The organism is Extibacter muris, assembly GCF_004345005.1.
Classification (GTDB): domain Bacteria; phylum Bacillota; class Clostridia; order Lachnospirales; family Lachnospiraceae; genus Extibacter; species Extibacter muris.
Genome location: NZ_SMMX01000009.1, coordinates 1 through 112,237, shown reverse-complemented (window position 1 = coordinate 112,237; position 112,237 = coordinate 1). Strand labels below are relative to the sequence as shown.

General features: G+C 48.8%; 126 protein-coding genes, 3 tRNA genes, 1 other RNA gene, 2 riboswitches and 1 other annotated feature (1 of these 133 cut by a window edge). Of the genes, 34 read left to right on the top strand and 96 right to left on the bottom strand.

The genetic code is table 11. From position 1 onward, the window contains the following. The 10 genes from cobI to E1963_RS12020 form a co-directional block, all read right to left on the bottom strand. Positions 1-76: the start of a precorrin-2 C(20)-methyltransferase gene (gene cobI, locus E1963_RS12065; RefSeq protein ID WP_132278284.1), read on the bottom strand. The gene continues 665 nt to the left of window position 1, outside the view; only the first 76 of its 741 coding nucleotides appear in the window; it begins with the start codon at positions 74-76; its stop codon lies beyond the left edge, outside the window. Next, positions 77-1,237 (bottom strand): cobalt-precorrin-5B (C(1))-methyltransferase CbiD, encoded by a 1,161-nt coding sequence (gene cbiD, locus E1963_RS12060; RefSeq protein WP_132278282.1) that lies wholly within the window; start codon positions 1,235-1,237, stop codon positions 77-79. A gap of 29 nt (positions 1,238-1,266) precedes the next feature. Next, positions 1,267-2,055: a sirohydrochlorin cobaltochelatase gene (locus E1963_RS12055; RefSeq protein ID WP_132278280.1), complete on the bottom strand. Its 789-nt coding sequence runs from the start codon at positions 2,053-2,055 to the stop codon at positions 1,267-1,269. Next, the gene (locus E1963_RS12050; RefSeq protein ID WP_243117707.1) at positions 2,052-2,918 is read right to left on the bottom strand and encodes an energy-coupling factor ABC transporter ATP-binding protein; all 867 of its coding nucleotides are present in this window, start codon (positions 2,916-2,918) and stop codon (positions 2,052-2,054) included. The genes E1963_RS12055 and E1963_RS12050 overlap by 4 nt, the downstream gene beginning before the upstream one ends. Further along, a complete protein-coding gene (gene cbiQ, locus E1963_RS12045) occupies positions 2,915-3,688 on the bottom strand; it encodes a cobalt ECF transporter T component CbiQ (protein WP_132278278.1) in 774 nt (257 codons plus the stop codon). The genes E1963_RS12050 and cbiQ overlap by 4 nt, the downstream gene beginning before the upstream one ends. Positions 3,689-3,709: 21 nt before the next feature. Further along, on the bottom strand, positions 3,710-4,033 hold the full coding sequence (locus E1963_RS12040; RefSeq protein ID WP_132278276.1) for an energy-coupling factor ABC transporter substrate-binding protein: 324 nt from the start codon (positions 4,031-4,033) through the stop codon (positions 3,710-3,712). 1 nt (position 4,034) lies between these two features. Beyond that, on the bottom strand, positions 4,035-4,784 hold the full coding sequence (locus tag E1963_RS12035; protein ID WP_132278274.1) for an energy-coupling factor ABC transporter permease: 750 nt from the start codon (positions 4,782-4,784) through the stop codon (positions 4,035-4,037). A gap of 96 nt (positions 4,785-4,880) precedes the next feature. Beyond that, a riboswitch (cobalamin riboswitch) is annotated at positions 4,881-5,071 on the bottom strand. A gap of 23 nt (positions 5,072-5,094) precedes the next feature. After that, positions 5,095-5,865 (bottom strand): precorrin-6A reductase, encoded by a 771-nt coding sequence (gene cobK, locus E1963_RS12030; protein ID WP_132278272.1) that lies wholly within the window; start codon positions 5,863-5,865, stop codon positions 5,095-5,097. A 64-nt stretch (positions 5,866-5,929) separates the two neighbouring features. Continuing rightward, a complete protein-coding gene (locus E1963_RS12025; protein WP_145964182.1) occupies positions 5,930-7,006 on the bottom strand; it encodes a cobalt-precorrin 5A hydrolase in 1,077 nt (358 codons plus the stop codon). Positions 7,007-7,055: 49 nt separating this feature from the next. Next, positions 7,056-7,508, bottom strand: a complete 453-nt coding sequence (locus tag E1963_RS12020) for a superoxide dismutase family protein (protein ID WP_132278391.1) — start codon at positions 7,506-7,508, stop codon at positions 7,056-7,058. Between the two features lie 142 nt (positions 7,509-7,650). On the opposite strand from E1963_RS12020, the gene pdaA reads away from it, so the two are divergent. Then, on the top strand, positions 7,651-8,469 hold the full coding sequence (gene pdaA, locus E1963_RS12015) for a delta-lactam-biosynthetic de-N-acetylase (RefSeq protein WP_132278268.1): 819 nt from the start codon (positions 7,651-7,653) through the stop codon (positions 8,467-8,469). 83 nt (positions 8,470-8,552) lie between these two features. After that, positions 8,553-8,906 carry a hypothetical protein gene (locus E1963_RS12010; protein ID WP_132278266.1) on the top strand — a complete coding sequence of 118 codons (354 nt, stop codon included), beginning with the start codon at positions 8,553-8,555 and terminating at the stop codon, positions 8,904-8,906. Between the two features lie 59 nt (positions 8,907-8,965). Here E1963_RS12010 and E1963_RS12005 read toward each other — a convergent pair whose 3' ends face one another. From E1963_RS12005 to E1963_RS11975, 6 genes are all read right to left on the bottom strand, one after another. Beyond that, the gene (locus E1963_RS12005) at positions 8,966-9,382 is read right to left on the bottom strand and encodes a TDT family transporter (protein ID WP_243117706.1); all 417 of its coding nucleotides are present in this window, start codon (positions 9,380-9,382) and stop codon (positions 8,966-8,968) included. A gap of 275 nt (positions 9,383-9,657) precedes the next feature. Further along, positions 9,658-9,728 (bottom strand) — tRNA-Trp (locus E1963_RS12000). A gap of 69 nt (positions 9,729-9,797) precedes the next feature. Then, positions 9,798-10,031 carry a hypothetical protein gene (locus tag E1963_RS11995; protein ID WP_049727270.1) on the bottom strand — a complete coding sequence of 78 codons (234 nt, stop codon included), beginning with the start codon at positions 10,029-10,031 and terminating at the stop codon, positions 9,798-9,800. Between the two features lie 617 nt (positions 10,032-10,648). Continuing rightward, complete coding sequence (locus E1963_RS11985; protein ID WP_132278264.1) at positions 10,649-11,824, bottom strand: iron-containing alcohol dehydrogenase; 1,176 nt, start codon at positions 11,822-11,824, stop codon at positions 10,649-10,651. 17 nt (positions 11,825-11,841) lie between these two features. Continuing rightward, positions 11,842-12,270, bottom strand: a complete 429-nt coding sequence (locus tag E1963_RS11980; RefSeq protein WP_132278262.1) for a cyclophilin-like fold protein — start codon at positions 12,268-12,270, stop codon at positions 11,842-11,844. An 11-nt stretch (positions 12,271-12,281) separates the two neighbouring features. After that, on the bottom strand, positions 12,282-12,851 hold the full coding sequence (locus E1963_RS11975; RefSeq protein WP_132278260.1) for a DapH/DapD/GlmU-related protein: 570 nt from the start codon (positions 12,849-12,851) through the stop codon (positions 12,282-12,284). Between the two features lie 190 nt (positions 12,852-13,041). Here E1963_RS11975 and E1963_RS11970 point away from each other — a divergent pair, with 190 nt between their 5' ends. Further along, complete coding sequence (locus E1963_RS11970; protein ID WP_132278258.1) at positions 13,042-13,935, top strand: LysR family transcriptional regulator; 894 nt, start codon at positions 13,042-13,044, stop codon at positions 13,933-13,935. 152 nt (positions 13,936-14,087) lie between these two features. Further along, the gene (locus E1963_RS11965; protein WP_132278256.1) at positions 14,088-16,082 is read left to right on the top strand and encodes a thioredoxin domain-containing protein; all 1,995 of its coding nucleotides are present in this window, start codon (positions 14,088-14,090) and stop codon (positions 16,080-16,082) included. 112 nt (positions 16,083-16,194) lie between these two features. Here E1963_RS11965 and E1963_RS19755 read toward each other — a convergent pair whose 3' ends face one another. From E1963_RS19755 to E1963_RS11920, 10 genes are all read right to left on the bottom strand, one after another. After that, entirely contained in the window at positions 16,195-16,428 is a 234-nt protein-coding gene (locus tag E1963_RS19755) for an FtsX-like permease family protein (protein ID WP_315974350.1), read from the bottom strand. Then, positions 16,344-16,784: a hypothetical protein gene (locus E1963_RS19750; protein WP_167482186.1), complete on the bottom strand. Its 441-nt coding sequence runs from the start codon at positions 16,782-16,784 to the stop codon at positions 16,344-16,346. The genes E1963_RS19755 and E1963_RS19750 overlap by 85 nt, the downstream gene beginning before the upstream one ends. Next, entirely contained in the window at positions 16,759-17,475 is a 717-nt protein-coding gene (locus E1963_RS11955; RefSeq protein WP_132278252.1) for a hypothetical protein, read from the bottom strand. Before E1963_RS11955 ends, E1963_RS19750 begins: the two co-directional genes overlap by 26 nt. A gap of 2 nt (positions 17,476-17,477) precedes the next feature. Further along, entirely contained in the window at positions 17,478-17,690 is a 213-nt protein-coding gene (locus tag E1963_RS22730) for a LytTR family DNA-binding domain-containing protein (protein WP_132278250.1), read from the bottom strand. Between the two features lie 110 nt (positions 17,691-17,800). Further along, complete coding sequence (gene queA, locus E1963_RS11945; RefSeq protein ID WP_132278248.1) at positions 17,801-18,826, bottom strand: tRNA preQ1(34) S-adenosylmethionine ribosyltransferase-isomerase QueA; 1,026 nt, start codon at positions 18,824-18,826, stop codon at positions 17,801-17,803. 30 nt (positions 18,827-18,856) lie between these two features. After that, entirely contained in the window at positions 18,857-19,465 is a 609-nt protein-coding gene (locus E1963_RS11940) for an RDD family protein (protein ID WP_132278246.1), read from the bottom strand. Continuing rightward, complete coding sequence (gene sppA / locus E1963_RS11935; protein ID WP_132278244.1) at positions 19,446-20,423, bottom strand: signal peptide peptidase SppA; 978 nt, start codon at positions 20,421-20,423, stop codon at positions 19,446-19,448. The genes E1963_RS11940 and sppA overlap by 20 nt, the downstream gene beginning before the upstream one ends. A gap of 17 nt (positions 20,424-20,440) precedes the next feature. Further along, the gene (gene pheT / locus E1963_RS11930; RefSeq protein ID WP_132278242.1) at positions 20,441-22,861 is read right to left on the bottom strand and encodes a phenylalanine--tRNA ligase subunit beta; all 2,421 of its coding nucleotides are present in this window, start codon (positions 22,859-22,861) and stop codon (positions 20,441-20,443) included. Between the two features lie 18 nt (positions 22,862-22,879). Continuing rightward, positions 22,880-23,899: a phenylalanine--tRNA ligase subunit alpha gene (gene pheS, locus E1963_RS11925; RefSeq protein WP_132278240.1), complete on the bottom strand. Its 1,020-nt coding sequence runs from the start codon at positions 23,897-23,899 to the stop codon at positions 22,880-22,882. 103 nt (positions 23,900-24,002) lie between these two features. Then, positions 24,003-24,233, bottom strand: a binding site (T-box leader). Positions 24,234-24,287: 54 nt separating this feature from the next. After that, positions 24,288-25,139, bottom strand: coding sequence for a YihY/virulence factor BrkB family protein (locus tag E1963_RS11920; protein ID WP_132278238.1), 852 nt, complete (start codon positions 25,137-25,139; stop codon positions 24,288-24,290). 121 nt (positions 25,140-25,260) lie between these two features. On the opposite strand from E1963_RS11920, the gene E1963_RS11915 reads away from it, so the two are divergent. Then, entirely contained in the window at positions 25,261-25,830 is a 570-nt protein-coding gene (locus tag E1963_RS11915) for a xanthine phosphoribosyltransferase (protein WP_132278236.1), read from the top strand. A gap of 9 nt (positions 25,831-25,839) precedes the next feature. On the opposite strand, the gene E1963_RS11910 is transcribed toward E1963_RS11915, so the two are convergent. The 9 genes from E1963_RS11910 to E1963_RS11870 form a co-directional block, all read right to left on the bottom strand. Next, entirely contained in the window at positions 25,840-27,165 is a 1,326-nt protein-coding gene (locus tag E1963_RS11910; protein ID WP_243117705.1) for a SpoIID/LytB domain-containing protein, read from the bottom strand. 258 nt (positions 27,166-27,423) lie between these two features. Continuing rightward, positions 27,424-27,605, bottom strand: a non-coding RNA gene (gene ssrS / locus E1963_RS11905) — 6S RNA. 91 nt (positions 27,606-27,696) lie between these two features. Beyond that, entirely contained in the window at positions 27,697-29,388 is a 1,692-nt protein-coding gene (locus E1963_RS11900; protein WP_066578879.1) for a phosphoenolpyruvate carboxykinase (ATP), read from the bottom strand. Positions 29,389-29,579: 191 nt separating this feature from the next. Further along, the gene (locus E1963_RS11895; protein ID WP_066578881.1) at positions 29,580-29,924 is read right to left on the bottom strand and encodes a hypothetical protein; all 345 of its coding nucleotides are present in this window, start codon (positions 29,922-29,924) and stop codon (positions 29,580-29,582) included. A gap of 14 nt (positions 29,925-29,938) precedes the next feature. Then, a complete protein-coding gene (gene thrC, locus E1963_RS11890; RefSeq protein ID WP_132278234.1) occupies positions 29,939-31,429 on the bottom strand; it encodes a threonine synthase in 1,491 nt (496 codons plus the stop codon). A gap of 12 nt (positions 31,430-31,441) precedes the next feature. Further along, positions 31,442-32,716 (bottom strand): Na+/H+ antiporter NhaC family protein, encoded by a 1,275-nt coding sequence (locus E1963_RS11885; protein ID WP_132278232.1) that lies wholly within the window; start codon positions 32,714-32,716, stop codon positions 31,442-31,444. Positions 32,717-32,731: 15 nt separating this feature from the next. Continuing rightward, positions 32,732-33,223, bottom strand: coding sequence for a 3-isopropylmalate dehydratase small subunit (locus tag E1963_RS11880; RefSeq protein WP_132278230.1), 492 nt, complete (start codon positions 33,221-33,223; stop codon positions 32,732-32,734). Continuing rightward, complete coding sequence (gene leuC, locus E1963_RS11875; RefSeq protein WP_132278228.1) at positions 33,223-34,497, bottom strand: 3-isopropylmalate dehydratase large subunit; 1,275 nt, start codon at positions 34,495-34,497, stop codon at positions 33,223-33,225. The genes E1963_RS11880 and leuC overlap by 1 nt, the downstream gene beginning before the upstream one ends. A 21-nt stretch (positions 34,498-34,518) precedes the next feature. After that, on the bottom strand, positions 34,519-36,066 hold the full coding sequence (locus E1963_RS11870) for an isopeptide-forming domain-containing fimbrial protein (RefSeq protein WP_243117704.1): 1,548 nt from the start codon (positions 36,064-36,066) through the stop codon (positions 34,519-34,521). Between the two features lie 262 nt (positions 36,067-36,328). Between E1963_RS11870 and E1963_RS11865 the strand changes: the two genes are divergently transcribed. Further along, on the top strand, positions 36,329-37,789 hold the full coding sequence (locus E1963_RS11865) for a sodium-dependent transporter (protein ID WP_132278224.1): 1,461 nt from the start codon (positions 36,329-36,331) through the stop codon (positions 37,787-37,789). A 48-nt stretch (positions 37,790-37,837) separates the two neighbouring features. Continuing rightward, complete coding sequence (locus E1963_RS11860) at positions 37,838-38,068, top strand: hypothetical protein (protein ID WP_132278222.1); 231 nt, start codon at positions 37,838-37,840, stop codon at positions 38,066-38,068. A gap of 316 nt (positions 38,069-38,384) precedes the next feature. On the opposite strand, the gene E1963_RS11855 is transcribed toward E1963_RS11860, so the two are convergent. Next, a complete protein-coding gene (locus E1963_RS11855; protein WP_132278220.1) occupies positions 38,385-38,603 on the bottom strand; it encodes a hypothetical protein in 219 nt (72 codons plus the stop codon). A 2-nt stretch (positions 38,604-38,605) separates the two neighbouring features. Next, positions 38,606-39,415 carry a putative ABC transporter permease gene (locus tag E1963_RS11850; RefSeq protein WP_132278218.1) on the bottom strand — a complete coding sequence of 270 codons (810 nt, stop codon included), beginning with the start codon at positions 39,413-39,415 and terminating at the stop codon, positions 38,606-38,608. A gap of 131 nt (positions 39,416-39,546) precedes the next feature. On the opposite strand from E1963_RS11850, the gene E1963_RS11845 reads away from it, so the two are divergent. Further along, positions 39,547-39,777, top strand: coding sequence for a FeoA family protein (locus E1963_RS11845; RefSeq protein WP_132278216.1), 231 nt, complete (start codon positions 39,547-39,549; stop codon positions 39,775-39,777). Continuing rightward, the gene (gene feoB, locus E1963_RS11840; protein ID WP_132278214.1) at positions 39,774-41,816 is read left to right on the top strand and encodes a ferrous iron transport protein B; all 2,043 of its coding nucleotides are present in this window, start codon (positions 39,774-39,776) and stop codon (positions 41,814-41,816) included. Before E1963_RS11845 ends, feoB begins: the two co-directional genes overlap by 4 nt. A 53-nt stretch (positions 41,817-41,869) precedes the next feature. Here feoB and E1963_RS11835 read toward each other — a convergent pair whose 3' ends face one another. The 6 genes from E1963_RS11835 to proC all read right to left on the bottom strand — a co-directional run bounded on the left by E1963_RS11835 (position 41,870) and on the right by proC (position 47,758). Then, positions 41,870-43,237 carry an aldehyde dehydrogenase gene (locus E1963_RS11835; RefSeq protein WP_132278212.1) on the bottom strand — a complete coding sequence of 456 codons (1,368 nt, stop codon included), beginning with the start codon at positions 43,235-43,237 and terminating at the stop codon, positions 41,870-41,872. A 136-nt stretch (positions 43,238-43,373) separates the two neighbouring features. After that, complete coding sequence (locus E1963_RS11830) at positions 43,374-44,198, bottom strand: PHP domain-containing protein (protein WP_132278210.1); 825 nt, start codon at positions 44,196-44,198, stop codon at positions 43,374-43,376. An 82-nt stretch (positions 44,199-44,280) separates the two neighbouring features. Next, on the bottom strand, positions 44,281-44,466 hold the full coding sequence (locus E1963_RS11825; protein ID WP_066578920.1) for a hypothetical protein: 186 nt from the start codon (positions 44,464-44,466) through the stop codon (positions 44,281-44,283). A gap of 62 nt (positions 44,467-44,528) precedes the next feature. Further along, a complete protein-coding gene (locus E1963_RS11820) occupies positions 44,529-45,254 on the bottom strand; it encodes a hypothetical protein (RefSeq protein ID WP_132278208.1) in 726 nt (241 codons plus the stop codon). Positions 45,255-45,303: 49 nt separating this feature from the next. Next, entirely contained in the window at positions 45,304-46,299 is a 996-nt protein-coding gene (locus E1963_RS11815; protein WP_132278206.1) for a helix-turn-helix transcriptional regulator, read from the bottom strand. Between the two features lie 664 nt (positions 46,300-46,963). Beyond that, positions 46,964-47,758, bottom strand: coding sequence for a pyrroline-5-carboxylate reductase (gene proC / locus E1963_RS11810; protein WP_132278204.1), 795 nt, complete (start codon positions 47,756-47,758; stop codon positions 46,964-46,966). A gap of 231 nt (positions 47,759-47,989) precedes the next feature. Between proC and E1963_RS11805 the strand changes: the two genes are divergently transcribed. Further along, positions 47,990-48,637 carry a GntR family transcriptional regulator gene (locus E1963_RS11805; protein WP_132278202.1) on the top strand — a complete coding sequence of 216 codons (648 nt, stop codon included), beginning with the start codon at positions 47,990-47,992 and terminating at the stop codon, positions 48,635-48,637. A gap of 73 nt (positions 48,638-48,710) precedes the next feature. Here E1963_RS11805 and trxB read toward each other — a convergent pair whose 3' ends face one another. The 9 genes from trxB to E1963_RS11765 form a co-directional block, all read right to left on the bottom strand. Beyond that, on the bottom strand, positions 48,711-49,625 hold the full coding sequence (trxB, locus tag E1963_RS11800) for a thioredoxin-disulfide reductase (RefSeq protein WP_132278200.1): 915 nt from the start codon (positions 49,623-49,625) through the stop codon (positions 48,711-48,713). A 30-nt stretch (positions 49,626-49,655) separates the two neighbouring features. Further along, complete coding sequence (locus tag E1963_RS11795) at positions 49,656-52,022, bottom strand: ribonucleoside triphosphate reductase (protein ID WP_132278198.1); 2,367 nt, start codon at positions 52,020-52,022, stop codon at positions 49,656-49,658. Positions 52,023-52,193: 171 nt separating this feature from the next. Next, the gene (locus E1963_RS11790) at positions 52,194-52,886 is read right to left on the bottom strand and encodes an anaerobic ribonucleoside-triphosphate reductase activating protein (protein WP_132278196.1); all 693 of its coding nucleotides are present in this window, start codon (positions 52,884-52,886) and stop codon (positions 52,194-52,196) included. Positions 52,887-52,933: 47 nt separating this feature from the next. Next, positions 52,934-53,563, bottom strand: a complete 630-nt coding sequence (locus E1963_RS11785; RefSeq protein ID WP_330570811.1) for a TetR/AcrR family transcriptional regulator — start codon at positions 53,561-53,563, stop codon at positions 52,934-52,936. A 65-nt stretch (positions 53,564-53,628) separates the two neighbouring features. Further along, a complete protein-coding gene (locus E1963_RS19745) occupies positions 53,629-53,766 on the bottom strand; it encodes a hypothetical protein (protein ID WP_167482185.1) in 138 nt (45 codons plus the stop codon). 138 nt (positions 53,767-53,904) lie between these two features. Beyond that, a complete protein-coding gene (gene hypD, locus E1963_RS11780; protein ID WP_132278194.1) occupies positions 53,905-56,280 on the bottom strand; it encodes a trans-4-hydroxy-L-proline dehydratase in 2,376 nt (791 codons plus the stop codon). Between the two features lie 5 nt (positions 56,281-56,285). Continuing rightward, positions 56,286-57,194, bottom strand: coding sequence for a trans-4-hydroxy-L-proline dehydratase activase (locus E1963_RS11775; RefSeq protein WP_132278193.1), 909 nt, complete (start codon positions 57,192-57,194; stop codon positions 56,286-56,288). Positions 57,195-57,316: 122 nt separating this feature from the next. After that, positions 57,317-58,306: a DUF1848 domain-containing protein gene (locus E1963_RS11770; RefSeq protein ID WP_132278191.1), complete on the bottom strand. Its 990-nt coding sequence runs from the start codon at positions 58,304-58,306 to the stop codon at positions 57,317-57,319. A gap of 94 nt (positions 58,307-58,400) precedes the next feature. Beyond that, positions 58,401-59,024 carry a MerR family transcriptional regulator gene (locus E1963_RS11765; RefSeq protein WP_132278189.1) on the bottom strand — a complete coding sequence of 208 codons (624 nt, stop codon included), beginning with the start codon at positions 59,022-59,024 and terminating at the stop codon, positions 58,401-58,403. 146 nt (positions 59,025-59,170) lie between these two features. On the opposite strand from E1963_RS11765, the gene E1963_RS11760 reads away from it, so the two are divergent. Both E1963_RS11760 and E1963_RS11755 read left to right on the top strand, forming a co-directional pair. Continuing rightward, positions 59,171-59,719 carry a biotin transporter BioY gene (locus E1963_RS11760; protein ID WP_132278187.1) on the top strand — a complete coding sequence of 183 codons (549 nt, stop codon included), beginning with the start codon at positions 59,171-59,173 and terminating at the stop codon, positions 59,717-59,719. Next, positions 59,710-60,099 carry a DUF1284 domain-containing protein gene (locus E1963_RS11755; protein WP_132278185.1) on the top strand — a complete coding sequence of 130 codons (390 nt, stop codon included), beginning with the start codon at positions 59,710-59,712 and terminating at the stop codon, positions 60,097-60,099. The genes E1963_RS11760 and E1963_RS11755 overlap by 10 nt, the downstream gene beginning before the upstream one ends. Before the next feature lie 99 nt (positions 60,100-60,198). On the opposite strand, the gene E1963_RS11750 is transcribed toward E1963_RS11755, so the two are convergent. Together E1963_RS11750 and E1963_RS11745 are read right to left on the bottom strand one after the other, a co-directional pair. Continuing rightward, the gene (locus E1963_RS11750; RefSeq protein WP_132278183.1) at positions 60,199-60,735 is read right to left on the bottom strand and encodes an HD domain-containing protein; all 537 of its coding nucleotides are present in this window, start codon (positions 60,733-60,735) and stop codon (positions 60,199-60,201) included. A gap of 21 nt (positions 60,736-60,756) precedes the next feature. Next, complete coding sequence (locus E1963_RS11745) at positions 60,757-64,599, bottom strand: efflux RND transporter permease subunit (RefSeq protein WP_132278181.1); 3,843 nt, start codon at positions 64,597-64,599, stop codon at positions 60,757-60,759. Between the two features lie 206 nt (positions 64,600-64,805). Here E1963_RS11745 and E1963_RS11740 point away from each other — a divergent pair, with 206 nt between their 5' ends. Further along, a complete protein-coding gene (locus E1963_RS11740) occupies positions 64,806-65,531 on the top strand; it encodes an SDR family NAD(P)-dependent oxidoreductase (protein ID WP_132278179.1) in 726 nt (241 codons plus the stop codon). Here the strand turns inward: E1963_RS11740 and E1963_RS11735 are convergent. The 9 genes from E1963_RS11735 to arcC form a co-directional block, all read right to left on the bottom strand. Then, complete coding sequence (locus E1963_RS11735; protein ID WP_132278177.1) at positions 65,528-66,280, bottom strand: exodeoxyribonuclease III; 753 nt, start codon at positions 66,278-66,280, stop codon at positions 65,528-65,530. The genes E1963_RS11740 and E1963_RS11735 overlap by 4 nt on opposite strands. A gap of 33 nt (positions 66,281-66,313) precedes the next feature. Beyond that, on the bottom strand, positions 66,314-67,048 hold the full coding sequence (gene truA, locus E1963_RS11730; RefSeq protein WP_049727218.1) for a tRNA pseudouridine(38-40) synthase TruA: 735 nt from the start codon (positions 67,046-67,048) through the stop codon (positions 66,314-66,316). 195 nt (positions 67,049-67,243) lie between these two features. Next, positions 67,244-67,696 carry a transcriptional regulator NrdR gene (gene nrdR / locus E1963_RS11725; RefSeq protein ID WP_049728268.1) on the bottom strand — a complete coding sequence of 151 codons (453 nt, stop codon included), beginning with the start codon at positions 67,694-67,696 and terminating at the stop codon, positions 67,244-67,246. A gap of 84 nt (positions 67,697-67,780) precedes the next feature. Next, positions 67,781-68,023 (bottom strand): YlmC/YmxH family sporulation protein, encoded by a 243-nt coding sequence (locus E1963_RS11720; protein ID WP_066579014.1) that lies wholly within the window; start codon positions 68,021-68,023, stop codon positions 67,781-67,783. A 124-nt stretch (positions 68,024-68,147) separates the two neighbouring features. Beyond that, positions 68,148-69,362 carry an ABC transporter permease gene (locus tag E1963_RS11715; RefSeq protein WP_132278175.1) on the bottom strand — a complete coding sequence of 405 codons (1,215 nt, stop codon included), beginning with the start codon at positions 69,360-69,362 and terminating at the stop codon, positions 68,148-68,150. Between the two features lies 1 nt (position 69,363). After that, on the bottom strand, positions 69,364-70,137 hold the full coding sequence (locus E1963_RS11710; RefSeq protein ID WP_132278173.1) for an ABC transporter ATP-binding protein: 774 nt from the start codon (positions 70,135-70,137) through the stop codon (positions 69,364-69,366). A gap of 105 nt (positions 70,138-70,242) precedes the next feature. Then, the gene (locus E1963_RS11705) at positions 70,243-70,662 is read right to left on the bottom strand and encodes a hypothetical protein (protein ID WP_132278171.1); all 420 of its coding nucleotides are present in this window, start codon (positions 70,660-70,662) and stop codon (positions 70,243-70,245) included. Between the two features lie 111 nt (positions 70,663-70,773). Next, positions 70,774-70,959 (bottom strand): ferredoxin, encoded by a 186-nt coding sequence (locus E1963_RS11700; RefSeq protein ID WP_049727212.1) that lies wholly within the window; start codon positions 70,957-70,959, stop codon positions 70,774-70,776. A 73-nt stretch (positions 70,960-71,032) separates the two neighbouring features. Beyond that, positions 71,033-72,001 (bottom strand): carbamate kinase, encoded by a 969-nt coding sequence (gene arcC / locus E1963_RS11695; protein ID WP_132278169.1) that lies wholly within the window; start codon positions 71,999-72,001, stop codon positions 71,033-71,035. 206 nt (positions 72,002-72,207) lie between these two features. On the opposite strand from arcC, the gene E1963_RS11690 reads away from it, so the two are divergent. The 6 genes from E1963_RS11690 to E1963_RS11675 all read left to right on the top strand — a co-directional run bounded on the left by E1963_RS11690 (position 72,208) and on the right by E1963_RS11675 (position 74,497). Then, complete coding sequence (locus E1963_RS11690; RefSeq protein WP_049727210.1) at positions 72,208-72,582, top strand: PH domain-containing protein; 375 nt, start codon at positions 72,208-72,210, stop codon at positions 72,580-72,582. 38 nt (positions 72,583-72,620) lie between these two features. Further along, positions 72,621-72,845, top strand: coding sequence for a hypothetical protein (locus tag E1963_RS20680; protein WP_243117703.1), 225 nt, complete (start codon positions 72,621-72,623; stop codon positions 72,843-72,845). Positions 72,846-72,902: 57 nt separating this feature from the next. Further along, positions 72,903-73,577 (top strand): hypothetical protein, encoded by a 675-nt coding sequence (locus E1963_RS11685; protein WP_243117702.1) that lies wholly within the window; start codon positions 72,903-72,905, stop codon positions 73,575-73,577. 67 nt (positions 73,578-73,644) lie between these two features. Beyond that, positions 73,645-73,715: transfer RNA gene (locus E1963_RS11680), tRNA-Gly, on the top strand. A 140-nt stretch (positions 73,716-73,855) separates the two neighbouring features. After that, on the top strand, positions 73,856-74,011 hold the full coding sequence (locus E1963_RS19740; protein ID WP_006442578.1) for a hypothetical protein: 156 nt from the start codon (positions 73,856-73,858) through the stop codon (positions 74,009-74,011). 138 nt (positions 74,012-74,149) lie between these two features. Continuing rightward, positions 74,150-74,497 (top strand): sporulation initiation factor Spo0A C-terminal domain-containing protein, encoded by a 348-nt coding sequence (locus E1963_RS11675; RefSeq protein WP_132278167.1) that lies wholly within the window; start codon positions 74,150-74,152, stop codon positions 74,495-74,497. 113 nt (positions 74,498-74,610) lie between these two features. On the opposite strand, the gene E1963_RS11670 is transcribed toward E1963_RS11675, so the two are convergent. From E1963_RS11670 to E1963_RS11645, 6 genes are all read right to left on the bottom strand, one after another. After that, a complete protein-coding gene (locus E1963_RS11670; protein WP_132278165.1) occupies positions 74,611-75,921 on the bottom strand; it encodes a S41 family peptidase in 1,311 nt (436 codons plus the stop codon). 26 nt (positions 75,922-75,947) lie between these two features. Next, on the bottom strand, positions 75,948-76,766 hold the full coding sequence (locus E1963_RS11665; protein ID WP_132278163.1) for a BtrH N-terminal domain-containing protein: 819 nt from the start codon (positions 76,764-76,766) through the stop codon (positions 75,948-75,950). Next, complete coding sequence (locus E1963_RS11660) at positions 76,741-77,577, bottom strand: MerR family transcriptional regulator (protein WP_132278161.1); 837 nt, start codon at positions 77,575-77,577, stop codon at positions 76,741-76,743. Before E1963_RS11660 ends, E1963_RS11665 begins: the two co-directional genes overlap by 26 nt. 79 nt (positions 77,578-77,656) lie before the next feature. Continuing rightward, positions 77,657-78,427, bottom strand: a complete 771-nt coding sequence (locus E1963_RS11655; RefSeq protein WP_132278159.1) for a lactate/malate family dehydrogenase — start codon at positions 78,425-78,427, stop codon at positions 77,657-77,659. After that, on the bottom strand, positions 78,417-78,857 hold the full coding sequence (locus E1963_RS11650; protein WP_243117701.1) for a hypothetical protein: 441 nt from the start codon (positions 78,855-78,857) through the stop codon (positions 78,417-78,419). Before E1963_RS11650 ends, E1963_RS11655 begins: the two co-directional genes overlap by 11 nt. A gap of 142 nt (positions 78,858-78,999) precedes the next feature. Further along, entirely contained in the window at positions 79,000-79,248 is a 249-nt protein-coding gene (locus E1963_RS11645) for a hypothetical protein (RefSeq protein ID WP_132278157.1), read from the bottom strand. A 370-nt stretch (positions 79,249-79,618) separates the two neighbouring features. Between E1963_RS11645 and E1963_RS11640 the strand changes: the two genes are divergently transcribed. The 5 genes from E1963_RS11640 (at position 79,619) to E1963_RS22720 (ending at position 82,049) form a co-directional block, all read left to right on the top strand. Next, positions 79,619-79,948 (top strand): sporulation initiation factor Spo0A C-terminal domain-containing protein, encoded by a 330-nt coding sequence (locus E1963_RS11640; RefSeq protein WP_132278155.1) that lies wholly within the window; start codon positions 79,619-79,621, stop codon positions 79,946-79,948. Between the two features lie 7 nt (positions 79,949-79,955). Then, positions 79,956-80,138, top strand: a complete 183-nt coding sequence (locus tag E1963_RS11635) for a DUF6774 domain-containing protein (protein ID WP_132278153.1) — start codon at positions 79,956-79,958, stop codon at positions 80,136-80,138. 31 nt (positions 80,139-80,169) lie between these two features. Then, positions 80,170-80,634 carry a TspO/MBR family protein gene (locus tag E1963_RS22725; protein ID WP_132278151.1) on the top strand — a complete coding sequence of 155 codons (465 nt, stop codon included), beginning with the start codon at positions 80,170-80,172 and terminating at the stop codon, positions 80,632-80,634. 195 nt (positions 80,635-80,829) lie between these two features. After that, a complete protein-coding gene (locus E1963_RS11625; RefSeq protein WP_132278149.1) occupies positions 80,830-81,660 on the top strand; it encodes a DUF4352 domain-containing protein in 831 nt (276 codons plus the stop codon). A 152-nt stretch (positions 81,661-81,812) separates the two neighbouring features. After that, positions 81,813-82,049 (top strand): hypothetical protein, encoded by a 237-nt coding sequence (locus tag E1963_RS22720; RefSeq protein WP_243117700.1) that lies wholly within the window; start codon positions 81,813-81,815, stop codon positions 82,047-82,049. A 264-nt stretch (positions 82,050-82,313) separates the two neighbouring features. Here the strand turns inward: E1963_RS22720 and E1963_RS11615 are convergent, their stop codons facing one another. The 3 genes from E1963_RS11615 to E1963_RS11605 form a co-directional block, all read right to left on the bottom strand. Further along, positions 82,314-82,529 carry a hypothetical protein gene (locus tag E1963_RS11615; protein WP_145964180.1) on the bottom strand — a complete coding sequence of 72 codons (216 nt, stop codon included), beginning with the start codon at positions 82,527-82,529 and terminating at the stop codon, positions 82,314-82,316. A gap of 44 nt (positions 82,530-82,573) precedes the next feature. After that, the gene (locus tag E1963_RS11610) at positions 82,574-83,101 is read right to left on the bottom strand and encodes an NAD-dependent epimerase/dehydratase family protein (protein ID WP_167482184.1); all 528 of its coding nucleotides are present in this window, start codon (positions 83,099-83,101) and stop codon (positions 82,574-82,576) included. Between the two features lie 233 nt (positions 83,102-83,334). Then, the gene (locus tag E1963_RS11605; RefSeq protein ID WP_243117699.1) at positions 83,335-83,607 is read right to left on the bottom strand and encodes a tyrosine-type recombinase/integrase; all 273 of its coding nucleotides are present in this window, start codon (positions 83,605-83,607) and stop codon (positions 83,335-83,337) included. Positions 83,608-84,624: 1,017 nt separating this feature from the next. Here E1963_RS11605 and E1963_RS11600 point away from each other — a divergent pair. Further along, positions 84,625-84,936 (top strand): hypothetical protein, encoded by a 312-nt coding sequence (locus tag E1963_RS11600; RefSeq protein ID WP_132278141.1) that lies wholly within the window; start codon positions 84,625-84,627, stop codon positions 84,934-84,936. An 84-nt stretch (positions 84,937-85,020) separates the two neighbouring features. Here E1963_RS11600 and E1963_RS11595 read toward each other — a convergent pair whose 3' ends face one another. From E1963_RS11595 to E1963_RS11575, 5 genes are all read right to left on the bottom strand, one after another. Continuing rightward, on the bottom strand, positions 85,021-85,905 hold the full coding sequence (locus E1963_RS11595) for a peptidoglycan recognition protein family protein (RefSeq protein ID WP_132278139.1): 885 nt from the start codon (positions 85,903-85,905) through the stop codon (positions 85,021-85,023). A 138-nt stretch (positions 85,906-86,043) separates the two neighbouring features. Further along, positions 86,044-86,442: a type II toxin-antitoxin system HicB family antitoxin gene (locus E1963_RS11590; RefSeq protein WP_132278137.1), complete on the bottom strand. Its 399-nt coding sequence runs from the start codon at positions 86,440-86,442 to the stop codon at positions 86,044-86,046. Positions 86,443-86,470: 28 nt separating this feature from the next. Continuing rightward, positions 86,471-86,659 carry a type II toxin-antitoxin system HicA family toxin gene (locus E1963_RS11585; protein ID WP_132278135.1) on the bottom strand — a complete coding sequence of 63 codons (189 nt, stop codon included), beginning with the start codon at positions 86,657-86,659 and terminating at the stop codon, positions 86,471-86,473. Positions 86,660-86,761: 102 nt separating this feature from the next. Continuing rightward, positions 86,762-87,055 (bottom strand): phage holin family protein, encoded by a 294-nt coding sequence (locus tag E1963_RS11580; protein WP_132278133.1) that lies wholly within the window; start codon positions 87,053-87,055, stop codon positions 86,762-86,764. Positions 87,056-87,066: 11 nt separating this feature from the next. After that, complete coding sequence (locus E1963_RS11575; RefSeq protein WP_243117698.1) at positions 87,067-87,357, bottom strand: CTP synthase; 291 nt, start codon at positions 87,355-87,357, stop codon at positions 87,067-87,069. 122 nt (positions 87,358-87,479) lie between these two features. On the opposite strand from E1963_RS11575, the gene E1963_RS19735 reads away from it, so the two are divergent. Together E1963_RS19735 and E1963_RS11565 are read left to right on the top strand one after the other, a co-directional pair. Further along, positions 87,480-87,773, top strand: a complete 294-nt coding sequence (locus E1963_RS19735) for a hypothetical protein (protein ID WP_167482183.1) — start codon at positions 87,480-87,482, stop codon at positions 87,771-87,773. 196 nt (positions 87,774-87,969) lie between these two features. Next, positions 87,970-89,049, top strand: coding sequence for a site-specific integrase (locus E1963_RS11565; protein ID WP_167482182.1), 1,080 nt, complete (start codon positions 87,970-87,972; stop codon positions 89,047-89,049). A 29-nt stretch (positions 89,050-89,078) separates the two neighbouring features. On the opposite strand, the gene E1963_RS11560 is transcribed toward E1963_RS11565, so the two are convergent. Then, a tRNA-Pro gene (locus E1963_RS11560) sits at positions 89,079-89,153 on the bottom strand. A gap of 217 nt (positions 89,154-89,370) precedes the next feature. Between E1963_RS11560 and dapB the strand changes: the two genes are divergently transcribed. Together dapB and E1963_RS11550 are read left to right on the top strand one after the other, a co-directional pair. Next, a complete protein-coding gene (dapB, locus tag E1963_RS11555) occupies positions 89,371-90,168 on the top strand; it encodes a 4-hydroxy-tetrahydrodipicolinate reductase (RefSeq protein WP_132278127.1) in 798 nt (265 codons plus the stop codon). Between the two features lie 94 nt (positions 90,169-90,262). Continuing rightward, complete coding sequence (locus tag E1963_RS11550; RefSeq protein ID WP_132278125.1) at positions 90,263-90,577, top strand: YbjQ family protein; 315 nt, start codon at positions 90,263-90,265, stop codon at positions 90,575-90,577. 89 nt (positions 90,578-90,666) lie between these two features. Here E1963_RS11550 and E1963_RS11545 read toward each other — a convergent pair whose 3' ends face one another. The 4 genes from E1963_RS11545 to E1963_RS11530 all read right to left on the bottom strand — a co-directional run bounded on the left by E1963_RS11545 (position 90,667) and on the right by E1963_RS11530 (position 95,536). After that, the gene (locus E1963_RS11545; RefSeq protein ID WP_132278123.1) at positions 90,667-91,266 is read right to left on the bottom strand and encodes a nucleotidyl transferase family protein; all 600 of its coding nucleotides are present in this window, start codon (positions 91,264-91,266) and stop codon (positions 90,667-90,669) included. A 93-nt stretch (positions 91,267-91,359) separates the two neighbouring features. Next, positions 91,360-92,940, bottom strand: a complete 1,581-nt coding sequence (locus E1963_RS11540; RefSeq protein WP_132278121.1) for a DEAD/DEAH box helicase — start codon at positions 92,938-92,940, stop codon at positions 91,360-91,362. A 226-nt stretch (positions 92,941-93,166) separates the two neighbouring features. Next, on the bottom strand, positions 93,167-94,441 hold the full coding sequence (locus E1963_RS11535; protein WP_132278119.1) for a [Fe-Fe] hydrogenase large subunit C-terminal domain-containing protein: 1,275 nt from the start codon (positions 94,439-94,441) through the stop codon (positions 93,167-93,169). A 225-nt stretch (positions 94,442-94,666) separates the two neighbouring features. Beyond that, positions 94,667-95,536, bottom strand: coding sequence for an Rpn family recombination-promoting nuclease/putative transposase (locus E1963_RS11530; RefSeq protein WP_132278117.1), 870 nt, complete (start codon positions 95,534-95,536; stop codon positions 94,667-94,669). Between the two features lie 201 nt (positions 95,537-95,737). On the opposite strand from E1963_RS11530, the gene E1963_RS11525 reads away from it, so the two are divergent. Then, positions 95,738-95,956, top strand: coding sequence for a hypothetical protein (locus E1963_RS11525; protein ID WP_132278115.1), 219 nt, complete (start codon positions 95,738-95,740; stop codon positions 95,954-95,956). A gap of 399 nt (positions 95,957-96,355) precedes the next feature. Here the strand turns inward: E1963_RS11525 and E1963_RS11520 are convergent, their stop codons facing one another. From E1963_RS11520 to E1963_RS11505, 4 genes are all read right to left on the bottom strand, one after another. Then, positions 96,356-96,841, bottom strand: coding sequence for a pyridoxamine 5'-phosphate oxidase family protein (locus E1963_RS11520; protein WP_132278113.1), 486 nt, complete (start codon positions 96,839-96,841; stop codon positions 96,356-96,358). A 12-nt stretch (positions 96,842-96,853) separates the two neighbouring features. Further along, positions 96,854-97,516, bottom strand: a complete 663-nt coding sequence (locus E1963_RS11515) for an ECF transporter S component (protein WP_132278111.1) — start codon at positions 97,514-97,516, stop codon at positions 96,854-96,856. Between the two features lie 66 nt (positions 97,517-97,582). Next, positions 97,583-97,713, bottom strand: a riboswitch (FMN riboswitch). A 123-nt stretch (positions 97,714-97,836) separates the two neighbouring features. Continuing rightward, complete coding sequence (locus E1963_RS11510; RefSeq protein ID WP_132278109.1) at positions 97,837-98,592, bottom strand: cyclase family protein; 756 nt, start codon at positions 98,590-98,592, stop codon at positions 97,837-97,839. 56 nt (positions 98,593-98,648) lie between these two features. Further along, a complete protein-coding gene (locus tag E1963_RS11505) occupies positions 98,649-99,806 on the bottom strand; it encodes an SAM-dependent methyltransferase (protein WP_132278107.1) in 1,158 nt (385 codons plus the stop codon). 150 nt (positions 99,807-99,956) lie between these two features. Between E1963_RS11505 and E1963_RS11500 the strand changes: the two genes are divergently transcribed. Next, on the top strand, positions 99,957-100,298 hold the full coding sequence (locus E1963_RS11500; RefSeq protein WP_132278105.1) for a PadR family transcriptional regulator: 342 nt from the start codon (positions 99,957-99,959) through the stop codon (positions 100,296-100,298). Positions 100,299-100,324: 26 nt separating this feature from the next. Here E1963_RS11500 and E1963_RS11495 read toward each other — a convergent pair whose 3' ends face one another. Continuing rightward, positions 100,325-100,714: a hypothetical protein gene (locus E1963_RS11495; RefSeq protein ID WP_132278103.1), complete on the bottom strand. Its 390-nt coding sequence runs from the start codon at positions 100,712-100,714 to the stop codon at positions 100,325-100,327. Between the two features lie 241 nt (positions 100,715-100,955). Between E1963_RS11495 and E1963_RS11490 the strand changes: the two genes are divergently transcribed. Beyond that, the gene (locus tag E1963_RS11490; RefSeq protein ID WP_132278101.1) at positions 100,956-101,633 is read left to right on the top strand and encodes a Crp/Fnr family transcriptional regulator; all 678 of its coding nucleotides are present in this window, start codon (positions 100,956-100,958) and stop codon (positions 101,631-101,633) included. A 126-nt stretch (positions 101,634-101,759) separates the two neighbouring features. On the opposite strand, the gene E1963_RS11485 is transcribed toward E1963_RS11490, so the two are convergent. The 6 genes from E1963_RS11485 to E1963_RS11460 all read right to left on the bottom strand — a co-directional run bounded on the left by E1963_RS11485 (position 101,760) and on the right by E1963_RS11460 (position 107,803). Next, positions 101,760-103,115 (bottom strand): dicarboxylate/amino acid:cation symporter, encoded by a 1,356-nt coding sequence (locus E1963_RS11485; protein ID WP_132278099.1) that lies wholly within the window; start codon positions 103,113-103,115, stop codon positions 101,760-101,762. A 135-nt stretch (positions 103,116-103,250) separates the two neighbouring features. Further along, a complete protein-coding gene (locus tag E1963_RS11480; protein ID WP_132278097.1) occupies positions 103,251-104,006 on the bottom strand; it encodes a LamB/YcsF family protein in 756 nt (251 codons plus the stop codon). A gap of 45 nt (positions 104,007-104,051) precedes the next feature. Then, positions 104,052-105,011, bottom strand: coding sequence for a D-2-hydroxyacid dehydrogenase (locus tag E1963_RS11475; RefSeq protein ID WP_132278095.1), 960 nt, complete (start codon positions 105,009-105,011; stop codon positions 104,052-104,054). Positions 105,012-105,064: 53 nt separating this feature from the next. Beyond that, positions 105,065-106,021 carry a 5-oxoprolinase subunit C family protein gene (locus E1963_RS11470; protein ID WP_132278093.1) on the bottom strand — a complete coding sequence of 319 codons (957 nt, stop codon included), beginning with the start codon at positions 106,019-106,021 and terminating at the stop codon, positions 105,065-105,067. Continuing rightward, on the bottom strand, positions 106,021-106,749 hold the full coding sequence (gene pxpB / locus E1963_RS11465) for a 5-oxoprolinase subunit PxpB (protein ID WP_132278091.1): 729 nt from the start codon (positions 106,747-106,749) through the stop codon (positions 106,021-106,023). The genes E1963_RS11470 and pxpB overlap by 1 nt, the downstream gene beginning before the upstream one ends. A 142-nt stretch (positions 106,750-106,891) precedes the next feature. Beyond that, a complete protein-coding gene (locus E1963_RS11460; RefSeq protein ID WP_132278089.1) occupies positions 106,892-107,803 on the bottom strand; it encodes a LysR family transcriptional regulator in 912 nt (303 codons plus the stop codon). A gap of 153 nt (positions 107,804-107,956) precedes the next feature. Between E1963_RS11460 and E1963_RS11455 the strand changes: the two genes are divergently transcribed. After that, positions 107,957-109,246 carry an aminotransferase class V-fold PLP-dependent enzyme gene (locus E1963_RS11455; protein ID WP_132278087.1) on the top strand — a complete coding sequence of 430 codons (1,290 nt, stop codon included), beginning with the start codon at positions 107,957-107,959 and terminating at the stop codon, positions 109,244-109,246. A gap of 54 nt (positions 109,247-109,300) precedes the next feature. After that, the gene (locus E1963_RS11450) at positions 109,301-110,431 is read left to right on the top strand and encodes a glycerate kinase family protein (protein WP_132278085.1); all 1,131 of its coding nucleotides are present in this window, start codon (positions 109,301-109,303) and stop codon (positions 110,429-110,431) included. A 49-nt stretch (positions 110,432-110,480) separates the two neighbouring features. Here the strand turns inward: E1963_RS11450 and trxA are convergent, their stop codons facing one another. The 3 genes from trxA to E1963_RS11435 form a co-directional block, all read right to left on the bottom strand. Continuing rightward, complete coding sequence (trxA, locus tag E1963_RS11445; RefSeq protein WP_132278083.1) at positions 110,481-110,792, bottom strand: thioredoxin; 312 nt, start codon at positions 110,790-110,792, stop codon at positions 110,481-110,483. A 220-nt stretch (positions 110,793-111,012) separates the two neighbouring features. Continuing rightward, the gene (locus E1963_RS11440) at positions 111,013-111,753 is read right to left on the bottom strand and encodes a MutS-related protein (protein ID WP_167482181.1); all 741 of its coding nucleotides are present in this window, start codon (positions 111,751-111,753) and stop codon (positions 111,013-111,015) included. An 8-nt stretch (positions 111,754-111,761) separates the two neighbouring features. Then, positions 111,762-112,004, bottom strand: coding sequence for a hypothetical protein (locus E1963_RS11435; protein WP_132278079.1), 243 nt, complete (start codon positions 112,002-112,004; stop codon positions 111,762-111,764). Positions 112,005-112,237: the final 233 nt, after the last annotated feature.

The following is a 112,237-nucleotide window of genomic DNA, read 5'->3' as shown; positions in this document are numbered from 1 at the left end:
TGATCCTGACTGCCTTCAACGTCAGAAGCTCCGGGTCTCCCGGCCCGACTCCCACTCCATAAAATGTTCCATCCATCTATCTGATCCCCTTCCGTATCTGATCCAGTACCTTTGCCGCACTCGGTGTGCTTCCGAGTATCCCTTCTTCCATAGAAAAGACGACGGCGCCGACGGCCAGCTTCTTCCCCGCACGCTGCCGGATATGATAGTCGATCCGGTCCATGACGGTCTGCATGACGGGCCAGAGCAGACCGCTCCCCTTCAGGATATCTACTGCCTCGGCAGTGGTCACGCATTCCATCAGCTTCCGTACCGTATCCCGGCCCGCCCCGGCAAGGGCAGCATGGGCGGCAAAGACTTCCATCCGGCAGTCTGCCTGCCTTGAATGGGTATTCATCACCCCGGCCGCCAGCTTGACGAGCTTTCCGATATGCCCGACGAGCAGTATCCCTTTCATGCCGATGCGTACCGCATCGTCAATCGTCTCCCCGATGTAATTGCTGCACTTCACCGCAAGACTGCCGTCGTACCCGAGCGTCCCTGTCAGGAAGTCGCTGCCATAGTTGCCTGGGACGACATAGCACCACTCATGCCCGTTTTCCTTCAGTACCTTCATCTCCAGATATATCGTATCGGTAAGCGCTTTCTCGCTCATCGGCTCTACGATGCCGCTCGTCCCGAGCACGGAGATGCCTCCCTTGATTCCGAGCCGGGGATTGAACGTCTTTTTGGCCAGCTCATCCCCGTCCGGCACAGAGATGACGACGGCGATGCCGTCCGTGCAGCCGTACTTCCTTCTCTGCTCCTCCACCGCTTCTATGATCATGCGGCGCGGCGCCTTGTTGATAGCTGCGGCGCCTACGGGCTGCTCCAGCCCGTTCTTCGTAATCCTGCCGACCCCGGTCCCGCCGTCCAGGCTGATTGCATCCCCTCTGCATCTGGATACCCTGGCACAGACGAGCACGCCGTCCGTCACATCCGGGTCATCCCCGCTGTCCTTGCGCACGCCGCAGCTGACATAGTCCCTGCCGGTCTCGATATCTTCCACGTCCAGATAGAGCCTGACGCCCTTTGGCGTCATCAGAGATACGTGATGTACCGGCTCTTCCGACAGCAGCATGCAGACAGCAGCCTTGGCCGCCGCTGCCGCGCAGCTTCCGGTCGTATAGCCGGTGCGCATCTGCTTCTGGTCCTTCCATACTACCTGTCTGTTCCTGCCGCTGCCTTCTCCCACCATCCGGACCCTCCTTTCTCTATTCCTGGCAGCTACATCACCATCTCGATATGTTCTACGAAGATGCTGCGGATGCCTTTCATCTCTCCAAGCCCCTTGACAAGCGGCTTCACCTCATATCCCGCTGCTTCAAGCTCTGTCTTCCACGAGTCTTCTTCTCCTGCCATGTCATTCTTGGCATGGTCGCCTGCCACCAGCATGAACGGCATAAGCGACACCTTTTCCACTCCTGCAATCTCAAGCTTCGTCATCACGTTCCTCAAGTCCGGAAAGCCTTCCACCGTACCTACGAGTACCTGGCTGTATCCGAGGGAGTGGAAGGTATATTCAAGCGTCGGATAGGCCGCGTTCGCATGATGGTCTGTGCCGTGGCCCATCAGGACAAGCGCTTCGCCCGCCCCAAGCCTTACCTCAGCCATCACTGCGTGTATTGCCTTTTTATAGTCGTCCACGCTCGTCAGCAGCGGTTTGCCGACTCTGATCTTCTTAAACCGGTCCGTGTATTCCATCAGGTCATCCATCATCTTGTCATTTTCAATGCCGTTTATGATATGCGTCGGCTGGACGATAACCTGTTCCATCCCGTCCGAAGCCATCTGTTCCATGGCTTCTTTTACAGTATGAAACTGCAGCCCTTTCGTCCGGCGCAGTTTCCTTACTATCATCTCGCTTGTGAATGCGCGGTAAACCCGGCATTCAGGAAATGCCTCTTCTATGTGAAGTTCAATCCGCTCTATGCTTTTTTCCAATGCATCCATATGGCTTGTTCCGAAGCTTACGACGAGTATTGCCCTGTTCCTGTTCTTCTTTCCTTCCATCATCTGCCCTCCGCTATATATCGTTCCAGCTGTCCAAAGCTCACAGGCGGCCTGAGGCCTTCCTCCAGGACGCCTCTTTCCACCAGCCGCCTGAAAAGCTTCAGCACCGCAGGTTCCTCCTGGTTCGTCATGGCCAGCGCCTCCCGGCTTTCGCACACGGTCACAGGGTCCGCCTGAAGCAGCACCTTTCCCTCATGCATGAGCACGATCTCATCCGCCCACTCCAGAGCGTAATCGATATCGTGCGTCGCCATCAATATCGTGATGCCCTCCTTGGCAAGCTTGTCCACGATCTGATTCATCAGCTTAGTATGTTTTGCGTCGAGGGCAGAGGCCGGTTCATCCAGGATGATGACATCCGGATGCATGACAAGGACATCTGCTATCGTGACCTGCTTCTTCTGCCCTCCGCTAAGAGCGTGTGCCGGACGCTCCCGGAAGGGTGTTATCTCCAGATAGTCCATCACCCGTTCAATCTCTCTCCTTACCTCATCCTCAGGTATCCCGAGATTCATCGGCCCAAAAGATATCTCCTGATAGACGCTTGCAGAAAACAGCTGGTTATCCGGGTCCTGGAATACAAGGCCGACGCTGCGCCTGACAGCCATCAGGCCTTTTCTGGAATAGTCGATGGGCTGTCCGGCAACGAGCACCGTTCCGCTGTCCGGCCTGTATATGCCGTTGCAGCACAAGAAGAACGTAGATTTTCCGGAACCGTTGGCTCCCATGAAGGCAACCTTCTTTCCTCTTTCAATCTTCAGGCTGACACCGTCCAGCGACGGCTGCCCGCCTTCCTCATAAGAATAACGGACCTCTCTCGCTTCTATTATGATATCTTCCGATACCTGTTCTGATTCTGCCATCATGCCACCCCTCTCCATACTGTATACGCTAACAATACAAGTTCGTACGAGATAATGAGCGCAATCTCTGAAGGCTTCGCCGGATGCTGTTCCTCCAGCACACGTATCCTGCCATCATAACACCTTGACTCCATTGCATCATACAAGGTACCGGAACGCTGGAATGCTCTGATCAAGAGTCCGGAACCCATCCTGCCAAACGATCTTAGCGATGTCTTAAGATCCTTATTCCCAAGCCTTGCCTTCTGTGACACGAGCATGGCCGACGCCGTCTCCATCAGCACGAAAATATACCGGTAGATCAGCAGCATCAGCTCTAGGACAATCTTCGGGCAGCGAAGCCCGCCCAGTACGCTCATAATATCCGTCATCGTCGTGTTAAGCGACAGAAAGTAAAGGCAGGATACCGCTGCCAGCGCCGTAACGATAAGACGTAGTCCAAACAGCACCGACGCTTTGCTGCCTGTGATAAAAAAGGTTCCCACCGGTAGTGCATAGCCATCCAGTGGGATCTTGGAGATATTCACGATGATTGCAAGCGTGCTTAAAATGAGAAATGCAGACGGGACTGCCATAAGGCTTATATATCTGCGTAGCGGGATGCCTCCCTTTCCTACGGTCAGTGTGGTATTAACCATAAGCACAGCCCCGGAAAGCACAAACGAACGGCTGACAATGCAGAACAACAGTGTCAGCATGGAATATGTAAACTTCTCACCGGCATTGACATATCTGAGCTTTGACCGATAGCAGAGCTTGTCTACAGCAATCATATCCCGCTCCTTTCATCCAACTCAATCCTTCTCTGCCTCGTCGCCCTTCATCCATTTCCTTCTCTCTACGTAGCGTCCCATGACAAAGGCTATGATGCCGACGCCAATTCCCGTCTGGACGCAGAAGATCAGGCTTTCCACCTCTCCCGGCAGCTCTCCGCCGAGGGCCGTCTCGAGTATCGGCGTAAACCACGGCGTATATTCACCATGAATCTCTTCCACCATCGCGCTGCCAGCGTCATCAGATCCGCCGAACTCGGCTCCCTTCTGCGCAAACAATGGGACGATGGCTATGCATAATGCAGCAGCCAATAAGATTATTACTGTCTTTGTATTCTTCGTCATCTTACTTTGCCTCCTTCAAAAAACCAATCGCTTTCAGTTCCGGCCTTGCATAGGATTCCAAGCCGATCACTATCACGACCGTCAGGATACCCTCTATGACAGCAAGCGGAAGCTGCGTCGGCGCGAACACTCCGAGAAACTTCACGGCAGAAGCTGCCACCCCGCCGGATTCGGAAGGATACGCCAGTGCAAGCTGTATGCTCGTCACGCAATATGTGAAGATGTCCCCGAGACACGCTGCCAGGAATACGGACACTTTTCTGTTGACTTTAAGCCTGGAACAGATCTTATAGATACCAAAAGAAAGCAGCGGACCGGCAACTGCCATAGAAAACGTGTTGGCGCCAAGCGTCGTCAGTCCTCCATGGGCAAGAAGCACCGCCTGGAACAGCAGCACGATGATGCCGAGTATGCTGACTGCCGAAGGGCCGAACAATATGGCTCCCAGGCCGGTTCCTGTCATATGCGAGCAGCTTCCTGTCACGGATGGGATCTTCAAGGAAGATATCACGAAGATAAACGCACCTGCCATCGCTATCAGTGTGATAGATTTCCTATTCTCTTCCAGTCTTTTTTTCAGGGAAATGAATCCGGCAGCCAGAAATGGGATACAGATAACTCCCCATGTGACACAGTAGGATGGGGGAAGATATCCCTCCATGATGTGCATCGCGTTCACAGCCGGCGTGACGGCAAACAATAGCGCAAAAGCTATCGATGCCTTGAGTAAGATTTTTTCTTTTTTTGACATGTTTCTCTCTCCTTTTGTGATGTTCTGAAAATATTCCAGGTTTACCACAAAGTCAAAAGAGATTCGCAGCAAACACCTGGCCATATCCCCGTAACCATCCAAATCCATCTAAAAGCGGGTGTTCTGACTTAGGCATCATCACGGTATTCCGCCTTCCCATAAGTATCCTTACAGTGACCTCATGGAATACCATTCCTCCAATACAGCAACGGGTATTGTGCAGGATTCTCACCTGGCTTCCCCTGCCGTCTTTTTTCAGACGGCCTTCTCTTAAATCGTCTGCTGGATTTGAATTCATTCACTATGAATTTTAACATAATTTAGCAGAATAAGCAATCAAATATGCTTTTGTCTCTTCCAGATTAAGGCCGCTCTCGAAAGGCCTGCCAATCACGACGAGCACGGCCCCTGTCTCCCTTGCGGCCTCCGCCTTTTCCTCGAACCCGCCGGCCTTCCCCGACTCTTTTGTCACGAAGTAGCCTGCCTGCGCATACTGGAGCATGGCCACATTCAGCTCTCTGGAGAAAGGGCCCTGCATCGCGATAAGATGCCTGCCCCTGAAGCCGAGCCCAGTACTTTCTTCTACCGCCTCTTCTGTAGACAGGACACGGGCATAGCACCTGTCCTCGTATCCTGGTATCTCTGTATAGCGCTTCAGGTCCCTGCTTCCGGTAGATATGAAGATATTGCCCTCCTTCCCCTTCAGGTAATCGACCGCCTCTTCCACGGAATCGACCCACACCATATCCTCCTCCGCCTCGATCTGCTGCCGTGCACGCAGACACCGGATATATTCTGTCCCGCACGCGTCGCAGGCACGCCTGATATTCTCTGTAGCCGCTTTCGCAAATGGATGGGTCGCGTCGATTGTCAGCGCTATGGCATGCGTCTCGATAAACGTGCGGATATCTCCTTCGTCCATCCTTCCTGCGCAGACCGTGATGCTACCTCCCTCTCCTACGCATTCCCTGCCATATTCCGTGGCAGTGCTCACATAAGCGCTGATTCCCTGTCCTCTTAGAAATTCTGCCAGCTCCCTTCCTTCGGTCGTCCCCGCAAACAGCAGTATCCTTTTGCTCATCTTTTTTCTCCTCTTTCCGGTCCTTTCTACACTTTAAGAATGAAGGACGGCCCCGGTAACATCGCTAAAAGCACAGCCTGCACCTGTCCCTGACAAGTGCAAACGTAGCCCCTTGCGCACATATCTTCGGCTGAATCAGCTCCCCGTCCGGACAGAACCGGAGCGCTGCCCGCTCACATACATTATCCACCCCGGTCACCCGTTCTACAAATTCGGAGTGTGAGCTGACCGCTGCTACCGTGCTCAGCTCCTGTGCTGTAAATGTATGGAACGGCACTTCGTATTCCTCTGCCAGCGCCAGCAGCCCCGGTTCGTCTTTCTTGAGCTCTATGCTGGCAAATGCTGTTATCCGGCCCGGTTCCATTCCATGTGCCTGCAGCACCTCGCCAAGGCCGGCAGCCAGCTGTCCCATCTCCGTACCCTTGCGGCAGCCTATGCCCGCCACGATGCAGGACTTGTGCTTCAGCCCCAGAACGGTCTGTTCGGCCCCATGGCCGTCAGACACCCCTTCTTCTGTGACGGCGATTCCATAAGGATACCTCTGCAGTTCTTCCATCGAAGCACACGGCTCCAATTCCTCCGGCCAGGGGCCGTCAATGGGATACTCGCTGTACAGGCCGATTTTCTTCTGCTCCAGCACTGCCGCGGATATGTGCTTTGCAAGTTCCCTGCTCTCAATCTCGAGCTCGTTCTTAAGCGCAAACATATCTACGGCAAACTTCTCCTGCACATCTGTGGCCGTCGTGATGACAGGGACTCCCCCCGTAACCCCGGCAAGCCTGAGGGCAAGTGCTACCGCCCCTCCCGCATGGCCGGAAAGAAGGGGGATTATGTACTGTCCTTTCTCGTCCATCACGATGACCGGAGAATCCGTATACTTATCGTGCACCCATGGTGCGATGAGGCGCACCGCGATTCCGGCCGCGCCTACGAACAAGAACGCATCTTTCCCCCAGAGGGTTCCTATCCATGCACTTATATCCTCGGGCAGAGGACGCAGGCCGTAACGGGCAGCAAACTTTTCCGGAGCATAGCCTCTGCCGGCAGCCTGCCCTGCTGCAGACGGCCTGCAAAATGCGGCGGCAAGCCGGCTGGCGGTATCTGTAAAACTGATTATCGTAAGATCTTTTTCTTCTTTCATGGCTGTATTGTAAGTAAAAACCGTGCGAAAGTCAAGTGTGCCTCCGCGTCTATCCTTCCCAGACAACGATCTCTCCACACGCAATCTTCGCCCCGGATCCGCCGGAGGGCTGTGTCCTGTAATCGTCCGGCATGCCGTGTACGATTACCGTCCTGCCGATCACCTCTTCCGGATAAAACCGGCCGGTATATACGGCCATCCAGGCAATCCCTCCCTTTACAAGCAGGCTCGGCAGATCTCCTGCATGTCTGGGATGCTCCTGGTTCCCCGGATTATAATGTGCTTCTGCATCTGCAAACGGATCTTGCGCGTTTCCTGTGCAGGAGCTGCCTTCATGGATATGAAACCCCAGAAAGCCCCCGGCTTCCTGCTCTGTCTTGTCCGTTATCCCGTATACTTCCGCCACGACTACCGTGCCTCCATATGCACTGTAAAAATAGACGTTCCCCTTGATATCACCGTATCCCGGCGCACCCTTAAGCTTTGCGTGTGCCACCGGCATCTCCCTATTGAATTCTTCCAATATCTTGAACCTCCACTCCTGTAAATTATTGAACCTGCTCCAATATGATATGCGGAAACCGGCATAATGTTTCTCATTCAGAAATATAATTACACAAATCATCGAACGATACGGAGCCATTATGAAACATCTCTCATCATACAAGAAATGGGGTAAGATACTCCTTCTCTTTGCCGCCGCCTTTTTCGTCGGCACCATGGGGGCGAAGGCTGTGGAGCACTTTACCGGGGAAGCTGTGCAGACCGCGGCAGACGGGAACTGGGGCCTGAGCTTCCAGGAGGACGGACAGCCGCCTGCTGCCAACGCTACGGCCGATGAACTGAAGCAATTTGATGCTTTTTACAAAAGCGGCACGGAGGACAAAGTAATCTACCTGACTTTTGACTGTGGATATGAAAACGGGAACACGGCGCCGATCCTGGACGCGTTGAAAAAGCATAAAGTACCGGCTGCCTTTTTCGTCGTCGGCAACTTCTTATCCGAAAATCCCGATCTGATCAGACGGATGAATGACGAAGGACACATCGTCGGCAACCATACATACACCCACCCTGACATGTCTAAGATTTCCACAAAAGAAGCATTTTCCGAAGAACTTGGGAAAGTAGAAACCCTCTATAAGGACATAACAGGGGAAGAGATGACGAAGTATTACCGTCCACCTCAAGGGAAATACAGCGAAGGCAATCTTCAGATGGCGAAGGATATGGGTTATAAGACCTTTTTCTGGAGCCTCGCTTACGTGGACTGGTACCAGGATGACCAGCCCACCAAAGAGGAAGCCTTCGACAAGCTGCTGAACCGGATACATCCCGGAGCTATCGTCCTCCTCCACAGCACCTCCTCCACGAACGCGGAAATCCTCGACGAGCTGCTCACAAAATGGGAAGAGATGGGCTATACGTTCCAGTCTCTCGATAAGCTCCCAAAGGCAGACTGATCCCTTACGTGGCTGCTGCACGTGTCCTTGCAAAGCAGACATATCTCTGCTATTGTAATAACAGATGAGGAGGTATGAGTATCATGTTGGAACGATTGTTAAAGTATCCGGGATTCGTATACCGCATAGGCGGAACATACTATTATCTCGGAAAATGGATCTGCAAAGAATGTACGGATACAGAGGTGACCGACTGTGTGGCCATGTATGAGATGTGCCGGCTGGAACATGAAGATGCCGAAGCGGGAATGTATTTCCACAAGCTCCGCGCATACAGCGACTTTGCTCTGGACGTTCCCTACAACCCGGCGCTCATTAAAGCTGATATGATTGACCTTGTGGATGGGCTGTCCCCGGACGCTTTTAAAGTCCTCGATGGCCAGATGCAGCATTTTGCAGAAGATTACAGAAAATATTGCGGGGAGCTGGCGGTATAAGAGAGACGTTGAAAATCCTGCACAGAGAGGCCATATCGGCATCTGAGTGCAGGATTTATCTATGTAGCCGTCTTTATTCCCGCTGTCTTCTGCTCACCGGGCTGTCCGCAGACCGACATGATATAGCGTATGAGTGCATAGATGGTCAATACTGCCGCGATAACGGTCTCTATGAGCACCACGTACTGCAGAAACGGCATCGGCGATCCCATGTTCGCGAGACATGCCATCGTCATCTTCATGCCGATTGCCGTAATGACGAACGGGAAGGTGAATGCCGAATAGCTCGGGTAAAACTTCATCTTCAGGAAACGGGGAAGCCTTATCAGCACCACCACATATATCAAAGTAGAAAGCACCGCCAGGAACCCTACCATAGCGATGGATTTCGGCTGCACCGACTGTATGTATCCCGCCAGGCACAGGCTTGCCGGGGCCGTATAGATACAGAATAACGGCTGCACCGGTTCCGGCATCTTTCTATGCTTCTTCGGAGCAGAAGAATCCTCTCCGGAACAGGCCTTCCGCGTCTTTCGTGATTTTAGCTACGCTCACTTCATTCTTCAAATTCATACTTTCATTCCTCCTGTCGCGTAATATTTATCATCTGTGCTACATGCTTATCTTATCGTATCCAAGCCTGTCTGTCTTATTGGTTAATTACACGTATGTCTGGATTTATTGATGAATTCTATATGTTAATACAAAAAAGTCCCGGTATGCTACTGCAGCTTACCGGGCCTTTTCGTTACAGGGGATGAGGGAATCGAACCCCCGCCAAAGGTTTTGGAGACCCCTATCATACCACTTGACCAATCCCCTAAGTGATATTGTTCACTAGATATTTATATCATATGCCGTGCTATTTTGTCAATGAAAATTTGCCCGGAATTACTCCTCCATCTCTACCAGAAGATAGAACCCTTTTTCTGTCTTTTCTATTTTCTTAATAATCCCCCGGCGCGACTTGATCCTCTCGGATGTCCTGTAGATGCCTGACATGGCGATGGATGGCTCCACGAGGTATGTATACTGTCCGGTGACAGCGCTTCTTTCGCTCACCTCGACTTCCTGCCCCTCTTCGACGAGGCCTTCTCTTTCCATCTTGAAACGTTCTGTTCTCATGTTCGTTTCAATCCCTTCTGTATGATAATCTGATGCAGATTCCCTGTGGGAGATTATTATACTCCATCATTATTTTAATTACAATGGTCTGCTGAAACATTACTTCTTAATTTTATCTTCATATTCCACAACTTATATTATTCTGATTGTATAACCTATATTTAATTACGACAGAATTTTATCATATGCTAATTTTGGGCTCCCTTGAAAGATAATTGTTCCACATTTTTCTAAACCATTTTTCTCTAAAATGTGCTGCATTTGATTATTTAGAAAGTCTCTAAATTCTTTACCGAATGCCATGCGATGAATAACCGCATAAGGTTCTTTGGTGTGCCATTCGCCTTGTATATCGGCATAAGCTGATTCTTTTGAAAAGTCTATACATATATAACCTGCAATTTCATTTTATAATTTGATAACATAACCCTTTTTGTTTTTTATGTCATCTCTAATAGTATCTATATTAGGATAACTTTCTGTCCACTGAGTGAATCCTTGTTCTTTTTGATAAGCTTTTCCGTCGTCAATAATCTGTTTGCAAATATCTAATATAAGTTTATGCTGAATTCTGGCAGGTAGTTACCGCTTTACTTTTTACTTGATTGCCAAAGCGATCACTCCATGCTCTCTTTCAGGATATCTCTGATTTCGTCCTTTGCCAGCACTTTATAACCGCCTTCCATAATAAAAGTGCTCTGTACGAGGCCATCCAGCATCTCTTCCGTTACGCCAAGCTCCCTGGTGTTCATGACGACCCCTATTTCCTTCATCCAAGCTTCCAAGGCTCCCAGGCCTTCCTCAGCCACCTCTTTCTTGGTCTTTCCTTCCGGGCTCACATTCCAGACGTTCTGTGCGAACCGTATGAACTTTGCTAGACCGTATGGCATAATATGCCGGTAATATGGCAGTGATACCGCTGAGAGCGTCATCCCGTGGGTGGCATCCGTATGGGCGCCTACCGCCTGGCCCAGCATGTGTACCATCCAGTCTGTAGATTTGCCCATGGCCACAAGCGTATTCAGCGCCCATGTGGCCGTCCACATGATATTGCTTCTGGCCTCATAGTCTTTTGGATTCTCGATGGCAATGCGAGAACTGTGTACGAGAGACTTCATAAGCCCTTCCATAATATAGTCTGACGTATTGTCGTCCTCGCCTGAGAAATACTGCTCGCAGATGTGGTTCATAATGTCATAAAAACCCGCCACCATCTGGTACTTTGGCAGAGAATACGTATATACAGGGTCCAGTACGGAAAATTTCGGGTATACCCTTTCCCCGAACACATGGCCGATCTTCAGCTTACTCTCGTGGTTCGTGATTACAGAGCCTCCGTTCATCTCCGAGCCGGTGCCAACCATCGTAAGCACGCAGCCGACAGGAATAATCTCCGTATCCGCATCCACATCTTCAAAGTTCAGAAAATACTTTTCCCACGGATCTTCTTTGCAGTTTGCAGATATGGATACCGCCTTGGCATAATCACAGCAGGAACCTCCGCCTACCGCCAGTATGAGGTCAGCCTTTCCTTCTCTCGCAATCCGGCATCCCTCGTACAGCTTCTCCACGGTCGGGTTCGGCATAACGCCCCCGTCCTCCAGGATATTTTTACCTTCCTCATCTAAAATTGCAGCCACCTGGTCATAGATTCCGTTTTTCTTGATAGAACCGCCGCCGTATACGAGCTGAACATTCTTTCCATATTTCTGCAGCTCTTCTCTGAGATGCTCCAGAGAGCCTTCTCCAAAATAAAGTTTCGTCGGGTTTGAATATACTATATTTCCTAACATATCTTAATCTCTCCTTTTTACTTGATTGAACCTGTCAATCTACGTTCCGCCACCATCTGACTTATCTTCTGTGCACCGGCTCCCGCCTCCACGGCGCCCCGGACAAATGCGTCCGCCAGCGGCGTGCCGCTGGTGTCGAGTTCATACGGCAGGTAGAATATCTTCTCATTGTCACTGTAGTTCTCCACCTGCACGATCAAGGGAAGCTGATTATAGAAACCTTCGGCCGCAGAACTGCCGTTCAACTGGAACACAATCCTCTGGCCGTCACTGCCCCGTACGCTTATCTGCCTTACATTATCCGTGTTTTCTGCCGAATCGGCAGCATCCGCCGCTGGATCATTACGGCCTACGGTGCCGCCTTCCGTCTCCTGTGGGGGGCTGCCGCATCCTGACAGCGAAAAAGAAATCAGCACTGCCAGAAAGATACATGTCAGCTTTTTCATCGCCAAACCTCCTACGCCTCTATCTTCTTAATGACCTTGGCGGGCACGCCGCCTACGACCGTGTTCTCTGGCACGTCACCGGCTACCACCGCACCGGCCGCTACAATCGCACCGTCACCAATCGTTACGCCCGGCAGAACCGTGGCATTCGCCCCGATCCATACACGCCTGCCGATATGTACAGGTTCCGGTATCAGATCTGCGCGGTGGGCGGGATCCATGCTGTGGTTCAGCGTTGCCAGGACTACATTGTGTCCAATCAGGCACCCGTCACCAATCGTGATGCCTCCCTGGTCCTGCACTTTGCATCCTCCGTTGAAGAATACATGTTTCCCTATGCTCAGGTTCTTTCCACAGTCTGTATAAAATGGGGGAAATATGTGAAAGGATTCATCCACTTCCTTTCCGGTAAGCTCTGCAAAGATTTCCCTGATCTCTTCCGGCGTGTGATAGCTCCCGTTCAATTCAGCCGTCAGCCGCAGAGCCTCCTGTGATAGGCGGGTCATGTAGAGATGCTCTTCGGAGCCTCCCACTACCGTCTGGCCGCTGTTCATATAATTTAGAAATTCCTGCAATTCCATTTCTTTTATGCTCCTTTTCCTGTCCTTTTTCAACAATCTGGCTAGTTTCATCATCCACTTTTATTGTATGTGAGTCCATGCAATATATCAAATTCCTATATTAAATAACTCTCCATACTTGACGGGTATATCCGTGGCTGTTACCATAATAATACCATTATTTCACCAACGCATATGGAGGTACGTACCTATGGATATCCGCATACTCGATTATTTTCTTACAGTCGCCAGGGAAGAGAGCATCTCCAAAGCCGCCCAGACACTTCACATGACTCAGCCCCCATTATCCAGAGCGCTCATGGAGCTGGAGGAAGAGATTGGAAAGCAGCTGCTGATCAGGGGCAGCCGGAAGATAACGTTGACCGAAGATGGACTGCTGCTCCGCAAAAGGGCTGCCGAAATCATTGCTCTTGTCAAAAAGACAGAGGAGGAATTAACGGCCCCTGACTCCGCGGATCTGCAGGGAGATATCTACATCGGCTGTGGAGAGACTGATGCCATGCGTCTCATTGCCAGAACCGCTACAAAGCTGCGGAAGCAGTATCCAGGCATCAAGTACCATCTTTCCAGTGGAAATGCCGAGGATCTCCATGACAAGCTTGAAAAAGGGCTCTTTGATTTCGCCGTGCTCATCGAGGCCTCAGATATCAAAAATTACGATTATATCCGCATCCCTGCTGTTGACGTATGGGGGCTGCTGATGCAAAAGAACCATCCCCTCGCAGAGCGCAGCGAGATCCACCCGGAGGACTTATGGGATCTTCCCCTCCTGACTTCCAGACAGGCCGCCTCCAACAATGAATTCTCCGGCTGGCTTAAAAAGGATTTCGACCAGCTGAATATCGTCGGCACCTACAACCTTGTCTATAATGCTTCTCTTATGGTGGCAGAAGGTTTTGCATGTGCCCTGACCCTGGACGGCCTTGTCGATACCGGGAGTGGCAGCAGCCTCTGCTTCCGGCCTCTGTCACCGCGGAAAACCGCAAGCATGCATATGGTATGGAAAAAATATCAGAGATTTACAAAAGCGTCCCAGCGGTTTCTGGATCAGATTCAACATGATTTCGCATTATTAGATGCGTAGTCAGTCTTACCCGCAGGCAAAGAAGCAGCACATGAAAAGCAGCCACAAGCCGGACTGCCACGCTGCACCGATACGGCAAGATGTAGCCAGCCGGTACGAATGAGATATGCTGCCGCCGGGAACATTAAGCATAAAAAGGAGGATGGTAGAATATGAATCATCTGATAAATGAAAAATCTCCCTATCTATTACAGCATGCAGAAAACCCGGTAAACTGGTATCCCTGGGGGAACGAAGCGTTTGAACGGGCTGAAAAGGAAGATCTGCCGGTCTTTCTAAGTATCGGATACTCTACCTGCCACTGGTGCCATGTGATGGCACATGAATCATTTGAGGATGAAGAAGTGGCGGAACTCTTAAACAGGCATTATGTCTGCATCAAAGTCGACAGAGAAGAACGTCCTGATATTGATTCCGTATACATGGCTGCCTGCCAGGCTGTGACCGGGGCCGGGGGCTGGCCCCTCACAGCGATTCTGGCACCGGACCAAAAGCCGTTTTTTCTGGGAACCTATATCCCAAAGCATCCACGATACGGACAGACGGGGCTTCTTGAACTGTTACAGAAAGTCCATCTGCTCTGGAGCCGGGACCGGGAAAAATTGCTGGAGACCGGGCGCCAGATTACGGCATTCTTATCTGTACCCGGAAGCAAATCGGAGGAAGCCCCTGACAAAAAGATATTGAAGCAGGCAGCCGATCTGTTCAAGAAGCAATATGACAGTAAATGGGGCGGTTTTGGAAGCGCTCCCAAATTCCCGTCTCCCCATAATCTTCTATTCCTTCTTGACTACAGTGCTATGGAATCCGATGGCCGGGCCCTTGAAATGGCTCTTCACACGTTATCCGCAATGGCCTGCGGAGGGATGAATGACCAGATCGGAGGCGGCTTTTCCCGTTATTCTACCGATCAGAAATGGCTGGTCCCCCACTTTGAAAAAATGCTCTATGACAACGCCCTGCTCGCTATGTCTTATCTTCAGGCCTATCGCATGACAGGAGAAGATATGTATGCCGACACGGCGAAAAGGACTCTGGATTATGTATTGCGGGAACTGACCGGCCCTGGAGGCGAGTTCTATTGTGGACAGGATGCGGACAGTGACGGCGTGGAAGGCAAATATTATTATTTCACTCAAGAGGAGGTTCTTGATGTATTAGGCCGGAAAGACGGCGTGGAATTCTGCCGGCTTTATGACATTACTCCAGAGGGGAATTTTGAGGGCAGATGTATCCCTAACAGGATTGGGACGGGCCATGATCCCTGGCCGTCTGATGATGCACGCCTGAAAAAGCTATATGGATACCGCCTTGGACGTGTCTCGCTGCACAGGGATGACAAAGTTATACTGTCCTGGAACGGCTGGATGATTCTCGCGTTGGCAAAAGCGGCTCAGATAACAGGGGACAGCCGCTATCGGGACGCCGCCATACATGCCTGCCAATTTATCAAACAATATATGACCGACAGCCGGGGCAGGCTTTATCTGCGCTGGCGAAAGGGCGAGGCGGCGACTCCCGGGCAGCTGGACGATTACGCCGTCTTTGGTCTGGCGCTCATAGATCTTTACCGCACGACCTATGAACCGCAGTATCTGGAGGACGCCATGTTCTTCGCAAGACAGATGACAGAACTTTTTGAAGATAAAAAGAACGGCGGATATTATCTCACTGCTTCAGATGCTGAAGCGCTCATTGCCCGCCCGAAAGAGACTTACGACGGTGCAATTCCATCGGGCAATTCAGCCGCGGCAGTCTTGCTGGTCCAGTTAGCCCAGTATACGTGCGATGTGCTCTGGCAGGAGGCACGGGAACGGCAGATCAGATATCTTGCCGGAAGCATACAAGAATACCCTGCAGGCCACAGCTTTGGACTTCTGGCTCTGATAAAGGTCCTATATCCGGCCAGGGAGTTAGTCTGTGTATCGGCTGACAGTGGATTGCCGGAAGCGTTACGGCATTACCTGCTGGAAAACAATCCGATAGATCTGTCCGTAATCCTCAAAACGAAGGAAAACAAGGCAAGGCTTGAAAAAGCCCTTCCCTATGTAAAAGATTATCCGATACCCGATAAGGGAGCCATGTACTATTTATGCAGAAACGGGGTGTGCATGGCTCCGGTGGAGGATATAAGCAAGCTTCAATAAATCAGGAACGTGTAGCGATTCCACTGATATTGCCTTTTTTACAGCTCTGTAATATTCCGAATGAGAATACGCTTTCTACCAATTGGTAGATAATATTCAGGAAAACAAACAATTAAAGAAGTCCTTTAAAATTGACTCCAAAAGGCATATAGTCATGAATTGCAGCAGACAATGCCTTTTGGATGGTTCTGGCGGTCAGAATGCCTGGAATCAGCGTTATCACAAATGCAGTCCACACGATAGGGCGGTAAATTTGAATCATCATCCTGCGGATTTCCCTCTGGCTGTACCCGAGAAGATCCAGTATGGATATGTCCCTTTGGTTGTCCTGAACATTGAGATACAAGGCAAGGAAAAGCAATATGCAGCCGCGTCTACGTAGACTGTTTTCAGCTGTGCGTTCTCGGCAATGGCGCCGACAGTATATACTACTGTCACGCTATCCGCCGGAAGCGACTCATCTTTGTATTCCTCATAACCTGTATTGTATTGATAGTGATGCCCCTCTGTCTGTGAATACATAATCTTCTGGCTGCTGATATTCAAGGACCGTCCCAGGATAAAACAGACATTGAACGCCATGACAGCGGCTAAGATAAGGAATACTGCCAAAGGCTTCCGAAGCGCAATACGAAGCGGAAACTTATCCCTTACCGGAATTATGTTTACAATCTGCTCAGCGGCAGATAATCCGGCTGTCATATTCTGCCTGGCTGCCTTTTTCGGCAAGCAATGATTCCGGCTCTTTCCCCCGTATAAAATAATAGCTGAGGAAGGCGGTCAGGCAGAAGGCAGCCGTACCACCTAACAGGCCGGTGGCCGTACTAGCAGGGGTGACCTCTCTTATAAGCCCAGTGACGGAACACGTCTTTTCGTTAGCCCGGTCGAGGATATCCGAAAGAAAATTTTTGGCCGAATGGAAAAAGCGGTAGAAAAACATGATGAAAACAAAGTCGGTCAGCATAGTCATGGCAAAAAGAAAGATATAAGCCAATCTTGTATTAGAGAGTAAGGCCACCTTATATTTCTGTTGATTGGCACTTAACGAAGCCAGGGAATCCAGTACCGCCATATTTCCGTCAACAGAGAACATTACAAAGAAAAAGGAAAGTGACGTAAGACAAGCCAGGACAAAAAGAAGAAGAACAAATAAAATTATGAAAACCATAATAACCAATACCCAGACAGGGGTGCTCCGATACCAGTTGAAAACAGCTCCCTTAAGGAGGGTAATGGCCAATGTATAGCTGATGTCTGCCATAATTTCCAAAATCGGATATCGAAAGTCAAGCCTGTGAGTTACTATAAAACCGCAATGCATCACCGCGACAGCAGAAAGCACAAACAGGATAATGCCGGTGGATGCCATGATATTCAGAACAACTTTTTTCATCTCTACATTCCCTCCTGTAATTTACTTTTTATATTTACAAGATATTTTCTGGAGACATTCAACCGTTCCCCATTCTTTAGCGTTGCTTCCATACGGCTGTTTAACAGAGGCCGTACGAAGTCCAGCACATTGATGTTGAGGATGCATGACTTACTAATCTGGACAAAACCAGCCGGGGACAATGTAACTGAAATACAGAATAATAGGACTGACATGCATTAAGATTAGAAATCCGCTTAAAAAATGGCTGCCTCTTCAGATGAAAGAGGCAGCCGTTTTTTAACCGGTATCATACTATTGAATTTAAGTGGCATGAATTCAGCGCTTACACAATCAACATCGCATCCCCAAACGAGAAGAACCGGTATCTCTCCTTCACTGCCTCCTCATACGCCGCCAGGACATTCTCCCTTCCCGCCAGCGCTGACACAAGCATAATCAGGGTCGATTCCGGCAGATGGAAGTTTGTTATCAGACAGTCAAGAAACTTGAACCTGTAGCCCGGATAGATGAAGATATCCGTCCAGCCGCTGCCTGCTTTTATGTGACCGTCGGCTCCGGCTGCAGACTCGATTGTCCGGCAGCTCGTCGTTCCGACGCAGACGACTCTTCCCCCGGTGTCTTTCGCCTTGTTGATCTTCATGGCAGCCGCTTCATCTATCTGGAAAAACTCCGAATGCATGTGGTGTTCCATGATATCGTCCACCTTAACCGGCCGGAAGGTTCCCAGGCCCACATGCAGGGTTACCTTCGCTATATCGATACCTTTCTGCCGAATCTCCTCCAATAGTTCCGGCGTGAAATGAAGGCCCGCTGTCGGCGCTGCCGCCGAACCGCTGTGCGCTGCATAGACCGTCTGGTAACGGTTCTTGTCTTCGAGCTGATGGGTAATGTATGGGGGAAGCGGCATCTGTCCGAGGCGGTCCAGAATCTCTTCAAAGATACCCTCGTATGAAAACTGTATGAGGCGGTTGCCTTCTTCCACCACGCCGATGACTTCACCAATCAGAATCCCGTCCCCAAAACGGATTCTCGTTCCAACCTTAGCTTTCTTTCCCGGCTTAACGAGCGTTTCCCAGACATTATCTTCTTTCCGCTTCAGCAATAATACTTCTATTTTTGCATCTGTTCCTATCTTGGAACCGATAAGCCTTGCCGGAATTACTTTCGTGTCATTAATAACAAGGCAGTCCCCCCTATGGAGATAATCCGTGATATCCTTAAATACACGGTGAGAGACCAAACCAGACTCCTTGCCTAATACAAGGAGTCTGGAGCTGGAGCGGTCCTCTAGCGGATCCTGCGCTATTAATTCTTCCGGCAATTCATAATAAAAATCCTGACGTTTCATAATGAATCCCTTCTAATAAGAATATATTGTCTACTGTCTGTCTTCCTCATGTACAGCCGGACTTTCCTGCCCCGGCCTTACCATATGGTATCCCGTCTTCTGAGGAGCCTCCTGCTCTGGCACCGTCCGCTCTTCTGGCACAGGCGACACCGGCCTCTGATATACCGGATATACCTTCACCCTGCGTGCATAGATGACTCTCGTGTCACAGAGAATATCATGCAGCGCCCGCTTCTGCGGGTCGATACCGGCTATGATATAACCGATGTAGAGAATGATGCCGCTCAGGAATCTGCCGACCGTCTCTCTGTATACGACATTTAAGAGTGTCAGCTTTTCCCCCTCCTCTGAGACCACACGCAGGTTCATCGCCCTCTTCCCTAGGGTCGTTCCGGTAAGATAAGTACACAGGATAAAATACAGCACCTGTACAAGGTAGAGTGCGATATCTTTTAACGTATACTGGAAGAGGATGCCCCCACTAAAGGCCGTTCCTTCTGTCATGGACATGACCCCGCTCATTATGAGACGTACGATGAGAAGGCCGAAAAAGACGATAACGCTGTCGATCGCATAGGCTGCGGCCCTGACCCAGAATCCGGCGCAGGTTGCCGGGCCATTATCGTAGCTGTTCTGCATAATACATCAGCCCCCCATTTTCCTTCTCGCCGGCAGTCTCTGTCAGCACCTGTGCCTCTGACTTAGGTACGATCTCTTTCACACTGGATAAGAGGGACGTAAGCGCTGAGGTCTTTGACTTCAGTTCATAGAATACATCTGTCCCGAGTTCCTTCCCCATATCTGCCTTCATATCCTCATAAAGCGATATGTTATCTATGAGTCCGTTTTCTTCCGCCTGTTTTGCGGTGTAGGTCCTACCGTCCGCAAGTTTCTTCACTTCCTCTGCTGACATCCCTCTTCCGTCGGCCACGATGTCTACGAACCTGCCATACGATTCATCGACCTGGGTCTGGTAGATTGCAATCTGTTCTTCGCTCAGCTGGCTGGAATCCTTGTTCGCACCGCTCGTTATGCTTACGTACCGGATCCCAAGCTTTTCATAGAGCCCGGTCAGGTCATATCCCGCCATGATTACGCCGATAGAGCCTGTCACCGTATTCGGATTCGCATAGATATTATCTGCCGCCATGGATACATAATACCCGCCGGATGCGGCGTAATGTGCCATGTATCCCCATATAGGCCGGCCTGTTGCATCTTTGTACTCGTTCAGCTTCTGATACAGCTCCTCGCTCTCATACACGGTTCCGCCCGGGGAATCCACATAGAGGAGAATCCCTGTATTGTCGGAATCGCCCATCAGGTAATCGATGTATTCCATGGTCGTCATATGCTGGTATCCTTCCGCAGTCTCGAACAGAGACGGGGAAGCCTGCTGCTGGATGGTGCCTTCCACTTTCACGACCGCTATATAGTCCTTGGCCGGGGCGTCAAGCTCATAGCCTCCGGTGAGTATCTGCCCAGCCACATCTGCAAGACGGTTCTGTGCTGTTACATTGGTCAAAACACTGATAACTCCTGTTGCAATAAACAGGACGACGGCTAATATAAGGCCGCCTATCTGCTTTTTATTCATCTTCCGTCCTCCTGAAATTATTTACGCAGCTCGATTCCCATGCCTTCCAGCGCCTTTAAGATCCGGTCCATCGCCTCCGTCACTTCTGCATCGTTAAGCGTCCGGTCCTTTGCGCGGAATACGATAGAATATGCCACAGACTTGTAACCAGATTTAATCTGTGCGCCTTCATAGAGGTCGAAAAGCGCATAGCTCTCGAGATATGCCCCGCCTTTCTTCTCAATCGTCTCTTCCACCTGCCCGACCAGGATGTCTTTCGGCATCACCATGCTGATGTCGCGTGTCACAGCCGGGTATCTGGCTATGCCCGTATACTTCCTGGCAAATGTAGCACGCTCTACTATCTCAGGCATATCGATGACCGCTACATATGCTTTCTCTCCGATACCATACGTATCCGCCACATCAGGATGAACCTCGCCGAGATAGCCGACTACAGCTCCATCGTATATAATGTTGGCCTGCCGCCCCGGATGAAGATAAGGTTTCCCGGCACCTGGGTCATACGTTTCTTTACCGTGCAGCCCCGCCTTCTCGAAGAACTCTTCCACCACGCCTTTCATGCTGAAAAAGTCGCCGTCCCCGTACATGCCAAGCGTGAATTGCATACGTTCCTCAGGGAGCTCTGTAAGCGGAAGGGACTTCGGCAGATAGATATTGCCAAGTTCATACAGCCTTACGTTTTTATTTCTCCGGTTATAGTTAGTAGCCAGTGAAGACAGCATGCCGTTCAGTGGAGTCGTACGCATGATACTGTAATCTTCCCCAAGCGGATTCATGATCTCTACCACATTCCTGAGCGGAGATTCTGCCGGAATCATCAGCTTGTCATACACCTTCGGGCTTTCAAACGAATAGTTCATCCCCTGGCTGAAGCCGCAGAATTCGGCGATATCCCTCGCCACTTCTTCCACACGCAGCTTAAAGGACAGCTTTCCGTTCGTCGCCTCTCCCCGCGGAAGCGTCGTCGGTATATTGTCATATCCGTAGAATCTGGCCACCTCTTCTGCAAGGTCGGCCATACAGAAGATATCCTGCCGGAAAGTAGGTGCGACGATCTCATCTGAGGCTTCGTCATATGTCAGGCCTACCCGGTTCAGATATCCGAGCATCTCTTTCTTCGATATGGCTGTTCCGAGAAGATTGTTGATGGCGTCCGCGTCAAACGGGACCCTCACCGCTTCTTTCTTCTTCCCATATACATCTACGATGCCGCCGACCACCTCACCGGCTCCCAGCTCTTCCACAAGCTGGCATGCCCGGTCTATCGCCGCCTGCGCGTTGTTCGGGTCGAGCCCCTTTTCAAACTTGCCTGACGCGTCGGTACGAAGTCCCACCTTCTTGCTTGACTTACGTATATTCGTCCCGTCAAAGCAGGCTGCCTCGAACAGCATCGTCTTAACGTCATCGGTAATCATGGAATTCTCGCCACCCATGATTCCGGCGATACCGATAGATTTCTGTCCGTCGCATATCATGAGGACAGACTCATCCAGCTGGCGTTCCTGACCGTCTAAGGTTGTGAACGTCTCACCGGCTCCTGCCGTGCGCACGATAATCTCTTTCCCCTCGATCGTATCCAGGTCATAGGCGTGCATCGGCTGTCCGTACTCCTCCATGACATAGTTCGTAATATCAACGAGATTGTTGATAGGACGGATTCCTACAGACGCAAGCCTTCTCTGCATCCATTCCGGAGAAGGTCCGACCTTGACGTTTTTGACTACCCTTGCGCAGTATCTCGGACAAAGGTCCGCATTCTTTACCGTAACTTTGATATAGTCCCCGGCATCTTCTTCGTTTCCTGTCTGTCTGACTACAGGCGGTACGAACGCCTTTCCGAACGTAGCTGCCGCCTCTCTGGCTATCCCTATGACGCTGTAGCAGTCCACTCTGTTGGAAGTCACTTCATATTCAAATACGACGTCATGCAGCCCGAGCACTTCCACGGCATCTGCTCCCACTTCCACTTCGTCGCGGAAGATATAGATGCCTTCTTCCGGCGCATCCGGATACATATCGCGGTTGGAGCCCATTTCCTCGATGGAACACATCATGCCGTCGCTTTCCACGCCGCGCAGCTTCCCTTTCTTGATCTTGATTCCGCCTGCCACACGGGTTCCGGGCTCATGGCCGCCTGCTACGCGCCCTCCGGCAAGCACGACAGGTATCTTGTCTCCCTCGTGCACGTTATCCGCACCGGTAACGATCTGTACGGATCCGTCTCCGATGTCTACCTGGCAGATGATGAGCTTATCCGCGTCGGGATGCCTTTCAATCTGGCTGATCTGACCGACGATAATCTTATCCAGGTCGGCATCCAGCTCTTCATATCCCTCTACCTTTGTTCCGGATAATGTCATCGCGTCCGTATATTCCTGCGCTGCTGCCTCAAGACCGGGCACATACGCTTTAATCCATGATAATGATGTATTCATTTCTATCTCCTTTCAACCTTAGAACTGCTTCAAAAATCTTATGTCATTTTCGTAGAGCAGCCGCATGTCATCTATCTCATATTTCAGGAGTGCGATACGCTCCAGACCCATGCCGAATGCAAAGCCGCTGTATTCCTCCGGGTCGATGCCGCACATCTCCAGTACGTGGGGGTGAACCATGCCGCAGCCGAGTATCTCTATCCAGCCAGAGCCTTTGCAGAACCTGCAGCCCTTCCCGCCGCATTTGAAACAGGTCACGTCTACTTCCGCGCTTGGCTCCGTGAACGGGAAATGATGCGGGCGGAACTTCGTCCTGGTCTCCGGGCCGAACAGTTCCTTGGCAAATACTTCAAGCGTCCCTTTCAAGTCCGCAAAAGAGATATTCTTATCGATGACGAGCCCTTCAACCTGATGGAAGGAAGGGGAATGGGTCGCGTCCACCTCGTCAGAACGGAATACACGCCCCGGCGCTATCATACGGATGGGAAGCTTCCCCTGCTCCATGACACGTGCCTGTACCGGCGACGTCTGCGTACGAAGCACGATGTCCTTATTGATATAGAACGTATCCTGCTCATCCTTTGCCGGATGGTCAGCCGGAATGTTCAGCTTCTCAAAATTGTACAGGTCATATTCCACTTCGGGCCCTTCCACTACTTCATAGCCCATACCTACGAATATCTGCTCTACCTCTTCCAGCGCAATCGTATTCGGGTGGCTGTGTCCGACCATATTCTTTTTGGACGGCAGCGTGACGTCGATCACTTCCTGCTTCATCTTCTCTTCCCGGATGGCCCTTTCCATCTTCCTGCGGGTATCTTCCATCACTTCCTCGATAGCGGCCCTTGTCTCATTTACAAGCTGGCCTACCTTAGGCCTCTCCTCCGGCGCGACATCTTTCATCCCTTTCAGCACTGCGGTAAGCTCTCCCTTCTTGCCAAGGAATCTTACACGCACCTCATTCAGCTTTTCAGGCATATCAGCTGACTCGATAGCTTTCAGCGCTTCATCTTTGATGCTTTGTAATTTCTCTTTCATCTCTTCTCTCCTTTACCAATAAAAAAATAGATTGCGTATTCCCGGAGGGCTATTGCTCCACAGGAGACGCAGGTCCCTATGGAAATAAAAAAATCCCCGCCCCAAAAGGGACGAGGTCATAGCTCGCGGTACCACCCTGATTCCCGCCGGTACGGGCAGGCACTCAAATGCGTAACGTGCACATACGGCATCTCCTACTGAAATATACGAACTTTCAAAGATGCAGCTCGCGCGGGAAATTCGATGGCCATCTGAACCAAAGGAAACTTTCAGCCCGGTGGTTTCCTCTCTCTTTTGGAAGATGGGTCTCTACTGACGCGGTCATAGCTTTTGTCAATTTATACTAATATATTCTATCACAACAAATACGTATGTCAAGGCTAAAACTTTAAGATTTTGCTTTCTTCCGGGATGAACCGGTCAGTATCTTGTCATACATGAGTATGTTTATCTCACCACCGAGCAGGATGCTGTACATGCAGAAATACATCCAGAGCATGATGAGCACTATCGTCGTCAGGCTTCCGTACATATCCGAAAACCCTTTGAACAGATCTACATACACGGAAAAAATCCACGATACGATCATCCATCCGATGGCAGCAAAGATGGCGCCAGGTATCTGCTTCTTTAACGAATCTTTCCGGTTTGGCAGAAACTTATAAATGAGAAGCGAGAAGACCATCAGAACGGCCGGCGTAATGTATACACGCATCCGGATGAGCCAGTCGGCCAGCCGGGACAGTATCGGTACATGCTCCGCGATAAAGATGTTGAGCGTATTGCCGAATACGGACAGTACGAGCAGAAAGATGATGACGAGGATGAACATTACCGTATATAGGGTCGCCCGGATGCGCAGGAAGATATAATTTCTCGTCTCACGACAGTTATACACACAGTTCAGGCCTCCCGTCATGGCGAGAACGCCTTTTCCTGCCGACCATAAAGCCACGACTACCGTAACAGGGATGATTCCGGTAGACTGGTTGTATACCTGATTCACGATGGATGTGATCAGGGAATCCACCGATGAGGGAAATACCTGTATTACCGCAGTCATCACATCTGCTTTCGTCACCGGCGTATATTGGACCAAGGTAATAAGAAGCAGTATGATAGGTATGAGGCACAGCATAAAAAAGAAGGCAGACTGCGCCGCATATGCCCCCACATGATCATCCGTTATTTCCTGCGATATCTCTGTTCCCTTATTATATAATCTTTTATAACTCTTCATATCTCTCTCCTACTGCGTTCCCTTTATTTTACCCGATTTTTCCATCTTTGTCTATTGAAAAACAAAAGGCTATACGTTAGTATATGATGTATATATAGAATACGGTAAGGAAGGTATAATCATGCAGCTTTTAGAAGAACGAATCCTGAAAGACGGAACGGTAAAGCCAGGGAATGTACTAAAGGTAGACAGTTTTCTCAACCACAGGATGGATATTGGCCTGATCAACGAGATAGGGAAGGAATTCCGCCGCAGATTTCCAAGTGACAAGATTACTAAGATTCTGACCATCGAGGCGTCCGGCATCGGCATCGCCTGCATAGCGGCCCAGTATTTCCAGGTACCAGTAGTATTTGCCAAAAAAGCGCAAAGTATTAACATAGACGGCGAAGTATACCACACGAAGGTAGAATCTTTTACGCACAAGAAAGTATATGACGTCATCCTTTCCCGGAAATTTCTGGATCCTGACGACCATGTTCTCGTCATCGATGATTTCCTCGCTAATGGCTGCGCACTCATGGGACTTCTCGATATAATAGAAGAAGCCGGCGCAACCCTAGAGGGCGCCGGCATCGTTATAGAAAAAGGGTTCCAGCAGGGCGGGCAGATCATCCGGCAGAAAGGCATCCATCTGGAATCCCTTGCTATCATCGATACGATGACAGATACGTCGCTCACCTTCCGGTAGCAGCCAACATCATTCTATCGTGACATCGTGGAAAAATAAGGTCAGGATCTCTTTGTAATCCTTGCCCTGCTTTGCCATCTCGTTTGCACCATTCTGGCTCATCCCGATGCCGTGGCCGTATCCGCCTCCTTTGATGACAAATGCGTCTGCGGTCTTTTCGATGGTGAAGAAGGCGCTCGGCAGCAGCGCGCCGCTGTCTATGACCGTGCCGTCCTGCTTCGTTATCTGATACCCTTTTCCTCCAAGGGCTCTCCGGATTTTATTTTCCGTGTCGACAGTAACGCTTCCATTGCTTCCGGTCGCTTTTATCTGCAGGGCCACGTCTCCGGGACCTTTCTTCGTCACTTCCACGCTGGAAAGTGTCCCTACATCTGTTCCGGTGTTCAGGCCGACCAGGTTGGACAGCGTCTGTACCGGAACTGCCGCCTCCCATCTGTACCATGGAAGCTCTTTTTCATAATCTGCTTCTCCGTCAGACACGTCCACGCTCTGCAGATAGCCGTTGCTGTCGCTTGGCGCGGTACCCCAGGCTTCCATAGATGTCGTCCTTCCACAGGAAGTAGAATAATAGTATGTAGTCACGACCTCGCCCTGATATCGGACGACCTGCCCTGCTGTCTCGGCGACGGCCTTGGACGTGGACTCCTGTTCCTCGGAATTGCCGTACACCTGATAGTCCGTACTGTCATTCACGTGCGCCTCGTATTCCGGGTAGCCATAGTCTGCCATCTGACGGTAGGCATAGCTCCTTGCGCAGACCGCCTGGACCTTCAGCGCCTCCAGCTCATATGAGGCCGGCATCTCGCTCGGCACGACCCCGCACAGATATGTCTCCACAGGCAGCTCATTAATGATGACGATACCTTCTGCCGTAGTCCGGAGTTCTATGATTCCGCTGTAGGAAGGTGTCCCGAATCCTCTCTTGATACTGGACAGTGTGACTTTCCCTTCTTTTGCCTGTATACGGATATTCCCTTTCCCGAACCTGGCATCATCCGGTGCTATCGTCAGACTGTCTGATTTGCCCCAGTCTTCTGTCTCTTCGCCGCATGTAAGCGTCAGACCTTTTGCGGACGATATGGTGACGCTTGGATGTACGATGTTGCTGTATCCGTTATCCATGATGAGGACACGGATATCCGGGTTGTCTATAGCCGTGTTCTTTTCTTCCGGTCCGCCTTCTGCTTCACCGGCCTCCTTTTCTGTTCCCGTCCTGCCCAGGCCTTTTATCTTGCCTGTGCCCTTCAATGCCGACACAAGGCCGACTATGATAAACAGGGTGACGAGAATCGCCATCCCATAATACAGATATTTTTCTTTTCTTCTTCGCCTCACACTATGTACCTCTTGTCCACCCGTTTTTTTCTATATTTATGACAGCATCCATAAAATAGACCGGAATGCCATAAAAATCATCTTCTGATATATGGAACAATGAATGTGCCAAGGCACATTCGTCCGCCTGCCGCTATAGCGGCATCATCCTCTGCCGGCGCAGCGCGTTCCTCCGAAGGGTTTTATAATACAGGCAACGAAGTACCCTATATTATAAAAAGACAGCCGTATTATATACGACTGCCCTTTATCTTTTGTAAGATCCCCAAAATGCCGGTTCCTGTATTTTGACTCCTAGCCGCAGCCAGGTGGGTGTCCGCATCTGTTTTTCTGCCTTCCCCTGCGTAATCGGGGGCCTGACATATTTCAGAGATATAAGAGTCCCGTTTAAAGTTTTGTAGGTTCAAAATAACAGGAGTTGTCGTGCATCCCAGGTTTTCCTAAAATCATTATACTCTATTATCTCTCGTTTTTCAACAAAAATGTGCCAGCTGTGACAGATGGCACATTTTTACAGCTTTATCAAACTGATTATGCTAATTCTTCAACCAGTTTGTTGAGTGCTGCGAGCGCCTCATCCGGCAGCTTGTCATAACCGTCTTTTGCTGTGGAGAACTTCTCTACTGCATTGACACGGTTCATCATTGCATTCTTGAGCTGCGCTTTATAGTCTGCGTCATCCAGGTTAGGGATAAAGCCTTCCCATTCCATGATTTCGATATCTTCAAATGGACCCCACTGCTTGAAGTCCGCTTTTCTCTCCACGATTGCTTCCAGAATGCCGAGCGTATCTTTCGGCTGTACCTTCTTGCCCATAAAATCACCGGTGTTGACGATATAGCAGTCTACATCCTTCTCTTCTACAAGCTTTTTGAACTTCTCGTAGTCATTAACAAGAGGATATGTTCTGAATGGGTTAGCGTAAGGAACGATACGGAGCGCATTCAGATCCGTTCCTGCGGCAACACGTTCTGCGGTAGATGTCTTCGTAGCAAGCGTCGCTCCCATGACAGATGCAAGCGCGGAACCCTTCAGCTTGACTACCGGCGGAATCGTCGGGTCTTTCATAATCCAGAAGATAGCGTTTACAGGTGCGTCAATCTTATCCACACGGTTTGGTGACCACAATTTAGACTTGATGGCACGTCCATTGCCGTTCCTGATATCCTCTGTCACTAGCTGGATCTTCCCGTCTTCATCCAGGGTCGCGGAACAGTTCTGTGCTGATAATAAGTACTTGTTGTCATCGCAGCCTGTCGGATAGTCCGCCGTCTTGTCGAAGTATGTCGGCTCTAGCGCTACGGAAGCACATGTGTCTGTATTGATGATGAACGCGTCGTCATGGAGAACCGTAATCGGATACTTGCCGTCGTGTTTTGCATGCGTAAGAGTAGATTTGCCTGATCCGGAGAGTCCGAATACAGATGCAACATATTTGGAACCGTCAGGAAGCGTATACTCTTTTTGTCCGCCGTGGCAGGAAGCATAGCCATTTCTGTTGGCAATCGCCCATGCCATCGTAAGCGTACCTTTCTTGTGCTCACCGAAGTATCTCATACCAAGGATACATGCACAGTTCTCAGCGGTGTCAAAATAGCAGAGCGTAAGAGGATCGCTCAGGCAGCTGTAATCAACATCGGGTCGGTCCTGCGGAAACCACTGCGGGTCGGAGAAAATATAGATATCAGGCTCTTTGCCGTCGCCTACCGGTTTGGAATTCTTGTACATCTTGACATATTCGTCAGCCATATACTGGAAGTTCAGCATCCAGTTGTACATGATGTTCTCTTCTCCCTCTGGAATAAGAAGATGTGCTTTCACCATGAATTCTGTATCAAGACCAACATATACGGTTGCATGATACATCGTCTTCCAGCGTGATTCATATACTGCATCCATCGTCACCTTGTCAAGCTTGGCCGCATCCACTCCAGGTTCTCCTTTGATGCGTCGTGCGCCTGCATAACGGCCTGTCACCGCGCCGTCGTTGAATAACAATACTCTGGCATCGCTGTCAAGACCAAATTCTTCTCCCCTATATACGGGCATATCTGTAACAATCGTTCCGGGTGAATTCTTTGCCAGATTGTATGCCTCTTTTAATGTGTTAACCGGAACAACATTATTTCCATAAAATGCTGCTTCAATAATAGAACGGGTTTTGGAAAAACCAGTTTTTCCAGCACCAATTTCACTAATCGGATAATATGCTTTTGTTGCCATGTCTCTTTTCCTCCTTAAAATTCCAAATTTGATTCATTATCTCATTTTTCAGAAGAAAAGTCAAGACTTTAACAATGTTTTCACGAAAGTTTTAGTTTTTTATCATTCATTTATTACATGATTGTTGTACGTATTGTATAAATAATTTTAAAAAATGCAGGATTTGAATTCTAATCCTGCATTTCTTCTTCCTACACACCAAAATATTTCTTATTGCACTTACGGACAGCCACGAAAAACCAGATGAGCGCCACCCACACGAGGGCGAACATGATGAGGAACAATATACCTATACCGCCCATATAAGTATTGTATAAGTCCAGCCCGCCGTATGCGGTTACGATTATCCCGAGCGTCAGGAGCGGAGGGGACATCTCCCTGCAGTAGGCATCCACATCCTTGCATTTTTTGAATCTCGCTTCCTTCGGCAGCAGTATCGTCGTATTGATCTCCTTCTTCGTCTTCATCAAAAAGTACGCATACAGACAGTATAATCCACATCCAAGTCCAAATATTCCAAATATTCCATTCAACATCTGTCACACCTCAATTATCGTATATCTAATATCTCTTTTACCGTATCTTCCATCTTATCCGTGTCACACTCCGTCTTATGGAGCACGTCTGCATGAAGAATATCTGCAATTGCCTGTGGCATGTCCACCCCTGATACTTCTTCCAGCTTCTCCAGCAGAAGGAAATCATCTTCCGCTTCATACGTGCTGTCGATGGATGTCATGACGCTCTTAACAAACTTATAGGGACTGGCCGTTGAGGCTACAAGGCACTTGCTGCCGTCCCCGGACGCCTTCCTGTACTCGTCACACACATGTGAGGCTACGGCCGTATGCGTGTCCAGTACATATCCGGTTGCTTCATAGATGCGTCTGATCTGATCTGCCGTCTGTGCTTCTGTCGCGTATCCGGCTTCAAAATCTTCCAGCTTCTCCCTCATCTCTTCCGTAAGCGCATAACTTCCCCCGGCCTTCAGCTCTTCCATGAATCTGGAAGTCTGCCCGGAATCCTCACCGGTTACAAGGTAGATGAGGCGCTCCAGGTTGCTTGAAATCAGAATATCCATGGATGGGGATGTCGTGAGCACGAATGCCCTGTTCCTGTCGTACGTTCCCGTGCAGAAGAAGTCGAACAGTACCTTATTTTCATTTGAAGCGCAGATAAGCCTGCCAATCGGCACGCCCATCTGCTTCGCATAATAAGCTGCCAGTATGTTGCCGAAATTGCCGGTCGGAACAACCACATTCATCTGCTCGCCTGCGGACAGTTCCCCTTCCCCCAGCAGCTTCGCATATGCATAGACATAATATACGACCTGCGGGACAAGCCGGCCGATGTTGATGGAATTGGCGGATGAGAACTGGTATCCGTTACCAGCCAGCTTATCTGCCAGCTCCGCATTTTCAAACATCGCTTTCACGCCGCTCTGGGCATTGTCAAAGTTCCCGTGTATCGCCACCACGTCTACATTATTTCCCTTCTGCGTGACCATCTGAAGCTCCTGCACCTTGCTCACGCCGTTCTTCGGATAGAACACGATGATCCTCGTACCCTCCACATCAGCAAAGCCGGCCATAGCCGCCTTTCCGGTATCACCGGACGTCGCCGCCAGTATGACGATCTCATTCTCTACATTATTCTTCTTTGCAGAAGTCGTCATAAGGTATGGAAGTATGGACAGGGCCATATCCTTGAATGCAATCGTAGGGCCATGGAACAGCTCCAGATAATACGTATCATCCACTTTCGCAAGCGGAGCGATCTCCTCCGTATCAAACTTGCTGTCATATGCCCTGCTGATACAGGCCTTAAGCTCCTCCTCCGTGAAATCAGTCAGAAACAGCTTCATCACCTCATAAGCCGTCTCCTGATAGCTCATGCGTTTGAGCCTGTCCATCGGGATGTCCAGCTTCGGGATGCACTCCGGCACGAACAGCCCCCCGTCCGGCGCAAGCCCTTTCAGCACGGCCTCAGATGCTGTGGCCTTCAATTTGGAATTTCTTGTGCTCTTATAATGTAGATTCATTTTTCCATCCTTTCAATTCGCTTTCCTGAATGCAATAAAAAGAATTGCACTGATTGCCATCAATATCGGATAAAACAGATATGGCATTATGTTAAATGGTGTCAGCCCCGTAAGGCTCGCCGCCGAGAGCAGCTGTGCCCCGTAAGGAATCAGGCCCTGCCCTACGGACGTAAATATATCCAGCAGGGACGCGGACCGTCTCGGCGATATATCGAACTCTTCGCTGATGTCTTTTGCGATAGGGCCGGCCATGACGATGGCGACCGTATTGTTCGCCGTACACATGTCAACGAGAAGCGACAGTCCGGCGATGCCGGCCTCCCCTCCCCGCTGTCCTTTGATGCTCCGCTTGATCAGGTTCAGAATGAACTGGATGCCTCCGAACTCTTTCACCAGCGACACGATGCAGGCCACGACGATGGAGATGACCGTGATATCATACATGCCTGTCACACCCTTGCCGACGGATGAGAACATCTCGCCTGCCGCAAGGCTGCCGGTGGCTACCCCCACGACGAGCGATACGACCGTCCCTCCAATCAGGACGACAAACACGTTGATGCCGATCAGGGCCCCTACGAGCACGAGTATATACGGGATGACGCGCAGGATGTTGTAGCTCCCCGCGGCCACGCTGGCGTTACCGTTCCATGTAATGACAAGGAATAGGATAATTGTGATGATGGCTGCCGGGAGGACGATGAGGAAGTTCTCCCGGAACTTGTCCTTCATCTCACATCCCTGCGTCTTGACCGCCGCGATAGTCGTATCCGATATCATAGACAGGTTGTCCCCGAACATGGCGCCGCACACGACCGCACCGATGCAGACTGCCAGAGAGAATCCTGTCTTCTCGCCGATCCCCACTGCTATCGGCGCAAGTGCCGCTATCGTTCCCATAGATGTCCCCATGGATACTGAGATGAAGCAGCCGATGATAAACAAGCCTACGACCGCAATCTTGGCAGGCAGGATAGATAAGCCGAAGTTGACCGTGCTCTCCACGCCGCCGGCTGCTGTCACGGCGCCGGAAAACCCTCCGGCGCACAGGAAGATAAGGCTCATGGTGATGATGTTCTCATCTCCCACCCCTTTTGATATTACCTTTATCTTCTCTTGAAAGCTCAGCCCTCTGTTCTGTATAAATGCTGTAAACAGCGCTATTAAGAATGCCACTATGGCGGGCATTGCATAAAAGTCTCCCGTCACGATGCCTGCACCGAGGAATATCACAAGAAATCCCCCTATCGGCAGCAGTGCCGCCCCATTTCCTCTCTCATTTCCCATAACAGATAACCCTCACTATCTCTTCTTGCCGTTCGTATAATTTACAAGCCCCCCGGCCGCGATAAGCTTCTGCATGAATTCCGGGAACGGCTGCCCCTCAAAGCTCAGGCCTTTTGTCTTGTTGTATATCATCCCGCTGTCGAAGTCTACTTCTACTTCGTCCCCCGCTTCTATCCCCTGAGCGGCCTCCGGGCATTCGATGATAGGCAGCCCGATGTTGATCGCATTCCTGTAGAAGATACGTGCAAATGTCTCTGCAATTACGCAGCTTACCCCTGCCTCCTTCAGGCAGAGCGGCGCGTGTTCCCTGGAAGATCCGCAGCCGAAATTCTTCTTAGCCACAATCATATCTCCGGGCCTGACCTTACCGGCAAATTCCGGGTCGATGTCAACCATAGCGTGAGCAGCCAGCTCTTTTCCGTCAAAGGAGTTCAGATACCGTGCCGGAATAATTACATCTGTATCTACGTTATCACCATATTTAAATACATGTCCTGATGCTCTCATTATCTGTCACCTGCTTTCTCTGGATTCGCAATATATCCCGCTATGGCGCTTGCCGCCGCCACCTCAGGGGATGCAAGGTAGATCAGGGAATCCACGTGTCCCATTCGGCCTACGAAGTTACGGTTTGTCGTGGATACGCACTTCTCTCCTGCCGCCAGCACGCCCATGTGCCCGCCCATGCACGGGCCGCAGCTCGGCGTATTGAAGGCGCAGCCGGCATCGATAAAGATATCTACCAGCCCTTCCCTGATGCATTGCTTATATATCTTCTGCGTGGCAGGTATAATCATCACACGCACATCCGGGTGTACTTTCCGGCCATCCAATACTGCCGCCGCCCTTCTCATATCTTCCATACGGCCGTTCGTACAGGAACCGATGACTACCTGGTCTATCCTGATTGGCTCCATAGCCTCAATCTCATCTATCGTCTTCGCATTGCCCGGAAGATGCGGGAACGCCACCGTAGGACGGACCTTGGCAAGATCGACCTCGACGACCTCATCATAGGCTGCGTCATCATCCGCCTCATATATCGTATAGCTCTTTTCAGAGTGTTCTTTCATATATGCTTTGGCGCGCTCATCGACGATAAAGATTCCGTTCTTCGCCCCGGCCTCGATAGCCATGTTCGCCATCGTAAAGCGGTCATCCATCGTAAGGCTTCGGATGCCGTCTCCTGTAAATTCCATGGACTTGTACAGGGCGCCGTCCACGCCAATCCTTCCGATAATATGGATGATGATATCCTTACCGCTCACATACCGGGAAGGCGTTCCGGTCAGCACGAACTTGATGGCAGAAGGAACTTTAAACCACAGCTCTCCTGTCGCCATCCCTGTCGCGATGTCTGTAGTTCCGACACCGGTGGAAAATGCTCCGAGCGCTCCGTATGTACACGTGTGCGAATCCGCTCCGATGATGCATTCCCCCGCGACGGTTATGCCCTTCTCCGGTAGGATTGCATGTTCAATGCCCATCTGACCCACTTCATAATAATGTGTCAGTCCCTGCTTTTTTGCAAATTCACGGATGGACTTGGAATTTTCCGCGGATTTGATATCCTTGTTCGGTGTAAAATGATCCGGTACTAGGACTACCTTCTCCTTATCAAATACTTTATCTGCCATCTGGTTAAATACAGGCACCGCCATCGGCCCTGTAATGTCGTTAGCCATAACTACGTCGAGCTTCGCTTCAATCAGCTGGCCCGCCACTACATGTTCAAGCCCCGCATGTGCCGCAAGAATCTTCTGTGTCATCGTCATTCCCATATCTTATGACGCCTCCTTCATCTACTTAGTCTTACGAGCTATTTTACCACAGGCGGTGATTGCGGTGCAAGAAAGAATGAGCAATAAGATAAGAACCATCAAATTTTCTTCATCCCCCGTCTTTACTGCCTCTGCTTTTACTGCCGGTTTTGGTGCGGGTTCTGCTTCTGGTTCCTCAATCACGGGCTTCTCTTCTTCCGGAACTTCTTTCGGCTCTTCTTCCGGCGTTTCCGGTTCCCTCGGTATCTCAGGTTCCTCCACCGTTACAATCTCACGGTCCTTCACTTCGTCGGCATTGTCCGCCCTCACGACGACTTCATTCTCTATCTCTCTCCCAATGACGGATGCGTCGGTAATGGCTATCTGATATTCCACATAGAACTTCTCTCCGCGCTCTACGCTCTGCAGAAATTCCAGCGACTCGCCCGAATGGATGCTGTAAGTGTTCCCTTCTACTGTGATTACTGCGTCTGATACGGCGCGTTGATGCGCGTCCAGAAGGACGACAGAATTTTTCTGAAGCTTGACCCCCTCGGTCAGAATCGTGTCTGAAATGACGACATTTTTGGCAACCGCATTCTGGATGCGCTGCGTCACTTCTATCGTATAGGTGACAATATCCCCTACTTTATAGGACTTTCCAGTCTTATCCGCCTGTTTGTCCGTGACAAGTTCCGGCTTTGGAAGCCACGTCACTGCCAGAGAAGCAGGCGCTGTCTCGACCGTTATCAGGCTTCCGCCGCCGATATCCTGCCCATTGCTGCCGGACCTGATCACTAAGGTCCGCCACGCCTGCCGGCGGCTGCCATAGAGCGCTCCGCTCTCATACCGCTCACCGTTAAGCATTCCGACATCGGCAGACAGATAGAAGCGGTCCCCTCCCATCACCCGGACCTGCCCTTCCTTCTTTGTTCCTTTCGAGACGTTCACAAGCCACACTCCCTCCGGCAGCGGAATCGTAATGCTGTTATCTGCATCACCGGTACATGTTATCTCATCTGTCCTCTGCTGCTTTCCTTCTCTGTCGAACCAGCTGTTGAACTCCGTGCCCGAGAATGAGATATCGGGGGCCGGTATCGCAGGCCACCCTCTGATCCAGGAAGCGCACTGTATGACCTGGTTCTTCATCTCTTCATTCAGCCCGATGAATGCATCACTGTCCCCGCTCAAGTTGTCATATATATACGACAGTACACAATGGGACAGACAGTAGACATTCGCCTCGGACCTCCATGCTTCTGGAAGCGCGGGCCTCATATGGGTCTCATAGCCCGGGCCTCCGTAGACGTAATACATCGCTTTGCTCAGAAGCTGGCTGTTATCGATGACCTGTGAATCATAGCTTCCATCGGACGGCGGAGTCTTGCCCGGCTCAAGGCAATATCCGAGGACACCGTCTATATAATAGTAATGTGTCGAATAGCCCTGGTAATAGACTGCCTCCCCCTGTACGAGAGACACGGGCGCGGCCCGCACCTCCGTCTCTTCCAGCCCCAGAAGGGCGAGAGATAAAAGCAGCAAAAATAAACCGGACGCCAACAGCCTCCATAGTCTGGCTACGTGTTTCATATGCATTCTCCTTTTCTTAATAGTTGAAGGAAAATCTGGGATGATTGCTCCCAAGGACGGGGATTCCCCGCATGATGACGAATTGATTTATTGTCTGATAGAATTACTTGACGAGTGTAATTATCATATCCGCTATTGCTGTTTTTGTCAACATGCATTTGATGATTGACACGTCCTCGCTCTATTTAGTAGAATGGGGGAAGTACCCTCGGTCTGTATGTTTTCCTGAGGGCAGCATGTTATTTTAAAGGAGTGTAGCAAAATGAACACACGAGAAAAATTTTCATCACGTCTCGGGTTCCTGCTCATCAGCGCAGGCTGTGCGGTAGGGCTGGGCAACGTGTGGCGGTTCCCGTATATCACCGGGCAGTACGGGGGTGCGGCTTTCGTACTGATCTATCTTGTATTTCTGATTCTCCTCGGTCTTCCCATCATGACGATGGAGTATTCCGTCGGACGGGCCTCACAGAAATCCGCCGCCAGATCTTTTGAGATACTGGAACCAGAGGGAACGAAATGGCATTATGTCAAGCTTGTCCCCCTGGTCGGAAACTATATGCTGATGATGTTCTATACGACAGTCGGCGGGTGGATGCTCGCTTACTTCTTCAAGACCGCTGCCGGCTCACTGGGCGGCAAAAACGCGGAGCAGATCGATTCTGCCTTCTCCGGCTTTCTCGCCAGCCCTTCACAGCAGGTCCTCTGGATGCTCGTCGTGACCGTCATCGGATTCTTCATCTGTTCCAAAGGCCTCCGCAACGGCGTAGAAAAGATATCCAAGTATATGATGGGTGCATTGTTTGTCGTCATGCTCGTACTTGTCGTACACAGCTTTCTTCTAAGCGGAGCAAAGGAAGGACTTGCCTTCTACCTCATTCCTGATTTTGGCAGGGCTCTTGAGAACTATTCCCTCGGCGAGATTATCTTCGCAGCACTTGGGCAGGCATTTTTCACGCTGAGCCTCGGCATCGGAGCGCTGGCTATATTCGGGAGCTACATCGGAAAAGACCATTCCCTCGTGTCAGAGAGCCTGAACGTAGTCGTTCTGGATACTTTAGTCGCCTTGTTTTCAGGACTGATCATCTTTCCTGCATGCTTTACATATGACATCGACGCAGGCAGCGGACCGGGCCTTATCTTCGTAACCCTCCCCGCTACCTTTAACGAAATGGCCGGCGGAAGGGTATGGGGCTCCCTGTTCTTCGCATTCATGGCTTTTGCCGCTCTGACTACGATCATCGCGGTGTTTGAAAATATCGTGGCATTTGCTATGGATTTTGGCTGGAGCCGAAAGAAAGCGGTTGTCGTAAACGCGGTCGCCGTCATACTGCTCTCCCTCCCATGTGCCCTCGGCTTCAACCTTTTAAGCGGTTTCCAGCCATTCGGCGCAGGGAGCACCGTACAGGACCTTGAGGACTTCATCGTTTCCAACACGCTGCTTCCGCTCGGTTCGCTGCTGTACCTGCTGTTCTGTACCTACCGCTATGGATGGGGCTGGAAGAACTACAGCAAAGAAGTCAACTGCGGCAAAGGGCTTAAGCTGCCCAACTGGACAAGGGGATATATCTCTTATGTACTGCCGCTCATCGTCATCTTCATACTTGTAGACGGTTATCTGGAGAAGCTTGGATTCCCGGCAAACTACCTGCTGCCGGTATTCTGCCTCATCTACCCGGGATATCTGATGGTGCAGTCCTACCTCGTGCACCGGAAGAAAATGTGAGTTTAGGTAATGTAGACGCCGCTGGGGAGGTATGGGGCAGATGCTCCGATGCGTCCGGGAACTGCGACTATCACACAGATTCCTAAGCCTGTGGGATGTACGCCGATGGCGGCTCTCACCCCACAAGCCAAGGAATCTGGTGAGGATTCTCCGTCCCTTCCGCTTATACCTTCGCATCTGTCCCATACCTCTCCATCGGCTATCTACTTTACTGGCATGGGTGGGGGTGGCTGTGTGACGCTGCCGGCTGATGGATGGGCTTTGGCTGTGTCAGCATAGTGAAAAGGGGCTAAGCAGGCTGATAACTTTAGTTGAAAGTAATCGTAATGAAGAAGAGCCGGAATCAGGTACCGGGATGTTGAGATAACATCCCCTGCCTGGTTCCGGCTCTTCTTGCAGCAACGGCGTGTACGCCTCGCCGCAAATGTTAACAAAGAACAAACTCGCCAGCCTGATTCATCTGGACTAGCAAAGCTCTTATCATTCATCTGCTCTTTGTGTTATTCACATTAAGCTTGCGATATTTTATCACTCAACTGACGCAGCCAGCGTTCATCCGCTGGCCAGTAACGCCACACAGCCGTCCTTGCCCTTGTTAAGTGAAGTAGATAGCGGGCGGGGAGCCGGGTGGGAGATGCGCAGGTGCAAGCGGGAGAGGCGGAGAATCCTTTCCGTAGCCCTTATCCTGCGGGATGCAAGCCGTTGTCGGCGCGCATTCCGGAGGGTTAGGGATACGTGAAATAGTCAGAGCCTCGGACGCATCGGAGCAGATGCCACCCGGCTCCCTGTCCGCAGCCACTTTACTTAAACCCACATTTATTTCTTAAGTATCTTCATCTGAAGCTCTTTCAGGATATCCTTATGCTTTCTCGATTCCATCTTCGGGAAGGCCTTCAGCAGGCGGTTGCTCACTTTTGTCCCGTGCTCCGCCAGTTCTCTGTATTTTTCTTTCAGATCTGCGACACGGCCCTTCTGCTCTTCTGTAGCTGCTTCCAGTCTTTCTTTGATCTCTTCTGTTACTTCCATCGTCTCCAGTACATTTTCATGGATATTCTCACCCACTTTATCAGAAAGCTCCCGCAGCTCTGCGGCAATCCGTTCCATCATCTCCAGGCGCCGGTTCAGCTTCAGGATGCCGGAAGCCGTGACATAGATGTCTGAGATGAGCACTGCTCCAAGCACAGCGATAAGTACGACGCCTGCTACCGTCGGAAGCAGGGAAAGCCCCTTATGTATGAGCGGATGAATCACTTTCACGATAAAGACGCAGGCCACGCCCCAGACGAGTGAAAATATCAGACAGACATATCCGCCTATGTTCAGCGGCTGTCCGGAATAATCCCACCACTTGTGATGGAATATCTTATCCATCAGAAACCCTGTTATCCATTCAATCAACGTGACAAGTATGGTAGACGTCACATAAAGCAGGACGAGATTTTCCCTCACCGGTGTCAGGAACTGTACGACCACGCCCACGCCGATGCCGTAGATTGGGCATATAGGACCATTTAAAAATCCCCGGTTTACGAACTTATGCTGCTTTGTCGTCGCATAAGCCACCTCTGTACACCACCCGAGAAATCCGTATGTGAAGAAATATAATATGAAAAAGTACACCTGCATAAGTCCGCTCCATCCTGCTCCTTTTTATAGTGTTTATAGTATACTTCACATTGCCATTTACGTCAAATAGTGGTATGATATGGAATGTAATAGATAATAATTATCAATAACATTATAGGAGCTATTCCGATATGACACTGAAGCAAGGAAAAAACAGCCAGACCTACGAGGTCAAGTCGATTGATATCGAGCTTGGCCTGGAACGCCGTCTCGAGGCGCTCGGTCTGACAGAAGGTACACAGATTACAATATTGAACAATGACAAAAAGGGCTCCCTGACGGCAAAGTTCCGGGGCACCCGCTTTGCCATGGGCAGAAGGATTGCCGACCATATCGAAGTACGGGAGGTGGCGGAACAATGAGAAAGACCATCAACGTAGGCTTCATAGGTAATCCGAACTGCGGAAAGACGACCCTGTTCAATGCCTTTACAGGCGCCAACCTCAAGGTGGCCAACTGGCCGGGTGTCACCGTGGAAAAGAAAGAAGGGCGTGCTACATACAAGGGGCAGGAATTCAAGCTTATCGATCTTCCGGGCATATACAGCCTTACATCCTATACGATGGAAGAGACCGTATCCAGGGAATGCATTATGAGCGATGAGGTGGATGTCATCATAGACGTGATAGATGCATCCAGCCTGGAACGCAACCTGTATCTGACGCTGCAGCTCATAGAGCTTGGCAAGCCGGTCGTTCTGGCGCTGAATATGATGGATATCGTAGAAGAACGCGGTATGGAGATCGACCTCCACAGGCTCCCCGAGATGCTCGGTGTTCCCGCAATCCCGGTATCTGCCAGAAAGAAGACCGGCCTTTCCATCCTCATGCATGCCGTCTCCCACCACAAAGAATACGACAGGCAGGGCCCTCTGATCCACCACCATCCCGGACTCCGGTCTTCGCACCGGCACAATCATCATGAAGAATATGCCATGGTATATGAAGATTACATAGAAGACAAGATAGACCTCATCATCTCTGCGCTCAGCCGGAGTTATCCTCATCTGGATAACAAGCGCTGGCATGCCATCAAGATACTGGAACAGGACAAGGGTATTACAAATGCCTATCCCCTTGATCTGGGCAGCACGGTGAACCGCAGCTATGAGAAGGATATCATCAATCAGAAATATAACTTCATCGAGGAAATCATCGCAGAAGTACTCGTGAACAAATCACGGAAAGAGGCCTCCACAGACAAGATAGACCGCTATCTTACCAGCCGCTGGCTCGGTCTTCCTATTTTCCTCGGTATTATGGCTCTTGTATTTTTCTTTACCTTTACAATAGGTGACTGGCTGAAAGGATATTTCGAGATAGGTCTCGAGGCGCTGTCCGCTGCCGTATCCGCCGGCCTTGCATCCATCAATACTGGAGAGATGATGACTTCTCTCGTCGTGGATGGCATCATCTCCGGAGTAGGAGGGATACTCACCTTTCTACCCAACATATTTATCTTGTTCCTCGCTCTGGCGTTTCTTGAGGACAGCGGATATATGGCCCGTGTCGCCTTTATCATGGATGACATCATGAGCCGGCTCGGCCTGTCGGGACGTGCATTCCTGCCACTGCTCCTTGGATTTGGCTGTTCGGTGCCTGCCATCATGGCATCCCGCGCGCTGGAACATAAGAGGGACCGGTTCAAGACGATACTTGTCACGCCATTTATGTCCTGCAGTGCCAGGCTGCCTATATATGTCCTGTTTTCCTCCATGTTTTTTGGGAAGCAAGCCATGATGGTCTGTTATTCCATGTATGTGCTCGGCATCGTCGTGGCTATCACCACTGCGTTTATCCTGTCTAAAATGGATGGAAGCAAGGCAGAACACGCGCTTCTGATCGAGCTGCCGGAATATAAGGCCCCGAATGCACGCACCATCGCCATCTACGTATGGGAAAAGATAAAAGATTACCTGACCAAGGCCGGTACTGTTATCTTCATCGCATCGGTCATCATGTGGGTCATCCTGAACTTCGGCCCAGGCGGATACGTTACCGACATCACCGAGAGCTTCGGCTCCATAATCGGAAAGGCGATTGTGCCGATCTTCCGGCCAGCGGGCCTCGGCCAGTGGCAGATTATCGTAGCCCTCATCGCCGGAATCGCCGCCAAAGAAGTCGTCGTATCAAGCTGCAGCGTACTGTTCGGCATCCAGAACATCACCACCGCCCACGGCATGGGCACCATGGTGGCCACGCTTGGCTCTATGGGGTTCGGCGCGTTGAATGCCTACGCGCTCATGGTATTCTGCCTGTTGTATGTTCCATGCACCGCCACCATAGCGACCATGCACCGGGAACTGAAAAGCTGGAAAAGCACACTGGGAATTGTTCTCTTCCAGCTGCTTACAGCATGGACAATAAGCACAATTGTCTTTCAAATCGGCCAATTGTCTTAGAATTTTGAAAGGGGTCAGACCCCTGCATATGCAGGAGGTCTGACCCCTTTCGATTATTGTAGCTTTTTCAGTATATTCAGTTTATTCTTAAACGGTGCATAACGTACAGGTATGTCTATGAGCAGCGACTTTTTCATGATACTTTTCTGATGTGTGAACGTATCGAAGCTCGCCTTGCCATGGTAGCCGCCCATGCCGCTGTTCCCGACTCCGCCGAACGGCATATGGGATGTCGCCAGATGTACGACCGTATCGTTGATGCATCCGCCGCCGTAGGATACGTGCCGCAAGATGTAGGCTTCCCTTCTCTTTTCTTTCGTGAACAGGTATAACGCCAGAGGACGGGGCCTGGCATTGACCATGGCGGCCGCCTCTTTAATGTCGTAGAAGGTGAGCACAGGCAGCACGGGGCCGAAGATTTCTTCCTGCATGACCGGGCTGTCCCAGTTCACCTGGTCTACTACCGTCGGTTCTATCTGCCTCGTATCGCTTCTGCTTCCGCCGCCGCATACGATATGGGTTCCTCTCATAAGTCCGAGCACCCTGTCAAAATGCTTGTCATTGATCATCTTCGGATAATCGGCATTATGGCAGGCATCTTTGCCGTACATTTTGTATATGTTCTTTTCCAGCTGCTTCAGCAGCTTATCTTTTACGCTCTTGTGCACTAATATGTAATCCGGAGCAACGCATGTCTGGCCTGAATTCAGGAACTTCCCCCATACGATACGCTTTGCCGCCATCTTGATATCCGCCGTCTCGTCCACGATACAAGGGCTTTTTCCGCCCAGTTCAAGGCTCACGGGCGTGAGGTGCTTTGACGCCTTCTCCATCACGTATCTGCCGACATCCACGCTGCCGGTGAAGAATATATAATCAAAGCGCTCGTTCAGGAGCGCTTCGTTCTCCTTTCTTCCACCCGTGATCACATCCACGTACTTTTTCGGGAAAAGTGCCTGGATCATCTTCGCCACGATGGCAGAAGTGTGCGGCGAATAGGCAGAAGGTTTGACGACAGCACAGTTGCCCGCACATATAGCGCCCACAAGAGGCGCTATCGTCAGCTGGAACGGATAGTTCCACGGCGACATGATTAGCACGACTCCGTAAGGCTCCGGATAGATAAAGGAACGGGACGGAAACTGCGTAACCGGCGTGGGGACCCGTTTTGGCCGGGCCCACTTGCGCAGATGCTTCAACGTATATTTTATCTCCTCTTTCACAATACCGATCTCTGTAGCATAAGCTTCAAAAGGCGACTTGTGCAGATCCTTTTGAAGCGCCTCCATTATGGCCTCTTCGTTTTCACAGATCCATGCATTCAGCCTCGTAAGCTGCGCTATCCTGAATCCGATGCTTTTACACTCTCCTTCTCTGAAATACGCTCTCTGCCTTTTGATCATTTCCTTATAATCTGCCATATTCTGCCTCCTATGCATGAATCTTATTATAGGGTTTTCACTGCGCCTTTTTCATAATCTTTGGTACCGGAAAAAGCAAATACATTTGCCAGACATAAGAGAAGTCCTCTACATGTGCTGTAAAGGACTTGTCTCATTATTTCATCCGTTCCAGGTAAGGGATTTCAATCGGGTCAATCGGGTCTACCGGATTCTCCACCTGACCCTTCCGTCTTCTTCTGTGGCGTTTGAGCAGCTCTCCGCCCTTGTTATAGAACCAGAAAGAATATACGAGCAGCTTATTCACCTTCCCAATCTTATCCTTGGTCGTCTTGTCATACAGGGTTCCTCCTGCTTCGACAGGCACTTTCCGGCGGATAAGGGATATGAGCTCCGTCTCACAGGTCACATGCTCAGGCAGCACGGTATATCCTCTGCCCACGCAGTCCAGCTTGTGGGAATCGCTTCCCCCGATTCCGGGCTTCTTGTACTTCCGTGCAAGCTTTACGGCTCCCTCATTAGACTCTTCGGGCTCGCAGGAATTAAAGGCCTCTATAAAATCAAAACGCTTTATGATTTCCGGCGATTTATAAAATTTCTTCGTGTTCGTAAAACTAAGATACTTCTCTCCGCAAGGATGAGCCGGCCCGAGTATTCCCCCGTGCCGGTGCACAAAATCTATCAATACGGCCACAGGCAGGCCACGCAGCTCCAGCAGCCTCATCTTTACGCCTTCCGGCATAATGCAGATGATGTGCCCTGCATCGCATGTATCGTACTCTATCCCCTTCAGCACGACAAAATCCTCATGCACTTTGTCCTTCATGTTGTATTTCCAGTGGCGGTAGCCTTTATAGGTATCATGGTCAGTGATGAGCATCCCATCAAAGCCTTCCTCCTTCAACTTTGTGATATATTCATCCAAGCTTACTCTACTGTCCACCGAACCTTCTTTTACATGACAGTGCATATCTATCTTCATCAGTAAGCCCCCTTTATTCGTTTTTTATGTTTATATTATATCACATCCGCCGTAAAATACAACTAAACACCGTCCATATGGGTTAATTTGCCTTACTGTCTGAGGACAGCGACTGCAGCGAATATTTGATGAGGACGCCGCATATTACCCAGACAGCCATGTACATATATCCTGAAATATTGATTTCTGTAAAGCCGAACATGACCACTGCCGCAGCCTGCATCGTGAACCCCGCGATAAGCAATATCATTTTAAAGATTTTATACATAATAAAGCACCTCCCCTGCTATAGCTCATACTATAGCAGGGGAGGTGTGTCATAAACAGGACTCAGCTTTCTTCATCCTCATTTTCTTCCGCGTCATCGTCAAGTATCATTCTCGCCTTCTCTACTTCAGACTCTCTGGATACTTGTTCTTTGAACTTCCTTGCATGTACCTTCTCAGTCATCCCTATCTTTCTGGAGTGCATCATAAACTGGACGCTGATACCGACGACCGCAGCCACGGCACCGATTGCCAATCCGATCCATGCATGTGCCGTAAGCCCCGCAAGCTCAGCTGCAGCCAGCCCTGTTGAGATACCGCCCGACAGGCCTGTGACGATGATGACGAGCGGCTCTATAAAGATTACCGCAAGCACCGCAAATACAACTGCTATCACGATGCTGATGATGAGCGGGATAACAGAGTCCAGATTCAGCAGCATCGCACACACGCCGAACACACAGGCCAGCACCATAAGAAACACGCCGAACTTGTACAAGAAAAAAGCCAGCGCACCTAGTATGACGGCACCTGCAATCACTACAGCCAGAAAGGCAATCTTCGTCAGCCCGAACCCAATCGCCACAGATACTCCTAATCCTGCACCGACGACCGCTCCTGCCGCTGCTGTCAGCAGCTTCACAAGCTTCAGTCCGAACAGGCATACCAGGGCACCTATCACGGCAGCGACGATAAGTGCCGTTGTCCCCTGTGCAGTACCTGAGGCTGCGAGCTTAGATGTCCCGCCCAATGCATTGCCAATCATGTCATTTAAGTTTACCATATCCATATCTTCGTCTCCTTTGTTCCTTATTAATTATCCACATCAGCAGAACCTGTTATGTACCACAGGAGTAAGCATCAATGATCTCCGAAAGAAGTCTCCTGTGCTCCCCTGCAACCTCCTCAGGTGAAACTATTATAACATCTTTTCCTAATCCTGTTAACCACCCAAAAAACTGTTCGCTCACAGCCACCTGCACCCTTGCTGTAAAGTAGTCCTCCCCATCTCTCTTTATCGGAACAGACTTTCCGAACCGGTCAAGGGCTACTCCGATAAGGGGGTTAGGAAAGCGTATAGTCACTGTCTCTTCCTTTCCCGCGAACATTCCAAATGTCTTTCTGGAGTATCTCGCGGGATCAAAATCCCGGAATATCTCTTCGCCTTCCCTTCGCTCCTCCATAATTTCTATTTTCAGCATCTTGTCTACCCTGAAATGTCTCAACGCACATTTCTCTGCGTCATAGCCTATCAGATAATAGTTCTCCTCGGTCCAGTTGAGCGCCCACGGGCTGATATGGTAGAACTTCCCTTCATTGCGCAGCACGGTCGTCTTGTCTATCGTCCACTGTGTATACTGGAACCTGATGTTAGAATTTTCCGATATGGCGGCATGAATCTTATCAACATTGTAATAAATGCTCTCATTCATCGTCTTGATACGGTCGGATACATACACCTGCCGCTGCAGGCAGGACGCCTCATATCTGCTCGCCAGCCCCTCGATCTTCTTAATCAGGCTTCTGGATTTCTTCTCCGTGATAAACCGGGATGACTGCACCGCGTCGACGAGCAGCTTAAGCTCTGCCAGTTCAAAACTGTGGCTTGCAAGATAGTATCCTTCCGGCTGCTCTTTCCTGTATTCAATATCCATGCCGTACTGCCTGAGCGTCTCGATGTCGCTGTATATGCTTTTTCTGGCCGCCTGGATACCATTGGCCTCCAGTGCGGACAGGATTTCTTTCATCGTTATCGTGTGTCCCGTATCTGTCTGCCTGTCCAGCAGATCCATAAGATACAGCAGTTTTATTTTCTGGTTATAAGCTTTCGGCATATCGTCGTCTCCGTCTGTACATACCCCAATGTACAATATAAGTCTAATAGCCTGCATAATTACGTAATCTATTATAGCAGGACATAAAAGGACAGTAAAGATGGGCATCAATTATATGAAATAATGACACCCATCCTTACTTTGATTCTTCAATCATTCTTTTACCCTTTCTGTTGGTAAAATTTTTTCTGATTGCTCTGAATCAGATACATAGTTTAATTTTTTGGTGGTCCGTACCTTCCTTTCTTAAACTATTTCTTTGAAATCTGCTCCACTCTTCGATAATATTTTTTAATAATTCATTTTGCTCGATATGCTATACTTACTGAACTTCTTACATCCAATCAATACTTTTCTTCTTCCGAATCACATTACCAATCAATATTATTAAAAATTTATCTCTGCATGAATGCATCTTTCCAATTTAATAATAAACTCACTTCCAACAAACGTTTTGTCTGTTTTCTTATCTTGTTTATTATTTATATTTATATAATATACCAACTTTATATATTTGTCAATATCTTTTTTATAATTATTTTTATTTTCTGTTAATTTTCCCTTTCACGCAGACTAAATTGATATTTCGACACTAACACAGCCTTATGATACTGACAAAAGACAGTTTCTCCGTAGAAACTGTCCTCTGTCTATAGGCTGTAGTCTATAAACTCTTTGATATGTCTTCACATACCTTCATCGCCTCGATTACAGCACTTCTGAACCCTCTTTCTTCCAGCACGCGCACCGCTTCAATCGTGGTGCCTGCCGGTGAGCATACCATATCTTTCAGCTCTCCCGGATGCTTACCTGTCTCCAGTACCATCTTGGCGCTTCCGAGCACGGCCTGAGCGGCAAATTTATATGCCTGTGGCCTTGGCATCCCTCCTGATACGGCTGCATCCGCCATGGCTTCAATAAGTACGAACACGTAAGCCGGGGAGCTTCCACTGACTGAGACAACCGCGTCCATCAGCCGTTCCGGAACGATTTCGACCTGGCTGAAGCTTTCCAGGAGCTTCTTCACATATGCTATCCCCTCTTCATCCATGTGGCCGTTCGGGCATGCAGCTGTCATGCCTTCTCCGACCATTGCCGGGGTATTCGGCATGGTACGTACTATCTTAACCGGTTTTCCAAACTTCTCTTCAAGCCAGGATAGCGTCTTGCCGGGTGCAATCGTGATAACAATCTGGCTCTCTCTTATATCATCCTTAATCTCGTTGATAACATCCTCATAAAACTGAGGCTTTACTGAGAGGACGATCACCTCCGCCTGAGATACCACCTCTTTGTTGCTGTCTGTCACATGAATCCCAAACTGCTTCTGAGCTTTCTCCCTTCCCGGGGCAAACAAGTCAGCTCCGATGATTTCCTCCGCCGGAATTATCTCTTTATTAATGATGCCTCCCATGATCGCAGATGCCATATTGCCTGTACCGATAAATCCTAACTTCATCTTCCATACCTTCCTCTCTGGACATATTTCAAATAATTTGTATACATTAAAATAATTTGTATACAATTTTTTCTATATCCAATATAGCATTACCTATTTCAAAAGTCAATATGTTTTAAAAAAAAACTTGTGTTTGCCTTGAAATCACGTTATACTTTGTATACAATATAAATCAATGTATACTTTGCCGCTTTGATTGCCCGAGTATATCCAGTAGAAAAGAGGTATCCAATGGCTGAAAAGACATCCTCTCTGGCCGACCAGGCCTACGAGAAAATAAAAGCAAATATCCTGAACCTGAGCTATCCCCCCGGAATGTCGCTTACCGAAGCTATGCTTACGAAAGAACTCGGCATGAGCCGGAGCCCCGTCCGGACTGCTATAAGAATGCTCCAGGCGGAGGGGCTTATCGTCACCGACTACTATAAGTCCATGACCGTAAAGGAGATATCCGATAAGGATATCAACGAGATCTACCAGTTGAGAGAGCTGCTCGAAGGCGCTGCTTTTAAGATGATCTTTACTCTGGAGCGCTATGAAGAGTTCTCTTACCGTATAGAAGAGAAGGTCGTGCGCATGTGCGCCGCGGCCGGTGATGTCTATGAGTGGGAAGTGGCCGATACGGCCATGCACATGGAGATTATCAGCATATTTGAAAATGAGCGCATCAATAAGATATATGAAATGAATCTGTCCGAGCTCATACGGATGGGCCAGTATTCTATAAAAAACGGGATGCATATTCCGAAAACAAATGAAAATCTTAAAAAGATGGTGCGTTATATGAGAAAAGGCGACTATGAAAAATCATTTGACATATTGAAGGCCGACCATTTTGGAATCGGGAAGTACAGCGCGCTGAAAAAAAATCGGCTGTAGATCAAAGCGCAGCCATAGGAAGCATCAGGCACGGAGATGCCACGCCACGTGGAAGCTCCGTGCCTTCTTAGGCCTACACGTCCATCTCTTCTATATATCTGCACGCCGCAAGTGCGGCCACAGATCCGTCCGCCGCTGCTGTCGTCAGCTGGCGTATCTCTTTCGTGCGGCAGTCCCCGGCCGCGAAGATGCCGGGACAGGAAGTCATACAGTCTTCGGCCGCCAGGATATAACCCTCTTCATTCAGCTTTACTATCTCCTCAAACGGATCGTTGTTTGGCTTCTGCCCTACTGCGATAAAGATTCCTTCCACCTTAAATTCTGATGTCTCGCCGGTCTTCTTATTCAGGATGCCGGCGCTCTCTACCGCATCCGTACCCTTGATTTCTGTTACTACGCTGTCCAGCACGAAGGTCACATTGTCTCTGGCGCTCAGCGTCTCTACAAGATGTTTCTCGCCACGGAATGCATCCCTCCTGTGGATGACATACACATGGCTGCAGTATTCGCTCAGAAATACGGCATCCTGGAGCGCCGTGCTTCCGCCGCCCACGACAGCCACGTCACTGCCTTTGAAGAACGCGCCGTCACAGACTGCACAGTAGGACACGCCGGCTCCTACAAGCTCCTCTTCCCGTGGTACGCCAAGGTGGCGGTGCGATACCCCGGTTGCCAGGATCACTGTCCTGCACGGTATCTCTTTCTCCTCGGTCACGACAATCTTGTTCCCGCCGTCTTTCCTGACAGACTTCACCTTTGTATATTCCAGCTCTGCTCCAAGTGCAGCGACCTGTTCCGCCATCGCTGTCGCAAACGCGCTGCCGCTCACTTCTGCTATTCCTGGATAATTCTCTACGTGGGGAGATAACGTAATTTGCCCACCGAAGGTGGTTCCTTCGATGAGCAATACTTTTTTTCCCGCACGTAGTCCATAAATCGCAGCTGTCATTCCGGCCGTTCCGCCTCCGACAATTACAATATCATACATAGGACTACCTCCTCATGAGGGCATCATACATCATTTACCCTCTGTATACTTTTTAATGTTCGATGCGTTTGCCAGCTTCTCTACACCGTTCTCATCTATAACTATAAGTGTAGGTGCCTGCTTTACACCATATTTTTCAACAAGGTCCGCATGTTCTTCCGCGTCTACAAGCACATAGTCTATTTGCGCTTTTTCCAGCATCGACTTCGCTATCGTACAGTTCGGACATGTCTTTGTAGTGAAGAGAATCTTCTGTGGTTCTTCCGCCTCGTACTCCCGCACTTCACCAATATCTTCCCCTGATTTTGACGTAATATGCAGCTTAGAACGATTCAGGTCATAAACCTTCCTGTCTTTGAACTCCTGCGACTTTCCGTCATTCCAATTCTGTACCGGACGGTAATACCCGGTGATTCTGCTGTACACTTCCGTCGTCTCTGCGCATTCCGGGCAGCTGTACTCTTCTCCGTTGATATATCCATGGTTCTTGCAGATGGAATATGTCGGAGACATCGTATAATAAGGAAGCTTGTAATTTTCCGCTATCTTCTTAACGAGCGAGGCCGCTGACTTCCAGTCGGGAAGCTTTTCCCCGAGGAACGCGTGGAATACTGTCCCGGACGTATATAATGACTGAAGTTCATCCTGGATATCAAGCGCATCAAATATATCTTCCGTATAACCTACCGGCAGATGGGAGCTGTTCGTATAATAAGGCGTTCCGTCTCCTTCTGCCGCCGTGATGATATCCTGGAACTGTGCCACGTCATGCTTGGCAAATCTGTAGGTTGTGGATTCCGCCGGCGTCGCCTCCAGATTATAAAGCTCGCCGTACTCCTCCTGATAGCCTGACAGCCTTTCCCTCATATGGTTCAGCACTTTCTTGGAGAACTCCTGTGTCTCCACGTGAGTCATGTCCTTCCCAATCCATTTTGCATTCAGGCCCGCTTCATTCATGCCTATCAGCCCAATCGTTGAAAAATGGTTGTCAAATGTGCCGAGATACCTCTTTGTATACGGATAGAGCCCTTCATCAAGCAGCTTCGTGATGACGGTACGCTTGACATGAAGCGAACGGGCAGAGATATCCATCATCTTGTCGAGGCGGGTAAAGAATTCTTCTTCATTGGCCGACTGGTACGCGATTCTCGGCATGTTTATCGTCACGACACCGACGGAACCGGTGCTCTCGCCGCTGCCAAAGAAGCCGCCAGATTTCTTCCGGAGCTCTCTTAGATCCAGACGAAGCCTGCAGCACATGCTCCGGACATCGCTTGGCTCCATATCGCTGTTGATATAATTGGAGAAATAAGGTGTCCCGTATTTGGCGGTCATCTCGAACAGGAGCTTATTGTTCTCTGTCTCAGACCAGTCAAAATCACTTGTGATGGAATAGGTCGGTATCGGATACTGGAATCCGCGCCCGTGGGCATCTCCTTCGATCATAATCTGGATAAACGCCTTGTTGACCATATCCATCTCTTTCTTGCAGTCGCCATATGTGAAATCCATCTCTTTGCCACCGACGATGGCCGGCATGTTGACAAGGTCGTTCGGAACGGTCCAGTCGAGCGTAATATTGGAAAACGGCGCCTGCGTCCCCCACCGGGACGGCGTATTGACACCGTAGATAAACGACTCGATACATTTCTTCACATCTTCGTACTGCAGATCATCTACTTTTACAAACGGGGCCAGGTATGTGTCGAAGGAAGAGAATGCCTGCGCTCCCGCCCACTCGTTCTGCATGATGCCAAGGAAGTTGACCATCTGGTTGCAGAGCACGCTCAGATGCTTTGCCGGCGATGAGGATATCTTTCCCGGTATTCCGCCCAGCCCTTCCTGGATGAGCTGCTTCAGCGACCAGCCTGCGCAGTAGCCTGTGAGCATAGACAGATCATGGATATGGATATCGGCGTCCCTGTGTGCCTGTCCAATCTCATCATCGTAGATCTCAGAAAGCCAGTAATTGGCGGTAATGGCACCTGAATTGCTTAAGATAAGCCCCCCGACCGAGTATGTGACTGTGGAATTCTCCTTTACACGCCAATCCGTCACTTTAACGTAGCTGTCCACGATCTCTCTGTAATCGAGCATCGTGGAATTCAGGTTACGTATCTTCTCTCTCTGTTTCCTGTACAGGATATAGCCTTTCGCCACATCTGCATATCCCGCTTTGATAAGGACTGCCTCGACGCTGTCCTGGATGTCCTCTACCTGAACGAGCGAATTCTTTATCTTCGGTTCAAAATCAGCGGTAACTTTCAACGCCAGCAGATCGATGATATCCTGGTTATACTCTTTTTCCTGAGCCGTAAATGCCCTTCTGATTGCCTCGCTGATCTTTGTGATGTCAAATTTAGCTATCTGACCGTCTCTCTTTGTTACTTGATACATGATAGAGCCTCCCCACTTTTTCTTTTTTTCTTCTGTCCTTATAAGAACTTCCATCTTCATTTGTTCGGTTCTTTTATCTTACCACTCTTCTTGTATGCCAGTCAATAAAAATAACAACATATTGTGCACAAATTTGATTCTTTCACAACATGTTGTTATTGTATAGTTTTGCTATAACCCACGTATTTCCGCGGTCTGTACGTACTTGCTTACCACTTCGAGCGCCTGTTCCATAATCTCCTTGTTGTATCCGTGCAGCCCTTCCCGGATCAAATCGCCGGAATCCACAAACTGCTGGAGGTAATAGCGCTGCGCCCCTTTGATCCATCTGCCTATGGACTCAAAGTCCGAACGCTGATGGAACTCCAGGACGACCGTCGTGCGGAATTCATATGGCACGGCATCGCTCAGCAGATATTGGACGCTTCTGTGTATGTTCCGTATGTCATAGTCCTGGATGCCGATGGTCTTCCCGTAGCTCTCCTGGGAATTCTTGATGTCCATGGCTACATAATCCACAAGCTTTTCGTCTACAAGCCTTTTGAGCTTATCCGGAAAGCTCCCGTTCGTATCGAGCTTTACTGCATAGCCCATCTCCTTTATCCGCCGCAGAAACGTTTCTATATCAGACTGAATCAGCGGTTCTCCTCCGGTTACGCAGACCCCGTCCAATACACCCATACGCTTTTTCAGGAATGCAAATATATCATCCAGCTTGATTTCCTCGTTCTTATATGTGTCCACTACCAGCGAAGCATTGTGGCAGAAAGGGCACCGGAAGTTACATCCTGCCGTAAATATCGTACAGGCCACTTTCCCCGGATAATCCAAAAGTGTAAGTTTCTGTAAGCCCTGAATCACCATATCTCTTCCTCTTTTCCTGAACGTATTTCCATACCGTCTCTGACATTTTATGCTTTGAAGTGTTCCATCATGACCGGCATGCATTCTTTGCTGTACTGCGTAAGGGAGTAGCTGCCTTTGTTAAGGCACCAGTCGGATACGAGCGCCCGCTCGCACATCGCATAATATTTAACGATCTCTCTGACTGTCTTATCGGTGCGTATCTGACCCCGCCTCTGCCCTTCTTCTACCAGCTTCGTAATGAGCTTATAATATTTGCGGTTGCTGTCCAGCAGGTGCACCTGCCCTTCTGCCACCAGCTGCGTGGAGTAAAGCGACGCAAGCAGGTCAAGGCTTATCTTCTCCTCCATCATGGCATGCATCTCGGCATTCAGATACAAAAGCTTCTTAAAGCTGTCCATGCCGGCATCCATGTTCTGCTCCAGCTCCTCATAGTAGTCGTCCAGGATAAACGCCAGTGTATTGAGCAGCTCATCCTTCGTATTGAAATAGTAGTAGAAAGAACCTTTGGATGTGCCTGAAAGTTCAATGATATCATCTACGGTAGTCCCATTGTATCCTTTGTCGTGGAACAGCTGCCACGCTGCCGATACGATTCTGTTCTTTACGCCTTTCTTGTCTTCGCTTTTCCCCATGTCGTCCCTCTTTCTCTCTTCGTGTCGGTATACGTCTTTCATATAGTACATTCTATCATAAAAGCGAATGTTTGGATAACTACTTTTTACCAGATTGGTACAAGAGCTCATCGCGATTCAAAGCCCGACTCCCGTTCCAGCGGGATATCTTCTGATTCTATCCGGTCTATCTCGATAAAGCTGTTATTGTTGATGCCCGTCAGCAGCTTGTTGATCAGCGTCTCGCGCTGCCATCTTATCCCCACTCTCCACATTCGTTTTCCACACTATTGTAGACTCTTTTGCTCATAAAATCAATTGGGGACAGGGAGAAACGCGGCTGGGGACGGAGGTTTTTAAAAAAACCTCCGTCCCCAGCCGCGTTTCTCCCTGTCCCCAGCCGTTTAGTTGAAGCTCTGTTCGGTCCGTTCGATTATCTCATCCTGCAGCGCCTTGCTCAGATTTCTGAAGTGGTCGCTGTAACCTGCGACGCGCACGATCAGGTCTTTGTAATCTTCCGGGTGCTTCTGTGCCTGTATCAGCGTCTCCTTGTCGATTACGTTGAACTGAATATGGTGTCCGTCCATGTTGAAGTACGTACGCACGAGATTCGCCATCTGGTTCAGTCCTTCTTCTCCTGCAACGACGCTTGGCGTGAACTTCTGGTTCAGAAGCGTTCCGCCTGTCTGGAGATGGTCCATCTTGGCACATGATTTTACGACGGATGTCGGTCCGTTCGTATCCGCGCCTTTCTCCGGTGAGATTCCTTCGGATACAGGCTTGTGGGCCAGGCGTCCGTTCGGGCTCGCCATCATGACATCTCCAAAGTATACGTGGCACGTGGTAGGAAGCATGTTGATGCGGTACATGCCTCCGAGCATATTCGGCCGTCCCGTCACCTGGCTTCTGTAGTATTCGAACACATCTTTCATGATGCTGTCCGCATAGTCGTCGTCATTGCCGTATTTCGGCGTCTTATTGCATACGATATTCCAGATCCTGTCGTGCCCCTCGAAGTTGTCTTCCAGCGCCTGCATCAGCTCATCCATCGTAAATGTCTTCTGTTCATATACGTTGTACTTCACGGATGCCAGGCAGTCCGTAATCGTACCGATTCCGACGCCCTGCAGATATTTTGTGTTGTACCTTGCACCACCGCCGTTGTAATCCTTGCCTTTTGAGATACAGTCGTTGGTGATGATGGAAAGGAACGGCACAGGCATGTTTTCTGCATATATCTTCTCGATGACATTGCTTCCCTGCACTTTGATATCGATAAAATATTTCATCTGCTTTTTAAATGCATCGTATAGCTCTTCGTATGTCTTAAAGTCTGCAGCATATCCGAGCTCAAGTCCTAGCTGCTGTCCGCTTACTTTATCGTAGCCATTGTTCAGCGTCAGCTCGAATATCTTCGGAATGTTGAAGTATCCGGTGAGGATATAGGCTTCATTACCAAATGCCCCCGTCTCCACACAACCGCTCGTACCGCCGCGTCTTGCATCTTCCAGCGATTTGCCGGCATTGAGCAGTTCCTGGACGATAGCTTCCGTATTGTAGAACGCCGGCTGCCCCCATCCCTTGCGTGATATCTCGCAGGCACGCTTCAGGAACTTCTGTGGCGTCTTCCTGCTGATCTGTACGTTGGAGCTTGGCTGCAGCAGCTTCATCTCATCCATGCAGTCCAGAATCAGATAGCTCACGTTATTGACACCGTTTTCACCGTTCGGAGCGATACCGCCTGTGTTCAGGTTGGCAAAATCTGTATACGTGCTGCTCTCTTTCAGTGTGATGCCTACCTTCGGCGGTGCAGGCTGGTTGTTGAATTTGACCCACAGGCATTCCAGCAGCTCCAGCGCTTTCTCATCATCCAGCGTTCCCTCTTCTACGTCTTTTTCATAGAAGGGATTCAGATGCTGGTCAAGACGCCCCGGGCTGTACGCATCCCACGGATTCAGCTCACTCGTGACGCCGAGGTGTACGAACCAGTACATCTGGATTGCCTGCCAGTACGTCTCCGGCTTATGTGCCGGTACGACGTCACAGTTGGCCGCAATCTGAAGCAGCTCTTCTTTTCGCTTCGGATCAGCTTCTTTTTCTGCCAGCTCTCTCGCATAGGCTGCGTATCGCTCGCCGAGGATTATGATAGCGTCGCAGGCAATCTTCATGCCCTCCAGCTCATTCTTCTTATCTAGCGCCTCCGGATCATTGAAGAAGTCCAGCTTATCGATTGCCGCCTGGATATCTTCTTTATAGTCAAGGAATCCTTTTTCATATATCTTTACAGAGCCGACCGTATGTCCCGGCCCCCGCTGCTCCATAAACTCTGTGAACAGCCCTGCCTCATACGCTTTCTTCCACTCCGGTGTCATCTGGCGCAGAATCTTGTTCCGGATGCATCTCTTATCCCAGAACGGAATCATCACCTTTTCCTGCTTCTCAAAATCTTTCTCTTTCACTTTGAAGCTTATGAGTTCACGGTCATTCATGACATGCATATCTTCCATCGTGTGGCAGCACAGCTCCGGAAATGTAGGGGATGCCTGCGGAGAGTCGCCCTTCTCGCCGACAATCAGCTCGCCCTCGCCTATGTATAACGTCTTCGTTGCAAAATAGTCTTTCAGCACCTGGGCGCGGAGTTCCGGGATGGACAGCGAGCCTTCAAAAGCCTCATACGTCTTAGTCATGCTCTCGGCCCGCTCCATGTCAATATGTGCCGGAGTGTCCAGGCTGAGCTTTCTGAGTTTCTTGATCCGTTCGTTCATTCCTCTTTCTTCCATCTTCATTAACCTCCTATTTTTACGTTGTGGAAACCTGATTCTTTAAACAGCGTTACAAACTGTTCCATCTCATCGTTCGACGGTGCATGAAGGTCCGTCCCCTTATACGTCAGTCCGAGCTTTTCATACTTGCCTGAACCAGTGTTGTGATACGGCAGAAGGTTCACGTTGGCCACCCTGATCTGCTTTTCCTTGAGATAGTCTATAATCGCTCCCATATCCTCAATCGAGCCGTTTACTTCCCGGACTACCGGAATGCGGATATATATGCGGGCACCCTTGCTGCTGATATATTCCAGATTCTTTAGAATCTGCTCATTCCCCATGCCCATATACTTTTTATGTACGTCGTTATCCATCGTCTTGATATCATACAAAAATGTATCTACATACGGCAGAAGCCTCTCGAAATTCTCACTCGGCGCCTGGCCGCACGTATCAACCGTAACCGAAATTCCCATCTTATCAAGCCGCTTCGCAAGCTCTACTACATAATCCATGTCGGCCATCATAACCTCGCCGCCGGACAACGTAACCCCGCCGCCGGATTCTTCGTAGAACATCTCATCTTTCTTAAGCTCCCTGACCAGCTCGCTGATGGTATATTCTTTCCCGGCCACTTCCCGCAGGTTCAGGTTGCAGTAATCTACACATGTACCACAGCCGTTGCAGAGCTTCTGGTCAGTGACCATCTTGCCCTCCTGTACCTTCACCGCCTTCTGCGGACAGACCGCCGCACAGCTGCCGCATCCTGCACACCGTTCCCTGTCGCAGAGAAGCTCGGGCTTAAAACACTGTGTCTCCGGATTGTGGCACCACAGACATTTCAGCAGACATCCTTTAAAAAAGACTGTCGTCCGTATCCCGTCACCGTCATGGATGGAATACTTCTGGATGCTTGTTATCAAACTCATCTCTTCACCTCACACGTCGTTCTTTTGCTTTTAGACTAACGTTTGTACTTTAGTCTAAACATAGCAAAAAAACAGTTCCTTGTCAAGAATTTATCAAGGAACTGCCATCCATTTCATGAAAATCAATATATTATATCATATATTTTTGTGCATTTCTTACAATATCCATCTGTCGAGCCGATACCGAACGGATAGTCGAACAGTGATATCTGCATGTCTCTGCTCGACTGCACCTTACGGTCCACAATCGTCTCATCTCCCCGAAGCTGACCAATCAGAAGGGGCGATGCAGGGTCATGCTGTTCTTTCTTCCTTCGGGCGCTCGCAAGCCCCCCTGTCGCATAGCAGTATGCGCACCCGTTGACACAGGTATCATACATCCCGATGTCAATGCTCTCCGCACAGCCGCATGCTGTCCTTTGCCCGGTATCTTTCTTCAGGTCCAGCTTATATCCGATAATGTCCCGGATCTTCTCTTTGTCGATACAGGCGCCGTGCCGTATGCCGTATCGCTCCAGATTCACCTTCTCTGCGCACGTATAGATAGGAAGCTTATACTTCCCGGCAATTCCGGCAAGCCCTTTTGCGACAGAAGCCATCTCATCTTCCTCTAATTCCGGACAGGGATTCCCCCTGTAAGCATCCACAAAGCTGATGATGCACCGGTCCGTATACTTGTGCAGCCATTCACACATCATCTCAAACTTTTCCAGATGATAGCTGAGCGTATAAGTCCCATTCAGGATAATCGGGTCGAATCTCCAGTCGACCCGTTGTCTCCCGAGGCGCTCGCTCAGCAGTACGAAGGTTGCCATGGATTCTTCCGTCGAAGGCAAGTTCTCCTCCATATCCGTACCGTAATCCGTGACGGTCATCTGAAAATAATACCGGTATCCGAGCTGATCGATCTCTTTGAGCTTCGGCAGGAGCGGCTCCGGGTTCTTCGTCCAGAACACAATACAATCAACCGTATCCGGTGATATGGCGATACGGCTGATCTTCTTCCTGTTATATGGGTTTGGCACTAATATCTCCCCGGCCTTCAGTCGGTTGACAAACCACTCCGGATAGCATGCGGGGATATCGGTTCTTCTGCTCGCGCTGATAATCATTTTATGCTCTCCTGACTCCCTTGATTCTAATAATATACTGAAAAAATAGAGTTGTCAAAGGGAGAACGTTTCCATTCCTATCTGTGTGCAGATGCTAATTTGAACTTTCTTCTTTATAATGTGCAATCTTATAATCAATCACCCCCGCCGTAGCCGCGGCCGCCAGCACAGATACTGTCATCGGCAGGGTCAGCCAGAACGGCAGCTCATAATGTATCACGAACTTTAACGACAGCATGGCAGGATAATAGATCAGGAAAATCGTCTGCCAGATTCTATTACACATATTCCGATAGTTTTCCAAACGATAGACTTTATCCAGTCTCATAATCTTCTCTCCTCTCATTTTAAAGAAAGCATTCTGCATATCCATAAGAGTTACATCCAGATTATCAAAGGTGCCATTTTGCTGTATCAGCTTGTCACAAAGGCTTCTCGCCTCGGACAGCTCTGCCATCTCTTGCTCAAGTGCTGCTTTTCTTGCCCCGATAACCTCGGATACCGTCACTCTGCCTTCTTTTACCCTTCTGATATCTTTTACCGGAACGCCGAGCACCCGCAGGAACTTTATCTTCTTCAGATCTTCCACATCATGCATGCTGTATTCCCGGTAATTATTCTCTTTATTTCTTCCCGGAGCAAGAAGGCCTTCCTCCTCATAATAACGGATATTCGCTTTTTTCATATCTACCAGTTGTTCAACTTCTTTAATGGTCAATTCTGTTCCTCCTTACCGTTATTAAACACCTTCAAGTAGCTTGAATGTCAACATTTTCGCATAATGTTAACTAATATATTTATAAGGTTGACATTTCCCCTGATTTCGGATATACTGCATACATACTAATTCTAAAGGAGGCTGTCATGAATCATTCAAAAATATCCGTTCAAGACATCTGCACCATCGGTCTGTGCACTGCCGTAATCGCAATCATGGCACAGATATCCATACCGATGCCGGCGGGTGTCCCGATGACGATGCAGACGTTCGCAATCACACTTGCGGCTATCATACTCGGAGCGAAAAAAGGGGCCGCTGCCGCTCTGATCTATGTACTGCTCGGAGCCGCGGGCGTTCCGGTCCTTGCCGGCTTCACAGGCGGGTACCAGTACCTCATAGGGCCGACCGGAGGATTTCTCCTGTCATTCCCTATTATGGCATATATCATAGGCTTCGGGGCAGAAAAGTTCCGGCGTGTCAACATGGGTTTCCTCACCTTCCTTATCCTCGGTACGGCCATCAATTATATCGGCGGCATCGTAATGTTCTGCCTCGTGACCGGAAGCAGCGTATGGGTGGGATTCACGGCCTGTGTACTTCCTTTTATACCGACAGCGATATTAAAAGCAGCCCTGGCCACCATCATTGGACTCAGGATCCACAGAAGGCTGGTGAGTGCCGCATGCGTCTGAGACCACACCATCTGCTCTGTACCCAGGGATACTCGGGCAAAGGCTACAGCGAAGCGTTTGTAAAGAACATGGATGCAGTCGTCCATCGGCTGCGCACAGAGGACAAGACTCCCATCGAACTCGTCTTTTCCACAGATGACTTATGTTCCTGCTGCCCGGACATGCTGGATACCGACCTGTGCCGGGAGAATGAAAAAGTAAAGCTTTTTGACAGGAAGACCGCCGAATATTTCGGACTGGAAGAAAAGACATACATCTACCAGAAGCTGGCTTCATACATCCGCCGGCATATCACGCCGGACATGCTTGCGGACATATGCCATGGCTGCAGCTGGTATCCGGCAAGTGCCTGCCGGGAAAAGATAACCGGAATAAAATGACGTTCAAAAGGCACCGCTGCAAAAGCAGGCCGGAACTTACACGTAAGCGGTAAGTTCCGGCCTGCTTCCTTATCCTATCCGTTTGGCCAGGCAGCCTTTCTATCCAAAATTCTTTTCTACGAGCCTGCAGTATTCTTCATATGCCTCTACCCCTCTGAAGCTCTCTGCCAGTGCATCCCTGATACCTTTATAGTACCACCCGATCATCTCTTTATCCTTCATGCGGAACCTGTTCCACAGATTTTCACCCTCCACAGGATAATCCCTGTCTATATCCCTCATATTCGACAGCTTATCTGCAAGGCCTATCATCTGGACTTCCAGCGGAGACTTCCCGATATGCCGGATGGTCGCCCCTTTCCGTTCTACCCATGTCTTCGACTTATCCTCGCTTTCCTGTGCGACCATTACAGCTACCCTGATGCTGAATTCCGTGGCAAGCACTTCTTCCGTAATACCGGCACAGTCTTCAATCGTATCGTGGAGCACCGCCGCGCTGATAATCTCCTCATCCTCCGTCATGGAGGACACGATATCACCCACTTCAACGGGATGGACGATATATGGCCGTTTTGTCCCTTTCCTGAACTGTCCTTCGTGTGCTCTCGTTGCAAATGCAACCGCCTTGTCGATCATACTACCGTACCTCTCTCATCCTTAAGGTTCTGCAGTTTCTGCATCTTCTTCGATTTCCTCGCGAAGCCTTGCCTTTTCCTTTTTGTGGAACAAATCAAAGATACATGGAACTACGACTAATGTTAATATGGTTCCGTATATCAGTCCTCCGATGGTCACGATTGCCATCGGCTGTACCATATCCGCTCCCATTCCGACCCCTACAGAAAGCGTCGACAGGCCAAGAATGGTCGTCAGCGCCGTCATGACTATCGGGCGGAGCCTCGTCCTTCCTGCTTCCACCAGTGCCTCATGCCTCGATATCCCTGCGGCAATCAGCTGATTCGTATAATCTATAAACACAATACCATTATTCACGATAATGCCTGACAGCATGACAAATCCTACCATCGCGATAACGCTCACTGCTTTGCCGGCAATCCACAATCCAAACAGACCTCCTGTAAATGCCAGCGGCACGGTAAACATGACGATGAACGGAGAGCGCAGCGACTGGAACTGTGCAACCATAATGAGATACATGAATACAAGTGCCAGGCCGAGCATCTTAAAGAGTTCTGTCATGGACTCGTTGATCGTCTCGTCTTCCCCGACCATCTTCACCTCATAGCCCTCCGGCACTTCGTATGAATGAAGCGCCTTATTTACACGGCTGCTCACAAGCCCGATATTATCCCCGTCTTTGACTTCTGAAGTCACAGACATATACCTGCTCTGATCCTTCCTGCTGATTGCCCGCAGGCCAGAAGCATCTTCAAATGAAGCGATATCGGAAAGCTTCACCTCTTCTGTCGTCCCATCCTGCTTATCCGCCGTGACCGTAAGCTCCCTGATGTCTTTCCGGGTCAGGCTTTCGTCCGCATCGTCTACCACATAGATGTCATAATCCTGCGCGTCCGTGGACAGGGATGTCGCACTCTGGGCTTCAGACAGCCGCTTGTTCAGGCTCTGGTATACCTGGGCAACCGTGAGTCCGTGTTCCGTGGCTTTTGACTTATCGACGATGACGCGGAGCTCTTCTTTGTTGTCTTCCGTCCCGTCAGTTACATTCTGCGTCCCTTTGATATCAATCAGCATGCTCTTGATATCCCCTGCAATTTTCTGCAGCTTGTCCAGGTCCTTTCCTTTTATCTGGACATTGATTCCTGAACTGCCAAGCGCACTCATGTCCATATTGGACATATTGACCGTCAGCTCGCCGTCAAGGTCTTTCGTTGCTTTCTCTATCTCCTTCTTCAGCTCATTGTTGGACAGCGAAGGCTTATCTTTCGTGATTGCATAAAACTCCACCACATTTGTGGCTGTCGATGTCCCCATCATATTGGAAGAAGATACCATCGCTCCGATATCTTTGACGTCCTTCAGCTTTCCGACACGGTCCATCACCTTATCCGCTGCTTTTGCCGTATCCTCAAGACTCGTCCCTTTCTCCGTCTCAAGCGTCATGCTGATCTCCGTGCTCTCCATCTGGGGCATGAATTCCGTCCCCCTCGATATGGCCAGTGCACCGCTTGCTACGAACAGGACAAGTGCTCCTATGAGCACAAGCGGCTTCTTGTGCAGCGCCCTGGCAAGCAGTTTGCCGTACCAATCCTTAATCCTTATGAACAGCCGTGACTCTTTCTCTTCCGTCTTCTTTAACAGCCCGGCAGAAATCATCGGTACGAGAGTCAGTGCGATTACGAGGCTGGCAAGCAGCGAGTATGCAATCGTAAGCCCCATGTCCACGAACAGCTGCCTTGTAATTCCGGTCGCAAATACAATCGGAAGGAATACACATATCGTCGTAAGCGTGGAAGCCGTAATAGCCCCTCCCACCTGCCTCGCCCCTTCAATAGCCGCCGTCTTGGCCGATGCCCCCTCTTCGTTGCGCATCCTGTAGATATTCTCGATTACTACGATAGAGTTATCTACAAGCATGCCGACACCGAGCGCCAGTCCCGACAAAGATATGATATTGAGCGTAACTCCCGAAAAGTACATGGCCACAAGAGCGGTCATGATACTGATCGGTATCGAGCAGGCAATCACAAACGTGGGCCGGAAGCTCTTCAAGAATACGAGCAGTATTATAATCGCCAGTACCGCCCCATAGATCAGGTTCTCAAGTACAGAATTGACAATCAAATCGATGTAGACGCCCTGATCCATCAAAGTCACCGCCTTGATGTCCTTGTGCTCTTTCTGAAGTCTCTCCAGCTTCTCCAGCACACGGTCGCTCACATCTCCGGTAGAATACCCGGTCTGCTTCTGTATGCTCAGCATCATGCCTGGTTTCCCGTTAATCTTGGCGTATGTCTCATCCGAGTTGTCGGTAAGCTCTACATTTGCCACATCCGTCAGCTTTACCGGGTCTATACCATCCATATTGATGAGCACGAGATCTTTTATGTCTTCTATGCTCTTAAACTTATCTCCGACACGTACAAGATAATCAAGGCCTTCTTCTGTCACATATCCGGCCGGCATGCTGAAGTTCTCCGCCGCCAGCAGCGTCTTCACCATATCGGCATTCAGCATGCTGCTGATATCCGAGTTGGCAGAAGCTTCCCCTTTGGCCGCCTCCATCTGGGCCTCCTGGGATTGGATCATCGCTTCTCCTGCCGCCAGCTGCGCCGCTCCCTCTCCGAGGCCTGCCGCCGCCTCAACCTGGGCGGACGCAAGCTGCCCTCTGGCTTGCGCCAGTGTCATGGCGCCGTCGTTGACCTGCTTCTGCATAGCTTCCAGCTGCTGTTTCCCCGCAGTCACCTTGCCCTGGCCTTCCTTAAGCGAAGCCTCCTGTTCGGAAAGCTGCGTTATCGTAGCCTCCAGAGCTGCTTTGGCTGTGTCATAATTCGTAATCTGAGGCTGCATCTGATTCAGTTGCTTATCCAGCTGGTCAAACTCTGCTTGTTCCGCCGGTGTCCTTCCTCCGTCACCTTTCGCATCAAGCTCATCGTAACGCTTTTTCATCTGGTCGTAGCTTGCCTTCAAAGTCTTAAGCTGTGTAAGCTGTGCTTCAGCCGCTGCTTTGGATGACTGTATCGTGGCAAGCGACTGCTGCAGCTGCGTATCCGTAACATTGAGCTCTGCCATCTTTTCTGTAATCTCGAGCTGCGCCTGCTTGATCTCCTCCGCCTTCTGCGATATCTGTGATTCGGCCGCTCCCATACCGGAAGATGCCTGGGCTTTGCCGGCCGCCAGCGCCGCCTTGCCGGTCTCCACCTGGTCCTTGGCCGCCTGGAGGGCCGAGGCCGCCTCATTCATCTTCTTTTCTAATTCCGCCTTGACCTCTTCATTCAAGTCCTCTATCTTCTGTTCATTTACAGTAATCTGTACGGTCTCTTCGATGCTGCCTGCAGTAGAGACCGACGCTACGCCTTCCACGCTTTCCACTTCCGGAAGAATCTGCTCTTCGATGATCCGGGTCGTTTCGGCCGCGTCTTCTCCATCAGCACTGACTGCCGCAATCAGTACAGGCATCATACTTGGATTCAGTTTCATTATAATGGGATTGGTTACTTCATCCGGCCAGAAGCCGCTGATCTGATCTAGTCCTTCCCGCATCTCTATAGTGACAGAGTCCATATTGGCTGTCTGATCGAATTCGAGAATCACTGTTGAAGCATTTTCATTTGATACAGATTGTACATTCTTTATGTTGCTCACAGTTGCCATCGTCTGTTCCACAGGCTTTGTTACAACTGTCTCCACTTGTTCCGGGCTTGCCCCCGGATATGTCGTCATTACCATGGCATAAGGCAGGTTCATGCTCGGAAGCAGATCTACCGTCATATTCCCGAATGACACGATTCCGAGAATTATGATCAACACAACTCCTACCACCACTGTATAAGGCCTTTTCACACTGAATTTTGATAACATGGATGTCCCTCTTTCTGAGTATTCGCCTTGTCCGGACGAGTATGCCCCGCCAAGACCCCCGCATAAGCGGGGCTGATCGCTGATACGTAAATAATAGCACTTGAGGGTTTAAATAGCAACGATTCCGGTATATAATAATTGGAGGAAAATTACGATTTAAGACTTTTTTTAGAATTGTTGAAAACAGGCTAAGGAGGATATGCCAAATGTCAAAATATGCCCTCATTACGGGTGCTTCCAGAGGTATCGGAAAAGCTGCCGCCCTTCTTTTTGCCGCCAGAGGCTATCATGTGTTTCTCAACTGCCGGCGCTCTGCGGACGCACTGGAAGATGTAAAAAGAGAAATATTATCAGCAGGAGGGACCTGTGACATGGTTACCGGTGACGTGGGAGATTCCGCGGATGTTGATAAGATCTTCACCTTTATATACAGCAGGTGCAGCTGCCTGGACGTGCTGGTCAACAATGCCGGATGTGCCCACATCGGCCTGTTGAGCGATATGACCGACGGGGAATGGAACCGTGTCATACAGACGAACCTGTCGTCCGTCTTCTATTGTTCACGTGCTGCGGTCCCACCCATGGTCCGCAGGAAGCGTGGGACAATCGTCAATGTCTCATCCATGTGGGGGAGCTCCGGCGCCTCCTGCGAAGCCGCTTATTCAGCCTCCAAAGGCGGGGTGAATGGACTTACAAAGGCTCTGGCAAAGGAACTGGCACCAAGCAACGTACAGGTGAATGCTATGGCGTGCGGTGTCATCGACACTGTGATGAATGGCCAGCTAAGCGTGGAAGAACGTGCACAGCTGGCAGACGAGATTCCGTCAGGCAGGTTCGGCACCCCCGAGGAAGCTGCGGAAATGATTTGGAACATAGCAGCTGCCCCGTCATATATGACGGGGCAGATCATAGGCATCGACGGGGGCTTTTAGCGCAGATCCAGTTCTACCGGACAGTGGTCCGAACCCATGACGTCCGTGTGGATCTTCGCATCCTCCAGCCTGTCCTCCAGGCTTTCCGACACACAGAAGTAATCGATACGCCAGCCTGCGTTCTTCTCTCTTGCCCGGAAACGATAGGACCACCATGAGTAGATCCCTTCTGTATCCGGATAAAAATGACGGAACGTATCGATGAAGCCGGATTCTTTTATCTTACGGAACTTGTCCCGCTCTTCATCTGTAAATCCGGCATTCTTCCTGTTCGTCTTCGGATTCTTCAGGTCGATCTCTTCTGCCGCGACATTCAGGTCGCCGCAGAAGACGACCGGCTTATCCTCTTCCAGCTTCTTGAGATAGGCCAGGAACGCATCTTCCCACTGCATACGGTATGGCAGCCTTGCCAGTTCGCTCTGGGCATTCGGCGTATACACCGTCACAAAGTAGAAATCCCCGAACTCCAGCGTGATGACCCGGCCTTCCTTGTCATGTTCTTCTATCCCGATGCCGCACGAAAAGGACAGCGGCTCTTCTTTCGTGAATATGGCAGTCCCGGAATATCCCTTCCGCTCTGCATAGTTCCAATACTGGTAGTAGCCGGGCGTATCCAGTTCAAGCTGCCCTTCCTGCATCTTCGTCTCCTGGATGCAGAAGATATCTGCATCCGCTTCCTGAAAGAAATCCATAAACCCTTTCTGTACACAGGCGCGGATTCCATTTACATTCCATGAAATTAGCTTCATCTATCGTCCTCCAATCAAGTCTTGCTTCTTTGCTTAATAATATACTTTTCTAAGGAACAGGCCTCTTGCCGGGGCAAGGAAACCTGCCAGGCTCCTGTCCTCTGCCGCAATCACGACCGGGAGCATGGACGCATCCCTTTTTCCGGTTCCGATTTCCAGCAGCGTGCCGGTCAGTATCCTCACCATATGGTAGAGGAATCCCGTACCATAGTATGTGATACGGACCTTATCTCCTGTGCTTACGATCTTGATATTCGTAATTCTGCGGATAGGATCCCCACAGTCTTTGTCGTCCGTAAAACTCGTAAAATTCTTCACGCCGACGAGGTACTCGACCGCGCTCCGCATCGCCTCGATATCCAGCTTCTCCGGATAGTGGTAGCAATATCTGCGGGAAAAGACGTCCGGCTTCTCACGGCAGTCGATATAGTATTCATACTTTTTACCCTTTGCGCTCTTGCGGGCATGGAACCCGTTTTTGACAAGCTCTGCTTTGACAATCCTGATATCTTCCGGCAGATACCTGTTCAGAGAATCTTTAAACTCCTGAGGGTCATATAGTTTGGACAGCTTTACGCTCACCACTTGCCCTCTGGCATGTACGCCGGCATCCGTCCTGCCCGAGCCGTCCACATGAACCCTGTAGCCGACCAGTTTCCCTATGCTCCACTCCAGCACGAACTGTATCGTATTATCTGTCGTGGCCTGTCTCTGCCAACCCTGATATCTGCTTCCGTCGTATGATACGGTTAATTTATACGTTCTCATCTGCATCTCACCCAATCTGAATCTACGTCTGTTCTCTGCTACTTATCATCATCTGTTTCCGCGATTATTATGTATTCTTATCGAACGGATGTCACCCGGAAAACAGTAAAAAGGAAGAAGCAAACATGTTCCTTTGCTTCTTCCTTATTCTAACACTATACGACATATTTCGTAAATACCTTCTTACACGTATTCCTAATTATCCAGGATTTTTTTCAGCTCATCCATAAAGGTATTGACGTCTTTAAACTCCCTGTACACGGAAGCAAATCTGACATAAGCCACCTCGTCCAGCCCTTTGAGCTCTTCCATGACGATCTCTCCAATCGTGCTGCTCGGAATCTCCTTTGCCTCCAGACTGAAAATCTTCGTCTCAATAGAGTCCACCGTCTGCTGTATGGCATCTGCGGATACCGGGCGCTTATAACAAGCACGGAGGACACCGTTCTCAATCTTCTTGCGGTTATACTGTTCTCTGTTGTTGTCCTTTTTGATGATGATGAGCGGAATCGTCTCTACCTTCTCATATGTGGTAAACCGCTTGCCGCACACATCGCAGGAGCGTCTTCTGCGGATGGAGCTGCCGTCCTCCGCTGGTCTGGAATCTATGACTCTTGTATCTAGGTGGTTGCAGTATGGACACTTCATCTTGACCCAAATCCTTTCTTCTGTAATACATATAGTATATCTGCTGCATCGGCAGAAGTCAAACAACATTGCCAGTTTTTCCCTTTATTTTGCCTCTTCGTGAATTTCTACCAGTATGACATCCGGACCAATTCTTTTGATACATTTGCACGGAATGATATACTCGCTCCCATCGCCGAAAAATCCACAGAATTTGCCCGACTTTGGAATAATGATAGCTTCTACGTGGCACCCGCAGTCATCCATTATCAGGTCTGCAACGTATCCAAGCCGTTTACAGTCACAAGTATTGATTACTTCTTTATTCTGAAGCTCACTTAGTCTCATACAGCGTACTTCCTCCCGAATCGTGCAGAATGCACAAGGGGGCCAGGCCCCTTTGGAAAGGGGCCTGGCCCCCTCCGTCTGCATCTGCTTCTTATTGACAGTATATGCAGGCGGATGTAAAGTGTCAGACGTTCATGACTTTTTCGCTCTGGAAGGCTTTGACGATGACGCCCAGGAGTACGCCGCCGATTGCAAGCGTCTCTATCAGGGTGATGCCATACTGCACCATAGTCACGTTCTGACCGAGTATTCCCTTCATCACAAGCGCACTGTTATACAACGGTATATAGTAGTCAGTCTGTGTCGGGTCCCCTGTCGTGAACATCGTCAGAAGCCCTATGACAAGCACGAGCATATAAGCCGGCATCACATAGGTACTTGCCTCTTTCGTAGACTTGGCAAACACAGAAATCAGAGCGATGATGCTCGAATAAAGGAAAGCGATCGCCACAAGGAGAGCGCCGAGCATCACTACCTGCTGTACGCTCAGATTGATATTCAGACCGTCCGTCCCAGAACCTACCATCGACTTCATCATCAGAGGCGCACATACGACCATCGCAATCACATATATGAGAGAGGATATCCCAGAGATTGTCATAAGGGAAAATACTTTGCCAAGGACGATGGAACTTCTCTTGACCGGCGATACGAGCAGGCTCGCCATCGTTCCTCTCTCCTTCTCTCCTGCTATCATGTCCGTTCCGATACCCATTGCCCCCGCGAACAGGAGAATAGTGATAAAGTACGGCAGCATCATACCAATCGCCTTGCCGCTTGCCTTCTCATCGTCCTGGATAATCATATCTTCATTATCCGAATTCACCGTAAACACGGTGAGCTGCGCCAGATCCCCGACACGCCCCGCAAGCAGCGTCTGCCGGTAAGCCTCCAGAACACCCCCTGAAATATTCTCATATGCCGCCTGAGAGTAATCTTCGGAAGGGTTATAGTACGTCTTTACCTGAGGAATCGTCTTTCCGGCTTCATAGCCGCCGACAGCGTCTTCAAATCCATCCGGAAATTCTATAATCAGATCGGCTTTGCCGTCAAGGATATCCTTCTTGGCTTTCTCCATCCCGCTGCCGTCAATGCGCCTGGATTTGAATTCCTGCTTGCTGTCGCCGAGGAAGGCTTTAAAGCTGGCAGGCTCGTTCGCAACATACACTACGGATTCATGGGACTCTATATCGTCCTCCATATTGGATATAAGACCGCTGATAATCGTCATAATCAATATCATGATAAGTACGGGGAGAAAGAATACGGAAAACACCATCTTCTTGTCTTTGAAGACTCTGGCCATCTCTTTCCCAAATATCTGCTTGATTCCGTTCATCTTACAGTTCCCCCTTTCTTTCCTTGTACAGCTCGAAGAACGCATCTTCCAAATCATCGGTGCCGGTCATCTTAAGCAGTTCCGCCAGCGTGCCCTCGGCCACTTTGTTTCCTTCAATTATCACGCCGATACGGTCACACAGCTTCTCCGCCTCAGACATGATATGCGTGGATACGATGACAAGCTTCCCGTCATCTCGCAGCTTCCTGAGATAGTCGGTTACGCTTCTCGCAGTAATGATATCAAGCCCGTTGGTCGGCTCGTCGAAGATTACGATGTCCGGGTTATGGACGAGGCTCACCGCTATCGCTGCCTTCTGTTTCATACCTGTAGATAGTTCCTTGATCTGCTTGTGGGCAAAATCTTTGATTCCAAAGTATGTAAACAGCTCCTCTTTCCGTTTTGCCAGCACATCCTGCGGGACATTATGCAGACGCCCGAAAAATCCGAACATATAATCTACATCAAACTGTTCATCCAGCTTTATGTCACTTGTGAGAAATCCGATGCTTTCCCTTACCGCCTCGGGTTCCTTCTGGACCTCATGTCCACCGACGTAGATTTCTCCTTCCGTTGGCTTGATCAACGTTGCGATGCATCTGAGCGTCGTCGTCTTTCCGGCACCGTTCGGACCCAGAAGGCCGTATATCTCGCCTTCATGTGCATCCAGGGTCAGATTGTCTACAGCAGTTTTCATCGGGTTCTTCGTCTTGGATTCCAACATCTGCTTCTTATTCAGTTTATAGATTTTTGTCAAATTCTTAATCTCAATCATAACTGTGCTCCTCATAAATTTTTGTATCATTATGCTAATACAATAATATTTCTTTTTTCCCCGTTTGTCAACAAAATTATAATGAACGGGACATAATAATTTTCATCAGACCGCCGCACACTGCTGAAAAAGCCGTGACAACCATGAGCGTATAAATACCGTCGTATTATAATATCCGGCTATGATCAATGCAGTCATGAATGCTATAAGGCACAGCCTGTATGCCTTTGCCTGGCCTTTCGTGTATATCTCAAGCGTCCGTTCATCATGCTCTTTGATGTACAGCTTCCGCAGATATTCCCTGCTCCTGAGCGCCTTGGCCGACACGAATATTCCATAGAGCATTACTCCCGCCCACACGGTAAACATCCCCGCCTGAAATCCCTGGAAAAAGCTCCCCGCACGTTCCGACGCATCCATGGCGCTTGCCCTCATATAGCTTAAGACAATTACTGCTACTGACACTGCTGCAAATATGCTTTCAAATATAATACTGCGCTTTAATTTGTTCCTGTAGTCTTCCATACCTATATCTCCTCCACATCAGAAAAGTCGAACACCTCTTCTTTATCGGTCCGTAACGCCAAAACGGGAAGGCGCAGCGCCTTCCCGTTCAATGTGTCATGTACATTCCTTTTATTCTTCAATATCTATAACAGACACCGGACATCCGTCCCTTGCATCTTTTGCCGTGCTTTCGTACTCCGGCTCCACATCGGCATATGCCTCCGCGATACCGTCATCATCAAAACGGAACACCTCCGGGCAGACTGCCACGCAGGCGCCGCAGGAAATGCATCCTTCATTTACTCTGGCTTTCATCGGTCACTCCTCCTCGCATTTTTCCATAGTATGTTCCGTGATGCTCCAGTTTATGCAGCAACTAAGCCAAAAACTACGGTGCGAGGCGATTGTGCCCTTGTAAACTGACGCTATTTTTTATGATAGTCCCTGTCTTTCCTTTCAGTGCCGCATCCAGTCTGTCAAAGGAAGTTATAAGCGCGCAGCGGCCTTCTCTCTTTTCGATAAAATCAACCGAGGCGCGGAACTTGGGCAGCATGTTATATTTACCGAAATGTCCCGCGTCCATATATTCCTTCGCTTGTTCTACCGTAATCTGGCCGAGCTCTTCTTCCTCCGGCCTGCCGATATGAATCTTGACTTTCTCCACGCTTGTCAGGATAATGAGCTCATCGGCATCGATTTCTTCTGCCATCCTGCCTGCTGCCAGATCCTTTTCGATAACCGCGCTGGCGCCTTTGAGGTGATTGTCCTGCTGCAGTACAGGGATGCCGCCGCCACCGCAGGCGATGACAACCTGGCCGGCATCCATCAGGGCCTTTATCGCGTCTATCTCTACGATGCTGACCGGGTTCGGGGCAGACACGACACGCCGAAAGCCTTTTCCCGGCTCTTCCACAACATAGTTCCCTTTTTTCCGCTCCTCATTGGCTTCCTCCGCAGTCATATAACGTCCAAGCACCTTGTTCGGCGTATAGAATGCCTCGTCATACGGGTCTACGACAACCTGCGTCAGTATCGTGCTCACCGTCCTGTAGATCCCACGGTTCAGCAGCTCTTCCCGTATGCCGTTCTGCAGGTCATAACCGATGTATCCCTGGCTCATGGCGGAACATACCGACATGGGTGCCGCCGTATAGTCCTGATGTGCCCTGCCGAATTCATTCATAGCGGTATGGATCATACCGACCTGGGGCGCATTGCTGTGCGTAATCGCCACCTGGTAACCTGCTTCTATGAGTCCGGCGATAGTCCTTGCCGAATGCTTTACAGCTTCTTTCTGTTCCGGCAGTGTTGTCCCAAGTGCTCTGTGCCCCAATGCTACTACTACTCTTTTCTTCATAATCTATCCCTCTTTTTACATTTAAAATGCCGCTTTCTCCTGTATAAAACATAAGAAGATTATATTATCTTTCTATACAAAATGCAACGTCTTTATTTCCATATTATCACAGGAAAAATCGCTTTCACTTTCTCTCACAGCATGTTATAATAACGCTGTTACTACATACCAATTTTACAATAGCAAAGGAAAGAGAGGACACAATCATGATTGATTTCAAGAACAGCGAGTACGTCAAACTCAAGGAGACCGACCCTTCTGTCGTAATGAAAGACATTGCGCCACTGCTGATTGACGGGGAACAGGTAATCGGAGTGTATAAGGGCATTCGTGACTACTGCTTATTTACGGATAAGCGGGTTATCTCTGTCAATGTCCAGGGGATGACCGGTAAGAAAAAGGATTTTACATCCATGCCATATTCAAAGATAAGCGTATTTTCCGTAGAAACGGCCGGCGTACTCGATATGGACAGTGAACTGGAAATGTATTTCAGCGGATTAGGAAAAGTGAAGTTCGAGTTTACCGGCAGAAGCAATATTGTCGAGATAGGCAGAATCATCGGCCATTACGCACTGTAATATAATTTGACAACAGTATCAGGAATGAGAGGTTTTATATGAAATGTCCAAACTGTGGCGGCAATATGGAGGGCAATACATGCCCCTATTGTGATACACAAATAGAGCCGTCTGAAAAGAAGAAGGAAGATTCCAGAGAGTACAAGCCATTTAACTATGCAGATTCGGCTTATCAGTATACCGTGGAGAAATGGTATGCGAAGACTTGGGTAATCGTCTTGTTCCTTATCTTTTTCTTCCCTGTAGGGCTGTTCCTTATGTAGAGATATAAAGAGTGGGGGAAGGTTACCAAGATAGTAATCACCGTCATCATTGCCCTCATGGCAATCTGGGGATTGTTTTCACCGGATACGCCCAAAGAGGATGCTACCCTGGCTTATCCTGTCCAGACGGCAGCGCCTGCAAAGCAGGAGGCCAAAAAGGAAGTCCAGAAAGAAGCTCCAGCGGCTGAGGCATATGAAAGTGATTTCAGTGCAGGCATCTATACGGCAGGCATCGACTTTCCGGCCGGAACCTACACGCTGACAGCGGTTAGCGGAAGTGGAAATGTATCATCCAGCAACATGTTCTCCGGTGGTCTGAACGAAGTCATGTCCAATCCGAAAGATGAGTATTCCATCGACTCGTTCAATCATGCTGTTCTGAAAAAAGGTGTGGAGCTCTCCATCAGGGGCACGTCAGTAATCCGTCTGAGCAGCCCGGAAGCCGATGTATCTGCTCAGAAGCCGCGCTCTGCGGTACCGGAAGAGGCAGTAGATCTTGGAAGCGGCAATTTCGCCGCAGGCACAGATTTCCCGGCGGGCGTATACAATGTAATCGGAACAGGAGGTAATGGCAATGTCTCTTCTTCCAACCTGTACGACGGCGGTATCAACGAAATTATGGGGCCTGGAGGCAACGGCTTCGGTATACACGAATTCAAAAATGTAAGCCTTCCGGAAGGTACGACACTGACCGTTTCAAGCACATCTATCCAGCTCGTGCCAGTCAGGTAAAAAATTAAATTCATTCCTTGATTTTTTCTGGCCTATGGACTATAATATTTTTTGTACAGGTATATGCGCAGATGTAGTTCATCGGTAGAATGCCAGCTTCCCAAGCTGGAGAGGCGGGTTCGATTCCCGTCATCTGCTTTTAGTGAGAATGAATTTACAATGAAAAAGAGCAATCAGAATTTTTATGGAAGTCTGGTTGCTTTTTATCATTTGACCTTATACCGCCCCATCCGCATATTTATCCCGATTCTCCGCACACTAACAGCGGAGGTGATTCCATGGCATCTTATGTTGCCCCTGCAATCAGGGATAAATTTGAATCATTGTCTATCAACTTGAAAAACTGTATCCTCGAGCGAGACGTCCGGCTGGAGAACATCCATGACTTGATTCATGTACTTGAGGATATAGTAAAAGACGGGGAAGCAGAGTAATCTGTTTCCTCTTTTTATATATGTTCTCGTCGATTTAGGACTATTCTTATCTGTTTATTTCTATTTTTATCTTTTCCATTCCCTTTATCACTATTTTATTGTTAAATTAGATACAATTACTTATTGCCCTCAATTTTAATGGAAGGAGGAAGAAGTGTGGAAGAAATCAACAACCTCATACTTAAGCTTGGGATTCGCTCAACGTACCAGGGGTTCTATTATCTACAATATGCTCTTCATCTGTGTATGCTTGACGAACGTTATCTGCTCTCCGTATATAAATCCCTATACGTAGATGTAGCAAGAAAGTATAACACGAGCAGAGATAACGTCGAGCATTGTATCCGTACCGTAGTGTCCAACTGCTGGTATAAGGGTAATCAGACTTTTCTTATAAAGATAGCCGGATATCCTATTACTCAAAAACCTACTAATGGAGAATTTATCGACATCCTGTTTCATTATCTGAAGGCACAGGAAAATTGACCGTATCAGTAGTAAGTTCAGCGATTTCTGCCCAATGCATGAGACTCCAGGAAACCATTGAATTGTCAGGCACAAAAAAAGCGGCGCTTTCCGCCGCTTTTTTAGTACATCCTCTACTGTCCTGCCAGCCTGTACACCTCCTCCAAAGCACTGCCGGCCTCCACCGGATAATCCGGTTTTAAAGGCTCTGCGTCTTTACCAGGGTCAGGCCTGTGAAAATATTTGTATGATACCGTGAACAGCAGCTTGGCATTTGGCGTCTGGAACTGCACCAGGTCGCCATATATAGACGGCATTCCTCCTGACACGCTCCCTACTACGTATCCCAGATTATTGTCCGTGACTGCCATGGCAAAATCAGTAGCCGCACTGAAGGTACCGGAAGAAGTAAGTGCGTATACGTTTCCGTCAAAAACAAGTCCCTCTTCCTGTTGGTTATATATCAGCTCTTTTTCGTCTGTCAGAAGAAACGGTCCGTATCTGACATCTATATCACCGAAAATATAATATTCATCTATATCGATGTAGCGCAGGAATTCATTGATTACATAGGAACTGCCCCCTCCGTTATATCTCAGGTCAACTGCAATGCTGCCAATCTGCTTTTCCTTTACAGCTTTGAAAAACTCTTTCAAAGTATCTATGTACTCATCGTTATAGTTACATTCCTTCAAGGTCAGTACCGCCACATTCTTCTCCTCATCGATTTCAAAGCTGACGAATGAATCATTGTTACGGGCCGAGAGGTCTGTTTCCTCTAAACGGAGCGTTTCTTTCACTTCTCCATTCGGTGTGTCCATTACGATATCTACATCCGTATCCGCTTCGACGCCCAGAAACTTCAGGTAGTCCTTCCTGTCTATGTGGTTCGCATACAAGACAGAGGCAAATCCCTCAAGTTCATACGAAGACTGACGGAGAAAGGTTCTGTACAACTCTTCTTCGCTGATGCCCCCTATCGATAGTATTCGGTATCCGTCATACTTACTGCCATCACATGTAAGGCTGCCTCCGTCTCTTTTGCACCGGAACGGAAGCCGGGGTACCGCACCAGGATAATAAGGCATTACCGAGGTATGTCCGTCATTCATAAGGGCCATGATCCTGGCTGTGGACTGCCACAGGTTCAGTACGCTGACGCTGCTGCCCATTGCCTCCTTCTCCTTATCCCCCTGCGTCTTCACCACATCCGGCAGACCATCCATACATGCAGGATGCCGTGATTCTATGTGATTCAGCACATAGTCAATATCAGCGACTGCCTGCTCCTTTGTCAGCATCGCGTCTACAGGAAGGGAGGCCTTTGCTTCTTCTACTTCTCCCCGGTGCGGATCTGCCCATAGCTGATAGGCTATACAAAGGAGGAGGATTACTGTGAAGATAGCAAAAAACAGTATCCCCATAAACTTTCTTTTGTTTTTCATATTCCCTCCCCCCCTGCCCTTTAGTTTTAGGACAGGCACGTACTGTTGATGGCTTTTTCAAGCGATAGATACAGTGTTTTTTCTATATCATAGATGTACCGGATGGAGCGTGACAGTTTCTTTAGGAGCGCCGTGTCGCCCGCTAGAGAAAGCTGCCAGAGGCCGTCTGCTATACTATCCCACAATTCAGAGGCACGGATGAACTCCTGGCCTAATGAGGCAATCGTATCATCTTCTAATATATGCGCAGCCTCCGTCAGAAAGTGGCCGTACATGCTACGGAAGATTCCACCGCCTGTTCCGCCTGATTCGTTAATCTGAAAATAGTTTACCATTCCCGCCTGCCGCAGTTTCGCGGAATCAAATTTTTCCCACTTTAATATTTCTTTTGAAAACTTCATGATTCCGTTTATTCCAAGAAGCTGTGCGGGAGGATTCAACATCGTCCGGCATGTCTCTTCTACCGCATGTCCTCCAAAATGGCTGTCCTTGTCCATGCCCAAGTAGCTCATATAAGGCATATCTACATAGATCAAGACCGGATTTCCAGTATCTATCATGTGCTTTGATACGGCACTGATACGGTCATAATCTTTGCCGGACCGGCATCCAGTCTTAATGTTCAGACGTTCCGCCAGCTTTTTCTCAAACTCGAATACTTTCGTCCTTCCATTTATCATAGGGGATGAGGACTGGTTTATGTACAAAAATGAAAGGCCCGAAGCAAGCCCGAACATCATCTCCTCTGACATCGCGTATCCATAATAGGTGAAGATTTGCTTCAGTGAATTCGTGATGCAGTGTTTTCCTCCCTGTGTCTTAAAGTTCTTTACAATCTGTTCCATTCTCTTGCTCCTTATCAAATTGTAAGGGCAGGATAATCTCTGTAATATAATCGGCAGGATTGCCCTGAAATATGATACCCGGACTCTTGACATATATTTCTCTTGACGGGCTAAGCAGCTGGAGGCCTTGTCTGTTCGCATATTCGAATACTGCTCTGTATCCCAGATATAATGTATCGTAACTGCCATGGTGCACTGTTTTTAATGCTGTAATTCCAGGCAGCGTTCTAATTGAGACTGCGGTATCGGCAAATCTTTTCTTCACGGGCACACATACTTCAATGTCCGCGGTCTCCATGCAGGCCTCGTCATAATAGCAGTTAAAGTGATTACCATGCTTGTTATGGCCCACTGCTTTATAAAGCTGCCGGACATATTTCCCAGTGTCACTGTATCTTCCCGTAAACCGGACAGAAGCCACAAGCTCCTCCTCAATAACTGCCGTATCGATTCTATATTCATTATACTCCTGTCTGTCCTTCTGGGGAATGATATTCTTGCTGATTCTTCGTATGAGCTCCTTCTCCCTGGCAATATTGCTTTCAATAAGCTTAACCTTCTCCTGAAGTATACATGCCAGCTCCTCCTCGCTTTCAACCGTACCGGCTATCTCTCGGATCTCCATTACAGAGAATTCCAGCGAACGCAAAAAGCTGATAAGTCTGGCCTTTTCTACGTCTGCGTCGCTATAGTACCGGTACTGGTTCTCTTCATTTCTGTAGGAGGGCTTTAAGATTCCCTCCTCATCATAATAGCGCAATGCCTTTACTGTTAATCCTGATATTTTAGAAAACTGGCCGATTCTGTACATCTCTGCCCTCCTATCTTATCTTAAACCATCCTCCGCACAGGAAGGTCAAGCATGTACTCGTCTGAATCAGACGGGTCTTCTAGACGAACTTTTCCCGGATAATCTTCCTCAGCATATCACAGCTAGCCTGGAATCGTTCTGCCTCTTGTTCTGTCATCTCCATCTCCGGCAGCGGTCTGGCGCCATTCTTCGACACGATACACGGGATGCTGGCAAAGCAGCCGTCCTGCCCATAATACCCTTCTGGATTGACGGAACAGGGGAGAACCCTGTTTTCATCCCCGCAGATTGCCTTGATTAGTTCCGTGGCTGCCATTCCAATGCCGAATTCCGTACTTCCCTTGCTGAGTGCAATCATGCAGGCAGCCTCTATCGTATCCCGCTCAATCTCTTGCATCTGCTCCCTCGTCAGCTGTCCGTCCAAATTTGCGCCGCCTGCTTTCACCTGGGCACCAATCTTGCGGTCGAGGTAGTATGCAGCCAGATCACATGGATTCGTAAGCACTGCTGCGATACCGGAGAACTTATTCTTCTGTATTTCAGGTATTATCCTGTCTATGACCGCTATAGAGCCATCTAGTTCTTTCAGGCGGTCTTCATCACATATCCTTCCGCTGGCTGTGATAACCAGTACCTCTGCATCTTTCAAATCACGATAGCTTCCACTTCGTATCTTACACTGTTTGGGCAGATAGGCCGCCATATCGGCCAGATCTCTGGTTTCTCCGTATTCCTTCTCATTATTATAATCAATCCCTACCACTTCATCTGCAATCCCCCTGAGTGCGAGCATCTGCATCACATGGGCACCTAAATGCCCCAGTCCTACTACAACGACTTTACCTTTCATATCCGACCCTTCCTTCTGGGACAGAATAAGGAATCTGTACGTTATAATTGCTGCCCCCTGATGGAATCAAACTAATCTGCTGTGAGATGTAATCCACCTTTATCAGCTCTTTCATGTTATCATTCAGTATCTTACCCTGCCTGGCATCTAATGCATAACCCTCGACCGTGGTATCAAGATTATCGGCAATGTTTACCGGCCCCGGTTCTCCTTTATCTCCCTTTGGTCCCTGGATTCCCTGTGGACCGGCCGGACCAGTTGCCGGCACCTGCGTGTCGGACTCTCTTATGAACCAGTTGCCATTGGCACCGATGTGTGGCGTAATGCCATCATCACCTCTTGCTTTTACTCCTGTGTCATAGTTGTTGATAAACCAGTTCCAATTCTCACCGATGTAGATTTCCGGTATAAAGCTTGTGTTTTCTTCCATTTTTGTGTCCTACTTAATATTTGATAGTGTTATCCTACCAATAAGGATGGGGACAGGGTTTCTTTTACAGATTCTTTCCAGACCCTCTCAAGCTGTTCTATCAACATTGGATTTCTGTCCTTGACTTTAAAAATATCCATATTTACTCCTTCCTGATAAAAAATGACTGCAGCGATTTCTCTATTCCGAGATTTTCGTAGAATCCTTCTGCTTCAGGCTGAGCCCCGAAAAACAGGGATGTAGGGGAAATATCTGCGGCTCGTGACATCAGTTCTCTGCCAATGGCCTCCTGCATCCGCTTAGCATCATACGAGCCAGGCCATATTTGATTAGCCATTTCAATAAAGACATCTGAATCCAGTTCTTTATCATCATTTATATAATGAATCATGATACCCTCCCTTCACAATTCTTGCATTTGAACCGCTTTATTTTCTTATGTGAATTTTATTTTACTCTAAGTTCTAATACAGAATCTGTCAAGTGATTCCGGTATTCTCATACGGTACTTAAAGCCATCTATGCTCTGTTTCTCTGCGGCGGCCTACAGCCATCCGGTCAGATCTGGCCTGCGATGTTAGTTCTTCATTTTGCTTTGGCGTATCAATCTGTCCTTATATGTAGTAACATTTCTGTTATCATCTTTTTTAGACTTTTTTACATTATTTTAATCCATTAAAATCTGTTTAGTTCCACAATTCTCTTTTTCACGGCTAAATGCTTACAATATAGCCGTAAGGTCGTGAGGAGGGGGCACCACCATGGACAAACAACAAAGAGCTTTATTATTAAAGCTCGGGATACGTTCTACACTGAAAGGGTTTCACTTTCTGCTGTATGCACTACATCTGTGCATGTCAAATACCGAGTACCTGCTGTCTATCTACAAGACGCTGTATATCGATGTAGCGACACATTTCAGTACCTCAAGGGATAACGTAGAGCATTGTATCCGCACTGCTATTTCAACCTGCTGGTATAAAGGTAACCGGGAACTTCTAATCAGCATTACCGGCTACGAGTTAAAGCAGAAACCAGCAAACGGAGAATTCATAGACATTCTCTACAACTACTTGTATCAGGAAGGGTAGCCCGCTTATGCGGGCTTTTTTCCATTCTGCCCCTATCTACATCTGTCAGCTGCTCCACGTCATCATTAATTCCGCATATGCCTGTCAGATTTCGGAGTGCCTGCCGGAAGATGAGATTGCTGTACTCTCTGCCGATTTGACGACTCTTGCTGATATGCTGGCAAGCATACTTGCCAGGAAAGCTGCATAAGATTTAAGTAAAGCAAGGAAAATGTGATGATATGAATGAAAAAAGTAGAAGCCCATTAATAATATCTATTCTTATCCCTCTTGCAGTGGGGTCATTATCTTCTTTGTTGAGCAGGAGCATGACAACGTATTCTTCTATCAACAGACCTGATTTCAGCCCCCCGTCATATGTCTTCCCGATTGTTTGGACGATTCTGTACGTCTTAATGGGAATATCATCGTACATAATTTATGACTCAGATAGCCCGGCTAAAGGCAGAGCATTGAAGATATATATGCTTCAATTATTCTTTAACTTTTGCTGGAGCATTATTTTCTTCCGGTTTAACCTTTACTTATTCGCTTTGATATGGCTTGTAGTATTAATTGCCCTTATATGCTTGATGATTAAGGAATTCTATAAGATAAGCCCCCTGGCAGCATATCTGCAGATACCCTATCTATTATGGTGTGTGTTTGCCGCCCTGCTAAATTTCTTTATATATAAAATGAATTGATAGAATACTGTGAACCGGCTAAGCATCCCTTAGCTGGTTCTTTCTATATAATTACAAAAATCATTTGCATGATTATGCAAAGTTATATTTACTTTTATTACGGAGCATTGTAAAATCTAAACAAGAAGGAATTCGATGGCTGCGAAGCCTGAATACGTTCCTCCTAGCTAAAACAAAGGAAGAGAGGAAAAAGTTATGAAAAAGAAAATTTTAGCTGCTTTATTGGCAGCAACTATGGCGCTTTCACTAGCCGCCTGTGGTGGCGAAAGCTCTGAAACAAAGGAAAAATCCAAACCAAAGGAGAAAGAGTATATTGATGAAGAGCAGATTTCTGATGTATTCACTGATCCTGAAAAATACAAAGGAAAGTACGTCAAATTAAATGCTCAGATTTTTAACGGTCCTGATACTGAAGATGGTATTGCTGCGTATCAAGCTTATTATGATATCGTAAACTATAGCAAGGACTTTATTTTTGGATTGGAAGACAGCTCATTCGCGGTTAATGATTATGTTGCTATTGATGGGGAAATCACCGATACATTCGAAGGGGAAAACCTCATGGGCGGCACGATAACCTGCCCGGTTATAAAAGCAGATTCTGTAACAAAATTAACTTATATAGAGGCGGTCGCCCCAACGACCAAGGAACTCGTTTCATCTGTATCTGCGGAGCAAAACGGGCTTGCAGTATCTGTTGATAAAGTAGAATTCTCTGACATAGAAACAAGAGTTTATATGACAGTAACTAATAGTGGGACTGAAAATGCCAGCTTTGGACGATATGATATCCGAATCATCCAAGATGGCAAGCAAATTCAGCAAGACACCAACAGCACGTCTCCCTATGACGGCGGTTATGAGGAATTAGGATATGATGTTACACCTGGCGCGTCTACTTCCGGTATTCTCGTATTCCCGGTTATCGACCAGGCGAAAGATTTTCAAGTGGTTGTTCCAAACGTATACAGCGATGATTATAACTTGAAGTTCACAGACTTTTCTTTAGATATTAAAGTCCAATAATACAAACCGCTCCATTTCCGAGACGGTTCTACACTATACCGTGCAGATGCATCGATATTACCAATTTTGCAACTTGAGAAAGTTATTGTAGTGGGACCAAAGGGAAAGATGGGAAACGGGAGTATATTGGACAAGACTTGGGGCAGGCCGCAATGGTTGGATATGACCTTGGTGTCCCTGTCGTAGATGACCTGGCAGCTGTCATTGACGATTGCGACGTAAGCATCGATTTTTCCACGAAAGAGATGGCGATGGATGTTCTAAAACTAGCTATAGAACATAAGAGGTCTCTCCAAGGGAAAAGGGAACCATTGGTTATCACTCGCTTCGTGCAGGTAAATCCCAAGCAGCCACACTGTCTTCTTCGGAGTCATGGGAGAGCGTCTTGAAATCACTCACCATTCTTATAACTGGAAATAATTGGATATTCCATTTAAGAGGAGTCATTGCTCTGCTTTTCAAGCACATAGAATCTGCATTCTACAAAAGGTTTTCATGATATAGGAAACAAGTTTTCTATATCATGAATCGAAATGAATCCCATTTGCAAGATTCTCCGCCTGCGGCGGGATGCAGCAGCGACATGATTCCTCTTTTCTGTAGCAGGTTTCTGCCTAAAGGGCTTCTTATATCATAGAAGCACTCTCCTATGATTAGTCCGCCTTCATTTCTTTCATTTCAACCTTATTGTTTATAAAGTTCATACATGATTCAACAGATTCAGCAATTGCCTTGTTGATATCATCTTCTGTCACACCAAGGAAATCACTCCCCTCGGCTTGGTCAATATATGCTTTATCGTATTGCACGTCAGCTAATTTTACTGCATCCATTCCACTTTCTAAATCTTTACTTTTCTGTTTTGCCATCAGCTTTTCGCTTTCCACAACACACCGCTGCCTAGGAACGTAAATCAATTTCTGGCTGGCTGTGTTCCGAAAATATACGGCAGCTCCAACACCGACACATTAAAATTCTCATCTGTATATTCCATAGCTGCATTCTCCTGATCAATCCGGCTTCGGATATAAGGGTGCCAACGTGTCAATTCTTTTTCCGGCCATTTCTTAGCTAAGTAAGCAAGATAGGAGCCACAGATGACGGAGTGCTTCACACCGCATTCCTTTGCAATCTTAAGCAGCTTACGTATCGGGTACACATTGTGCTTTTTATACAATTCGTAGACTGGAGGAGTGCTTATCACACGTTCGTCTATTCCTGCGGCAAAGATAAACCCGTCATACCCCTGAAATTTCTTTCTTAGTTCTTCTTCTGTCATTTCCAAATAATTCCCTTGTTCAACCTTCATTTCTTGAGGCATTCCTCCATCGGATGGGGGGATGGCGCGTGCAATCGTCGTTACTTCATGACCTCTTGCAATCAATTCTTTTGCCGCTTCACTCCCCAACAATCCAGTTCCACCAATCATAAATATCTTCATATGCATGCCTTCTTTTATCAATAATTCAAAAATAACATCTCAGAAATGTACTTGACAAGAAATATATCTATATTGTTAGTTTATTAGCAAAAAATGTACACTCGCAGTTAAACAATCCTCCATTATCAACCAACAATTCAGCTTTTCCATAAAAAGGTACAACAAAAACACCCGATGCCTGCCGGATGTATTTTTTATCTATCTTGACGCGTATTAAGCATTCGCTACATTTACTATTCGCTTAAATACTTTTGGTGATGATACTTCACGCCTGCTTGATCTACCGTACAATAGCGTATCGTTGTCTCAGGTTTTGCATGTCCTGCCATGAGCATGGCTTCCTGCAGCGGCATTCCTCTGTTGATTGCATTTGTCAATGATGTTCTTCTAAACCTGTGCGGATGCGCTTTCTGTACTCCTGCACATTTCCCGGTTCGACGCATGATATCTTCAATCTCTGTCTTTGTAAGTCTCTCATACAGGGCCTTTATAGATACAAACAACACCAGGTTATCATCCGTACAGCTTTAAAATACTCCTTCATATAAAGTTTGGTCTTGTCCTGCTGTAACACGCCCTGACATTTTTAAGCGTTTGATTCGCCACTCGCAATTCTTGTTTCTCCTGTAAAATTTCGCATCCCTCGAAAACTACATGTAATACATTTTTCACTTCCTGTAACTGCCTCTCCTCAAGATACGCTGCATTCTGCATAGAATCTCTACAACTTTCTGCTCCATCTGCGTTACTCCTTTTTGCTTTATTGTAACAGGTGCATGAGGGAGTGATGGATTAAATAGCAAATTATTAGATTATCAAGTGAAACAAGAAGAAGCTGTTTCCAAATGAAAATTCTGATGTTGTATATAACTTGGAACGAGATGGTAGTGTTGCAGATTTTACTAATGCAAGAAATACGCTTATTGTTTTTAATAGAACACATAAAACCATTCAGCTGTGGTGTCGTTCTGGGGGTACTCTTCTTTCGCTTACAATCTAGTAGTTGTTGCTCTCGTTGCTGCTGTTTCTGTTTATTATAAAAATACACCAGGTTGAAATTTAACCAATAAAAAGCTTATATTACGTCACATTGCTTAAAATACCAAGGAGCATAGAAAAAGGCATAACTCCTGCATTTAGAAGTTATGCCCTACTGAATCGGGGTAACAGGATTCGAACCTGAAAGGCTTGTTTTTAATTTTTCCCAAAAACCCGCCGTCCCTTGTAAACAGAGGGATTGCGGGTTTTCTGCATGCAGAACATATTTTCGGTTTATGCCGTAAAATATGCAGTTATGCAACACGATGCAACACGAAATGCAACACGAATATGCTTTGAAACCATTGCACCCAAAAGCTTTTCTTAAACTATTATTACCACTTATATAGTAGCATACTTATTGGTAAATAACGTTTAATATATTTACAGACAAACTATCGCCGTATACAGACATTTGCGTACTTTTTTCAATAAAGTGTGTATGATAAAATTAATAACTATATAATAGGAAGGGAGAGAAGTATATGAAAAATAATGATGTTACAATTAACAAGAGGGACTCCAAAATAGGAAAAAGAATTGCAGCTATTCTTTGTGCATTTGCGGTAATGTTTACCTTAGGATTCCAGGCAATACCAGCCGATGCAGCATCCTGCTCTCATATCCCCTGCAACCATGTAAAGACTTATACATATACACATACGAACCCTTTCAAGGGTTACCAGTGTGTTATGTATCAGGAAACACACTATAAGTGTGCATGCTGCGGAAAAATAATCAAGTACAACGTTGAGCCTGCAAGATTTTACAGAACTCATACTCATGGAGTTAATTAAAACTTGTACTAAACAAAATCCCTGCATGTAAATAAATAAAAGCCCCGGAGCGTAAAAACTTCGGGGCTTTTATTGTATCTATTATTAAGATAATCCGAGTAGCTTGCTCCATGTCTTCGGCCTGACGATACCGTCTGCCACAAGATTGTGTGCCCTCTGGAATGCCTTGATGGCTGCCTGTGTCTTAACTCCGTTTATTCCGTCCACGGCTCCGCAATTATATCCAAGCGTGTTAAGACGCTCCTGGAGGAGTGCCGTAATATTGCCCCGGCTTGTCCGGCCTAGCTGCGGGCATCCGGCCAGCGTGTTGGGGCCTGCGATTCCGTCCACGGTCTGGTGACTGAATCCCTGCGCATTGCACTCAGTCTGTAATCTTCTTACCCAAGCGTTTCCCCCTGTTGCCGGTGGCTTTGATGGTTTCGACGGGGCTGGTGCAGTATTTGTTGGTGGCGTGTAGGACCCGCCGCTTAACAGCTTGTTCACCTGTTCGGCAATCCACAGAAACTTTCCTTCCAGGTATGCACCCGGGCAATCTGTGTTTGCGAACCATTTATGCATTGTCAGATTCCCCGATGTATTTCCCGTGTAATTCAGCTTCTTTATACCGTTTCTCTGGCAGATGTCGGCGCATAGTTCAACGAGCTTTTTCATGGCCGCATCCGAAGAATGCCATCCGTTTCCAATCGCATCGTCTGCAACCTCTATCGTTACTGCCTGGCTGTCATTAGCTCGGCTGGAGCTGCACCACGAGCGGTCTTTCTCTTCCACGTACATTCCAACCCTACCGCTTGAATCTATGCCGTAATTTGAGCTTGCCTGTCGCGAGGACGGCGCGAATACGTTACCGCATGCTTCAACGGATAGGTTCCCTGCCATGTGGTGGATTGTTATCTTCCTTATCTTATCCTGCCGCGGACTCGTCCTGTTTGGAGATATCCGTGTATAGTTAACTAAGCTACTATTGCTCATTTTTCCTTCTCCTTCCATGCAAAAAGAGAGCCCGTAACAAGCTCCCTTTAATTCGTTATTTTGTTAAATATCCTTGATTCCGGCTTTTGTAAATCAAGCCACGAATGAAAGCATATCTTTTTTTCTCCATATGCCTCTCTATGACTTCATGTTTAGCTTCCTGATAAGCGCGTCCTGCAACACTTGCGAAAAATTCACCCCCTCAGAAGTAGCCTCTTCATTCAGCCACTCCGGTATTGTCAATGTTTTTTTAACAGCCTTTGCGCTATGCTTTTTGAGATGCCGCATCATATCGAACTCGACTATCACCAGTATGCCATCGTTATTTTTTATTTCATCGATTGCAGACGGAACTGGTATCACGTCCCCTTCTTCCTTTCGACTTGTCAGGGCAAGCCCCAGGGCGTCTACAGCCATTTCGTATGCTTTTTCCATGTCGTCCCCTTCCGTAAGGCATTCCGGAATATCTGGAAACGACACCCAAAATCCGCCCCCTTCATCTTTATGGAATACTGCCGGGTAAAATAATTTCTTCATGTCAACCACCTCCATACTTCTGACGGGGCTATTTAAGCCCCGCCTGCTTTAATATAGCTTGCTCCAATCCTTTTTTCATCGGCTTGGAGTGATAAGGAACAATTGTCTGTCTGCCAGTTTGTGCATTTCTCATTTTTATGTGCGAACCGTTCTGGCTGACTTCCTCAAACCCGTTTTTCCTGAGATATTTTATCATCTCTCTCGGCGTCATTGGCATCTTATGTATCTCCTTTCCTTATCATGATTATATTATAGCACGTATTAGTACGTGCGTAAACACTTTTGCACGTGTTTATACGTGTTTTTATCAATTGTTATTTTATTCACTTTTTCCAGTCTGCTTGATGATTTGATTTGTATATGTACTCACGCCTGCCACAAGAATCCCTTGTACGACGGCAGTAAAGACAGCAAGGGAAATGTCCTGCGCTGTGGCAAAACTGGATGTAGCTGCTACCCAGATACCACATACAAAAATACCTACGATACCTAATACAAAAGGTATGTACTTGTCCTTAATAAAAGCTGCCTGCTTAAGCCACGTGCCCAAAAAGTACAATGCAATTGCTACGATGATTAGTTCCGGTTTTACATAATTCATAATCTGTTCCATGTTTTTCTCCTTTACTTGTCGATGATGGATTCAAGCAAATCGTCTCGAATCCGTTTCATGTTTTCTATCCCGTTTCCTGTTATCTGGTGATTTAGCATTGCGGCAAGGCACTTCGACTGTTGCTTCTGCATCTCCTCCAATGCTTTCAGACGCTTATAATCCAGGTCGTTATATTCTTCCAGCTTCTCTACTCGTTTTGACATCTTAAATGCCGGCCGCAGCACTTTCCATATAATTGCCCCAGCCCCGCCTATGATGCTTATCCCGCCGCAGATGCCCAATATAGTCTGTATGATTTGCACTCCCCTGTTCCCGCCTTTCTTATGCCTCTGTCCCAAGCAAGGATAATACTACTTCCCGGAGGTTGCTCAGCTCCGGCACCTGCTCCCTTGTATAAGACCCCTCTTTTATGTTCTTGACCCATATGATGGCACACGAATATGGCCCTGTCAGTGTCGACGCGCTAGTAGAGGTATTTGGCGTTTCACCAAAAGCCGCTAACAAACGAATTATCACTATGAATAAAAAATATTGTGTTAGTGCGACTGAAAAAGATAAAGAAATTTGGGAAGCCCAAAAAGAGCGGGTTGCTATTTATTATGGTTGTTTAAAGGATGGGTCTGATTATCGCAGTACCCTAATAGCTTGGGATAATTATAGGCATGAATATGAACGAGCTCAACGAGCAGAAATGTACTCACAAATGCAGTATTACTAAATCTGAAAAACCGCCCCTGGCGGCAACCAGAGACGGCAAGCAAGCATCCCAGTACATGCTGGGCACATATCCGAAGATATGCATATATTCTGAACAAATATATTGTATCATCTTCGGGCAGCCATCGCAAGCGGAACAGCCGTTCCCTGCTGGCTGTTATTCTTTTACTCATTTTTACGAAAGGAAAGGTGATACAATGCCAACAGCCAAAAAACTTCCATCAGGCTCCTGGCGGTGCCAGGTCTATTCCCACACAGAAGATGTCCTGCAGCCAGATGGCTCGGTCAAAAGGAAAAGGATATACAAGTCCTTCACCTGCGACCTACCGGACAAGAAGGGGAAGCGCATCGCCGAGCAGATGGCCGCCGAATGGGCCGCTGAAAAGGAGACCTTCTCAAGATACGACAGGACATTCGGGGAGGCCCTGGACCAGTATATAGAGAACCGTTCGTCCGTGCTGTCGCCGGCAACGATAAGGGAGTATAAGCAGATACGTAAACGGGATGTACAAGGCCTGATGGATAAGAAGATATTGAACATCACCCAGGAAGACGTACAGGAAGAGGTAAATCTAGCTTCCCTTTCACATTCCCCCAAGACGGTACGGAACATACATGGGATAATCTCCGCCGTCATGCGTGCTAACCGCCCCAATTTCGCATTAAACACTCAGCTCCCTAAAGCTGTACGCCCTTCCTTATATATTCCGTCAGACAGCGAAATACAGGCTCTGTTATCTTATGTTTCACAAAAGGATGCGGAGATGGAGAAGGCGGTTCTGCTTGCAGCTTTCGGCCCGATGCGCCGTGGAGAGATCTGCGCGCTCGACAGCGACCATATCGATGGTTGCACGATACATGTGGAATATTCCATGACGCAGAATGAAAAGGGGGATTGGATATTGAAGGCCCCCAAATCTCTGGCCGGGAACCGGCGCATCCAGTTCCCGCAATTTGTGATCGATAAGTTTTCTGGTATAGAAGGCAGAATCGTACATCTGAACCCGACCCAGATCAGCCACCGCTTCCCCCATATCCTGAGTCAGGCCGGGCTTGCGCCTTTCCGTTTCCACGACTTGAGGCATTATTCCGCCAGCATCCAGCATGCATTGGGCGTAAAGGACGCCTATATAATGGAACGGGGCGGTTGGAATAACGATAAGGTCCTCAAAGAGGTCTACAGGCACACCTTGAGTGAAGAATCACAGAAAGCGAACGAGATATCGAACGGACATTTCGAAAAATTATACAACACGAAATGCAACACGAAAAAATAAAACCGACGCAAATACGTCGGTTTAAGTAGTCGGGGTAACAGGATTCGAACCTGCGACCTCACGGCCCCCAGCCGTGCGCTCTAACCAAACTGAGCCATACCCCGTCACTTTTATCATTATACTCGAATCTTGTCGTATTTTGCAACCCTTTCGTCTATTTTTGTACTTCTTTTTTCATTATGCTCATATTCTGAAAAATCAAAACCAAAATCGCAACATATTTCACATATCTATGTTAAAATAAATTTATTACAGCATGCACAATATTATATATGTTTGAACTACTAATGTTCAATAAGGTATGCGAAAGGAGTATGCAATATGAAAGTTATCGTAGTAGGTCCAAGAGGAAAAATGGGGAAATTAATCACGCAGATTGCTGCCGGCCGGGATGATATGGAGCTTGTGGCAGGTGTAGCTCCTAAGGGCAGTGAGTACGTAGGACGTGACCTTGGACAGGTGGCCATGACAGGTTATGATCTGGGGGCACCGGTCGTAGATGACCTGGCATCTGTCATTGATTCCTGTGATGTCATCATAGATTTCTCCACAAAGGAAATGGCTATGGAAGTATTGGATCTTGCCATCGCGCACAAAAAAGCGCTCGTGTGCGGTACAACCGGTTTCAGCGCGGAAGAGATGCAGCGTTTTAAAGATGCTTCCGCCTTCATACCGATGCTTTATGCAGCAAACACTTCAAAGCTTGTCAATGTAATGAATAAGCTTCTGGAAGTGGCGGCTTCTTCCATCGGAGAAGAAGCGGATATTGAAATACTGGAAATGCACGACCAGTGGAAGAAAGATGCACCGAGCGGTACGTCCAAAGAGATGGGGGAGATTATGGCACGTACAATGGGCAAGGAACTGGAAGATATAGCAGTATATGGCCGTCATGGCGTTTCCCCGCGCGAAAACGGGACAATCGGATATCATTCCCTTCGGGCAGGTAACATACCGAGCAGCCACACTGTATTTTTCGGTTTTATGGGGGAGCGTCTCGAAATTACTCATCATTCTTATAACTGGGAATGTTTTGCCCGGGGAGCATGTGACTGTGCTGCTTATCTGGCTGATAAAGAGCCCGGCTTCTACACTATCAGGAATGTCTTGAATCTTTAAATAAAATATTGTCAAATCGCTTGCAATAATGAGGTTCAAGTAGTACAATTGTATTAATTCAATAATACAATTAATATTCCAAGGGGGTAAAACCATGATATTAGTAAACACAGATTATATAACTGGAAAAAAATTTCAGATGATTGGGCTTGTCCGCGGGACTACCATACAGTCGGTACATATGGGCAAGGATATCATGAACAGTTTCAAAACGCTTGTAGGTGGAGAGCTTACTTCCTACACCGATATGATGAACGAGGCCAGAGCTATCGCTACGAAGAGGATGGCTGATGACGCAGAGGCCATGGGCGCAGATGCAATAGTCAATATCCGCTACGCTTCCAGCCAGGTGATGCAGGGGGCGGCAGAGATAATGGCATACGGAACAGCTGTAAAATTCATCGACTAGACTCGTCTTGTTAAAAGGGACACGTTAAATGCAGCTGGGGACGGAGGTATTTGAAAATTCCTCCGTCCCCAGCTGCATTTCATTCATTACTAAATCCTGTCTTTTACAAGGCTCATATCTTTTTCTGCCATGCGTATCAATTCCAACCGCCTGATTCTTAAGTCCAGGTCATGTCCTGTAAGATATTCATAAACGCTTTTCGGTACGAGATGGGCCCATTCCTCATCCGTAGCGATACAGCTCCTTATCCACGATGCTGTAACGCCCGTCTCTTCCGGCCCTCTGCGCCATAATATCTCTATCTCAAGGCCAAGGCTTCTCAATATCTTGTATTTCTCCTTATCCCATTCGTCACAGATTCCCATATAGTATACTGCGTCTTGTGGCGCATACTGCAGTATATACTCGGGCCGGTTGATAGGGAACGGAATAAACTCATATTCTACATCTGGTACATTGAACTCACGGAGTGCACCCCGAATCATCTGGCATCGTTCGTAATAAGTCAGCGGGTTGGCAGATTTTGCGGAACGGTTTTCATCGTTGACCGTTTCTCTCACATAAGTATTATCAGGATTCGTCAGCCCGATGTACAGCTTATTGCAGCGCATTTTCGCCGCAAGAAGATATTCCATATGTTTTAGATGAAATACCTGGAACCTTCCGTTAACAACCCCTGTCGCTACCATATGCCTCTCCCCTTTTTATCTGTATGCGTCCAGCCTTCTACCCACATAGTATACTCTGTTATCCGTTTAAAATACAAGCATTGCACAAGTTTGCTATTTACGGTTTGCAGGTTCCACTTCCACTGCTTTGCCCTTGATCTTCGTATGGTTGACCGAACTTAGGACCTCTTTCGCATACTCTCTCGGAACTTCTACAAATGTGTACTTGTCATACATATCTATCGTACCCACTACCTTGCCCGGCATTCCACTCTCTCCGGCTATCGCTCCCAGAATATCTCCTGGTTTCGCCTTGTGCTTTTTCCCAATATTTATGAAGAGGCGGACCATTCCCGGTTCCTCTGCTCCTGTATCTTCAAAATTCTCCACTTCATTTTCTTCAGCTGTCCCGGTACACATCTTAAGAAGAGCCGCTGCAATGTCCATGCTCGTATAGTCCGTATCATTGATTTCTTCCTGAACGAGCTGGATAAAGGTCCCCAAATCTTCCTGGTCTATGATACGTGAGGCCTCTTCCATTACCTTTTCCATCTTTGTATTGGCCACATCATCAAGAGACGGAACCTTCTGTGCATATATCTTCGTCTTGCAGTAACGCTGGATTTCTCTCAGCTTATATACTTCTTTGCCTGATACAAATGAGAAGGAACGGCCCACACGGCCGGCACGGCCTGTCCTTCCGATACGGTGTACGTAATATTCATCATCCTGCGGGAGATCATAGTTAAATACGGCCTCTACTTCTTCAACATCGATCCCTCTGGCAGCAACATCCGTTGCAACGAGGATATCTGTCTTTCCACTCCTAAATCCCTGCATGACACGGTCACGCTGCGCCTGTTTCAAGTCGCCGTGAAGGCCCGCAGCAAAGTACCCTCTGCCAAGCAGACCATTTACGAGAATGTCCACCTGCTTCTTCGTATTACAGAACACGACCGAAAGCTTTGGATTATAGATATCCAGAAGCCTTGACAGCACTTCCTCTTTATTCTTTGGCTTCACCTCATAATAAAACTGTTCAATGTTAGGAACCGTCAGCTCTTTTTTGGTCACCTTAACAATTTCGGCATGCTTCTGGAATTTTTTCGTAATATCCAGAATCGGTTTCGGCATAGTGGCAGAAAACAGTACCGTCTGGCGCTCCTCCGGAACACCCTCCAGAATCGTCTCAATGTCCTCACGGAATCCCATATTCAGCATCTCGTCTGCCTCATCCAGGACAATCGTGTGCACATGGTCCATTTTCACAGTCTTCCTCCGCATATGGTCCATGACACGGCCCGGCGTCCCTATCATGAGCTGGACACCGCTCTTCAGCGAACGTATCTGCTTCACTATCTCCTGTCCGCCGTAGATCGGAAGCACTTTGATTCCATGCATATAGCCAGCCAGCGTACGAATCTCATCCGCCACCTGGATGGCAAGCTCCCTCGTCGGACAGAGGACAACTGCCTGCAGCTTCTTGCTCTTCGGGTCAATCTTTTCCAGCAGCGGTATGCCGAATGCCGCTGTCTTGCCCGTTCCCGTCTGCGCCTGGCCGATGATATCCCTGCCCTCCCGGACAAGCGGGATAGCCTTAGCCTGAATCGGAGAAGCCTCCTCAAACCCCATTTTCTTCACTGCCTTCATAATCTCAGGGCATAAATCTAATTCTTCAAATCTTACTGTATCCATCTACAATTCCTTTCATTTTCCAAAGGGGTCTGACCCCTTTGGAAATTCTTTAAGTTTTCTGACAATTTACTGGTGCAAGGTCTCTTACTATCATAAAAATACTCTCTACTTGCTAACCAAGTAAAGAGTATTCACAAAGTCCCGAGTGTTATCATAACACATTTGCCTTTTATCTGTCCACACTTTTTTCATACGGCCTTCTGCTTCATATTGCTTTCCAGCATTTTTATTGCATCTGTCTAGCAGCTGTACCGGTGTCTCCTTCCTGTTTTTCAAAATATCGTGTGAGCAGTGTATCGTCTTTTAACAAGTCGTCTACCGTCTCAAATCCGAGTTCTTCCAGCACTTTTCGTACGTAAGGATTCTCAAGCGGTGTTTTAAAAGGTGCTTTCTGACCGTATTCGTCTACGAGCCTTGTCCCTTCTTCCTTGTCTAATACTGCTTTCGGCCCGCCGACACAGCCGCCGATACACCCCATCCCTTCAAAAAAGTTGGCATCTGTCTCTTTGTTTTTAATCCTCTGAATCATAGCCATACATTCCTTCGTTCCATTGGCCTGCTCACTCTGTACTGCAATGCTTCTGTCAGGTCTCAGCTGCTCTACCATCTCAGAGATGGCACGGCTCACACCGCCGGTCCTTGCATAGAGGCGTCCGGCTTTGGAGGCATGTTCTTTCCTGCTGTCTTCCAGTTCTTCCGGATGGATGTCCGCTGCCCGGAAGATATCCATAACTTCCTGGAAGGTAAGCACATGATCCACCGCGTCACAGATGTCCGGTTCTTTTGCTTCTTTCTTTTTAGCAAGACACGGACCTGCAAATACAGTGACTGCATCCGGATGAATCCTCTTTATCATGCGTCCGCAGGCCACCATCGGAGATACCGCTCCAGGTACATGCGGCATCAGCTCATGATATATCTTACGTATCATCGCTATCCACACCGGGCAGCAGCAGCTCGTCAGCTGATAGTCCCCCTGTTTCTTAACGTGCCGGTCAAATTCCAGCGCTTCTTTCAAGGTCAGAATGTCTGCAAAGAGGGCAACCTCTACCATACCGGTGAAACCCAGCGCCTTAAAGGCCTTCCGCAGCTGTCCCGGGGAGATCTCCTCACCGAACTGTCCGAAAAATGCCGGGGCCACCATCATATAGGCAGGGCCTTTTGCTTCTCTCACTGCCTTCATGGCAGGGAGCACATCTCTGCCTGCATTCAGGTGTTTCTCTTCACATGCATCGATACACACGCCACAGCCAGTGCACAGGGAAGGATTGATACTGGCCTTTCCATCTTCCCCAATCTCAATCGCGTCAAATATGCAGCTTTGAAGGCAAGCCCGGTCATACGCACATTCTTTGCACTCCACATCCTGAATCACAGGTGCATACTTCTCAGGATGAAGCAGACAGTCCAGGTGCTTTGGATCATATTCTGCCGGCAAAGGTTCCTCAAGTGTTATCTTTTGTTCAAGAACCGCCTGGTAAAGTTCCTCAAATGTTTTCATATCTACTCCTCTTTCTTATCCGTTGTGGCAGCCATCAAGACAGCCTTTACAGACATTATTGACGAAAAGAGGTCGTTTCATCCATCGGGAGTTATCGCATTCCCCTGCAGCTTTTATATGATGTTATACACAGAAATTTATGAACTGTAAGTTTAAGTAAAGTGGCTGCGGGCGGGGGCGGCTGTGTGACGCTGCTGGTCAGCGCAGCGCTGGCTGCTGCGTTACTTAATGCCCCAATTCTTTGATGAGTTCCTGGATTGCCTCCTCAGTTTCCTCTAGGGCCTCGGCTATTTCTTCAACAGATTTTCCTTTTTCAAGCTTCTTTTTGACTAAATCTATGCGTTCTTCTTTACGTCCCTCGGCGCGCCCCTCGGCACGTCCCTCCTTCAGCCCTTCTTTTCTTGCCTCTTCTTTCTCGTAATATTTTTCTTCCCATGCCTGCATGTACTTCACCCCGACTTCTTCACTATTTCGTACCTTCCGGACCCGATTGTGGATGCGGCGGATGCGTTCGCTCCCGGCATGCTCCGCCGCCTCGTCCGTCGTATGCTCCACGTAGTGCAGGAATTCCACCAGCTCCTGTGAGACCTCATCGTCATTCGTTCCACGGGTATTCAGGAAGATCCGGGTCGCCCCGTCTTCGAGGATGCATTCCGGCTCTTCCTCGCACACGGCCCGGAAGGTGTAACGGTACTTCCCGCAGCCGAACAGGTCAAAGGGCGTGATCATGATGAGATAGGATTCGTTCAGCTGGCTGTAGTCCGGAATCCCGGGCTCGAGCAGGGAGATGTCCACGAGAGACTGGTAGTAGCGGCTCCGTCTGGACAGGTCCGCCCTGCGCTGCTTCTGCATCTCCGTATTATAGACGGCCCTGTCCTCGTCCATGGAGAAGATGTCCAGGCGGACGGAGCGGGCCTCCGGCGAGATCCTAAGCCCCTTCTCCGTCTCGTTCCGCTGAAGGAGCGGGACATCCCTGCCTAGGATGATGCCGAGCGCCTCCTGGTGGGCCAGAGGGTCCTCCATCACTTCCTCAAAGAGGAAACGGTCCGTAAGGTTCAGTTTGTTTAATGGTATCAGCTTTTGTCTTTTGTTCATATGGTTCTCCTTCATTTTATCATACTTTATCCACGGCTAACAGACGGAAACCAAAAGAACAGCCCCCATAGGCATCCCTCCTTGCATGAAAGATTTGTCACAAACATCGGATAGGTACGGCGATCTGCCGTAGATGAAATCAGAAAATCAGAATGTTTGAATTGTGTTCATATGATATCACACATTGCAGTTTTGTTCAATGTGAGTTTAAGTAAAGTGGCTGCGGACTGGGAGCCGGGTGGCATCTGCTTCGATGAGTCCGAGGCTCCGACTATTTCACGTATCCCTAACCCTGCGGAATGCGCGCCGATAGCGGCTTACATCCCGCAGGATAAAGGCTACGGAAAGGATTCTCCGCCTCTACCGCTTGCACCTGCGCATCTCCCACCCGGCTCCCCGCCCGCTATCTACTTCACTTAACAAGGGCGAGGACGGCTGTGTGGCGTTACTGGCCAGCGGATGGCCGCTGGCTGCGTGAGATGAATGATAAAATATAACAAGCTTAACATGTGCAGCATAGAGAACAATTTAGTTGTTGTTTAGCGTCTGTAGCGAGGCGTGCACGCCGTTGCTGCAAGAAGAGCCGCTCCCGCCCGTGCCAGTAAAGTAGATAGCCGATGGGGAGGTAGGGGGCAGATGCGCAGGTGTAAGCGGAAGGGATGGAGAATCCTCACCAGATTCCTTGGCCCGTGGGATGAGAGCCGCTATCGGCTAACAGTCCACAGGCTTAGGAATCTGTGTGATAGTCGCAGTTCCCGGACGCATCGGAGCATCTGCCCCATACCTGTCCTTCGGCGGTCTGGCTTACTAAACCCCCAATTACTTCTCGTCATATAATTTTATCTCTATCTGCTTTTTCTCAAAATCTATGAACAGCTGGAAGGCATACCCATCATCGCTCGTATCCCAAATCTCTACATATTTCGGAATCACCTCTATGAGTATCTCCGTGTCTTCATGGCTGTATTTATTATAACTCTGCCACAGATATTTCTTATAGCCTTCCGCGAACCGCTGCCCCGGCTCTTCCGTCACCAGCCCTTTGTTGACAGCTATGCCTTCCACCTGCACCCCGCTCCAGCACATGGCCACATTCGGGTTTTCAAGCAGCTGCTTTGTCTTGCGGAAGTTCTTATCCGTCTTGAAATAAATCTTCTCATCATAGAACAGGCAGCTGACGTTCCTCACCATGACGTAATCGTCCAGGCTGGAGGCCAACGCCATAATCTGACTGTTTCCAAGCATCTCAAACATACGCTCCACCGCCTGCTCATAAGTAATATCCTTATCCAATGTAAACTTCATAACCGCTCTCCTTTATCTGCTTATGATTTCTTTAATAACTTTGCTCAGCCTCTTATATATGATAAATGTAACCAGAGATGTAACGCCGTACTTGATCAGGTTGAACGGCAGGATGCCAAACAATGCCATCGTCACTGCATTCTTTATCGCCGGATTCACTGTGCTGCACATGGCGATGATATCATCCATAGACATGCCAAACAACTTTACATAGAAGGGAATGATCAGGTACAGGTTGGTAAATACGGCAACAACCGCCACAAACACAGAGCTGACCGCCATACCGGCAACCGCCATCTTCTTCGACTTGCTGCGGTGATAGATGATCAGAGCCGGCAGCACATACGCACAGCTCAGTATCAGGTTCTGCAGCTCACCTGTCCCGAGGGAAAAGCTGCCCTGCATCACAAGCTGCAGCATAATCTTGACGATTATGATACATACTGCCGCCACCGGACCGAACATGAACCCGCCAAGCATCGCCATCAGGCCGGAAAAGTCAAACGACAGGAACGGCGGCATGAAGGGAAGCGGGAACCGGAACAGCATCAGTACCGCGCTGACCGCACCCATCAGGCCGATAAAGGCAATCTTCTTCACCCTCATCCTTGCGTCGTCACGGGTCTGTACCTTCTTGCCCACAGTTACATTCATTGTTTCATTTGTCTCGTTCATACTGAATCCTCCTCAAAAAAATAACCCGGCACATCAATAATCATGTCCCGGGCGTAATTACGCAGAAAATGCCTTTTCTCATCCGGACTATACCGTCGGTTCTGGAATTCCCGCTGAGGGGTCACCAGATCAGCCGCTTTACGCGGGTCATGGACTATACCATCGGTAGGGACTTGCACCCTGCCACAAAGACTTCTATATTCTTTTTTGAATAGGTGATTGCAGTAACATCATCTGCTGGTTACCATTATATACCTGTCTTATGTACATGTAAACAACTATTTTCCGCAGGCAGCCGCAGCCCGGACACGAAAGCCGGATTAATCCTGCGCGATCGCCCACACGCGCACTGGCAGCCCCGTAGCACCTTCGATTGGAGGATATGCCGCGATGACGATGGCACCGGCCGGCGGCACCTGGTCCAGGTTGCAGAGCACTTCGACCTGAAGCTTCCCCTTATCCAGCACATACCGTTCACATGCGAGGTCACCGGCCTGCTCCGCCAGCACCGAGGCATCTGTATCAAGCGTCTCATGCCCGTTTGCTGCCGCGCTGCGCACTTCATAGATGTATTTCAGTGCCTCCATCGACCAGCCAGGCGTATGCTCTCCCCCTTCCCCGTCAAAGTTGCAGATGGCATCCATCGAAGGCCAGCGTTTTCCCCAGTCCGTACGAAGCGCCACGAACGCTCCGTCAGGGATGTCCCCATACTGCTCCTCAAAGGCTTGGATATCCTCGACTGTAACCGCATAGTGGACATCTTCTTTGACTTTTTCCGAGATGTCGATAACTACGAGCGGATAGACCATATCCCTGACACCATATTGTTCCGACAGCTCTCTGCCCTTGATGAAATGTCCCGGGAAATCAATATGCGTACCAAACTGCCCCGGGAATTTAAATGTCTGTATGAGACAATCCAGCATTTCATTTCCCCAGTCAAACACCGTGCTGGACAGTTCCACCGCCCCGTCAGGAATCCCTCCCCAATACGGGCTGTCGTTATTCAGGGGATGGGACAGTTCCACCCACCGGCATCCTTTCAGCCTTTCCAGCACTTTCCATAATTCGTACATAATGACGCACCTCCTTTACCAAGCATTATACCTTGATTTTGGAGGTGCGGCAAGTATCAGACGACTCTTGTCATCGGCAGTTCGTTATTGATTCCGTTTGTCATCACGATCTGATGCAGATCGATGATTCCATTGTGGAAAGTCGCAGCGCAGGAAGCCAGGTACAGTTCCCACATACGCATGAATTCTTTCCCGTATCTCTTCGTAATCTCTTCCTTATGCTTGAGCAGGTTATCCCGCCAGCAGAGCAGCGTCTTCGTATAATGGCGCCTCAGGCTCTCCACGTCTACCGTATAAAGCTTCCTGTCTCCCATGATATGGATGATCTCCCTCAGGCTTGGAATGACCCCGCCCGGAAATATATATTTTTTGATAAACGCATCTCCCGGAAACTCCTGCAGCGCGCTGATGTAGTGCAGAAGGAACAGGCCGCCCGGCTTGAGGACAGACTGTACACATTCGAGGAACAGCGGATAATTGCCTCTTCCCACATGCTCCAGCATCCCCACGCTCACCACCCTGTCAAACGCAAGGCCCGACGTCTTCAGCTCACGGTAGTCCATCAGCCGTACCTCCAGGCTGTCCTGGAGCCCCTCATCCTCTATATCCTTACGGAATTTGGCATACTGTTCCCTGCTCAACGTAATACCGACTCCTTTCACGCCGTAACGTTTCACGGCATGTTTGAGAAGGAATCCCCATCCACAGCCGATATCCAGCAGAGCCATCCCCTCTTTTAGATACATCTTGTCCAGTATATGTTCTGCTTTATTAACCTGAGCCGCATAAAGCGTATCAGAATCCTCCTTAAAATAGCCGCATGAATAGCTCATCGTCTCGTCCAGCCAGAGCTTATAGAAATCATTTCCTATATCATAATGGGACGTCACTTCCTTCTCCTGGCTTCGCATGTTCTTCGATGTATAAAGAATCCGGCGTAGCGCTCCCCGGTTGACGCTGAACTTGCCCATCTCCCCGAGGAAGCTGTCCAGCACCTCAAACAGATCCTTATCCACATCGATGTCCTCCCGCATATAGGCTTCCCCAAGCGCCAGCGATGTACTGTTGAGAAGCTCCCGCTTCGGGATATTACGATTGATCTTCAAGGTAAATGCAGGATCCGCGTCCCCAATCGTTATAAACTCCTCCGCCGTCTCCAGATTAAAGCTGACCGGTATGATCTTCTGCAGATAAGCGGTAATAAATTCATTCATCGTTCTCCACCCTCCAATCTAAATCAGATACGTAATGATTATTTCCATTTCTTCCAGAAAAATACATTATCCGGTTGACATGCATCTATCTTGTGATACAATATAGTAAAGAATATTGCAATGCAAGGTAGCGGAAGGATGTGATGTAAGATGGACAAATCCCAGCTTATGAAAGGAATACTGGAAGGCTGTATCCTGAAGATAATAGACAAGTCCGAGACATATGGGTATGAGATTGTCGTAAAGCTCCAGGAAAATGGGTTTCAAGATGTACGAGAAGGCACCCTGTATCCACTGCTTCTCAGGCTGGAGAAGAAAAAGCTGATTTCCGCCACCTACAAGCCAAGCCCCCTCGGCCCGAACCGGAAATATTATGTACTGACCAGGGATGGTAGAGATTATCTGGACAGCTTCCTCAAGAGCTGGAAAGAGATATGCATTTCTGTAAACCAGATTTTTTATATAGAGAATATGAAGGAGGAACGCATATGAATCCATTTAGAAATGAACTTAAAAGGTTAGAAAAAGAAAACAACGACATGGCTGCCGATATCGAGTGCAGAGAAAATTACGTTGCCGTACAGAATATGATCCGTTACCTGTCCTCCTTTTCCCTTTCTCTTTTTCAGATACAGGTAATCCGCAAGGACCTGATTGGAATGGCGCTGGAAGCTGACAAAGAAAGGCTTGCTCTTCAGGATAAGCTCGGCGTGGCGCCGAAGGAATTCTGCAATGATATTATCCAGAACGGGGAAAGCAGCGCGCAACCAACATCTGCTGAATGCCGCTGTAAATACAATCCAGTTTGCCGCCATATGGCTCTTCATAAAATATTTCCTTTCTTCCCCATACACGATAGCATGGAGCGATCTGCTGCTCGTCTTCTTCGTATTTTTAAGTGCATACATGTTATCTATCAGATTTTATGAACCTGTCAACAGGCCGATTATGATAGCAGACGGCTGGCTTGTCATAACTGTCGCAGCCGCGATTGCCGCTGCCGCTACTATGCTCTCTAACATATATTGGCAACGCTGCGCAAGAAAATATACGTGCTGACCGTTTGCGGGCCATTCTTTTTCATTCTTTTCTGTGATTTGTGATATACTGTTTTAATATAGAAAGAATACGATACGAAAGGACGGTTCTATGCTGACACGACAAGAAGATATACATTTACTGAAAGAGACGCTTACGTTCTGGAACCAGCTTACACATGCACAGCAGGATATGCTTATCGAAAGCGCGGCATCCGGCTCGTACGAGAAAGGGACGATACTTCACAGTGCAGACTATGAATGCATCGGAACGCTCATCGTCAAATCCGGTTCCCTGAGAGTCTACATACTATCGGAAGATGGGAGGGAGATAACCTTATACCGAATTAATGAAGGAGAGGTCTGCGTCCTTTCCGCATCCTGTGTCCTGCAGTCCATAACATTCGATGTCTACATCGACGTCGTGTCAGACTGTGATTTGATCCAGCTCTGTTCCAAGGCATTTGCCTCCATCATCGAAGGCAATGTTTATGCGGAGGCCTTTACATACAGGCTCACCACAGAACGATTCTCAAATGTCATGTGGGCCATGCAGCAGATTCTCTTTATGAGCTTTGACAAAAGGCTTGCTATCTTTCTCCTCGATGAAGCAGCATCGCTGCACTCGGACGAAATCAAGCTTACGCACGAACAGATTGCAAGGCTTATGGGAAGCGCCAGAGAAGTCGTGACGCGTATGCTCAAGTATTTCTCCTCTGAAGGGTATGTGGAGCTCTCAAGAGGGACTGTAAAGATTACGGATAAAAACAGGCTCAAATCTCTCATCTGAAGCTTCTGGAACCTGTGAAAGCGCAGTATCTTAAAGCGCTGTCCTCCGTCACAGATAAACCTGCCGGATCTGTGCAGACCGGCAGGTTTCATCATGTATGCGGTACCGGCTTTTCCGGTTTGGGGGCTAACTGTTATAGATCTCTTTATCCAGCTCTTTTTCCTTCGCATTGACTATCACATTCGTGGCTGCATCTCCGATAACATTCAGAGGAAGCAGTGCCATCTCGACCGGACGGTTGATTGCAACCACGAGCGCATATCCGATGAGGCAGGCTTCTGTCGTCCACCCCATGCCAGACAGCACGGTAAATATCATCGTCGTGCCCGCAATCGGTATGGCAGGCGTTCCTGCTGCCGCACAGATGGACAGAAATGCCATCACGATAAGGTTCGCAGGCGTTACGTCGATGCCCGCTGAAGTGGCTATGAACGTTACGGCAAACATATGCATGACCGTCGTGCCGTTCATATTGATCGTCATGCCCGTCGGCAGCACGAAGCTTGTAACTTCTTCGCTACACCCAAGCTCATCTATGCATGTCCTCGTATTCAGCGGAAGGCACGCTGCCGAAGAGTTGGTGGAAAAGCCGAACACTCCGACCTTGGCAATCTTCTTCAGGAATTTGAACGGATTCATCTTGGTCGTCACATATATACCGGCCGGATAAAGAGTAACGACGAGCAGGAACAATGTCAGCATCGCTGCAACGACATAAGCTGCCGCCGGAGCAAGATACTCCACGCCGTAGATTGCAAATGTCCTTGAAATCAGGCAGAAGATGGCCACCGGCCCTATCTTGTTGATGAGGAACGTCAGATACATCTGAATCACTTCGTTCGCACTTTCCAGCACGGTCTTTAACGGAGCAGCCTTATCTCCAAGCTTATTCATACAGAGGCCGATGATGATTGACACCACCACTACCGCCAGGATGCTGTTATTTGTACTGAATGCCTCCGTGATGTTGGATGGTACCGCATTTACAACAACTGCCAGGGGGTTGAACGCATCAATCGTAGATGCCTCGGCTACTGCTTCGCTTGGAAGCGTAACATTAAAAAATCCAAGAGACTTAACTGCATAGGCTACGACGCATCCCAGAAACGCACCGCACACATAGAAGCCGAAGAATCCTGCCAGCGTACGTCCTGCTATCCTTCCAAGCTTTGTGGAATTTGAGATGCTGCACATGGCAAGGCTTAAAGACACAAGCACAAGCGGTACGATAGCAAGCTGCAGCCCTCTCATGAATACCTGTCCGACGATATAGAAGATGCCGACCGCACCGACACCTTCTTCCACCGTAATGTCCTGGAACAAGATCTTGTTGATGGCATTCCATGCCGCCTCATTCCCCGAGGACATCATCTGCTGACGGACAAGCAGGAATCCGATACCGACAATCAGCCCGCCGGCTAGGGCAATCATCATCTTCTTCACTACGGACATAGGTTCCTTTTTAGTCACTTCTTTACTCATTTTACTTCCACTCCTTCATCATTTACACGTGTTTTATCCCAGAAAAAGGCCGAAAAAAGCACCGGTACAAATCAACGCTGATTCTCCCACATCTAACTATTCATTGATTTTATCCCGGTACATCCGCACAATCTCCTACAGCTGCTTAATCTCTATCCCCTCGTCGGCAAATGCCTCCCGTATTCTCCGGACAAATGTCAGAGCCTTCGGCCCGTCTCCGTGTACGCAGAGCGTATCTCCTCTTATATCGAGTTCTTTCCCGCTGGCAGAGGTTACCTTCCCTTCCTTGATCATCCGAACACATCTCCTGATTGCCAAATCTTCATCCGTAATCATGGATCCCTCCATCTTCCTCGGCACGAGCGCCAGATCATCCATGTATGCCCGGTCGGCAAAGATTTCAGACGCGGTACGCAGCCCCTTGCTCTCTGCAATCTTCCCAAGCACGGCGCCCGCGCAGTAGTAGATTATCAGGTCCTTGTCAAATTCAGCCACAGCTTCCACGATGGCTGTAGAGATTTCCTCATCGTACTGGCACTGGTTCCCCATCGCCCCGTGAGGCGCCACGTGCTTTAGTTCGATGCCGCAGCTCCGGGTAAAGGCAGACAGCGCGCCTATCTGGTACTTTACATAGTTCTTTACTTCCTGGAAGGATAATGCCATCTTCCTGCGGCCAAACCCCATCAGATCCGGATATCCGGGGTGGGCTCCAACGGCTGTGCCTCGTTCTTTTGCCATGCGTACGACTCGGTCCATGACCATCGGATCTCCCGCATGCCAGCCGCAGGCAACGTTGGCTGTCGTCACGTAACGGATGATCTCTTCATCTTCGCCCAGCTTGTATGCTCCAAAACTTTCACCCATATCGCTGTTCAAATCTACACTGTACATATCCTTAGCTCCTTTCCTCTGCTTAGCCGTCTTGCGTTATCTGTCTTACTTGTTCACGACATTCTGCGGTGTTCCGTCCACAAAGCACTGCAGGTTTTCAACAGCGATATCCATAAGTCTCTGACGTGACTCTCTTGGCGCCCAGGCAATATGAGGCGTAAGTATTACATTCTTGGCGTCCAGGAGGGGATTATCCATCTGGATCGGCTCCGTAGATACTACGTCCAGCGCAGCGCCTGCCACTTTGCCGCTGTTAAGCGCGTCCCTTAAATCCTCCTCCACGATAAGCGGACCTCTGGAATCATTGATGATCATAACGCCCGTCTTCATCCTGGCGATGGTATCTTTGTTGATAATCCCTTCTGTATCCGGGAACAGAGGACAATGCAGGGAGATGACGTCTGACTGTGCAAGCAGCGTGTCCATATCTGCGTAATGGCACGTGCTGCTTTCCAGCTCCGGATTCTGGTATGCGTCGTATGCCAGGACTTTCATTCCGAGCGCCTGTGCAATCTTTCCTGTGTCCTGTCCGATTCTCCCAAACCCGATGATCCCCATCGTCTTACCGGCCAGCTCTACGAGCGGAGATTTCCAGAAGCACCAGTCAGGGTTAGCGGTCCATTCTCCGTTCTTAACCGCGTCGGAATGTTCGCCTATGTGATGGCATAATTCCAGAAGCAGGGCAATTGCGAACTGGGATACTGCCGCAGTTCCATATGTAGGGATGTTAGATACCACGATCCCCTTCTCCTTTGCCGCCACCGTGTCTACAATATTATAACCGGTGGCAAGCACGCCGATAAAGCGAATGCCGCTGCATCGGTCCAGCGTCTCTTTCGTTATCGGAGTCTTGTTCGTATATACGACCTGTGCGTCCCCAATCCTCTCTGCCACTTCTTCTGCCCGGGTACGGTCATGTACCGTAACGTCTCCCAGGGCTTCCAGCCCCTTCCAGCTTATGTCTCCAGGGTTTAACGTGTATCCATCCAATACTACGATCTTCATATCAGTCTCCTCCATTTTTATATGATTTTATCTGCAAGCCATATTCCCTTATCTTAACCGCCCTGTCCGAGATGTCTTTCCAGGTTATCCAGCTTCTGCAGGCGCCTGATGTACAGGTCCTGTGCCAGCTCTATGCCGATTCTGACAAACCGGACCCTGTAACCTGGAACGCTCTGTGCCAGCTTTGGCAGGTCCACGGAAATGACTGTGCCTATCTTGCTGTAGCCTCCGGTGCTCTGTCTGTCTGCCATCATAATGATCGGCTGCCCGTTGGACGGTACCTGGACAGAGCCGAAGGCGATTCCGTCTGTTATGATATTCCCATCGCCGATATGCTTAAGAGGCTCTTCTCTCTGCAGCCTGAAGCCCATCCGGTCAGATTCGTTCGTAATCTGGGCACCGTACCAGAAGAACCGTCTCAGCTCCTCCTCTGTAAAGTCCGTATCCTGCGGACCGGCCACCACACGGAGCGTCAGCTCCTTCTCTGGAAATATCTCCGGCTCCAGCTTCCGCGCTGACATGTTCGGCAGTTCTGTCCTCGGTTTCACAAAGCCTATTACATCCCCTTTTTGCAGCTTCCTTCCGTGAACGCCTCCAAGACCGTTGCGCATGAGCGTAGATTTGCTCCCCATCACGAGCGGCACATCCAGACCGCCTGCAAACGCCAGATAGCCTCTGCTGCCGCTGCCTCCGGCCATTCCGAAGGAAAGCGTATCGCCTGCCCGCACAGCTGCTGCCTGGTACATAGGCACCGGCTCCCCGTTCAAGCATGGGGACATGTCTGCTCCGGTTATGGCAATTATATTTTCTTCCTCAAACTTCAGCGTCGGACCTGAAAACGTCATTTCCAGCACGCCTTCGCTTCTCTTATTGCCTGCCAGGATATTGGCCAGATAAAATGACTGTGTGTCCATCGGCCCCGCCGGCGATACGCCGAACTGCTGGTAGCCGAATCTCCCTTCATCCTGAACCGTGGTCAGTATCCCGGGATTCTCCACTTTTATGCCCATTATTCCACCGCCTTCTCATATGTTTTCAGACGATATGTCCCTTTTCTGACATCTTCTTTGATCTTCCCATATTCTCTCTGGCTTACCGGCACATATCTCACCCACTCCCCTGCATGTACGAGAAACGGATCCTCCTTCGTGTAATCGCAGATTGCCAGCGGCGTGGCACCTACGATATTCCATCCGCACGGCTGGTCAAACGGAATCAGGTTGGACAGGTTCAGCTGTACTACGATGGACTGTCCTGGAATCCTTACCCTTGGGGCTTCCCTTCTTTTAAAGTGGAACGGCTCCTCAAACCGCGCCATATATGCGTGTCCGGGAGCAAACCCGAGCATATACGTATAATACTCATGTCCCGCATGCATCCGGATAAATTCCTGTGTAGACACATGTTCGTACGCCGCGCAGTCTTCAAGGTCCGGCCCGAACTCTCCTCCATAGCAGATCGGAATCTCTTTGACGATATGCCGTTCCTCTTCTATCTGCTCCATACCAGCCAGCCGTTTTTCTATTTCCTCTTTCAGATGGCTGTACGTAATCTTCTCCGGCCTGTAATGTATCATCAGAGAAGCGTATGTAGGTACCATCTCCGTAATCCCTTCAACGGGGCTGCGCTTCAGGTCCAGAAAAAGCATGCGCACAAGCTGGTTCACTTCCAGGCTTATTTCACTGCCCATCTGCACGGAAACAGCCGAATCACCTGATATAAGAATTTTTACATCCATCTGGCGTTCTCCTCTCCATTTTGTGAATAATTGCTATTTTACCCGGCTTTTTTCGCTCTTTTTTATTGATTGGCTACAGTATAGCACATGGCTATTATTATAAAAAATAAATTATTTAACTATAATATATTAACTTTTTCTATTATTGTCCGACATATCCCCAGTCTCTGCCCTGCAGATATCTGTCCAGCCTGTCTTCAAATACCTGTACTGCTTTCAGCGCCGCTTCATTGGGATACTTGTGCTTTATCTTATATGTAACCCTCTCCGGAGGCTGGATCTGGTTGCCAATCTCGCTTACGTATACCGGCCGCAGGCTGCGGATACGGTCTACTACAGAAATGGGGGCGATAGCCCACATCTGCTCCTTGGCAAGCAGGTGGAACAACAGCTCGAACGTATCTACCTGGATACGGGGACGCTCCCCTTTGGACACCCACTCGTCATGCCAGATCTGGTAATTGGCCTCCCAGCTTACAAATATCTCCCGCTCCAGGTCTAGCTCATCGGTGTGGATGACCGGCTTCTTAAGCTCTGTCTCTTCCGCCTGCACAAGATACATCTTTTCCTTCAGGACAGGCTCTGCCACGATATTCTTGAACTGCAGATGATGGTATACGAATCCCAGATCGATATCGTGGCGTTCCAGAAGACCATATACTTCATAGGAATAATGTGTCTTAATGTGCAGGTTCATAATCTGCTCTTCTTCATCGAGCATATCTCTGTACAAGTCGAATAATATGGCGCTGTTCAGCGTATCTGTACAGGCGATGGTCAGGTACAGCTTCTCCTGGCTGTCTTTTAACCGCTGCATTTCCTGCCAGATCGACACCCACCGCTCGGCGATAGGTATAAACTCTTCTCCCTGGGTCGTAAGTTCAATCTGCTTGTAGCCTTTCTTCCTCGCTATCAGCTTTACTTCCAATTCGTTCTCCAGCGATTTCAGCCTGTGGCTCACCGTCGGCTGCGATAGAAACAAGTTTTCCGCCGTCTTCGTAATGTTTTTTGTCTTTACAATCATCAAAAATGTTTCAATTTCAGACAGATTCATGATTACCCTCCTATATTCCATTTCGTTTACAGCACGTGCCAAATATAAATTTTATTAATATTATACAATGAAATTATTCATTTCTCAATTTTTATCCTACATGCTATGATGGATTTAAAGTTAAAGATAACGTCCAGATAAGGAGGATGAATAATGGATACTGAACATGGAATTTTATTTTCTGACGAATATCAGAAGAGTTTAAAAGAACAATTTTATTATGCGGATGAAGATCCGGTGCATGGCCCCCGCCTCTTTTTTGAGAATTCCGGCGGATCCCTGAGGCTGAAAAAAGCCGTGGAGGCAAAATGCGCCGTGGAGCAGTTTCCGGACTGTCCGGAACGTGTCCGCGGAAGAGGGCTCGAACTGCAGGCCTATGTAAAAAATGGAACGAAAGAGATACTCGAAGTCGTATTTGGGGCAAGCGGCGGCGCGCTTCTTACCGAGCTGTCGGCCTCCCAGTCGATGTACCAGGCGGTGGGCGCCATCATGGAGAATGTAAAATGGGGGACCAACGCGGTCACTTCGTCCCTTGAGCACCCGTCCGCACATGATGCCGTGGAATATTACTGCGGCAAGACGGGCCGGGAGTTCCGCGTCGTCCCTGCGAATAAGACGACAGGCGGCATCGATCCGGATGAGGTGATGAAATACGTCGACAAGGATACCTGCCTGCTCAGCATCATGGCCGCTTCCAACATATCCGGCAATATTATGGATATCAAAGAAATCGCGCGGCGGGCCAAAGAGGTCAATCCTGATATCTACATCGTAAGCGATGCTGTACAGCATGCGCCGCATGCAGTGATCGATGTAGAAGACTGGGATGTGGATGTGGCGAACTTCGCGCCTTACAAGTTCTTTGGAATCCGCGGCTGCGGCTATGCCTACGTATCCGACCGCGTGGCACGGATGCCGCACCACAAGCTGATTCATAAGGATGCGGACGTATGGTCGCTTGGAACCCCCGCACCTGCTGACTTTGCCGCGATGATGGCAGTCATCGACTATGTATGCGCCATCGGAGAGCAGTTTTCCGACGCGTCAGACAGACGGTCACTGTACATAGAAGGCATGAACCGTATCCACCTTCAGGAAAGGGCCCTCCTCTTCCGTATGCTGGAAGGTACCTCTGAGGTGCCCGGATTAAGACATATCGACCGTGTAGAAGTGTATGTAGACATGGAAGATCTTACCTGTAAAGACCTCATTATCGCCATGGGGATCAAGGGGATTGAATATTCCGAATGTGTGCAGAGATACCTGGACCACGGCGTCACCGTATTTGAACGCTTAAGCAGCAGCATGTACTCCAAACGGATTGTCGAAGCGCTCGGAATCGAAGGGGCTATCCGCGTCTCTCCGCTGCACTGTAACAGTACGGAAGATATCGACAGATTCCTGAGCATAACAAAAGAAATCGCAGAAAGCGTTTCCCGCTAGGTGCACATATATGATATCCTTTAGGTAACAAGAACGAGAAAAGGAGCGCAGATTATGAAGGTTGTAATTGCTGTGGATTCATTCAAGGGGAGCCTCTCTTCCATGGAGGCGGGACGTGCGGCCAGAGCAGGCATACTTGCCGCCAGACCGGACGCTTCTGTCACGATAAAGCCTCTGGCGGACGGAGGGGAAGGGACGACCGACGCCCTCATAGAAGGGCTGGGAGGAAGTAAGATCGACATCACCGTCACCGGCCCTATGGGACAGCCGGTCCAGGCCTGCTACGGGTATCTTGACGCCTCTTCCACGGCTGTGATAGAGATGGCCGCCGCTGCCGGCATCACGCTTGTGCCTCCGGAAGAAAGGAACCCTCTTATTGCCAGTACGTACGGGGTCGGGGAGATGATCCAGGACGCGGCGGCACGCGGCTGCCGCAACTTTATCATCGGTATCGGCGGCAGCGTCACGAACGACGGTGGCATCGGCATGTTAAAAGCGCTCGGCTTCCGGTTCCTGGACAAGGATGGACGGGATGCCGGCGAAGGGGGACAGGCGCTGGGCAAGATAATGTCCGTCGATACAGGCGGTCGTAACCCGCTGCTGACCGGATGCCGTTTTCAGGTTGCATGTGATGTCACGAACCCGCTCTGCGGAAAAAACGGCGCTACTTATATCTATGGCCCACAGAAAGGGGTAACGGAAGACTTGCTGGAACAGCTGGATACGGACATGGCCCACTATGCAGCGGTCACGGCAGAAGCTCTCGGCAGCAGCCACGCCGGTGCCAAAGGGGCAGGAGCGGCAGGAGGGCTCGGCTTTGCTTTCCTCAGCTACCTGGGGGCTGTGCTTACACCGGGCGTGGATCTGATCCTGGATGCAGTCGGCCTGAGAGATGAGCTGGACGGCACCGATATCGTCGTCACCGGGGAAGGCCGCCTGGATGCGCAGACAGCGATGGGAAAAGCGCCGGCAGGTGTTGCCCGGCTAGCGAAAGCATATGGCATAAAAGTAATCGCGTTTGCCGGAAGCGTGGCAAAAGGAGCATCGGCCTGCAACGAAGCAGGCATCGACGCCTTCTTCCCTGTCATCCGGGGCGTCACAACGCTTGAAGAGGCCATGAAGCCCGATACCGCCCGTGAAAATATGGCTGCTGCGGTGGAGCAGGTGTTCCGGCTTCTGGGCTGAAAAAGAAAACAGACCACTGTGTCTTTACAGGGGTCTGTTTCAGCTTCTTCTACACTCCCAGCATCGCCTTGAGTTCTTCTTTAGACTTTGCTCCCACTTCTGATTTGACTTTCTGTCCATCCTTGAACACCATAAGCGTCGGTATGGACATGACACGGAATTCTTTCGCCAGTTCCATCTGTTCGTCAACATTGACCTTGCAGACTTTAGCGTCCTTGACTTCTCCAGCCAGCTCTTCGACAATCGGCAGTACCATCTGGCACGGTCCGCACCATTCAGCCCAGAAATCAACCAGTACCGGTACATCTGCTTCTAAAACCTCTTGTTTAAAATTGTCCTTCGTTACATGTATTGCTGCCATAATATTACTTCCTTTCTATCATTAATCTTATTTTGTTTTGATGTTGTCTTTATTATACACCATCTGAGAATCATTTCTGTGATTTGGTCACAATTATCTGCTGATAAAAATAATTGGCACGTCCGATAACATCCTCCGGAAATCTTATCCTCTCAAGTAGCCTTATGGCATTCGTCTGCCTGCTGGCTCCGCTGTGAATCTTATAATCGAATATGACATCTTACGCCTCCGGCTGCTCACTGAAGTAATAATTGTCATAGCCGCTGTCTTTGAGCATGTCCAAAAGCTCCAGGTCATGCGTGGCCACGAGGACGATGCAGTTCTTATCCTGCAGGTACTGAAGGATCGATGCGGATGCGGCCAGCCGTTCAATGGTATTCGTTCCACGTAGTATCTCGTCAATGGCGCAGAATACGGGCAGCCTGCCATCCGTACTCAGAGCTGTCCTCCTCAGCGACTTGATTTCACGTATATAGTAGCTTTCCCCTTCCATCAGGTTGTCCCTCACTGCCATGGATGTCTTTATATAGGTAGGAGGGAGCACAAATCTCCGGGCCGTACATGTATGAATCGTCTGGGCAAATATCTCGTTAATTGCAGCCGCTTTGATAAACGTCGACTTTCCTGATGCATTGGAGCCCGTGATGATGGTATTTTTGTACAGCCTGACACTGTTGTATACAGGATTGTCGATAAGCGGATGATAGATGTCCTCCATCTCTATGGACAGTTCTTCATGAAAATCCGGTAGACAGAAGGCCGGAAGGCTCTTTCGGAATGATGCGATGGATATGAGCATATCCAGCTCTCCGACCAGCTCGTACAGCCAGATGAAGGTATCCATCTTCTCCCCAATCTCCCTGATAATCTTGTTATACACGGTAAAATCAAGAAGGAATGCACCCGCAGACATCCACTTCGTGCGAAAGATAAGGCAGAGCAGCAGGCTGATTAGGAACACGCCCTGCATCAACCTGTAGCACCAGACGTGAGACACCTCAAACGCATCTCTATTGTTGAAGAACGCAGGTACGTAATAATAGCTCGGCCGCTTTCCAATCTTGTAAGTTCATACTGGATATCAGCACGCTCCTCCGGCTTTTCTTCAAAGTAAGCCATCCTGCGCTCGTATCTGGCGAACCTTTTCTCATCCTGTGACAGGATTCTAAGCGACGCATACAGATATTGTTCACCTGCAAAGGAATTTGTCATATTCACCCGCTGGAACACTTCCGGCATGTCAAGATCGTTCCACGTCTCATCTTCAACAAGTCCGTCAGCATCGCGGTGTTTAGTCCTTTAATACAACTTATCACCACCTAGTATAATAATGATGTAATCAATAAGACTGCTTGGTTAACAAGTTTCTATATAGATAACAGAAGAAGGCGTTCTTCCTTCATCAGATGTTATCCATAATAATTATCATGTCTGACGGTTCCTGA

Excerpts from the sequence above, each read along its gene's own strand:
- cbiD (WP_132278282.1), bottom strand. The coding sequence starts at position 1,237 with ATGGTGGGAGAAGGCAGCGGCAGGAACAGACAGGTAGTATGGAAGGAC.
- E1963_RS12055 (WP_132278280.1), bottom strand. The coding sequence starts at position 2,055 with ATGATGGAAGGAAAGAAGAACAGGAACAGGGCAATACTCGTCGTAAGC.
- E1963_RS12050 (WP_243117707.1), bottom strand. The coding sequence starts at position 2,918 with ATGATGGCAGAATCAGAACAGGTATCGGAAGATATCATAATAGAAGCG.
- cbiQ (WP_132278278.1), bottom strand. The coding sequence starts at position 3,688 with ATGATTGCTGTAGACAAGCTCTGCTATCGGTCAAAGCTCAGATATGTC.
- E1963_RS12040 (WP_132278276.1), bottom strand. The coding sequence starts at position 4,033 with ATGACGAAGAATACAAAGACAGTAATAATCTTATTGGCTGCTGCATTA.
- E1963_RS12035 (WP_132278274.1), bottom strand. The coding sequence starts at position 4,784 with ATGTCAAAAAAAGAAAAAATCTTACTCAAGGCATCGATAGCTTTTGCG.
- cobK (WP_132278272.1), bottom strand. The coding sequence starts at position 5,865 with ATGAGCAAAAGGATACTGCTGTTTGCGGGGACGACCGAAGGAAGGGAG.
- E1963_RS12025 (WP_145964182.1), bottom strand. The coding sequence starts at position 7,006 with ATGAAAGAAGAAAAAGATCTTACGATAATCAGTTTTACAGATACCGCC.
- E1963_RS12020 (WP_132278391.1), bottom strand. The coding sequence starts at position 7,508 with ATGCCGGTGGCACACGCAAAGCTTAAGGGTGCGCCGGGATACGGTGAT.
- pdaA (WP_132278268.1), top strand. The coding sequence starts at position 7,651 with ATGAAACATCTCTCATCATACAAGAAATGGGGTAAGATACTCCTTCTC.
- E1963_RS12010 (WP_132278266.1), top strand. The coding sequence starts at position 8,553 with ATGTTGGAACGATTGTTAAAGTATCCGGGATTCGTATACCGCATAGGC.
- E1963_RS12005 (WP_243117706.1), bottom strand. The coding sequence starts at position 9,382 with ATGCCGGAACCGGTGCAGCCGTTATTCTGTATCTATACGGCCCCGGCA.
- E1963_RS11995 (WP_049727270.1), bottom strand. The coding sequence starts at position 10,031 with ATGAGAACAGAACGTTTCAAGATGGAAAGAGAAGGCCTCGTCGAAGAG.
- E1963_RS11985 (WP_132278264.1), bottom strand. The coding sequence starts at position 11,824 with ATGTTAGGAAATATAGTATATTCAAACCCGACGAAACTTTATTTTGGA.
- E1963_RS11980 (WP_132278262.1), bottom strand. The coding sequence starts at position 12,270 with ATGAAAAAGCTGACATGTATCTTTCTGGCAGTGCTGATTTCTTTTTCG.
- E1963_RS11975 (WP_132278260.1), bottom strand. The coding sequence starts at position 12,851 with ATGGAATTGCAGGAATTTCTAAATTATATGAACAGCGGCCAGACGGTA.
- E1963_RS11970 (WP_132278258.1), top strand. The coding sequence starts at position 13,042 with ATGGATATCCGCATACTCGATTATTTTCTTACAGTCGCCAGGGAAGAG.
- E1963_RS11965 (WP_132278256.1), top strand. The coding sequence starts at position 14,088 with ATGAATCATCTGATAAATGAAAAATCTCCCTATCTATTACAGCATGCA.
- E1963_RS19750 (WP_167482186.1), bottom strand. The coding sequence starts at position 16,784 with ATGACAGCCGGATTATCTGCCGCTGAGCAGATTGTAAACATAATTCCG.
- E1963_RS11955 (WP_132278252.1), bottom strand. The coding sequence starts at position 17,475 with ATGAAAAAAGTTGTTCTGAATATCATGGCATCCACCGGCATTATCCTG.
- E1963_RS22730 (WP_132278250.1), bottom strand. The coding sequence starts at position 17,690 with ATGTCAGTCCTATTATTCTGTATTTCAGTTACATTGTCCCCGGCTGGT.
- queA (WP_132278248.1), bottom strand. The coding sequence starts at position 18,826 with ATGAAACGTCAGGATTTTTATTATGAATTGCCGGAAGAATTAATAGCG.
- E1963_RS11940 (WP_132278246.1), bottom strand. The coding sequence starts at position 19,465 with ATGCAGAACAGCTACGATAATGGCCCGGCAACCTGCGCCGGATTCTGG.
- sppA (WP_132278244.1), bottom strand. The coding sequence starts at position 20,423 with ATGAATAAAAAGCAGATAGGCGGCCTTATATTAGCCGTCGTCCTGTTT.
- pheT (WP_132278242.1), bottom strand. The coding sequence starts at position 22,861 with ATGAATACATCATTATCATGGATTAAAGCGTATGTGCCCGGTCTTGAG.
- pheS (WP_132278240.1), bottom strand. The coding sequence starts at position 23,899 with ATGAAAGAGAAATTACAAAGCATCAAAGATGAAGCGCTGAAAGCTATC.
- E1963_RS11920 (WP_132278238.1), bottom strand. The coding sequence starts at position 25,139 with ATGAAGAGTTATAAAAGATTATATAATAAGGGAACAGAGATATCGCAG.
- E1963_RS11915 (WP_132278236.1), top strand. The coding sequence starts at position 25,261 with ATGCAGCTTTTAGAAGAACGAATCCTGAAAGACGGAACGGTAAAGCCA.
- E1963_RS11900 (WP_066578879.1), bottom strand. The coding sequence starts at position 29,388 with ATGGCAACAAAAGCATATTATCCGATTAGTGAAATTGGTGCTGGAAAA.
- E1963_RS11895 (WP_066578881.1), bottom strand. The coding sequence starts at position 29,924 with ATGTTGAATGGAATATTTGGAATATTTGGACTTGGATGTGGATTATAC.
- thrC (WP_132278234.1), bottom strand. The coding sequence starts at position 31,429 with ATGAATCTACATTATAAGAGCACAAGAAATTCCAAATTGAAGGCCACA.
- E1963_RS11885 (WP_132278232.1), bottom strand. The coding sequence starts at position 32,716 with ATGGGAAATGAGAGAGGAAATGGGGCGGCACTGCTGCCGATAGGGGGA.
- E1963_RS11880 (WP_132278230.1), bottom strand. The coding sequence starts at position 33,223 with ATGAGAGCATCAGGACATGTATTTAAATATGGTGATAACGTAGATACA.
- leuC (WP_132278228.1), bottom strand. The coding sequence starts at position 34,497 with ATGGGAATGACGATGACACAGAAGATTCTTGCGGCACATGCGGGGCTT.
- E1963_RS11870 (WP_243117704.1), bottom strand. The coding sequence starts at position 36,066 with ATGAAACACGTAGCCAGACTATGGAGGCTGTTGGCGTCCGGTTTATTT.
- E1963_RS11865 (WP_132278224.1), top strand. The coding sequence starts at position 36,329 with ATGAACACACGAGAAAAATTTTCATCACGTCTCGGGTTCCTGCTCATC.
- E1963_RS11860 (WP_132278222.1), top strand. The coding sequence starts at position 37,838 with ATGCGTCCGGGAACTGCGACTATCACACAGATTCCTAAGCCTGTGGGA.
- E1963_RS11850 (WP_132278218.1), bottom strand. The coding sequence starts at position 39,415 with ATGCAGGTGTACTTTTTCATATTATATTTCTTCACATACGGATTTCTC.
- E1963_RS11845 (WP_132278216.1), top strand. The coding sequence starts at position 39,547 with ATGACACTGAAGCAAGGAAAAAACAGCCAGACCTACGAGGTCAAGTCG.
- feoB (WP_132278214.1), top strand. The coding sequence starts at position 39,774 with ATGAGAAAGACCATCAACGTAGGCTTCATAGGTAATCCGAACTGCGGA.
- E1963_RS11835 (WP_132278212.1), bottom strand. The coding sequence starts at position 43,237 with ATGGCAGATTATAAGGAAATGATCAAAAGGCAGAGAGCGTATTTCAGA.
- E1963_RS11830 (WP_132278210.1), bottom strand. The coding sequence starts at position 44,198 with ATGAAGATAGATATGCACTGTCATGTAAAAGAAGGTTCGGTGGACAGT.
- E1963_RS11825 (WP_066578920.1), bottom strand. The coding sequence starts at position 44,466 with ATGTATAAAATCTTTAAAATGATATTGCTTATCGCGGGGTTCACGATG.
- E1963_RS11820 (WP_132278208.1), bottom strand. The coding sequence starts at position 45,254 with ATGGATATGGTAAACTTAAATGACATGATTGGCAATGCATTGGGCGGG.
- E1963_RS11815 (WP_132278206.1), bottom strand. The coding sequence starts at position 46,299 with ATGCCGAAAGCTTATAACCAGAAAATAAAACTGCTGTATCTTATGGAT.
- proC (WP_132278204.1), bottom strand. The coding sequence starts at position 47,758 with ATGAAGTTAGGATTTATCGGTACAGGCAATATGGCATCTGCGATCATG.
- E1963_RS11805 (WP_132278202.1), top strand. The coding sequence starts at position 47,990 with ATGGCTGAAAAGACATCCTCTCTGGCCGACCAGGCCTACGAGAAAATA.
- trxB (WP_132278200.1), bottom strand. The coding sequence starts at position 49,625 with ATGTATGATATTGTAATTGTCGGAGGCGGAACGGCCGGAATGACAGCT.
- E1963_RS11795 (WP_132278198.1), bottom strand. The coding sequence starts at position 52,022 with ATGTATCAAGTAACAAAGAGAGACGGTCAGATAGCTAAATTTGACATC.
- E1963_RS11790 (WP_132278196.1), bottom strand. The coding sequence starts at position 52,886 with ATGGTGATTCAGGGCTTACAGAAACTTACACTTTTGGATTATCCGGGG.
- E1963_RS11785 (WP_330570811.1), bottom strand. The coding sequence starts at position 53,563 with ATGAAAGACGTATACCGACACGAAGAGAGAAAGAGGGACGACATGGGG.
- hypD (WP_132278194.1), bottom strand. The coding sequence starts at position 56,280 with ATGGAAGAAAGAGGAATGAACGAACGGATCAAGAAACTCAGAAAGCTC.
- E1963_RS11775 (WP_132278193.1), bottom strand. The coding sequence starts at position 57,194 with ATGAGTTTGATAACAAGCATCCAGAAGTATTCCATCCATGACGGTGAC.
- E1963_RS11770 (WP_132278191.1), bottom strand. The coding sequence starts at position 58,306 with ATGATTATCAGCGCGAGCAGAAGAACCGATATCCCCGCATGCTATCCG.
- E1963_RS11760 (WP_132278187.1), top strand. The coding sequence starts at position 59,171 with ATGAATCATTCAAAAATATCCGTTCAAGACATCTGCACCATCGGTCTG.
- E1963_RS11755 (WP_132278185.1), top strand. The coding sequence starts at position 59,710 with ATGCGTCTGAGACCACACCATCTGCTCTGTACCCAGGGATACTCGGGC.
- E1963_RS11750 (WP_132278183.1), bottom strand. The coding sequence starts at position 60,735 with ATGATCGACAAGGCGGTTGCATTTGCAACGAGAGCACACGAAGGACAG.
- E1963_RS11745 (WP_132278181.1), bottom strand. The coding sequence starts at position 64,599 with ATGTTATCAAAATTCAGTGTGAAAAGGCCTTATACAGTGGTGGTAGGA.
- E1963_RS11740 (WP_132278179.1), top strand. The coding sequence starts at position 64,806 with ATGTCAAAATATGCCCTCATTACGGGTGCTTCCAGAGGTATCGGAAAA.
- E1963_RS11735 (WP_132278177.1), bottom strand. The coding sequence starts at position 66,280 with ATGAAGCTAATTTCATGGAATGTAAATGGAATCCGCGCCTGTGTACAG.
- truA (WP_049727218.1), bottom strand. The coding sequence starts at position 67,048 with ATGAGAACGTATAAATTAACCGTATCATACGACGGAAGCAGATATCAG.
- nrdR (WP_049728268.1), bottom strand. The coding sequence starts at position 67,696 with ATGAAGTGTCCATACTGCAACCACCTAGATACAAGAGTCATAGATTCC.
- E1963_RS11720 (WP_066579014.1), bottom strand. The coding sequence starts at position 68,023 with ATGAGACTAAGTGAGCTTCAGAATAAAGAAGTAATCAATACTTGTGAC.
- E1963_RS11715 (WP_132278175.1), bottom strand. The coding sequence starts at position 69,362 with ATGAACGGAATCAAGCAGATATTTGGGAAAGAGATGGCCAGAGTCTTC.
- E1963_RS11710 (WP_132278173.1), bottom strand. The coding sequence starts at position 70,137 with ATGATTGAGATTAAGAATTTGACAAAAATCTATAAACTGAATAAGAAG.
- E1963_RS11705 (WP_132278171.1), bottom strand. The coding sequence starts at position 70,662 with ATGGAAGACTACAGGAACAAATTAAAGCGCAGTATTATATTTGAAAGC.
- E1963_RS11700 (WP_049727212.1), bottom strand. The coding sequence starts at position 70,959 with ATGAAAGCCAGAGTAAATGAAGGATGCATTTCCTGCGGCGCCTGCGTG.
- arcC (WP_132278169.1), bottom strand. The coding sequence starts at position 72,001 with ATGAAGAAAAGAGTAGTAGTAGCATTGGGGCACAGAGCACTTGGGACA.
- E1963_RS11690 (WP_049727210.1), top strand. The coding sequence starts at position 72,208 with ATGATTGATTTCAAGAACAGCGAGTACGTCAAACTCAAGGAGACCGAC.
- E1963_RS20680 (WP_243117703.1), top strand. The coding sequence starts at position 72,621 with ATGAAATGTCCAAACTGTGGCGGCAATATGGAGGGCAATACATGCCCC.
- E1963_RS11685 (WP_243117702.1), top strand. The coding sequence starts at position 72,903 with ATGGCAATCTGGGGATTGTTTTCACCGGATACGCCCAAAGAGGATGCT.
- E1963_RS19740 (WP_006442578.1), top strand. The coding sequence starts at position 73,856 with ATGGCATCTTATGTTGCCCCTGCAATCAGGGATAAATTTGAATCATTG.
- E1963_RS11675 (WP_132278167.1), top strand. The coding sequence starts at position 74,150 with ATGGAAGGAGGAAGAAGTGTGGAAGAAATCAACAACCTCATACTTAAG.
- E1963_RS11670 (WP_132278165.1), bottom strand. The coding sequence starts at position 75,921 with ATGAAAAACAAAAGAAAGTTTATGGGGATACTGTTTTTTGCTATCTTC.
- E1963_RS11665 (WP_132278163.1), bottom strand. The coding sequence starts at position 76,766 with ATGGAACAGATTGTAAAGAACTTTAAGACACAGGGAGGAAAACACTGC.
- E1963_RS11660 (WP_132278161.1), bottom strand. The coding sequence starts at position 77,577 with ATGTACAGAATCGGCCAGTTTTCTAAAATATCAGGATTAACAGTAAAG.
- E1963_RS11655 (WP_132278159.1), bottom strand. The coding sequence starts at position 78,427 with ATGAAAGGTAAAGTCGTTGTAGTAGGACTGGGGCATTTAGGTGCCCAT.
- E1963_RS11650 (WP_243117701.1), bottom strand. The coding sequence starts at position 78,857 with ATGGAAGAAAACACAAGCTTTATACCGGAAATCTACATCGGTGAGAAT.
- E1963_RS11645 (WP_132278157.1), bottom strand. The coding sequence starts at position 79,248 with ATGATTCATTATATAAATGATGATAAAGAACTGGATTCAGATGTCTTT.
- E1963_RS11640 (WP_132278155.1), top strand. The coding sequence starts at position 79,619 with ATGGACAAACAACAAAGAGCTTTATTATTAAAGCTCGGGATACGTTCT.
- E1963_RS11635 (WP_132278153.1), top strand. The coding sequence starts at position 79,956 with ATGCGGGCTTTTTTCCATTCTGCCCCTATCTACATCTGTCAGCTGCTC.
- E1963_RS22725 (WP_132278151.1), top strand. The coding sequence starts at position 80,170 with ATGAATGAAAAAAGTAGAAGCCCATTAATAATATCTATTCTTATCCCT.
- E1963_RS11625 (WP_132278149.1), top strand. The coding sequence starts at position 80,830 with ATGAAAAAGAAAATTTTAGCTGCTTTATTGGCAGCAACTATGGCGCTT.
- E1963_RS22720 (WP_243117700.1), top strand. The coding sequence starts at position 81,813 with ATGGTTGGATATGACCTTGGTGTCCCTGTCGTAGATGACCTGGCAGCT.
- E1963_RS11615 (WP_145964180.1), bottom strand. The coding sequence starts at position 82,529 with ATGGCAAAACAGAAAAGTAAAGATTTAGAAAGTGGAATGGATGCAGTA.
- E1963_RS11610 (WP_167482184.1), bottom strand. The coding sequence starts at position 83,101 with ATGAAGATATTTATGATTGGTGGAACTGGATTGTTGGGGAGTGAAGCG.
- E1963_RS11600 (WP_132278141.1), top strand. The coding sequence starts at position 84,625 with ATGAAAAATAATGATGTTACAATTAACAAGAGGGACTCCAAAATAGGA.
- E1963_RS11595 (WP_132278139.1), bottom strand. The coding sequence starts at position 85,905 with ATGAGCAATAGTAGCTTAGTTAACTATACACGGATATCTCCAAACAGG.
- E1963_RS11590 (WP_132278137.1), bottom strand. The coding sequence starts at position 86,442 with ATGAAGAAATTATTTTACCCGGCAGTATTCCATAAAGATGAAGGGGGC.
- E1963_RS11585 (WP_132278135.1), bottom strand. The coding sequence starts at position 86,659 with ATGCCAATGACGCCGAGAGAGATGATAAAATATCTCAGGAAAAACGGG.
- E1963_RS11580 (WP_132278133.1), bottom strand. The coding sequence starts at position 87,055 with ATGGAACAGATTATGAATTATGTAAAACCGGAACTAATCATCGTAGCA.
- E1963_RS19735 (WP_167482183.1), top strand. The coding sequence starts at position 87,480 with ATGATGGCACACGAATATGGCCCTGTCAGTGTCGACGCGCTAGTAGAG.
- E1963_RS11565 (WP_167482182.1), top strand. The coding sequence starts at position 87,970 with ATGCCAACAGCCAAAAAACTTCCATCAGGCTCCTGGCGGTGCCAGGTC.
- dapB (WP_132278127.1), top strand. The coding sequence starts at position 89,371 with ATGAAAGTTATCGTAGTAGGTCCAAGAGGAAAAATGGGGAAATTAATC.
- E1963_RS11550 (WP_132278125.1), top strand. The coding sequence starts at position 90,263 with ATGATATTAGTAAACACAGATTATATAACTGGAAAAAAATTTCAGATG.
- E1963_RS11545 (WP_132278123.1), bottom strand. The coding sequence starts at position 91,266 with ATGGTAGCGACAGGGGTTGTTAACGGAAGGTTCCAGGTATTTCATCTA.
- E1963_RS11540 (WP_132278121.1), bottom strand. The coding sequence starts at position 92,940 with ATGGATACAGTAAGATTTGAAGAATTAGATTTATGCCCTGAGATTATG.
- E1963_RS11535 (WP_132278119.1), bottom strand. The coding sequence starts at position 94,441 with ATGAAAACATTTGAGGAACTTTACCAGGCGGTTCTTGAACAAAAGATA.
- E1963_RS11530 (WP_132278117.1), bottom strand. The coding sequence starts at position 95,536 with ATGAACAAAAGACAAAAGCTGATACCATTAAACAAACTGAACCTTACG.
- E1963_RS11520 (WP_132278113.1), bottom strand. The coding sequence starts at position 96,841 with ATGAAGTTTACATTGGATAAGGATATTACTTATGAGCAGGCGGTGGAG.
- E1963_RS11515 (WP_132278111.1), bottom strand. The coding sequence starts at position 97,516 with ATGAACGAGACAAATGAAACAATGAATGTAACTGTGGGCAAGAAGGTA.
- E1963_RS11510 (WP_132278109.1), bottom strand. The coding sequence starts at position 98,592 with ATGTACGAATTATGGAAAGTGCTGGAAAGGCTGAAAGGATGCCGGTGG.
- E1963_RS11505 (WP_132278107.1), bottom strand. The coding sequence starts at position 99,806 with ATGAATGAATTTATTACCGCTTATCTGCAGAAGATCATACCGGTCAGC.
- E1963_RS11500 (WP_132278105.1), top strand. The coding sequence starts at position 99,957 with ATGGACAAATCCCAGCTTATGAAAGGAATACTGGAAGGCTGTATCCTG.
- E1963_RS11495 (WP_132278103.1), bottom strand. The coding sequence starts at position 100,714 with ATGTATGCACTTAAAAATACGAAGAAGACGAGCAGCAGATCGCTCCAT.
- E1963_RS11490 (WP_132278101.1), top strand. The coding sequence starts at position 100,956 with ATGCTGACACGACAAGAAGATATACATTTACTGAAAGAGACGCTTACG.
- E1963_RS11485 (WP_132278099.1), bottom strand. The coding sequence starts at position 103,115 with ATGAGTAAAGAAGTGACTAAAAAGGAACCTATGTCCGTAGTGAAGAAG.
- E1963_RS11480 (WP_132278097.1), bottom strand. The coding sequence starts at position 104,006 with ATGTACAGTGTAGATTTGAACAGCGATATGGGTGAAAGTTTTGGAGCA.
- E1963_RS11475 (WP_132278095.1), bottom strand. The coding sequence starts at position 105,011 with ATGAAGATCGTAGTATTGGATGGATACACGTTAAACCCTGGAGACATA.
- E1963_RS11470 (WP_132278093.1), bottom strand. The coding sequence starts at position 106,021 with ATGGGCATAAAAGTGGAGAATCCCGGGATACTGACCACGGTTCAGGAT.
- pxpB (WP_132278091.1), bottom strand. The coding sequence starts at position 106,749 with ATGGATGTAAAAATTCTTATATCAGGTGATTCGGCTGTTTCCGTGCAG.
- E1963_RS11460 (WP_132278089.1), bottom strand. The coding sequence starts at position 107,803 with ATGAATCTGTCTGAAATTGAAACATTTTTGATGATTGTAAAGACAAAA.
- E1963_RS11455 (WP_132278087.1), top strand. The coding sequence starts at position 107,957 with ATGGATACTGAACATGGAATTTTATTTTCTGACGAATATCAGAAGAGT.
- E1963_RS11450 (WP_132278085.1), top strand. The coding sequence starts at position 109,301 with ATGAAGGTTGTAATTGCTGTGGATTCATTCAAGGGGAGCCTCTCTTCC.
- trxA (WP_132278083.1), bottom strand. The coding sequence starts at position 110,792 with ATGGCAGCAATACATGTAACGAAGGACAATTTTAAACAAGAGGTTTTA.
- E1963_RS11435 (WP_132278079.1), bottom strand. The coding sequence starts at position 112,004 with ATGACAAATTCCTTTGCAGGTGAACAATATCTGTATGCGTCGCTTAGA.